Raw genomic sequence first — 109,960 nt, 5'->3', positions numbered from 1 at the left:
CCTCGTCCTGGGGCATCCGGGTAGAAGTCCCCGCGCCGATGGCCGTCACAGCCTCGCTGAGGGCCTCCGCCCCCAGCTCCGCCAGCCGCACCGTCAGAGTCTGGGCGTCCTCGTTCGGGCCGATGGGGGTCTCCTTCTGCAAAATGATGTCCCCGGCGTCCAGCTCTTTCGCCATATACATGATGGTGACGCCAGTGGTCTCCTCCCCGTTCAGGATGGCCCAGTTGATGGGGGCCGCCCCCCGGTACTTGGGGAGTAAGGACGAGTGGACGTTGATGGAGCCGTATTTGGGTGCCTCCAAGATGTCCTCCGGCAGGATGCGGCCGTAGGCCGCCACCACCGTCAGCTCCGGCGTCAGAGACCGCACCAGCTCCAATGCTGTGCCGTCCCGCAGCTTCTCCGGCTGGTAGACGGGGATATTTTGCGTCAAAGCATATTCCTTTACAGGCGTTGGTACCAACTTATGTCCCCGATTTTTGGGCTTGTCCGGCTGGCTGAACACGCCGCAGATCTCATGGCCGTCGGCCACCAGCCGCCGCAGAGACGCCACGGCAAAATCCGGCGTGCCCATGAACAGGATCCGCATGGGCTCACTCCCCTTCCTGAGCTTCCGCGGCCTCCCGGGCCTCCCGCTCCTCCTGCTCCAGATAGGCCCGGAGCTCCTCGTCGGACAGGAAGTGGTCGATGTGCTCCACGAACAGGTGGCCGTCCAGGTGCTCGATCTCATGGCAGAAGGCCCGGGCCGTCAGTCCCTCGCCCTCCACCTCGAACCAGTCGCCGTACCGGTCCTGGGCCCGGACCCGGACCACGTCCGGCCGGGTGACGATGCCCCACTTGCCGGGCACACTGAGACAGCCCTCCAGCCCGGTCTGCTCCCCGCTCTGGGCCACGATCTCCGGGTTCACCAGCTCGATGAACTCCTCAGAGCCCTCGTCCAGCACCACGCACACCCGGCGCAGCACCCCTACCTGGGGAGCCGCCAGGCCGGCGCCGTTGGCGTCCTCCAGTGTCTCCGTCATGTCGTCCAGCAGCTGGTGCAGATGGGCATTGAACTCCGTCACAGGACGGCACACCTTCGACAGGCACTCGTCCCCCTGCACCACGATCTTTCGCAAAGCCATATGTTTGACCTCCTTCAGAAACGGCTGCTCACTCCATGGAGTTGCAGTCCACAAACAGATTCATTCCCCGGTTGGCGCGGTCACCCGCAAACCATTTCAAAAGCCAGCTCACCGCCTCCCGGGTGGGCTTGTCGTTTTTCCCCACCAGCAGACAGCGGTAGCGGTAGCGGTTGTTCAGCTTCATCACCGGTGCCGGGGCAGGGCCCAGCACCTCCGGTGCACCGGCGGCCAGCTCCGGCAGCCGGAACAGACGGCGCAGCTCCTCCCGCACTGCGGCGGCCGCCCGGAGGACGGCGCCCTCCTCCGCTCCAGAGACGGTGAAGGTGAACAGATCTGCAAAGGGCGGGAACCGCCGCAGCCGCCGCAGCCGGATCTCGTTTTCGTAGAATCCCCGGTAGTCCTGCCGGGCGGCGCACTGGATCACGTCGTTCTCCGGCGTGTAGGTCTGGATTACCGCCCGCCCCGCGCTGCCGCCCCGGCCCGCCCGGCCCACTACCTGGGTCAGCAGGCTGAAGGTCCGCTCGGCGGAGCGGTAGTTGTCCACGTACAGGGACAGATCCGCCGCCAGCACGCCCACCAGCGTCACATTGGGGAAGTCCAACCCCTTGGCCACCATCTGGGTGCCCAGGAGGATGGGGATACGCTCTTTTTCAAACCGGTCCAGCAGCTGCTCGTGGCGGCCGTCGGCGGTGTCCGCGTCCATCCGCAGCACCTCCGTGCCCGGGAACAGCTCGCGGAGCTCCTCCTCCACCTTCTGGGTGCCGGTGCCCACGTGCTTCATGATGCCTCCGCAGACGGGGCAGGCATCGCTGGCCTTTTCCGAGTGGCCGCAGTAGTGGCACATGAGCCGCCCGTTGGCAGAGTGGTATGTCAAGGCCACGCTGCACCGGGGGCACTCCGGCACATGGCCGCACTCCCCGCACAGCAGATAGCGGCTGCTGCCCCGGCGGTTTAAGAGCAGGATGCTCTGCTCCCCCCGCTCCAGGTTCTCCGCCAGCTCCCGGCGCAGGATGCGGCCCACCATGCCGGGGTTGCCGGCGCGGATCTCCTCTTTCAGGTCCGCCACCAACACCTGGGGCAGGGCCTGCTGGTTGTAGCGCCGCCGCAGCAGCGCCTTGTGATAGATCCCCTGCTCCGCGTTCCAGGCGGTCTCCACCGCCGGGGTGGCGGACCCCAGGACCAATGTGGCGCGGTCCCGGGCGCAGAGGTATTTAGCCACGTCCCGGGTGTGATACCGGGGCGGGTTCTCCGACTGGTAGCTGCTCTCCTGCTCCTCGTCCAGAACGATGAGCCCCACATTTTTCAGCGGCGCGAAGATGGCGGACCGGGTGCCCAGCACCACCCGGACCTCTCCCCGGCGGATGCGCTTCCACTGGTCATACCGCTCCGTCATCCGCAAGGCGCTGTGGAGCAGGGCCACCTGATCGCCGAAGCAGGCGGCGAACCGCCGCATCATCTGGGGCGTCAGCACGATCTCCGGCACCAGGACCATGGCCCGCCGTCCCTGATCCAGTATTTCCTGGACCAGGCGAAGATAGACCTGGGTCTTGCCGCTGCCGGTGACGCCCTGGAGCAGCACCGCCTCCGGCCTGCCAGATTTGGTCAGGGCCAGAATGGACTGAAAGGCCGCCTCCTGTTCCTCATTGAGGACGATGGGGCCGCTGGGCTCCACCTGAGAGAAGTCCGGCAGCCGCAGCGCCTCCTCCTCGGAAAAAGCCACGATGCCCGCCTTCTCCAGCCCCCGGAGGACAGCCATGGACACGCCGGTATAGTAACACACCTCCGCCGCGCTCATCCGCCCCTCCGCCGCCAGGAGGCGCACCGCCTCCCGCCGCTGGGGGGAGGACCGCTTCTCTGTCAGGGACGCGGCCTCCTCGGCGCTGACGGCCAGCTCCACCATCCGGCGCTGCTTGTCGCCGGTCTTGCGCTTGGCCGCGGTCTCGCACACCGTGACTCCTGCCTTCTGCAGCGCCCGCAGCACGGCACCCGTACCGGGGCCGCAGGCGGCCTCCAGGTCGCTCAGCTCCGCGGTGCCTCCGGCGGCGAACAGCGCGTCCAGCACCGGGATGGCCCGCCGGATGCCGGCGGCCATGCCGTCGGCAGTATAGCGGTCCATGTCCTCCGCCAGATGCCAGACCTCCCGGATCTGATACCAGAGGCCAGCGGGCAGAATGGTCTTGACTGCCTCGAACAGGGTGCAGAAGTACCGCTGCCGCAGCCATAGGGCCAGGGCGACGCCGTCGCCATCCAGCACCGGCTCCCGGTCCAGGACGGAGAGCAGAGGTTTCAGCTTTGGCTCCTTCTCCCCCTGGGTCCGGGCCAGAACGATGCCCTCACTGGTGCGGTTGCCTTTCCCGAATGGCACGGTGACCCGTACTCCGGGCACCGCCGTCTCCAGCAGTTCCGGAGGCACCAGGTAGTCATAGGGCTTGTCAATGGAATAGGGCGCGGCGCTCACCGCGACTTTCACGATCTCTGCGGTTTCCATGCCTCGCCCCTCCTGTTGTTACTCGGCCTGCTCCTCCACCGGCAGCACATCCTCCGGCTCCTCAATGGTCAGGTCCATGTTTCTGGCGTCCAGCTTGCCGTCCGCCACCTCCTGGATGGCCAGGGTGACGGGCTTCTCCGTCAGGTGCTCGCCGGTCTCCTCCGCCTCGTCGGCGATCTGCCGGGCCCGGCGGGCCACCACGTCCACCAGCATGTAGCGGTTGGGAATGTAGCCGGTCAGCTTGTTCATTGCAGGATACAGCATCATAATGGATCAACTTCCTATCTGCCTTGCAGGCGTAAATTTATTCAGGCGAAGGGGCGGGAGCTCAGCGTCCGCTGATGATCTCCATCCGCTCCTGGGGCTTGCAGTGCTCCGCCGTGATGATGGCGTTCAGCTCCCCCACCGCGTTTTCCACGGTGTCGTTGATGACAAAGTAATCGTAAGTGTGAGCCGTCTGGAATTCCACCTTGGCCCGCAGCAGCCGCTTCTGGATCTTTTCCGGGCTGTCGGTACCCCGGTCCCGCAGGCGGCGCTCCAGCTCCTCCCAGCTGGGCGGAGCGATGAAAATCCGCACCGTGTCCGGCCGCTTGCTGCACACCTGGATAGCGCCCTGGATCTCAATGTCCAGGATCACGTCCTTCCCGGCCTCCATGGCGTCGTCCACGAACTTCTTGGGAGTGCCGTAGAAGTTCCCAACGTACTCCGCGTACTCCAGAAACTGGTCCATGGCGATCCATTTACGGAAGGAGTCCACGTCCATGAAGTGGTAGTGGATTCCGTCCAGCTCCCCGGGCCGGGGATCCCGTGTTGTGGCAGACACGGAAAAATACAGGTTCTTCCGGGACTCCAGCAGGGCCTTGAGCACCGTGCTCTTCCCCACGCCGGAGGGTCCCGAGACCACAAAGGTCCTCCCCTTTCTCATACACACGCTCCTATTCCTCGTTCTCTCTCTCTTCTTTCGGCGCAAATCGCTCCGGCGGCAGGGCCGACAGCACCACGTGGTCGCTGTCCATGATGAAGATGGACGCGGTCTTGCGGCCATAGGTGGCGTCGATCAGCATGCCCCGCTCCCGGGACTCCTGCACCATGCGCTTGATGGGGGCCGAGTCCGGCCCCACCACCGCCACCAGGCGGTCGGCGGAGACCAGATTGCCGAATCCGATGTTGATGAGCTTCATCTTCCCTCACTCCACATTTTGGACCTGCTCCCGCATCTTCTCCACTTCCGCCTTCAGGCCCACCACCACGTTGGCGATGGCCACGTCGTTGCACTTGGAGCCGATGGTATTGGACTCCCGGTTGACCTCCTGGATCAAAAAGTCCATCTTCCGGCCCATGGGCTCGTCGCTCTCCAGCATGGTCCGCAGCTGGGCCACGTGGCTCCGCAGGCGGACGGTCTCCTCGTCCACGGCCACCTTGTCCGCATAGATAGCGGCCTCCATCAGGATCCTCTGGGGATCGATGGTGGTGCTCTGCAGCACCTCCTCCATCCGGGCGGTGAGCTTGGCACGGTACTCGGCCACCGTCTCCGGCGACCGCGCCTCCACCTGGCCGGTGTATGTCTCGATGGCGTCCAGCCGGCCGGCGATGTCCTCCGCCAGCTTTTTCCCCTCCACGGCCCGCATGGTATTATACGCCGTCAGGGCCTCGTCCAAAACCGCGCAGAGGTCGGCGCTGACGGCCTCCAGGTCTTCGTCCTCCTTCGTGACGGTGAGGACATCCGGAAACCGAGCCAGGGTCTCCGGCGCGATTTTGTAGCCTTCCGCGCCGCAGACGGCCGCCAGCTCTCCCAGAGCGGCGGCGTACTGGGCCGCCAGCTCCCGATTCACCTCCACCTTGGACACGTCCGCCGCCGTGGCATCCACAGTGATGAACACATCCACCTTGCCCCGGGAGACCGCCTGCTGGACGTGCTTCTTCACGGCGTCCTCCGCAAAGGCATACATCCGGGGCATCTTCACAGTGCAGTCCAGATATCGGTTGTTGACAGAGCGGACCTCCACAGTGATGTCCCGCTTGTTCCGCGTCTCTCTGGCCCGGCCGTAGCCGGTCATGCTCTTGATCATGGTCTCAACTTCCTCTCTCACAGTCCCTCAGCAGCAGAACCACCAGTAACCGCCGCTGCTGCACAGGGTGTACAGGCAGCACATGCTCAGGCAGGGGTTTCCGCTGCACAGGGTGCCGAAGCTGCCGCCTGGCCGATAGGCCGTGTCGTCCGTGCCCTCCATATAGTCCAGTGCCTGCCGGTACTCGGCATTGCCCGGGTCCATCTGAACGGCGGTGCGGTAGTACCGCAGGGCCTCGTCCATCCAGCCCCGGCGGTAGCACACCACGCCCTTTAAAAAGTTCCACTCGGCGTTGTGGTCACTGTAATTGGCCAGCAGCGCCTCCGCCCGGCTGATGTTGCCGGTGTTGATGGCGATGCGGGCCTGCTGCAGCACGGAGCTCTGGCCGCTGTAGCTCTGGGAGCTCCCATATCCGCCGTAGCTCTGATAGCCGCCATAGCCGTAGGAGCCCCCGCCGTAAGCGCCGCCGGCGCCGCCGGTCCGTCTGCCGGAGGCACGCTCCTTGGTGATCTGCTCGTAGGCGGCGTTGATCTCCTTCATCTTCTCCTGGGCCAGATCCTCCAGGGGGTTGTCGTGGTAGTTGTCCGGATGATACTTCCGGGCCAGCTCCCGATATGCTTTTTTGATCTCCTCGTCGGAAGCATCCTCCGGTACGCCTAGGATCTTATAGGGATCGTTCATGTGGTCTCCTCAGCCTTCTTGTGTTTCTTTCTCTGTTCTCTGGGGGGCAGCTTGTGGAAGGTCCCCTCCAGAACGGCCCGGCCCACGGCGAAGAGCCCGGAGTACACCGTGCTCTCCAGTACAGGGCGCCAGACACCGAAGTCCCACAGCTCAAAGGCCGTGGCGATCATGTGAATGGAGTGGTCCAGCGTCTTGGCGAACGCCTGGCGGCTCTCCTCGTCCCACCTGCCGTTTCGCAGGCCGTACCGCAGGGCCACGGGGTTATAATTCCCGGAGGCGGCGTCCTTCTGCAGGTCATCCGCCGCATCGACGAGATAAACCCACCGGCCCAGGTGGTAGAGCATCTGCTCCAGTACCCGCCGCCGGACAGGGTCCCCCACGCCGTCCGCGGCCGCAGCCAGCAGCTGGGCGAACGTGTCCGCCGCTGCGTCCATGGAGGGACACTGTTCCCTCTCCAAAGCGGCCAGGGCCGCCAGCTGACGGCGCACCCTGGCGTCAAAATCCGGCCGGGACGCCGCGGCCTTGCGGTAGGCCCGCTTCAGCGCTGCAGCGCCGCTCCGGTACCCCAGTCCCTTCCAGAAGCCGTGGTCCTCCACACCGTCCCGCAGCTGCCACCATGCCAGGATCACGCTCTCATCCGCTGCCAGCTCCAGTGCCGGTGAGGCGGGCTGATACGCCCGGGGCCGGAGGGGACTGGCCGCGCACCGGCGGCGGCAGGGCTCCGTCTCCGCCGGGTCCGACAGCAGGATGGCGAGATACGTGAAGTCATAGTTCAGGATCATCCGGGCCGCCGGACCGTACCGCCCGCCCAACGTGTGGCACAGCCCGCAGTAAGTCCGCCGGAATCGGTCCGTCTCCGCCTGGGGCAGCAGCTCCAGCGGGGGCCGCACATAGCCGAACACCGCCTCAGAACAGCCGGACGATGTTGAAGGACAGCCCGCCTCTCGCCCGCAGCCAGCGGTCGTAGAAGATGGCGAACACGATGCCCAGCACGAATCCGGCGCCCGCCACTGCATACTGCGCCGCCACACTGGCGGTCAGCATGGAGGTGATCACATAACCTGCCAGAAACAGCACCACCGGGATCAGGTACACCAGCACCACGATCCGCAGCATCTTCTTGGTGCTGCTCTCCACCACCACCTTCTGCCCGGGCTGGGCGCCGATGGGGTTGCTGGCCCGGGCGTACACCGACGCGCCGGAGACGCCGCAGCCGGCGCACTCCTCGCAGTCGTGTCCGCAGGCGGACTTGCGGGGCACGGAGATCTCCGCGTGATCTGCGTCCAAAATTCGTTCAACCGTTGCGATCTGTGTCATGTCGTCTCGTCTCCTGTATCTGGGTTCTCCCCGGCGGGAACGTCAGGCTCCGCCGGCTGATCTGCGGTCTGTTCGGAAATGGTGACCCGTACCCGGTAAGGGCCGCCGGAAACTCCTACGTCCCGGCCCAGCACCGTCACCTCCGCAGGCACGGTATAGGTGCCCACGGCAGAGCCGAAGTCCGCCAGATCCACGGTCACCAGGATATCATCCCCGGTGATGGCCTCCACATTCCCGCTGGTGCCGAAGATGGACACCGCCAGCTGTTCGGTCAGCAGGTTCACGTCCCGGCCGTCCGGCGCGTTCTGCAGAATGAAGTTGGTGGCAGTGACGGTGGTCCGCTGCATGTCCCTAAAGGAGATGCGCAGCGTCGCCCGGGTCACGCCGCTGAGGTTCTCGCATCCCTCCGGGATGGGGATGGCGTAGCTGTAGTTGGTGGTGCTGCCGAGGGATGCCAGGTCAAAAGTGTCCAGCACGATGCTGTCCATGCTGTTCAGCACCTCCGCCGGGCCGGACACCAGAATGGTGGACGGCTCGATCTCATAGGTCACGTTGCTTGCCCGGGCGCCGGCGGACTCCTGGAAGTCCATGGTCAGCCGCAGCTCCTTCGTCACATACACCGGCAGCGTCACCTGGATGGTCTCCTCCGTGGTCTGGAGGCTGGTATCCTCCAGCAGCTGGTCGTTTTCGTCATAGAACTGGATGGGCAGTTCGCCGGAGACCGTGGAGGTGGCATCCTCCCCCAGATCCAGGGTCACCTTGGCGTAGCTGACGGCATCCACGTCCGCCTGGTCGCCCCGGACCTCGATCTCCGTGGGGCTGATCTGCAGCTCGCCGGCGGAGTACCCCTCCGCCACATTGCCGGTGATCTCGCAGCGGACGTCCACCGTCTTGTGGTACAGCTCCGCCACATTCAGGGTGATGGGCGACGGGCTCTGCTGGGTCCTGGTGATCCTGCCGTTGAAATACGGGTACGTGAAGCTCACCAGGATGGAGGATACCGTCTGCTCTCCCGTCCGGGTCACGTCTGACAGATCCACAGTGACGCGGATATAGTCGCTGTCCAGCAGCGCCAGGTCCCAGTGGGATCCCTGCATCTTCAGATCCACCGTGGCGTCAGTGCCCTCTTCCAGCAGCATCAGGCCCCGGCCGGTCAGCACCGTCTCGCTGGTATAGGTGATGGGGATATCCCGGAACCACTTCTCATATGTGATGGGAGAGCCGTCTGTCCCGTAGTTGTCCGCGAAGATCCACACCACAACGGCCGCCAGCATGCACAGCCCGATGTAGAGTGCCTTCTGCCCGCCGTTACTTTTCATCCTTCTCGCCTCCCGTGGTCCCGGCCCGCAGCAGGTTCGCCAGGCTGAATCTGGGCTTGTCCTCGTCGGCCTCCTGCGGAAGCAGTTCGTTCCGCAGAATATTGGCCAGCGTCTCCGGCTTCAGGTGACGCTTGAGCATGCCGCCGATGGCCACGGAGATAGACCCCGTCTCCTCCGAGACGATGACCACCACCGCGTCTGCGTTCTCGCTCATGCCGATGCCGGCCCGGTGGCGCATCCCCAGATCCCGGGAGAGGTTCACGTTCTTGCTGAGAGGCAGCATGCACCCGGCGCCCAGCACCCGTCCGTTCCGAACGATGACGGCGCCGTCGTGCATGGGAGCCTTCACGAAGAAGATGTTCTTCAAAAGCTCGCTGGACACCGCCGCATCCAGCACCGTGCCGCTGCGTACCATGTCATCCAGCAGGTTCTCCCGCTCAAACACGATCAGGGCGCCGGTGCGGGACTGGGACATCTCCGTGCAGGCCAGTACCGTCTGGTCGATGGCCTGCTCCACGGCGGTGCCAGCCTCTGTTCTGGAGAAGAAAGCGATGAAGCGGCGGCTGCCCACCTCCTCCAGGATCCGCCGGATCTCCGGCTGGAAGAGGATCACCAGCGCCAGCACGCCCCAGCTCACCAGAGACCGCATGATGAAGGTGATGCTGCGCATCTGCAGGATGTAGGACAGCATCAGCGCCGCCAGGAACACCAGCACGCCCTTCAGCAGGCTGGCGGCCCGGGTGCTCTTCATCAGCGTCAGGATCTTGTAGAACACAAAGCCCACGATCGCCATATCCAGAAGGTCCCGGACCCGCAGCATCATCAGATACCGGCCGATGGTGCCGGGCAGCGTGGCGATCGTCAGCACGTCGCTCATATCCATTGAACGTCATCATCCCTTTCAGGCCATGAATATCTAGATTATATAAAATCTGCCTGTAGATTGCAAGGTAAACCGGGCCAAAATTCACGGTCTGTTCAGAAAATCACTGGAAAATTTCTCCTACGGCCTCCAGAAGCCGGTCCACCTCCTCCCGGGTGTTCCAGTGGGAGAAGCTCAGCCGCACTGTTCCGGTGTTCAGCGTGCCGGCGGTGCGGTGGGCCAGGGGCGCGCAGTGGAGCCCTGCCCGCACGGCGATGCCGCGCTCTGCCAGGGCGGCGCCCAGGGCCTCTGCGTCCATTTGCTCCGGTATGATGGAAAGCACCCCCGCCTGGGCCGCAAGGTCCGGCAGGGCGTGGACGGTCAGCCCCGGGACCCGGCGCAGTCCCTCTGCCGCCTGATGGGCCAGCAGCCGCTCCTCCCGGCAGATGTTCTCCGGCCCCAGCTGGCGGACGAATCGGACCCCCGCCAGCAGCCCTGCGATGCCGGGCATATTGTGGGTGCCTGCCTCCAGCCGGTCCGGCAGGAAATCCGGCATCTCCTGCTGCATGGAGAGGCTCCCCGTCCCGCCCTCCAGCAGCGTACGGACAGGGACATCCTTTCCGCACAGCAGTACACCGGTGCCCTGAGGCCCGTACAGGCCCTTGTGGCCCGGCATGGCGATGAAGGCCGCCCCCAGGGCCGCCATGTCCAGGGTCAGCATTCCGGCGGACTGGGAGGCGTCGATGATGAAGGGCACCCCCCGCTGCCGGCAAATGGCGGCGACGGCCTCCACCGGCTGGACAAAGCCAAACACGTTGGACACATGGCTACAGATCACGGCGTCCGTTCCGGGGACGATGAGCCGGTCAAAGGCCGCCGTCACCGTCTCAGGCCGGAACAGTGGCGCCGCCGCCACGGACACCTGGGCCCCCAGGGCCGCCAAGGGCCGGGTGACGGCGTTGTGCTCATAGCCGGAGATCACGGCCCTCCCGCCGGGGGGCACCAGGCTCTTGATGGCGATGTTCAGGCCGTGGGTGGCGTTCATGGTGAACACCACCTGTTCCGGGCTCTCCGCGTGGTACAGTTCCGCCAGCTCCGTCCGGCAGTCGAAGGCGGCATCCGCCGCCGCCATGGCGGCGGGGTATCCGCCCCGTCCGGGGGAGCTCATGGTGGCCAGAGCCGCCAGCATGGCATCGGCCACGGCCCGGGGCTTCTGGAAGGTGGTGGCCGCGCTGTCAAAGTAGATCACGGTCTCACCTCCCGGAACGTCCCCCGCTGGGTCAGGAATATCTGAACAGGGTCCAAAGACTCCCTGTGAAGGGCCGCCAGGGCAGCCGTCAGGTCGGTGTCCGGGATCTGCACAGCATAGGCGCAGCCCCGGTCCGTCAGGTCCCGGGGGGCCCGGAAGATCCGGCTCCGGATCCCCGCCCGTCCCAGCACCCGCTGCATCCGCTGGGCGTAAGTCACCGAGCGGGCAATGATCAAATAGTGCTCCACAGGACACTCCTCCTCTCTACCCATTCTATGGGCAGAGCGGGCAGATGTGCGAAAAGGACGCGCCGTCGGGCACGTCCTTTTTTCAGGGGAGCCGCTCCAGCAGCACCACGGCATGGGCGGCCATGCCGGACCCATCCCCGGTGAAGCCCAGATGCTCCTCTGTGGTTGCCTTCACATTCACCCGGTTCGTCTCCACCCCCAGGACGGCGGCGAGATTCGCCTCCATCTCCCGGCGGCAGGGTCCCACTTTTGGGGCCTGTGCGATCAAGGTGGCGTCCACGTTCACCACGGCCCAGCCGCCTTTTTTCAGCAGCGCCGCCACCTGCCGCAGCAGCTCCAGGCTGGAGATGCCGGCATAGCGGGGATCGCTGTCCGGAAACAGCTTGCCGATGTCCCCCAGCTTGGCGGCGCCGCACAGGGCGTCCATCACCGCGTGGGTCAGCACGTCCGCGTCAGAGTGGCCCAGCAGACCTAAGTCCCAGGGGATCTCCACGCCTCCCAGCACCAGCCGCCGCCCCTCCGTCAGCCGGTGGACGTCGTATCCGTGTCCGATCCGCAGATCTGTCATAACCGCTCCTCCCTGTCGTGCAGAATGGCCTCCGCCAGGATCAGGTCCACGGGGGTGGTGATCTTCAGGTTCTCCTCGTCCCCGTCCACTAAGTATACCCGCTTGCCCAGCCGCTCCACGGCGGAACAGTCGTCCGTCACGGGGATGTCCCCCTCGACTGCCGCCTGCAGCGCGGCCTTCAGCAGGCTCCCCTCAAAGATCTGGGGCGTCTGCACCGCCCGCAGGACCGACCGGTCCAATGTCTCCGCCACCGTGCCGTCCTCCCGGACGGACTTGATGGTGTCCTTCACCGCCACCGCCGGAGCCGCCGCGCCGGTCCGGGCCGCCGCCTCCGCCACCGCGTCGATGAGCTCCGGCGTCACCAGGGGGCGGGCGCCGTCCTGCACCGCCAGCAGCTCCATGTCTTCCCCGGCCTCCAGCGCCGCCAGCAGCACAGAGTGGGCCCGGCTCTCTCCGCCCCGGATCACCTTGGTGCACTTGGTGATGCCATAGGTCCTGCACAGCCGGGAGATCTCCAGGAAGTCCTCCTCCCGGGCTGCCACCACGATCTCGTCGATCCGCCTGGCCAGCTGCAGAGCCGTCAGAGTCCTGGCCAGCACGGGGACGCCGTCCAGCGGCTGGAGCAGCTTGTTGACGCCCCCCATGCGGGAGGAGCTGCCCGCTGCCGCCACCAGAGCTGCACAGCGGGGCCGCTGAGCCTCCCGGAACCTCTTGAAAAATGCCATATGATCCGACCTCCCCGGAACGGTTTCCCAATACAGCAGAATGTTCGCGGACGCTGTCCGCGAACACCTTATCCCTGTGGATCCGGCGGCTGGAGCATGGCCCGCTCCACACGCCCCTCCACCTCCTCATAGCCGCTGTCCTCTGCCAGCACCAGCTCCGAGAGCAGGATCTGCCGGGCCGTGTGGAGCATCTTCCGCTCCCCATTGGACAGGCCCCGCTTCCGCTCCCGGAACATCAGTCCCTTGATGACCCGGGCCACCTCGTACAGGTCCCCGCTCTTCATCCGCACCATGTTCTCCCGGTACCGCTTGTTCCAGTTGCTGCTCTCCTCCACCTTCAGCGAGGGGATGGCACTGATCAGCGCCTCCGCCTCCGGCTGCTGGATGATGGAGCGGATCCCAATGGCCTGGCTGTTGGCGGTGGGGATCTTCAGCAGCAGTCCACCCACCGGCATTTTGAACACATAGTAGTCCTGTGTACTCCCCGCGACCTTTTCCTGAACAATGGCGTCGATCACGCCGGCACCGTGCATTGGATGAACGACCAGATCCCCAACGCTGAACATGGTAATCTCCTTCCCATTTCCGCCAGGCGGTGACTGGAACCCGCTCTCTCTATTTCCACTTTTCTGTTTTCACAAATTCCATTATACCGGCTTTTGGGCGTGTTTACAAGCATATTTTTGAAATTTTTTTACTATTGTACGCATCCTCACAGGACTGTGCTCTCCCCGGCGAAACACCGGACACAGGCGGCAAAAGGGTCCGGACGACAGATGCTGCCGTCCGGACCCGGGGGAATAGGAGGTCTCTTTATCTCTTGTTGGAGCGGCGCCAGATGTGCATCTTCTCCGCCGCGGCGATCAGCTCCTCGCGGAACTGGGGATGGGCGATGGCGATGAGGCCCTCAGCCCGCTCCCAGGTGGACTTGCCCTTGGCGTTGAACTTGCCGTACTCGGTGACCACATAGTGGAGGTTGGTGCGGGTGGCGGTGACCACAGAGCCCTCCAGCAGGGTGGGCCGGATGCGGGACTTCAGCTGGCCGGTCTTCTTGTCCATATAGGAGGAGGAGCAGCAGATGAAGCTCTTGCCGCCCTTGGACAGGTAGGCACCCATGACGAAGTCCTGCTGGCCGCCGGCGCCGGAGATGTGGTGGGTGCCGGAGGATTCGGAGGACACCTGACCGTACAGGTCCACGTCCACCGCGCCGTTGATGGAGATGAAGTTGTCGATCTGGGACACCCGGGCGATGTCGTTCACATAGCTGACAGGAGCTGCCATGCAGCCGGGGTTATTGTCGATGAAGTCGTACAGCTTCCGGGTGCCCGCCGCAAAGGCATACGTCTGCCGGCCCCGGTCAAAGGGCTTACGCAGGCCGGTGATGCGGCCTGCCATGGACATGTCCACAAATGCGTCAACATACATCTCCGTGTGCACGCCCAGGTCCTTCAGGTCGCTCTCTGCGATCATCTTGCCGATGGCGTTGGGCATGGAGCCGATGCCCAGCTGCAGGCAGGCGCCGTCGCAGATCTCCGGCACCACCAGATTGGCCACCGCCAGATCCACCTCGCTGGCAGCTCCTCCGCCGCCCAGCTCGTCCAGGATGGGGTTCTCACCCTCCACGATCATATCCACGTCATCAATGTGGATGCAGTTGTCAAAGCCGCCCAGGCAAACGGGCATGTTCTTGTTGACTTCCACGATGACGGTCTTGGCGCACTCGCACACCGCTTTCAGATGGGAGCCGCCGGGGCCGAAGTTGAACCAGCCGTGCTCATCCATGGGAGCTACCTGGAACATGGCCACATCCAGCGTCTTGATGCAGTTGCGGTAATATCCCGGCAGCTCGGAATACCGCAGGGGGATGTAATAGGAGAAGCCCTCGCTGACGGCCTTGCGCTCGATGCCGCTCATGTGCCAGGAGTTCCAGGTGAAATGGTCCGCCGCGCCCGGCACATCGAAAATGGCAGGCCGATGGGTCAGGATGCCGCCCCGGATCTTCACGTCTGTCAGCTGGTCCATCCGGCGGGCCAGCGCTTTGTCCAGCGCATCCGCGGAACAGACGCTCCAGCCGTAGTCCACCCAGTCGCCGGACTGGACGGCCTTGACCGCCTCGTCCGCCGTCGTCAGCTTCTGTTTGTACACTTCCTGGTAGCTCATATCATGTTTCCTCCTGTAATTCCCGATTGTTGTATGATGTCGCCCGCGTTGTATTACGATAGATTGACAAGATTATAACATGCCGCTTCGGGAAAAGCAATCTATTTCGTGAAAATTCTCACAAAATTTTAAAAAGAGAGCCAGGCCCCGCATGGGGTCTGGCTTCTCTCGTGCAATCAAAGGCAGATCACTCCTCCGCGGGAGCCTCTTCCTCCTCCACAGACTCATCAGCCGCGGGGGTCAGCAGGGCGCGGATGGACAGGGAGATCTTCTTTTTCTCCTCGTCGATGGCCGTGATCTTGGCGTCCACGATCTGGCCCTCGGACAGGACGTCCTCAGGCTTGTCAATGCGCCGGTCGGCGATCTGGGAGATGTGGATCAGGCCGTCCACACCGGGAACGACCTCGGCAAATGCGCCGAAGCTCATCAGCTTGACGATGCGGACAGAGGCCACGTCGCCAACCTGATACTTGTCCATGAAAACCTGCCAGGGATCGATGCTGTGGTCCTTCACGCCCAGAGAGATCTTTTTCTTCTCAGGGTCGAAGGAGATGACGTACACATCCAGGGTGTCGCCCACCTTGCAGACCTCAGAGGGGGTCTTGATCCGGCTCCAGCTGAGCTCGGAGATATGTACCATGCCGTCCACGCCGCCGATGTCCACGAACACGCCGTAGCTGGTCATGGACTTGACGGTGCCGGTGTAGTGCTTGCCAACCTCGATGTTGGCCCACAGCTCAGCCTGGGCAGCCTTCCGGGCCTCGTCGGCCACAGAGCGGATGGAGCCCACCACGCGGCGGCGGGCACGGTTGACCTCGGTGATCCGCAGCTGGACCTTCTGCTTCACCATGGCAGACAGATCGGCGCCCCGGGGCTGACCGCTCTGAGAGGCAGGGACGAACACCCGCACGCCCTTGACGGACACCACGATGCCGCCCTTGTTCTCCTCAGTGACAGTGCCCTCCAAGACCGTCTTGTCCTCCACGGCCTGCTCGATGTTCTCCCAGACCTTGGCGGCGTCCAGGCGCTTCTTGGACAGCTCCGCATAGCCCTCCACATCGTTGACCCGGACCACGTAGGTCTCGATCTGGTCGCCCACGTGGACGATGTCCTCGGCCTTGACGTTGGGATCGTCGCTCAGCTCGCTGAGCTTGATGTACGCCGCCTGCTTGGCGCCCACGTCCACCTGTACCTCAGTGGGAGTAATGGCGGTAACGATGCCGGTGACCCGGTCACCGTTATTTAAAGTTTTAAAAGACTGATTCAGTAACTCCTCGAAGGACTCCTCTTTGCCCTCGGCCGCCTTGATTTCTTCGCTCATCGTTGCATATACCTCCTTAATGATGCCCGCAGGCGTGGAGGCGCCAGCCGTAAGACCCGCAACAGAACAACCAGCGAAAAAATCCGGCGAGAGCTCATCCGCGCGTTCGATCTGGACCACACGGGGGCATCTCTTCAAGCAAATTTCCGTCAAATGTTTGGTGTTGGCACTTTTACGGTCTCCCACCACAACCATCACGTCGGCTTTGGCGGCAATTTCAGCCGCCTCAGACTGACGTTCATGCGTAGCAGTACATATTGTATCAAATATTTTTACGTTTGTACACTCTTTTTTTAGGATTTTCCAAGAAGTTTCAAAAAGTTTACGGATGCAGGTAGTCTGAGCCACTGCGGTGACAGGGATTTCCCGGTTTTTTTCATCCTCCGCCAGCCAGGCCTCCACAGCCTCCGGCCCGTCGAACACCAGGGGATCGCGGCACCAGCTGGCCACGCCCATCACCTCCGGATGGCGCGGCTCGCCGATGATCACCGGACGACGGCCCTCCGCCTCCGCCTGGGCAACCAGCCGCTGGATGCGGCACACGTTGGGGCAGGTGGCGTTGATGCAACGGATGCCCCGCCGGTCCAGGTCGTCCAGCACGGACTTCAGCTCTCCGTGGGACCGGATCACCACCGTGTCTCCGGCCTTCAGGCTGCCGGGGTCCTCCGTCCGCCGGACGCCCCGGCGGGCCAGGTCCTCCACCACATGAGAGTTGTGGATCAGGTCTCCCAGCATCCAGCAGCCGCCGGTCTCCTCTCCGGTCCGCTCCGCCAGCTCCACCGCCCGGCGCACTCCGTAGCAGAAGCCGGCGCTCTTTGCCAGAAGAACGGTCATCAGGTCTCCCTCCCCAGGGCGTAGGCCCGGCGCAGGACCTCGTCGGCGATGGCCTGGACCTCCTCCGGCGAAGGTCTGCGGCTGGCGGCATCCGGCCGGTAGGCCTGGCCGAAGATGATGCGGGTCCGGCGGAAGATCCGCTTGTTCCCCTCCACATACACCGGCACGAACTGCGCCCCGGAGCGGATGCCGATGACGGCCACGCCGCCCTTGGCGGGCAGATCCCCCTCGTGCTCCACCCGGGTGCCCTCCGGGAAGATCAGCAGATTGTCCCCGCTCTTGATGGCCTTCAGGGCGTTTTTCACCGCCTCGATGTCCCCTTCCCCCCGGTCCACGGGGAAGGCGCCCAGCTTCCGCAGCACCCAGTCAAAAACCTTGTTGCAGAACAGCTCCTTCTTCGCCATGATGTGGAGCCGGTAGTTCACCGGCACCTTCAGAGCCACCAGCACCGGGTCCCAGTTGCTGTTGTGATTGGGGCACAGCAGGGCGCCGTGCTCCGGCAGATTCTCCCGCCCGATGACGGTGACCGGGTGGAGGATGTTCGCCACCAAAGTCACCAGATAGTAGACGAATACGAAAAAACCGTTCAGCGGTCTCTTCTCCTGGACCTCTTTCTTCTCTTCGTTCATAGCCCAGCCCTTTCCCGGATGATCCGCAGCAGGGCTTCCTCGCTCTGCGTAAAATCCAGCTCCGTGGTATCCAGCAGCACCGCGTCCTCCGCCTGCCGCAGGGGCGCGGCGGCCCGGTGCGTGTCGTTCCAGTCCCGCTCCTGAATGGCGCGGAGGATGTCCTCGTAGGGCTCCGGAGTCCCCCGCTGCTGCAGTTCCAGCATCCTGCGCCGGGCCCTCTCCTCTGCAGAGGCGGTGAGGAACACCTTCACCTCCGCATCCGGCAGCACCACGGTGCCGATGTCCCGGCCATCCATGATGACACTGTGCTCCCGGGCCAGGCGCCGCTGCATCTCCAGCAGATACGCCCGGACCTCCGGATAGGCGGACACCACGGAGGCATACCGAGAGATCTCCGGCAGACGGATCTCCGCCGTCACGTCCTCTCCGTTCAGCTCCATGTGCTGTAATCCGTCGGCCCCGTAGGTCAGCCCGATGTCCAGCGCCGGCAGCGCCGCCACCACAGCGGCCCGGTCCCCGGGGTCAATGTCCCGCCGCCGGACGGCACAGCCGATGGTCCGGTAGATGGCCCCGGTGTCCACATATAAAAAGTTCAGCCTGGCGGCCGCGCTCCGGGCCAGGGTGCTCTTCCCCGCGCCGGAGGGGCCGTCGATGGCCACGCGAATGGTCTTGGTCATGTGTCCTCTTCCTCTTGTCCGGATGGGGCCTGCTCCGCCGCGGCCATCCCCGCCGCCCGGCCGGTGGCCCAGGCGATCTGCAGGTTGAAGCCGCCGGTGTAGGCGTCCACATCCATGATTTCTCCCGCAAAGTATAATCCCTTTACAAGCTTTGACGCCATTGTTTTGGGGTCGATTTCCCCGATCTTCACCCCGCCGGAGGTGACGATGGCATCCGTCACCGGGCAGGGCCCCGCGATGTCCACGGAGAAGTGCTTGAGCACCTGGCCCAGCCGCCGCCGCTGCTCCCGCGTCACGTCGTGGACCTTCTCATGAGGCGGGATCTCCGTCCGCTCCACCACGGCGCCGATCAGCTTCTGGGGCAGCAGGTCGTCCAGGGCATTGCAGAAGTCGTGGTTTGCGTACTTCTCAAAGTCCCGCAGCAGCCGCTTGTCCAGTGCCTGTTCGTCCAGAGCCGGCTTCAGATCGATCTCCAGCCGATAGGTTTTCTTGTCAAAGTGCCGCATGTGGGCGGAGGCCGACAGCACCAGTGGTCCGCTGACGCCGAAGTGGGTAAACAGCAGCTCCCCGAAGTCCGTGTAAATTTTCTTTTTGTCCTCAAACACCGTCAGACCCACATTCCGCAGGCTCAGGCCCTGGAGGGTCCTCCCAAGGCCATAGTCCCGCAGGGGCACCAGAGAGCCCCGGAGGGGCGTCACCGTGTGGCCCGCCTCCCGGGCCATCCGATGCCCCTCACCGGTGGAGCCGGTGGCGGGATAGCTGACGCCGCCGGTGGCCAGGATCACCGCTCCGGCGGGATAGATGCCGTGCGCTCCCCGGACAGCCGTGACGGCACCGGAGGTGATCTCCAGCGCCATCGCCCGGTCCCGGGCCAGACGGACCCGCAGGGCCTTCAGCCGCCGCTCCAGTGCGGCACTGACGTCAAAGGCCCGGTCGCTGACAGGGAATACCCGGTTTCCCCGCTCTGTTTTCAATGGTACGCCCAGGGCCTCAAAAAACGTCATAGCATCCCGGCCATCAAAGCGGGAAAAGGCACTGTAAAGGAATTTTCCATTCCGGGGCACATTGGCCAGCAGCGTCTGTGTGTCCGCGTTGTTGGTGACGTTGCACCGGCCCTTGCCGGTGATGTTCAGCTTTTTGCCCAGCCGCTCATTGGGTTCCAGCAGCGTCACAGACGCGCCCCGCTCCGCCGCCGCGATGGCGGCCATCATGCCGGCGGCGCCGCCGCCCACCACCACGATCGTCTCACTCATCGTCCATCTTCCCAAACACGCCGTACTTGTTCCAGATGTCCTCCAGGTCCGCGAAGGTGCGGGAGACATCCGTCCCCATCCGGCGGCCCACGGCGATCAGCAAAGCGTTGATGAGAGACAGCGGCGCCACCATGGAGTCCACGAAGGAGATCATCTCGCTGGGCGCCAGCAGAGCGGCATCCGCCATCTGGTAGACTGGAGAAAGCTCGTTGTCCGTCACCGCCACGATGGTGGCCCCCCGGTCCTGAGCGAACTTCACGGTGTTCATGGTGACCTTGGAGTACCGGGGAAAGCTGATGGCGATCATCACATCCCCGGGGCCGATCCGCAGCAGCTGCTCAAAGATCTCGCCGGCGGCGTTGGACTGCACCAGCGTCACGTTGCCGGTGAGCAGGTGGAGGTAAAAGTTCAGATACCCCGCCACGAAGTAAGAGCTCCGGGTCCCCAGAATGTAGATATGCCGGGCTCCCAGGATGAGGTCCACCGCCTTGCTGAACTCCGTCCGGTCCGCCTCGTCGGACACCATCCGCAGCTTGTCCATGTCGGACTGGATCACGGCAGTCAGCACATCCTGGCCGCCGAATTGATCGTCCGCCGCCTGGATGCGCTGGGTGGAGGTCAGGCGGCTGCGGATCATCTCCTGCAGCGCCCGCTGCATGCTGGGATACCCGTCGTATCCCAGCTCCGAGGCAAACCGTACCACCGTGGACTCGCTGACGCCGGAGAGCTTCCCCAGCTTGCTGGCGGTCATGAAAGCCGCCTTGTCGGAATTCTGCAGGATGTAATTGGCGATCCGCTTCTGTCCCTTGGAAAATGTGGACATGTTGCTCTCGATCATATGTAAGATGCTCTTTGCCACTGCTGTTTCCTCCGAATGCGGTCCCACAGGGGCCGCAGTTTCCCTTCAGCTGCGGAGCACAGTGCTCCGCAGCACGCTCCGAAGGGGTCCGCACCTGCTCCAAAGGCAGAAACGGTATCTAGTTGTCCCAGCGGTGGTCCCGCAGGGACCAAGCCGGACGCCTTTTCGGAGCGGTCAAAGGTGCAATAGACGCTTCGCGGCTATTGTACCACAGATCCGCAAAATTTCAAATGCTTTGCGGGAATTTCCTGCCCATGAAAAAGCCGCTGCCTCAGCAGCGGCCGGGGAGCGCCCTGTCAGGGCGCCGTTCCCAGGGCCTTTACCTCGTCCGAAGTGAGCTGCCGCCATCTGCCGGCCGGAAGATCTCCCAGCTCCAGCTCTCCCTCCCGCACCCGGCGCAGGCGTTTTACCGTCAGGCCGCACTGGGCGCACATCCGGCGGACCTGCCGGTTCTTCCCCTCATGGATGGTCACCGCCAGAAGCGCCGTCCTTGCGGTCTGCCGCAGGACCTCCACCCGGGCGGGGCGGATGGGCTCCCCCTCCAGGTCTGTGACGGCCGCCAGCCGGGCAGCCGCGCCGGCCACCGGGCCGAACACGGAGACATGGTACGTCTTTTCCACCTCGTGCCTCGGGTGCAGCAGATGCTGGGCCCAGGCGCCGTCGTTGGTCAGCAGCAGCAGGCCCTCGGAGTCCAGGTCCAGCCGCCCCACGGGATACACCCGCGTGCCGCAGTCCGCCACCAGCTCCGCCACGGTCTTTCTCCCCTTCTCGTCAGAGAGAGTGGACACGTATCCCCGGGGCTTGTTCAGCAGGATGTACACCGGCGTCGCCCGGGGCGCCAGGGGCCGGCCATCCACCAGGATCTCGTCCCGGTCCGGGTCCGCCTTCTGGCCCAGCCGGGCCGTCTCGCCGTTCACCGTCACCCGTCCGGCAGCGAGGTAGTCTTCCGCCGTCCGCCGGGAGCAGACCCCCGCGGCGGACAGCAGCTTCTGCAGTCGTTCTTCCATCTTGTCCTCTCTATCCCGGCAGTCCCTGCTTCAAAATACTCAGGGCGCTCTCCATCCGGGGCGCCACATCGGCGCCGCACAGCAGCGCCACCCGGCCCACCTCTTTTCCGTTGACGGAGAACATCGCCTCTCCGGCCCGGTCTCCGGCCCGGACAGGAGCCCGCAGGGTGCCGTCCAGCTCCACATCCATCTCCAGGGTCTCCCCCTCCGCCAGGGGCCAGGCAAAGCTGTCCGCCGCCACCAGGGGCACCGCGGCGTTCAGGCCGTTCTCCACCGCCGCCCGCTGGATGGTCTGGCCCAGAGAGGCCCCCAGCTTCGCCGGGTAGGTGGAGAAGCCGTACTCATACAGCGCCGCATGGTCTGCCCAGTCATTGCCGTCCTGGAGGGTCACCGCCACCAGCCGCTGCCCCGCCCGCTCCGCGCAGCTCACCAGCGTCCGGCCCGCCGCCATGGTGTAGCCGGTCTTCAGGCCGATGCACCCCTCCACCTGGCTCAGCAGCTTGTTATGGTTGGTCATGGTCCGGCCGCCGATGGTAACGCTGCGGGTGGAGGCCATCCGCACCAGCGTCTCGTTCTCCACCGCCGCACAGGCCAGAAGGGCCATGTCCCGGGCCGTGGAGTAGTGGTCCTCGTCATCCAGCCCGTTGGGGTTGGCAAAGGAGGAGTGCTCCATTCCGATGTCCCGGGCCGTCTCGTTCATCAGGTCCGCGAATTTCTCCTGGCTGCCGCTGATGTGCTCCGCGATGGCCACGGCGGCATCGTTGCCGGAGCACAGCAGCAATCCGTACAGCAGCGTCTCCAGCGTCAGCTGCTCCCCCACCTTCAGATACATGGAGGACCCCTCGGTGTATGCCGCCTCCCGGGAGACGGTGACCACGTCGTTCAGGTCTCCCTCCCGGATGGCCACCAGGGCCGTCAGGATCTTGGTGGTGCTGGCGATCAGCATCTTCGCGTCGGCGTTCTGCTCATACAGCACCCGGCCGCTGTCCACGTCCATCAGAATGGCAGAAGACGCGGAAGTACTGACTGCGTGTGCCTGACAAGGGAATAGACTGAACAGGGCCGCCAAGGCGATTCCAAAGGCGGCCAGCCGCCGGAGCAGGGTCTGCAACTCCCATCACCTCATTCGTTTGGTGATGGTAGTATAACCCGTTTACTGTGGTTCTTTTTCTTCCTTCTTGTCGAAATATTTTTCCACTTTGTCCACCAGGTCCGGCATCATCTCCACCACCCGGTCCAGGGTGGTCATGGGAGGCATGGCCACCGGCAGCACCCGGGTGGAGCCCTCCCGGATCACCAGGAACGCCACCGGCTCGATCTTCACGCCGGCGCCGCTGCCGCCGCCGAAGTCCTTGGGCTGGACCTTGCCGTAGTCGGCTCCGCCGCAGCCGAAGCCCATGCTCACCCGGGAGATGGGGATCAGCGTCACGCCGTCCGGCGTGGTGATAGGCTGGCCCACAATGGTGTTGGTGTCCGCCATTTCGCGGATCTTGTCCATCGTGGAGCGCATCAGGTCACTGAGGGGTCTCTTCTTGTCCATTGTCTCGTCCATGGGTACCATCCTTTCTCGTCACGCGGCGTGAGGACCTGCCGCCTTGCTGTCTGTCGTATCGGGTCTGGGCGGCTGCTGCCGCTGTTTCCGCTTCAAATACCGCCGCAGCCAACCGATGGCGGGCAGCGCCAGCTGCGCTCCTACGGCGATCAGCGTCCCCAGCCGGATGGAGAGGCCCAGCTCTCCCTCTGCCCGGGTCTTTGCCGCGTCAAAATCAATGCCAAGGTGGATCGCCGGATCCGGGATCACCAGCAGCTGTTCCAGAGCCGGCATCCCGGTCCAGATCAGGGCGTGGAGGCCGCCGTACAGCTCCGCGGCTGCGGCAGGGTCCTCCGCCCCGCCCAGCGTCACCGCCAGCCGCAGCGGCTGGATCCGAATGCCCCGCCGGGTGCGGCGCAGCGCCTTTTTCGAGGCGGGCCACAGCGTCTCCACGGCGTCCCGGATGTCCGCCAGCGTGGGCTTCGGGACTTTTTTGGCCGCCTCCGCCAGATCCTTGGGCTCCTTCTTAGGTTTTCCCGTTTTTTTCGGTTCTCCCGCCGTTTTTTTTGTCTCTTTGTCCGGTGTCAGCCGGATGCGGAAGGGGCCAATGGTCAGGTCCGCTGTTGCCCGGCCGCTGCCGAAGGCCGCATACAGCCCAAGCCGCAGCCGCCAGATCACGATCGCCAGCGCCAGCAGGACCGTCAGTGTGATCCACAGTGCAGGCAAGCTCCGTCACCTCCCGGTGTCGTCTGAAAAGGTCTCAGGCCTCTGTGTTTTCCTCTTCTGCCGGGTCGTCCGCCGTCTCCGGCGTGTCAGCGCCGGTGACAGCCGCCGTGTCCGCCGGGTCCACGATCTGCCCGTCCTCGCTGATCCGCATCTGGCCCTCGCCGCCCAGGTCCGGCAGCTCCGGCAGGTCGTCCAGGCTGGTCAGGTGGAAGGCCCGGAGGAACTGCTTGGTGGTCCGGTATAGGTGGGGCCGGCCCGGCACCTGCAGCCGGCCGCACTCCTCGATGAGCTTCCGGTCCAGCAGCAGGCTGATGGTATAGGCGCTGTCCACGCCCCGGATCTGGTCCACATAGGCCCGGGTGGTGGGCTGGTAGTAGGCGATGATGGTCAGCACCTCCAGCGCCGGCTGGCTGAGCTTGGCGGGCTTGCGGATCTCAAAGGCCCGCCGGATGACGTCCGCGTAGTCCGGCGCCGAGCACAGCTGCCAGGTGTCCTCCATATGCAGCAGCCGGATGCCCCGGCGCTCATAGGCGTAATAGTCCATCAGCTTCTGGAGCACCTGCTCCACCGTGGGGCGGTCCATCTCCAGGGCCACGCAGATCCGATCCGTCTGCACCGGCTCCCCGGAGGCGAACAGGATGCCCTCCACCGCGGACTCGATCTCTTTCATCTCCATCTTGAAATGATCCTCTCTCACAATTTCAGATCGCCGGGCATCTCCCGCTCCTGCCGGACAGTGCAGTCCGTCTCAGATCCCGCCAAATGCAGGATGCGGGCCCGGCACAGCTCCAGCACCGCCAGGAAGGTAGCCACCACCTCGCTGCGGCTGCGGCTGCCCCGGAACAGCAGAAGGAACCGGGTGACGCCCTGATGCTTCAGCCGGCTCAGGATCTCCCGGGCCTTGCTCTCCACGGGATAGGGCTCGTGCTGGACGATGTCGGAGAAAGCGGACCGGGGCGGCGGCAGGGACCGCTCCGCCCGGCTCTGGATCTCCGCCATGGCCAGGATCAGGTCCGCCGGGGCCTGGTCGTACGCAAAGATCTTGCCCCGCTTCACCGGCTCCGGCGGACGGGTGAGGATGTTCCGGCCGAACTCCCCCATGGGCGCCAGCCGGGCAGCCATGGTCTTGACCTTGGCGTAGTTCTCGTTGCGCTTCCGCTCCTCCAGGGAGGCGATCAGGGCGTCCATTTCGCTCTGGGCCTCCTCATCCTCGATGGAGAGCAGCATCCGGGTCTTGATGTACACCAGCTGGGAGGCCATGGTGACGAACTCACTGGCCACCTCCAGGTCCAGCTCCTGCCGCCGGGCCAGCCAGACCATGTACTGGTCGCAGATCAGGGAGATGGAGATGTCCTGGATCTCCATCTTGTTCTTGCCCAGCAGGTACAGGATCAGGTCCAGGGGGCCCTCAAAGTCCTGCATCTCCTCTTCCGCCTTGCTGCGGACCACTTTTTCCAGTTTGAATACGGGGTTCTCCAAACCGTTCACCTCAGCCAAAAAACAATGTCAGCAGAGCGCTGTACACCCCCAGGATGCCCCGGGAGATCAGACTGCTGCCGATGCCTGCAAAGGACAGCACCAGCAGCACCAGGATGCCGTACCGCTCATAGCGCATCAGCGCAATGTACTGCCGGTCCGGCAGAAACGCCGCCAGGACCTTGGAGCCGTCCAGGGGCGGAATGGGGATCAAATTGAACAGCCCCAGGCCAATGGAGAGGGGTGCCAGCGTGTACAGGCAGAAGCTGAACACCACATCCATCGCTGCAGAATAAGGTGCGTAAAGGTAGATCACCTTACTGATCAGCATAGCCGCAACCGCCAACAGCAGGTTGGAGACAGGCCCCGCCAGAGCGGTCAGCGCCATGCCCTGCTTTGGCTTTTTGAAGTATCGGAGATCCACCGGCACCGGCTTGGCCCAGCCGAACCCGGCCACGAACATCATCAGCAGCCCCAGCCAGTCGATGTGCCGCAGGGGATTCAAACTCAGCCGGTGCATGGACTTGGCGGTGGGGTCCCCCAGGGCCAGGGCCGCCAGGCCGTGGCAGGTCTCGTGGACCGTCAGGCAGAGAAAAATCGCGGCCACCCGCAGCACCGCATCCATCAGCGATGTCAGATCCAGTGCGGCAAGCAGGCCCTGTAAATAGTGCAGCATACAGTTCTCCCAATGATCATAACCCAAAAGATAGGAGTATTATACCAGTTTTTCCCCTGCAATACAAGGCAAATCACCGGATTTCCGCGCATTCGCCTCTGCCGTGCCGGAATGCCGTGAAGAGTGCGGTCCTGTCCGCACAAAAGGCGCCCCGCCGAGGCGGGGCGCCTTTTACAGACGTTAGAACACAGGGTGCTGATAAGGCGCCGGCTCCGGCCCGCAGTAGAGGCCGTAGGCGTCGCAGATCCAGTAGGAGCCGTCGGGCATAGGGACCCGGCACCACTGGTGGCTCCACTGGTTTTCGTTCACATGCTCATAGGGGATGCCCAGCATGTTCAGGCACAGGCCCGTGGCCCGGGTACAGCCGGCACAGGAGGAGACGCCTGTCACAAAGTAGCCGTAAGGGTCGTTGTAGTGGGGCGCAGAGGTGGAGTAGGTCACCTGTCCGCTGTCCGCCATGTACCGCAGCGCCACCGCGATGCCGTACAGCTGCTCCTCCCGGCTCAGATCCGCCAGGGGCTCTACCACCTGCCGGGCCGCGTCGTAGGCCGCCTGAAACTCCGCATCCGTACAGCTCTTCTTCAGGCTGGACCGATTCTGGAGCTGGCTGATGGCCACCGGCTGGAAGGGTGCCTTCTCCAGAGTCACGGCTTTGCGCAGAGACGCATCCGCCATCCGGCCGATCAGGGCCGCAGCGGCACCCCGGGTGATGTAGCTGAAGGGGGCGAATGTCCCGTAGCTGTCGTTTCCGGTGAGCACACCTGCGTCGTACAGCCGATAGACCGCCTCCGCGTAGCTGGCATCCACGGGCACATCGGGGATGGCGCCCTCCTCGATGTTGCTGATCACCGGCAGCGCCTCATCCGGCAGGGCGCTGCTGAGGATCATGGCAAAGCCCGCCCGGGAGATAGGCACGTCGTAGGCATCGTATTTCCAGAGGATGCCGTTATCGGCAGCATAGTCCAGATAGGGCTGGTACCAGGGGGAACCGGAAGAAAACTCCGTGCCGTCCCCGGTGTAGCCGCTGTGGAGCCGGCAGGCCATAACGATGGTCTGGGCCACAGTGACACTGCTGGCCGTGTCAAAATACGTATCGCTCTTGCCGCCCATGATGCCGTATTCATAAGCGGTCTGCACATTGTCGGCGCACCAGAGGTCCGCCGGCACGTCTGTGAACTGTCCGGGCGTGTAGGTGTTGACTTTTTCAAACCCACCTGCCGCCAGTGCGGGGATGCTCAGAGAGAAAATCAATGCCGTTGCCGCAAAACAGGAAATGATCTTTTTCACAGTGCTCCCTCCTCTTTTCAGGGCCAGGCCCTTCTGGCTCCCATTTTACCGCAGTTCCATAATTTGTCAATTCCCCTTTTGTCCGGAGCGGAGCAGAAACAAACGGAGCGGGTGCTTTCGCACCCGCTCCTGTCGGTTCAAAAATCAGCCGTTGCCCTTCACCATGGAGGCGATCTCCGCGGCGAAGTTCTCCTGCTTCTTCCGCCCCACAGGGCCTCCGGTCCTGCGGGGGCCCCTGATTTGATTTTGGTCGGCCAGGCGAAGCCCGGCCTCCCCAAGGTTTTGCTCCGCAAAACGCTTGTACGCCGCAGATGCGGCGGCCAGGCCCTTGGCCCGGCTGCATCGAGAAGAAGCAAACGGAGCGGATGCTTTCGCATCCGCTCCTGTCGGTTCAAAAATCAGCCGTTGCCCTTCACCATGGAGGCGATCTCCGCAGCGAAGTTCTCCTGCTTCTTCTCGATGCCCTCGCCCTTCTCGAAGCGGACGGCATCCTTGAAGGACACCTTGCCGCCCAGCGCCTTGGCGGAGGACTCGATATACTTCTCCACAGACATGGAGCCGTCCTTCACGAACTCCTGCTGCAGCAGGCAGTTCTCGGAGTAGAACTTGTTCAGCTTGCCCAGGACGATCTTCTCCCGCACGGCCTCGGGCTTGGAGGCCATCTTGGGATCGTTCTCCATCTGGACCATCATGATCTTCTTCTCCTCGTCCAGGACGTCCTGGCCCACCTGGGACTTGTCCCAGAAGCGGGGGTTCAGAGCGGCGATCTGCATGGCCACGTCCTTGCCGATCTCCTCCACCTTCTCGGCGGGCAGATCGGTCTCCAGGTTCACCAGCACGCCGATCTTGCCGCCGGCGTGGACATAGGGAACGGAGACGCCTTCAGCAAAGCGGGCGAACCGGCGGACCTTGATGTTCTCGCCGATCACCAGCACCATCTCCTGCTGCTGCTGGGTGACAGTCATGTCGGTGCCGTCGTACTTGCACTCCATCAGAGCGTCCAGGTCGGCGGGGTTCGCCTTGGCCACAGTGGCGGCCACGCCCTTGACGAAATTCACAAACTTCTCGTTCTTGCCCACGAAGTCGGTCTCGGCATTGACCTCGACCACCACGCCCACGCCGTCGATGACGGCGGCATAGGCCATGCCCTCGGCGGCGATGCGGCCGGCCTTCTTGGCGGAGGCGGCCATGCCCTTCTCGCGCAGCCACTCCACGGCCTTGTCCATGTCGCCGTCGGTGGCGGTCAGCGCCTTCTTGCAATCCATCATGCCCACGCCGGTCATTTCGCGCAGGTTCTTTACATCAGCTGCGGTAAAAGCCATTTTGAATTCCTCCAAACAGATTTGGTTTCTTCAGAAAAATGCGCGCAGATCACTCAGCGTCAGCGGAAGCGGTCTCCTCAGCGGCGGCCTCCTCGGTCTGTTCGCCCTGCTTGCCCTCCAGCACGGCGTTGGCCATGATGGAAGAGATCAGCTTGATGGCGCGGATGGCGTCGTCGTTGCCGGGGATCACATAGTCGATCTCGTCGGGATCGCAGTTGGTGTCGGCGATGGCCACCACGGGGATGCCCAGCTTGTGGGCCTCGGCGATGGCGTTGCGCTCCTTGCGGGTGTCCACGATGAACAGGGCGCCGGGCAGCTTCTTCATGTCCTTCACGCCGCCCAGGTACTTCTCCAGCTTGGCGATCTCGCCCAGGTGCTTCATGACTTCCTTCTTGGGCAGCATGTCGAAGGTGCCGTCGGCCTGCATGGTCTTCAGCTGGTTCAGACGGTCCACGCGGGTGCGCATGGTCTTGAAGTTGGTCATCATGCCGCCCAGCCACCGGGCGTTCACATAGAACTGGCCGCAGCGGGTGGCCTCCTCGCGGATGGCCTCCTGGGCCTGCTTCTTGGTGCCCACGAACAGCAGGGACTGGCCGCTCTCCGCCAGGGAGCGGACGAAGTTATAGGCCTCCTCCAGCTTGCGGACGGTCTTCTGCAGGTCCACGATATAGATGCCGTTGCGCTCCGTGTAGATATAGGGAGCCATCTTGGGGTTCCAACGGCGGGTCTGGTGACCGAAGTGGACGCCCGCCTCCAGCAGGGCCTTCATGGATACGACGCTAGAATTTGCCATAGTTGTGTGTTCCTCCAATTTCAGTTTAGTTGTACCTCCGGCGGCTTCATCCCCCCTGCCAACCCGGCCGTTTTGGGGTCCGGGCACAGACAGAAAGTCGACGCGCCGTGCGGAATGCTGAAATATAGTATCACAATTCGGTGTGCAATGCAAGTATTTTTTCCCAAAAGCTATGTAAAATTCCGATATCGCACAGAATTTGTCTTCTTTTTGCAGGCGGCCGCCCGTTTGCTGTTGTGCTGCGCCATTTTGTCTGCTATAATGACTGAAAGATGATTTTCAGTTCATATCAAAACACGGCAGATCAGAAAGGAGCATATGGATGGACACTGAAAAGCAGAGATCCTCCCCGGATGGAACGGTTCCGGGCCAAAAGGCACTGCCGGTCCTGACAGCGGAGGATGTGGCGGCACTGGAGGAACTGTGCGGAGACGTCTCCGGCTACTTCTACAAAATGCTGGACTACATGGACCAGCGGGTCCGGGACGGCGTGCGCCGGGGGGAATTCACCGAGGAGCAGGCCCGGGCCGACCTGGACCTGTCCCTGTGGTACGCCTACGCCTGCAACAACATCGGCGACTATGACTACTACTACAAGGCTGCCCAGTGGATGCCCGCCTCGGAGCCGGCGGCAGAGGCGGCCAAGAGCGGCATCTGGTACTATCGCTACGCTTGCGCCCTGATGTACTGCGGCCGTCTGGAGGAGGCCAGGCACTATGCGGAGACCGGCGTGGCCCTGGACCCGGCGTACCCCTGGGGCTGGCTGGAGGTCGGCAAGCTCCGGGCCCACTTCGGCGACCAGGCCGGCGCCCTGGAGGCGGTGGCCAGGGGACTGGAGCTTGTGCCCGGGGACTATGAGTTCACCACCCTCCGCCGGGAGATCCTGGAGGGCCGGACCCTGGAGGAGATGGAGTTCCACTGGATCGATCCGGGGTGTGATGCGGTCCTGCAGGCCGGCGAGGACGAAAGTGAGACGGAGAAGCGGCAGTCCATCGCCGGGATCTGCTGCGATCCGGAGAACCTCGCCGCCATCAAGGAAGTTCTCTCCCCCATAGGGTGGGAGGCGGACGCGCCCTACTGCACCTTCCGGCTGCCCTATCAGGGCGGCAGCCTGCTGGGACGGTTCTTCCTGAATGAGGCGGCGCTGTCCAAGTTTCCCCTCCCCTGGGTGCGGGAGCTGGTGCGGCGGCTGCCGGAGCTGGACCGCCGGGGCCGGACCTTCCTGACCGCCCAGGCGGGGCTGGGCACGGAGGGGCTGACCCTGGAGTGGTTTGCGGTCCAGCCGGACCGGACGCTGCGGCTGGGCTACATCCGGGACCAGGACCAGCAGCTGGTCCTCTTCGATCCGGACTTCACTTTGCGCAAGGAGGATCAGCCCGCCCTGGCGAAGCCGGAGGGCAGCGCCTTTCTGGCCTTTGTCCTGCTGGAAAGCCCCGCCTGGGATCCTGACCGGTTCCGTCAGGACCTGCGGGACCTGTACGGGATCCCATGTCTGACGGAGGCAGAGGAGGACGAGGACGGCGGCAGCACGCTGACCTTTGAGGTGGATGGGATGCTGGCGGCGGTAAGCCTGTACCCCTTCCCGGTCCCACACGGGGAGGCGGAGGAAAACGCTGCCCACAACTACCTGTGGCAGGAAGCGGCGGAGACTGCGGCCCGCCACCAGGGACAGCTGCTGGTGACTGTGCTGCCCCGGGAACAGGACCACCGGGAAGCGGCCATGCTGCAGGTGAAACTGGTCTGCGCCGCCTGCCGCCAGAGGGGCGTATTGGGCATTTATGCCAACGGCACCGTATACCAGCCGGAATTCTATCTGAATGCTGCCCAGCCTATGGAGGACGGGGATCTGCCTCTGCTGGACCTGGTGTGGATGGGCCTCTACCGCCGGGAAAGCGGCCTGTGCGGCTACACCGACGGGCTGCGGTCCTTCGGCAAGGACGAGATCGAGGTGCTGGATGCCCAGGTAGAGCCCGGCGACCTGCACAGCTTCCTGCTGGATCTGTCCAGCTATGTGCTGGAGGAGGATGTGACCTTCCACGACGGGGAGACCATCGGCTTCTCCGAGGGGCAGTACCTGCCCATCTCCCGCAGCGCCGGTGTCTGGCACGGCGGCATGACGCTGAAGATCCCCTATCCGGATGCGCCGTGACCGCTCTGATACTGTACGCAAATGCCCCCGCGGCAGAAGCCGCGGGGGCATTTGTCAGCGCCGCTGCCGCCGCTTCCGCTCCAGCCGGGGATCCCGCCGCTGGAAGGGCTTGTCGATGAGGATGATGTCGTCCCCGATCCGCTGGATGCACTCCCAGGGGATGTAGTACTCCTCTCCGCGGCCGAAGAGGCCGAAAAACCGGCCGGGGCCGTAGACGATGATGGCAGACACCTTCCCCTCCGGTACGATCACCTCCAGGTCCGACACGTATCCCAGTCGGCATCCATCGCAGACGTTGATGACCTCCTTGCACCGGAAATCCCGGATCCTGCACTGCACCGCGCTCACCCCCTGCCCTGAGCCTATGCGGCAGACGGACTGTCCCAACACCGTTTCGCACAGATGGGCAGAAAGCGACAAAAGCTCCCAGTATAGGAAAAAAGCCCTCCGGCCATACTGGACGTATGAAGTTTCCGGGTTTGAGGGGGCGCAGCGCATGCAGGGCAAGGTGGAGATCGCCGGGGTCAATACGGCAAAGCTGAAGGTCTTGAAGAACGAGGAGACCATGGAGCTGCTCCGCCGCACCAAGGCCGGGGACCAGGCTGCCCGCCAGGAGCTGATCGAGGGGAACCTGCGGCTGGTCCTCTCCGTGATCCAGCGGTTCAGCGGCCGGGGGGAGAATGCCGACGATCTGTTCCAGGTGGGCTGCGTGGGCCTCATCAAGGCCATCGACAACTTCGACATCAGCCAGCCGGTGCGCTTCTCCACCTACGGCGTGCCCATGATCATCGGCGAGATCCGCCGGTATCTCCGGGACAACAGCGCCATCCGGGTATCCCGGTCCATGCGGGACACCGCCTATAAAGTGCTCCAGGTCCGGGACAAATATCTGGCGGAGAACCAGCGGGAGCCCACGGTGGAACAGATCGCCCAGGAGCTGGGCATCCCCCGGGAGGACGTGGTGTTCGCCATGGATGCCATCGTGGACCCGGTTTCGTTGTACGAGCCGGTGTACTCCGACGGCGGGGACGCCATCTGCGTCATGGACCAGGTCAGCGACACCCGGAACACCGACGAGAGCTGGACGGACCGCATCGCCTTAAAAGAAGCCATGAAGCGTCTGGACGACCGGGAGCGGCGCATCCTCTCCCTGCGGTTTTACGAGGGCAAGACTCAGATGGAGGTCAGTGCCGAGGTGGGCATCTCCCAGGCTCAGGTGAGCCGGCTGGAGAAGGGGGCCATCAACACCATCAAGAAGAATCTGTGAGTGTCGGAAACGAGCGGGGCCATTTTTCGGCCCCGCTCGTTTCGGTGAGCGTATGATCAGGTGGCCGCCTCCGCAGTCTCCAGCGGAGAGACGCCGGTGAAGAAGTTCCCGCCGTCCGTCAGTGCGAAGATTTCGGACAGATCTGCGGCGCTCTGGCCGTCTTCCTCGCTGCCGGGGCCGCGACCGTCTGCTGGAGGCTCCGCGCCGTCAGATGCCGCCTCCCCCTCCGGACGCTCCGGCGGATCGGCTGGGGCATCTCCGCCGGCGTTTTCCTGGAGCTCCGCAGGCGCCTCGCCCTCCGGGCGCTGGGGGCGTTCCCCGTCCGTCGGTGCCTGCTGGGGATCGAAGTCCCCCGGGACCTGGCTATCGTCCATAGGCCGGCCTCCGCCCATGCCGTCCGAGGCGCTTCCGGCCAGCTGGGTATCCCCCTGCCACAGGGTGTAGTCCCCCGCCGTCAGGTCCGGGGAGGACACCACCAGGCAGGTGAAGCCGTTCACCGGCGTCCAGGTGCCCACCGTCTCCCCGTCGGCGTTCTGCAGCGTGTAGGTCTCCCTGTCGGTCTGACGGGAGGCGAAGGAAAACACCACATAGGTCTGGTCCCCGCCGTCGATCCGGTCGTACGTATTGCCGGATGCCATCACCGTGCCGCCGTTGATGGTGATCCCGGCGGTGGCGTCGATGCCGGCGTCTCCGCTCTCGGCGCATGCCGCTGCGGTGACGGCGCCGCCGTTGATGACCAGATATCCGTTGGAGTCGATGCCGTCGCCCTCTCCGGTCTCGCCGGTGACCTGGATGTTCAGCACGCCGTCGTTGATGGTGGTGACGGACACATTGTCCTCATTGGTGTTGATGCCGTCGTTGCCGGAGGTGATGTTGATGTTGCCGCCGTTGATGGTGAGGTGCAGCTCCGTGTCCAGTCCCTCGTTGTCGGCAGTGATGTTCAGCACGCCGCTGCCGTCCTCTCCGCCGCCCACATTCATGCTCATCTTGGAGTAAACGGCCCCGTCGTACTTGTGGAGCTTGCTGCTGTCCGCGACCTCAGTCCCGTCTTCGCTGAGCACCACGCTGTCCGGCTCATAGATCCGGGCCACATAGGAGCCGGTGACATTGTTGACGGTGCCGTCGGCAATCAGCACGTTGGCGCCGGCGGCGGAGGTATCCACGGTCGCGGCGGCGTCCTCGTCCGTGCTGCCGCACTCATAGACACTGTAGAAGATCACTGCCGGAGCCACCGTACAGGTGATGTCCGCACCGTTCAAGATCAGCGTCACCACCGCTGACTGGTCGTCCTCCGCATCCTCCCCCAGATCCACGGCGATCTGCCCGGCGGAGAGGGTGCCGCTGACGGCGTAGGTGCCGGGCTGGGTGATGTGGACCACCGTGTGGGCCGCCGCCTCTTCTGCGGTGTGTTCGTCGGCCTCCGTTCCCTCGCCGTAGGTGAAGTCGCGGCCCGCCTCGTAGTAGACGATGTCGTGGGCAGTATAGACGGCGGCGGTCTCGTCGGCGGGCGCCGCCTCTCCGTCCACGGTGACGCCGTCGTCGGAGAGGACGATGGAAGTGGCGTCCGGGAAGGCTGAGGTGGTCTCCGCCGTCTGGCCGCCGCAGCCGGTGAGGACCGGCACGGCCAGCGCCAGACTCAGCAGGACCGGGTAAGCTCGTCGCATGGTCACAGCTCCTTTCCTGTTTCAGATGCAGGAATGATACCACCCTTTCCTGAAATTTTCCTGAATCCATGAGAAAAAAATTGCATTTTCCAGAAAATCGGAGTAAGCTGTGAAAGACCGGGTGCCCGCAGCATCCGTGACACATCGATCAAGAGGAATGACAGATATGGACTACGAAAAGCTCAGAGACACCCGGAACAGCACCAATCCCTACGCCAAGCGGATGGGGATCTTTGTGGAGGAGATCGGCCCCGGCTGCGCCCGGGCGGTGATGGACGTCACGCCGGATGACGCCAACCCCGTAGGCGTGCCCCACGGCGGCTGTTACTTCTCCCTGGCGGACACGGCCAGCGGCTCCGCCATGGCCTCCCACGGCTATTATGCCGTGACGATCAGCGCCACCTATAACTTCATGCGGAGCGCCAAGCTGGGGGACCGTCTGATCGCTGAAGCCCGGGAGACCAAGTCCGGCCGCAATGTCTCCTTCTTTGACGTGGAGGTCCGGGACCAAAACGGCACCCTGCTGGGCAGCGGCTCCTTCTCCTACTACCGGCTGGACAAGGAGATCGTCCTGTAAGCGGACATACGCCCGATGCTGCAGCGGCAGCCGGTTTTTCCCTCAGATACGAAGAAAGCAGCGCAGCGGTGTCCCGCTGCGCTGCTGTTCGTTCTGTTTACTTCTTGAAGCTGTCCTTCAAACTCACGGAGCGGTTGAACACCAGGTGTCCGGGCCGGGAGTCCTTGCTGTCCAGGCAGAAGTAGCCCAGGCGCATGAACTGGAAGCTGGCGGGAGCCGCGGCGTCCGCCATAGACGGCTCCACCTTGCAGCCGGTGAGGATCTCCAGGGAGTCCGGGTTCAGGCACTCCAGGAAGTTCTTGTCGGCGGCATCTGGGTCCGCGTCGGTGAACAGGTTGTCGTACAGGCGCACCTCCGCGTCGATGGCGGTGGCGGCATCCACCCAGTGGATGGTGGCGCCCTTCACCTTCCGGCCGTCGGCGGGATCGCCGCCCCGGCTCTCCGGGTCGTACTCCGCCAGGACTTCCGTCACGTTGCCGTCCGCGTCCTTCACGCAGCCGGTGCAGCGGATGAGATACGCGCCCTTCAGGCGGCACTCCGGGCCGTTCGGATACAGCCGCTTGTACTTGGGCACCGGGGCCTCTAGGAAGTCGTCGGACTCGATATAGAGGTTCCGAGAGAAGGTGATCTCCCGGGTGCCGGCGGCGGGGTCCAGGGGGTTGTTCTCCACGGTGACGGTCTCGCTCTGCCCCTCGGGGTAGTTGGTGATGGTCAGCTTCACGGGCCGGATGACCGCCATGGTCCGCTGGGCGGTCTCGTTCAGGTCCTCCCGCAGGCAGTGCTCCAGGAAGCCGTAGTCCACGGTGGAGGGCGTCTTGGCCACGCCGATCCGCTCGCAGAAGTTGCGGATGGACTTGGGGGTGTAGCCCCGGCGGCGCAGGCCGCAGAGGGTGGGCATCCGGGGGTCGTCCCAGCCGGAGACGTAGTGCTCCTCCACCAGCTTGCGGAGCTTGCGCTTGCTCAGCACCGTGTGGTCGATGCCCAGGCGGGCGAACTCGATCTGCCGGGGCTTGGAGGGCACGTCCGTGTGCTCGATGACCCAGTTGTACAATGGCCGGTGGTCCTCATACTCCAGGGAGCACAGGGAGTGGGTGATGCCCTCCAGCGCGTCCTGGATGGGGTGGGCGAAGTCGTACATGGGGAAGATGCACCACTTGGTGCCCTGGCGGTGGTGCTCGATATACCGGATGCGGTAGAGCACCGGGTCCCGCATGTTGAAGTTGCCGCTGGCGAGATCGATCTTGGCCCGCAGGGTGTACTTGCCCTCCGGGAACTCGCCGTTCTTCATCCGCTGGAACAGGTCCAGGGACTCCTCGATGGGCCGGTCCCGCCAGGGGGACCGGGCGGGGGTGTTGGTGTCGCCCCGGTACTCCCTGAACTGCTCGGGCGTCAGCTCGCAGACGTAGGCCAGGCCCTTCTTGATGAGGCCCACCGCCAGCTCGTAGGTCTTTTCAAAGTAGTCGGATCCGTAGTAGAACCGGTCGCCCCAGTCGAAGCCCAGCCAGTGGATGTCCTCCTGGATGGCGTCCACGTACTCGGTGTCCTCCTTGGCGGGGTTGGTGTCGTCCATCCGCAGGTTGCACAGGCCGCCGAACTTCTCCGCCGTGCCGAAGTCGATGATCAGCGCCTTGCAGTGCCCGATGTGCAGGTAGCCGTTGGGCTCCGGCGGGAACCGGGTGTGGACGGTCATCCCCTCGAACTGGCCGCCGGGGCCGATATCCTCCTCGATGAAAGCGTGGATAAAGTTCCGGCTCTCCGGCGCCTCGTCCTGCGTCAGCTTGATGTCCTCTGCCATGCGCTGTCATTCCTCCCTCTCGCGCGGTGTCGTTGGTATGTGTACACGTTAGGATATTTATTATACAAAATCTGACGGGGAATTGCAATATGTTGTTTTGGGGCCGGATCTGCCCTGGAAAGTCCCCCTTGTCAGAGAAATTCCGCTCTGGTATCATGGGCAAAACGACAGGTGCCCGCCGGGCGCCGGAGGGAGGAAGGGAAATGGGATTTCTCAACAAAAAGCCGGTCATCCGGCAGGAGGGCTTCCATCCGCTGGAATTGAACGAGGACAATGTCCGGGCTATCTTCAATCGGTGCTTAGCGACAGATGACACTAAAAATCTGACAGCTCCGATTTTATTTGCCCTAAAGAATGGATATTCAGAAGATTCAAAGCCCATCGTTTTTGATAAGGACAAAATTACTGCTAATAGTGCTACCATAGAGTATCTTTTTGCCCAACTGCATGATGTCCATACATCAAAAGGATTTATTGCCCCCATGTCTGTTACAATCAAGTACGACAAAAGTACGTGGACGCAGAGCAAGGGCATCATTCTTGAATTTTTACATCTCGGATATGCGGCACACTTGTTTAATGCATTCTCCAGAGTGGAACACGACAGCAAGGCTGTATTGTTCCCCATAAATCCTGCCCTCTCCCCGAAGGACCCGGCGTTCCCGGCGTGGTGGGAAACCCATCAAAAAGAGTGGGAAGATCTTGCAAAAGCGTATGAAAATCGGTAAAAATTGCAGCCCGCGTTCCCCGCACCATGCCCCCGGGCGGCAGATTGCCGCCCCTACGGCGTGGAACGGGGACGTTCCGTCATCGGGGGGCGGGGACGTTCCGTCATCGGGGGACGGGCCGACACACAGGTCGGCCCCTACAAAACGCAGGGGGGCGTTGGCGTCCGCCCGCGTCCCTCCGCGGCGTCCGGCGGAGCCTGACGATTCTGATCGCCGCCACAGGCGGCTCCGAAACTCCTAATTCCTAACTCCTAACTCCTAACTCCTAATTCCTAACTCCTAACTCCCCAGAAAGCGAGGACACAAATGGACGCTGCATTCATTACCCTGACCCCCGAGACCCTTCCAAGCCAGCACCTGTGCTGCATCATCCGCAGCAAAAAGCCCCACCCCGGCGTGGAGGCCAAGCGCCGGTGGCTGGCGGACCGGCTGCCGGAGGGCCACGTGTTCCGGAAGCTGGACGTGAAGGAGAAGGTCTTTATCGAGTACGCCCCGCTGGAGACCGCCTGGGTCCCGGTGGAGGGGGATAACTACCTGTACCTCTACTGCCTGTGGGTAGCCGGGGCCTACAAGGGCCGGGGGTACGGCCGGGCGCTGCTGGAGTCCTGCCTGGCGGACGCCCGGGCCCAGGGCAGGTCCGGCGTCTGTATGCTGGGGGCGGAGAAGCAGAAGGCGTGGCTGTCCGACCAGGCCTTCGCCCGGAAGCACGGCTTTGTGACGGCGGACGAAACGGATTACGGCTACGCCCTGCTGGCCCGCTCCTTCGACAGCACCCTCCCCCGCTTCACGGACCGGGCCAGGGCCGGGACCATCGAGCAAAAGACGCTGACGGTCTACTACAGCGACCAGTGCCCCTATGTGGCCAACAGCCTGGACATCATTCGTCAGGTGTGCGGCGAGCTGGGCGTCCCCTGTTCCCTGGTGCAGGTGGACACGCTGGAAAAGGCCAAATCCCTGCCCTGCGTGTTCAACAACTGCGCCGTGTTCTATGACGGCGTCTTTCAGACGGTGAACCTGCCGGACGCCGCCTATCTCAGGCGGCTTTTGAAGCGGTGACCCCTCCTTTTTTCCGCCGCCGCAACCGATTGTTGCCGGGTAGTTGGTAGCCAAGGGGGCCGGAATCTGGTAGGATGGAGGCAGAAAAGGAGGTGGTCCCATGACCACGCTGGGTCAGCGGATCCGAGAACACCGCCGGAGGGCCGGCATGTCCCAGGAGGCTCTGGCCCGCCGGATGGATGTCAGCCGCCAGGCGGTGACCAAGTGGGAGTCCGGCCAGAGCGCCCCCAGTACAGAGAACCTGTTCCGCCTGGCGGAGCTCTTTCACACCACGGTGGACCTGCTGCTCCCGCCGGGAGAGGCCTCGCCGGCGGCGTCGGCCCGTCCCCGCCCGGACTGGCGGCACCGGGCCGAAATGACCGGGCTGGTCCTGGCGGGATATCTGATCTTCTATCTGCTGGGCCGGGTCCTCTGGTGCCCCATGGAGGGCAGCTCCCTGCTGGGATGGCTGGTCTGGAACCGGCCCGGCGGGGACGGGAGTTATCTCTACGGCTGGCTGCTCAGCAGCGGCCTGTTCTGGTGGGCCATGGCCCTCTCCGTCCTGACGGCGCTGCTGGGACGGTATCGCCTTTCCCTGGTCACCTGCGCCTATTTCCTGCTGGGCTTTCTCACGGGGTTCCTCCTGGGTCCTCATCCGGCAGGAGCTGCCTTGGGCCACGGCCACTACGGCTGGGCCTGCTGGGGTTTTACCTATCTGCTGTCCCTCCCCATGGGGCTGCTGGCAGAGCGGGCACGGCGGAAGGGCGTGCCGCTCCGCAGCCGGAGCGGGCGCCTTCTGGCTGCGGGGATGGTCCTGAGCGCGGTGCTGCCCGCTCTCCTGGTGGCCCTGGCAAAAACGGCATAAACGATCCGGAGGAGACACGGTTGTGTCTCCTCCGGATCTCTTTTGCGGCAGGACCTTATTCCAACAGCCAGTCCTCCACCACGTACCGCGCCGCGACAGGGGTCACCTCTCCCCGCATCAGTTTGGACAGCAGCGACAGGATCCCGGGCTGCGAGGCGGTGATCCCAGGGATCTCCGTCCGCTCCCCGCCGCTCTCCACACGGATGCCGTAGTGCTCCCAGAGGGCGTCCCGCTCCTCCACCAGCAGAAAGTAGTCCACCGGTATGCCGCGGCACGGCCTTCTCCCTACCAGGAAGGCGCGCACCTCGATTTCCCCTTTCTGTCTGCGATCCACACACATCTGAGGAAATTCTAGCACCGGAACCAGGGAAAATGCTGTCGAAATCCGTCGTCCGGAACGGCCATCCCCTACTTTTACGGGTCGTGCTCTTCAGCGGCCAGGTCCAGGAATGCCTCCCGGCTGTACAGCAGGTTCAGGGCCTCCAGCATGCCGTTGGGCGTCAGGTGCTCCGGCAGGTCCAGCCGCTTCAGCAGAGCCTGGCGGCGGGCGGCGCTGTCGGTCCCGCCGGTGAGGCCCAGGGCGAACAGATCCGCCTTGGTGATGGGATCTCCCCTGCTCCCTGCCGCCGTCTCCCCGTCCTCAAAGGTGGCCCCGGCCCGGCGCAGGGCCTCCAGCAGGACGGCTGGCTTCATGCCCTCCACCCCCAGCTTTCCCTCCTTGCCCGGGGCGCGCTTGCGGCGCTCCTTGCCGTGGATGTCCGGAATGTAGGCCTGCTTCACCTGATCCTTCGGCAGGGCCCCCTTCAGATAATTGCGGATGACAAACCCGGCCCCGTCGCTGTCCGTCAGGACGATGAGCCCCCGCTCCTCCGCCAGGCGGCGGAGGAAGGACAGCTTCTCCCGGTCGTTGAATACGGCGAAGCCCCCCAGGGTGATAATGGTGGCATCTACCACCTGGCTCAGGGCGTTCTTGTCATAGCGGCCCTCCACCACGATGACCTCTCTGACCTTCCTCATCGCCGCTGCGCCCCCAGCCGCACCAGCAGCAGCTTCAGCTCGCCCACAGCGTCCACGCCCTTCTCGCTCTTCATCCGCCGGTCCAGCACCTGGCACATCCGCACCGCGTCGGCGCACCAGGCGGCGGTAGTCTTTTTGGCGGCGGAGAGCAGGAGCTTTGCCGGGTAGTCGCTCTTCATCTCCCACAGCTCCATGAGCCAGTATTTGTCCTTGCCGCTGTCGATGGCAAGCCTTGCGGTATAGATCCGCCGCAGCTGGCTGCCCAGGGCCGCCAGGATCATGATGGGCTCCGTCTGCATCTTCAGAAGGTCCCCCAGGATGCGGGCCGCCTTGTCGTAGTCCCCGGCCAGCACCGCGTCGGACAGGCGGAACACCTCCGCCGACAGCACCGGGTCCGCCACTGCGTCGATGTCCTTCTGGGTGATGGACCTGCCCTTGGCGTAGGCGCCGATCTTGGCGATCTCCGGCACCAGGCCGGTCATCAGGCCGCCGCAGGTGAAGATCAGGTACTCCGCCGTCTGGCGGTCGATCTCCTTCCCCAGCGCCTTGAACCGTCGGGCGATCCACACCACCAGGTCGCTGTTGTCTGCCGGACGGAACTCCACCACCTGCACATGTTCGGTGACGGCCTTGTACAGCTTCTTCATGGTGCGGTTGGGCTTGTAGTCCACCGTGTCGTAGAGGAACACCACGCAGCAGTAGGGCGGGATATCCTCCAGAAAGGCGATGAGCTTCTCCCGCTGCTCCTCGTTCAGCTTGAAGAGATCGAAGTCCGACACCACGATCAGCGTCCGCTCCGCCAGCATGGGCATGGCCTCCGCCGTCTCCGCCAGGGTCTCCGCCGTCAGGTCCTTCCCCTCCAGGGTATGGTAGTTGAACTCCTCGAACCCGGCGGGGATCAGCTTGCGCCGCAGCTCCTTGAGATAGTACTCCCGGAGGTAGGTCTCCTCCCCGTAGAAGATATAGGCGTTCTCCGCCCTGCCGGCGGCCAGGTCGTTTTTCAGTTTCTGAAAGGCCTCGCTGGCCTTGGGGGTCTTTTTTGCGTATGCCATGGGTCTGTTACCTCAATTCACAGATAGATGGACGGTGCCCTGCTTGTCCGTCCGGCAGATGTCCACATCCGCCAGAACCAGACGGCGGAGGGCGTCCTCCGTGGGGTGGCCGTAGCTGTTGTCCCCCACGCTGATGATGCCCACCTCCGGCGTCACTGCCTCCAGCAGCTCCTCCGATGTGGAGGACTTGGAGCCGTGGTGGCCCACCACCAGGACCTCGATGTCCGGAAGATTGTATTCGGCGATCAGCTGCCGCTCCGCCGCCATGTTCATGTCGCCGGTGATCAGCAGATCGTAGTCACCGTAGGTGCAGAGGATCGCCAGACACTGCTCGTTGTCTCCCTTCACATCCCCCGGCGGGTAGATGGTGAGGCTGCTCCGCCCCAGGGGCAGGGACGTCTCCGCACGGACATATCGGATGTCCGCACCGTGGTCCCGGGCGGCCAGCTCCACCTGGAGCCGCATTCCGGCGTCGTCGGCCACATCCGGCAGCAGGAGGGTTCCCACCCGGGTCCGGGCCAGCAGCTCCGTCACGCCGGAGACGTGGTCATAGTCGTAGTGGGTCAGGATCAGGTAGTCCAGGGTCCCGCAGCCCATGGTGGCCAAATGATCCGCCGCGATGCCGCCGGCGTCGTACCAGCTGTTGCGGCTGCCGCAGTCCACCAGGGCGAACTGCCCGCCGGAGGACAGCAGCACGCTCTCCCCCTGGCCCACATCCAGCACATAGGCGTCCAGACCGCTGCGGGTGTAGTGGGGCGCGCCCAGCCACACCGTCACCGCCAGGGACATGGCCGCCAGGACCGTGGCCACGGCGTATTTCCGCCGGGCCCGGGGCCGCAGGAAGTACGCGGCGGCGAACAGGCCGTACAGGAACACCAGCCAGTATTTCAGATACGGGTTGGTGAGATACACCGCGTGGTAAGGAAGGGACGCCAGCACCCCGGAAGTCCAAAGAATGTACTTGGTCAGCAGGGCCGGGAGGAAGCCGATCACCGCTCCCAGGGGCAGCCAGAGGAAGCTGGCCAGCACCGCCAGCAATCCCAGCATGAACACGGCACTGGAGGCCGTCAGGCACAGCAGGTTGCTCACCGGCGAGATCAGCACCAGAGAGCCGAAGTAGACGGCGCACAGGGGCACTGTGAACACCATGGCCCCCACAGTGGCCGACAGGCTGGAGGCCAGCAGCCGGTACACCTTTCCCCGGGATTTCTCCCCCAGCAGCAGATCCTGGATCCTCGGCGTCAGCCACAGCAGTCCCGCCATGGCCCCGAAGGACAGCTGCAGGCTGATGGAGGCTGCGGCGAAGGGGTTGGCCAGCAAAATCAGGAACAGGGCGGCAGACAGGGTGGTAGGCGGGTCGCTGTCCCGCTGGAACAGCGGCGCCGCCAGCACAAACAGCACCATGATGCAGGCCCGGACCACCGAGGGGCTGGCCCCGGTGAGAATGGTATAGAACACCAGGATGGGCAGTGCCAGCGCTGCCAGCAGACGCCGCCGGTGCCGCCCCGTCACCAGCAGGATCAGCGTCATGAGAAAGCCGCAGTGCATGCCGGATACCGCCAAGATGTGGCTCAGTCCCGCCTCCGACAGGTCCGAGCGGGCCTCCTCCGACAGGCCGGAGGTATCCCCGGTGAGGATGGCGCTCAAAAAGGCCGCCTCGTCCCCGTCGAACAGCTCTGCCACGTGGTCCTGCATGGCCCGGGCGGCCCGGGCCGGCCACCAACGGGGCGAGCCGGCAGAGCCCTCGCCGTAGACAGCGTCCTCTCCCCGCTGGTAGGCCAGCAGGAACACTCCCTGGGAGGTGAAGTTGGTGATGGTGTCCTCCCGGAGCCGGGCGGCGTCCTGGAATTTCACCTGGGCCGTCACCGTCTGGCCCGGCCGGAGGTCCAGCAGGTCCTCCCCGCCGTAGTAGACCACCTTGCCCAAGGGGTACCCCTCCAGCTTCACCGTCACCTTGGCACCGTAGTCCGTGGGGACGGCGTACTCCAGCAGGGTCATGGAGGCGGTCCCTGACCTACCGGACAGGCCCACCAACGGATCCCGGACGGCATAGCCGTACAGCCAGTTCCACCCCAGGGCCAAGGCCAGGCCCGTGCCGATGAGCAGCGCCCGCTTCCGCCAGAGACCCGGCAGCAGCAGGGCAAGGCAGGCCGCGGCAAAGCAGCCCGCCGCCAGGGGAAGCAGATGCTCCGCCGGCAGCAGGTACTGGGCCAGATAGATGCCCAGGGCGAAGGAGGCCGAGAAGGCCGCCAGCCGCCTCATTTGGTTTTGGCAGGCGGGTAGGGCGTCGGGTCATTGGTCCGCCCCAGCAGATAGTCTGTGCTGACATGGTAGTATTCCGCCAGCTTCACGACTACCCAGGCGGGTGTCTCCCGCTCCCCGCTCTCATAGCGGCGGTACACACTGCGGTGCATATTCAGCACATCAGCGATCTCCTGCTGGGTCTTGTCATGATCATCCCGCAGGTCCCGCAAACGTTGAATCTCCATTAAAGTATCACCCGAAAAAAATGCTACCAAATGGCTACATTTTCGAGTGATATTGTGCCCATGCGGAGCCTTGGCAATTATCATACCAAGAGATTTCCCATCTGTAAAGCCCCAGGGGCGGAATCTCTTGACAGGCCCCGGCAAGGACGCTATGATAAGCAAAACGGCAGCTGTGAGAGAGACACGGCGTGCCGGAAAGAAAGGAAAGAGAGGTAATCCCCATGAAACGCATTTTCACCGTTCTGGCCGCGACGCTGCTGCTGACGGCGGCAATGGCCGTGAGCGCCTCCGCCTCGGACTACGACGCCGTGGCAGAGGATCTGTCCGCCATCGGCGTGTTCCGGGGCACATCCGACGGCTTTGAACTGGACCGGGCCCCCACCCGTTCCGAGGCCGCCATCATGCTGGTCCGCCTCTACGGCGCCGAGGACGAGGCCAAGACCGCCTATGAGGCCGGCGACATCACCATGCCCTTCACCGACGTGGGCGCCACCGCCGCCCCCTATGTGGCCTGGCTGCATGACCAGGGCATCGTCAACGGCACCTCCGCCACCACCTACGGCACCGGCGCCTGCAGCGCCCAGAACTACGTGGTATTCCTGCTGCGGGCCCTGGGATATGAGGACGGCACGGACTTCGCCTATGCCGACGCCCTGACCTTTGCCCAGGAAAAGGGGTTCTATGATCCCCTGATGTTCTCCGGCACGTTCCTGCGGGACGACCTGGCCGCCGTCACCTACCAGGCCCTGGGCACGGACCTGAAGGACGGCAGCACCTACCTGCTGAAGAGCCTGATCGACAGCGGCGCCGTGGACGCCCAGGCCGCCGCTCCCATGACGGAGAAGATCGAGGCCTACCGGGCCCTGCAGCAGGCCAGCGCCGATATGGAAAGCACCGCTATGGATGTGGATGTCACCGCCTCCATCGACATGTCCGTCGCCCAGGACGGGGAGACCGTCTCCATGCCCATGTCCATGGACGGCAGCATGCAGATGATCCTGGACGAGAACGACCTGCAGATGGCCTATGACTTTGACATCGGTGCCATGGGCGAGACCATGACCATGCGGGAGTGGCTGAAGGACGGCTGGGTCTATGTGGAGAGCGCGGTGGAAAACGGCGAGGCTGTCCGCACCAAGACCCAGGTGAACCTGGAGGAGCAGCTGGCTCTGCTGGAGCAGGTTCAGGCCAGCGCCTCCGTGGATGTGGTCAATGTCAGCGGCCTGGCCATGGTGAACTCCATCACCTCCAAGACCCAGGGCAGCGACACCGTCTACACCATGGGGATCACCGGCTCCTCCATGAACGGCATGATGGAGACCGCTTTCAGCACTCTGATGGGCGGCGGCACCTTCCCCGCGGAGGATCTGCAGACGATGATGGATATGCTGAGCTTCGGCGACATCACCGCTGTCTACACCGTGGACCGCAGCGGTGATCTGAAGAGCATCCAGATGACCTTCTCCGTGGAGATGAATGTCCCTGCCGAGGAGGGCGGCACGCCCATGGCCATGACTGCGGACTATGATATGTCCATGACCGTCAACGCCACCGGCGACAGCGTCCGCATCACCTTCCCCGACTTCTCCAGCTTCGAGGAAGTGACTGTGCCGGATTTAGACACAAGTGAAAACTCTCGAACAGTCTATGTCACTCAAACCGGAAAGCGCTATCACTACGATAGCTCCTGTAACGGCGGCACCTATTACGAATCTACATTAGAAGAGGCATTGAGCAGAGGTCTGACCCCCTGTGAAAAATGCGTTTTGTAACTCCTTTCCCAAAAAAGAATGGGGCCATTTCCATGGCCCCGTTCTTTTTTCAAATAAAATCATTTTCGGCAGGACATGCGCCTGCCGAAAATACATTGACCCAGCCGCCCAGGGCGGCGTCCCCAGTGACCGACGTCACTGGGGGTGGGGGAGGTCGAGGGGGAGCCTGCTCCCCCTCGAAGTACACATTAGCCCGGCGGCCACGTCATATCCCGTCCGCTGAGGACATGGAAGTGCAGGTGGAATACGCTCTGCCCCGCCTGCTCGCCGATGTTGGAGACCACCCGGTAGCTGTCCAGGCCCTGTTCCTTGGTCAGCTTGGCGATGACCTCAAAGATGTGGGCCACCACGGCGCTGTTGTCCGCCGTGATCTCGGACACGGAGCCGATGTGGGCCTTGGGCACCACCAGGAAGTGGGTGGGCGCCTGGGGATCAATGTCGTTGAAGGCGTAGCACACGTCGTCCTCGTAGACCTTGCTGCTGGGGATCTCCCCGGCGATGATCTTGCAGAATAGGCAATCGGACATTTTCAAACCTCCTTTGAAATGAAATCTACACAAACTGATGATAAACGGAATCGTAATGATAGTCAAGCCCCGCCAGCGTCTCCCGGAGGGATGTCTCATCCACGTCCAGAGATGCGCACAGGTCCTCCAGGTCCGCGTACTGGTCCCGGAGACGGGCGTTGACGAAGCTCAGGAGGATGTATGGGTCCTTGGGCAGCATGGCAGTCCCTCCTTTTTGCTGTGAAGGAATCGTCCTTGCAAGATATTGAAAATAAAGGTTTTACCGCACCGGTGTGTAGTCGATGACCGCCTCTTCCTCCGTGGCCTCCAGCTTGAAGATCACAGGGCGGAGCCCATCGTTGCAGGAGCAGACGGCCACGCCGGGCCTGCGGATCCAGTCGCCGTAGTAGAACAGGCCCTCCCCCGCCCCGTGGGCCAGGGCGAACACATACTAGTAGATGGCCTTCCAGGCCTCATCGCAGAGCCCCTCCGGCTTGGCGTAGTCGGCGTAGAACACCTGGCCCTCCCGCATCATGGGGCAGGGGCCCAGGCCCTCAGCGCCGTACTCCGCCGCCAGCTCCTTGTCCAGGGTGGTTTTCAAGACGGTGATCTTGACTTTTTTCATGGGACGTCCTCCTGATGATCCGTATAGAAAATCGTGGTGACGGCCACATCGCGGCCGGTGATGATGTCTCGATCCTCCGGGCGTGACGGGTGCTCCAGGCCCAGGGTGTCATAATACTCGTCAGAAAATACCAGCACCGACGGGTCGAAAATCGCCTGGAGCGCCTTCACCCGCTGGAAGGGGTCCCGGGGCTGGATGCCGAAGGTCTCCGCCACCGCCGCCAGGGAGACGTCCCGTCTCTTGAAGTCCTCCTCGCAGCCCGGCCAGGTATTGGCCGCATTGTCCGCCAGGAGCTTCCGGAACCGGGCCTCGTCCATCATAAAGATCTGGGCCAGCGGGCTGGTGCATTTACAGAAGAGCACATAGGACAGGAACTCCCGGAAGTCCGCCCCCACCGGCAGGACGAAGGTGCCCTCCCCCGCCAGCTCCGGTTCCACGCAGTACACCGCCTCGTCCCCCGGCAGGAGGACAAAGTGGGTGCCGCTGCTGCCCCAGCCGATGACCTCGGCATTCTCCGGGGTGCAGAAATACCGTACCGGGTCCTCACCCGTCTCCGGCTCCAGCTCCAGCATGGAGAAGTCCAGGGGCAGGCTGAAAAAGGTCTGGATGTCCTTGCGAGTCGACATAAAGTTTCTCCTTTCCGGCCGAAAGGGCCAACTGGGGGATCCTGCTCCCGCAGGGGGCATGGTCCCATGCAGGGATGCACCCCCCATTTTCTTTTCCGTCTTGCGGAAAAGAAAACGGGCCGTGCACGGTCCAAAAGAAAAGGCGGCTTGGACGCGCTCCGGTGCAGTTGCCCTCCGCGCGACGGGGGTCGGCGTATCGGTGCAAGCGCCGATTTTGCCTGGCCTTCGGGCACGCTATTCTCTTCTGCGATTCCTGTGACTGCCGTCCCGTGGCGGAGGTTGCGAGGTTGGTCGGGGTGCAAGATCGCATTTGATCTGCTCCTCTTTCCGCACCTTCCGCTCCGCTGGGCGCTGCCTGGTCCTTCGCGGAAGCGTGAGCGGCAGCGGAAAGAGACGCAGGGGGTATCCCTGTACATCCCCGGGCCTGGACGCCCCCAAGGGCCGGGCGTTTCCGTCCCTGACTGCCGCAAGGGATCGCCAGCCATCCCCCGCCGGCGGCAGGAGGTCCGCATCCATGCGGACCGACCCGCCGAAGCGTTTTTTCTCTTTGGACCGTGCACGGCCCCTTTCTCTTTTGGCAAGACCAAAAGAGAAATGGGGGGTGCATTGGGACAAGCCGGCAATCCGGCTGGATTCCCCGGCGGTTGGCAACCGCCTTATTTCAATTTTTCCGCCACGAAATCGTCCACAGTTGCCAGGGCATCGTCCAGCTTCAGCAGGTCGCTGCCGCCGCCCATGGCGCTGTCGGGCTTGCCGCCGCCCTTGCCGCCGCACACGGCGCAGACGCTCTTTACCAGATCGCCGGCCTTGATGCCGCGCTTCACCGCCTCCGGACCGCAGACCGCCAGGAAGGTGATCTTTTCTCCGTTGGCGGAGGCCAGCACGGCCACCACGTCCGGGGCCTTGTCCCGCAGGAAGTCGCCCATCTGCCGCAGGGCGTTTGCGTCCATGCCGTTGCGGACGGCAGTCAGGACTTTCAGACCGCCTACGTCCTTGGCGGCAGTCAGGAACTGCCGGGCCTCCCCCAAAGACGCCTCGGACTTGAACTTCTCCAGCTCATGGCGCAGCTCCTTCATCTCCGCCGCCTGCTGCTCCGCCTTGGCGGCCAGCTCGCCGGGGGTGGTCTTCAGCACCTGGGCGGCATGGAACAGCAGCTCCTGGTTGCGGTTCATGGTATCCAGGCTCAGCTGGCCCACGGTGGCCTCGATCCGGCGGACGCCGGAGGCCACGGAGCCCTCGGACTTGATGCGGAAGGGGCCGGCCTTGGCGGTGTTGTCCAGATGGGTGCCGCCGCAGAACTCCATGGAGAAGTCGCCCATCTCCACCACGCGGACGATGTCGCCGTACTTCTCGCCGAACATGGCCACGGCGCCCTTCTTCTTGGCCTCCTCGATGGGCAGGACCTCCGTCACCACGGGGTAGCCCTCCAGGATGGCGTCGTTCACCAGCTTGTCGACCTGGGCCAGCTGTTCCGGGGTGATAGCCTCAAAGTGGGTGAAGTCGAACCGCAGACGGTCCGGCTCCACCAGGGAGCCCGCCTGGTGGACATGGTCGCCCAGGACCTTCTTCAGCGCGGCGTCCAGCAGATGGGTGGCGCTGTGGGCCCGCATGATGGCCTTCCGCCGGTCCGCATCGATGGAGGCAGTGACGGTCTCCCCCACGCTGAGGGTGCCGGAGACCACCTTGCCGGAGTGCATGAACTTGCCGCCCTTGTTCTTCTGGACGTCCGTCACCAGGAAGGTGCCGTTGGGGCCCTGGATGGTGCCATGGTCTCCCACCTGGCCGCCCATCTCGGCGTAGAAGGGGGTCTGGTCCAGCACCAGGATGCCCTCCGTGCCCTGGGCCAGCTCCTCCCGCAACTCACCGTCCGCCACCAGGGCCAGGACCTTGCCCTGCTCGCTGGTGCGGTCGTAGCCCACGAACTCCGTGGCGGGCATGTCCTTGCCGAACTCGATGCCGGCCCAGCCCAAGTCGCCCAGGGCCTCCCGGGCCTTGCGGGCGCGAACCTTCTGCTCCTCCATCAGGGCGCGGAAGGCGGCTTCGTCCACGGTCATGCCGGCCTCCTCCGCCATCTCCATGGTCAGGTCGATGGGGAAGCCGTAGGTGTCGTACAGCTTGAAGGCGTCGGCGCCGGAGAACACGGTCTCGCCCTGGGCCTTGTGGGACGCCAGCATCTCGTCGTAGATCTTCATGCCGGCATCCAGGGTCTTGGCGAAGTTCTCCTCCTCGGTGCGGATGACCTTGGTGATATAGGCCTGCCGCTCCCGCAGCTCGGGGTAGTGGCCCTCGTTCTCGTGGACAACGGTGTCGCATACCTCGTACAGGAAGGGATGGTCCACCCCCAGGAGCTTTCCGTGGCGGGCGGCCCGGCGCAGCAGGCGCCGCAGCACGTAGCCCCGGCCCTCGTTGGAGGGCAGCACGCCGTCGCAGATCATGAAGGTGGCGGAGCGGATGTGGTCGGTGATGACCCGCAGGCTGACGTCGATCTTGTCGCTCTGCTCGTACTTGGCACCGGTGATCTCGCTGACCTTGTTGGTGATGTTCATCACCGTGTCCACATCGAACAGGCTGGCCACGTTCTGGCTGACGCAGGCCAGCCGCTCCAGGCCCATGCCGGTGTCGATGTTCTTCTGCTTCAGCTCGGTGTAGTGGCCCTCGCCGTCGTTGTCGAACTGGGAGAACACCACGTTCCACACCTCAATATACCGGTCGCAGTCGCAGCCCACGGTGCAGCCGGGCTTGCCGCAGCCCCACTCGGGGCCCCGGTCATAGTAGATCTCGGAGCAGGGGCCGCAGGGGCCGGAGCCGTGCTCCCAGAAGTTGTCCTCCTTGCCGAACTTGTAGATGCGGTCGGCGGGGATGCCGATCTCGTCCCGCCAGATGGCGAAGGCCTCGTCGTCAGCGGGGGTGGTCTCATTGCCGGCGAACACGGAGGGGTACAGCCGGTCCGGCTCTAGGCCCACCCACTCGGGGGAGGTCAGGAACTCCCAGGCCCAGTGGATGGCGTCCCGCTTGAAATAGTCCCCGAAGGAGAAGTTGCCCAGCATCTCGAAGTAGGTGCCGTGGCGGGCGGTCTTGCCGATGTTCTCGATATCGCCGGTGCGGATGCACTTCTGGCAGGTGCAGACCCGGTGGCGGGGAGGCTCCTCCTCCCCGGTGAACCAGGGCTTCATGGGGGCCATGCCGGAGTTGATCAGCAGCAGGCTGGCGTCGTTCTGGGGGATCAGGGAGAAGCTGGGCAGCCGCAGGTGCCCCTTGGTCTCAAAGAATTTGAGAAACATCTCCCGCAGTTCGTTCAGTCCGTAAGTGGGATGTGCCATATGATTTCTTCCTCCTAAAATGTGTATGATTGGATGATTTTGTATGCGGTTTATCTCTCTTCTGCCAGGACCAGTTTGGCGAAGTCCTCCAGGGAGTCACCGGGACGGCCCTCCGGATGGTCCAGCAGGTTGAAGAAGCAGTTGGGGACCTCCCGCAGACGGAGGTTTTTCTGGATGCAGGGCGCGCAGCCCTGGTCGTGCTTGGTAGGATGCAGCGGGCAGTTCAGGTTGCCGCAGGTGCAGAAAGGGCTGGACGGCATTTCGTTCTCTCCTTTTCCTCTTATGGCTCGGTCAAGATCTCTCCCTGAGAAAACAGAGCGGCGTGGCCAGCCAGACGGACCCGATCCCCCTCCATGCAGCAGTACAGGGTCCCGCCCCGGGACGAGGCCTGATAGGCTGTCAGCTCTTTCTTCCCCAGCCGGTCCGCCCAGTACGGGACGATGTGGCAGTGGCCGGAACCGCACACCGGGTCCTCGTCCACACAAAGCTTAGGGGCAAAAGTCCGGGAGACACAGTCGGTCTCCCCTGTCCCCGGTGCTGTGGCGTGGAGCAGCAGGCCCGGCAGGTCCAGTGCCTTCCCCAGATCCGGCTTCAAGTCAGTCACATCCTCCGGCCGGTCCAGGACGCACAGCAGGTCCCGGCCCAGCCAGGCCTCCCGGGGCCGCAGGCCCAGGACGGCAGTCATCTCCTCCGTCACCTCTGTGGGAGAGAGTTTATAGGCCGGGAAGTCCATGGCCAGGAGACTTCCCTCCCGGGTGACGGTGAGGGGCCCGCTGAGGCTCTGGAACGTCACCCGTTCCGCCGCCGGGTCCACGAACCGGAAGTACACATAGGCGGAGGCAAGGGTGGCATGGCCGCACAGGTCGATCTCCCCGCCCGGGGTGAACCAGCGGATGCGCAGCTCCTCTCCCTCCCGGACCACAAAGGCCGTCTCGGACAGGTTGTTCTCCACAGCGATCCGGCGCATCAGCGTGTCCGCCGGCCAGCGGTCCAGGTAGCACACCGCCGCCGGGTTGCCCGCGAACACCTCTTTTGTGAAGGCATCCACGACATACTGCCTCATATCCGTCTCCTCCTGTCGGGTAAATAAAAAAACCGCCCCTGACGCACGTCAGGGGCGGAAGGACTTCCACGGTACCACCCTGATCTGTCCCATGGGGACATCTCACGTCATCCGGTAACGGGGATGGGCCGTCCCGCTCCACACGGGCTGCTCCAAAGTGGCTGCTCCGCAGCATAGGCAAGGGGCTCGCACCGTCTCCCCTCTCGCTTGGCCGGTCTCACGAAGCTGGCTTTGTCATGGCGTTTCGCCGTATTCAGACACATTTATTATAAACATTTCCGCCGGATTGTCAACAGGGAGATCACTGCTTTTTCCCACGGTCTCTGAAGATCCCCGGGACCTGCTTCCCCGTCAGGATGCACACCCCGTCCGCCACGCATTTGCCGCAGCCGATGCAGCCGGTGGGGCCGCTCTTCCGGCCATAGAGCATCCAGCCGAAAAAGGCCGCTCCCGCCAGGATCAGCACCGGTGCCAGCACCTCATACCACAACATCTGAGATCCCCTCCTTTTGTGTTCACTTTACCACAGGAAGGGGTCAGCTGTCTGTGGCAGCCGCAACAGTCTTGCCCCCAGCAGCGGCAGAAGCTCTGCCGCCGGCCCCGGGAGGGCCGGCAGGGGGAACTCCTGGGGCTCGATGACGGTGCCGTCCGGCCGGGGCAGCTGCCGCTGGACGCACAGCACCGGCTCCGCCAGGCTGGACAATGTCAGGCTGTCCCTGTGGGACAGGCCATAGGTCACCACCGTCTCCGCTGAGACGTGTTCCAGAGACAGCGCCCGATCCCCCGGCGCCAGCAGCACCCGGCACATAGCCGCCGTGTCCCCCAGCTCCTCGCAGCCCCGGCGGGTCAGCACCAGCAGCGGCCAGCACCGCGCCGCCAGTTCCTCTGCCCGCTCCGCTCCGAACACGCCGGGCGGCAGCAGATTCTCCCACGCCGGGGGACAGCGGAAGAAAACTCCCTCCATGCAAACACCTCTCCGCTAGTGTCTGCGGAAGGCGGGATTCCATGCGAAAATTTTGCTCGTCATTTTCCCGCCGCCGTGCTATACTGGAACGTGAGATTTTGGAAACGGGGTGATCTCCTTGCATTTCTGGGCCCATCTGCGGACCGTGCACCGCCACCGGGCGCTGGTGCGGAAGTACTGCTTCCGCCTGGGGCTGTACTGGCAGGGCCTGACCCATGACCTGTCCAAGTATTCCCCGGTGGAGTTCTTCGCGGGGGTCAAATACTTTCAGGGGGACCACAGCCCCAACGACGCCCAGCGGAAGGAACACGGGTACAGCGCCTCCTGGCTCCACCACAAGGGCCGCAACCGCCACCACTTCGAATACTGGACGGACTACGCCCGGGACGGCAGCGGCATCGCCGGGGTGGAGATGCCCCCCAAATACGTGGCGGAGATGTTCTGTGACCGGCTGGCCGCCAGCAAGGTCTACCGGGGAAAGGACTTTGACCCCGGGGATCCCTACAAATTCTACCTCCGGGGCAAGGACCGGCGGCTGCTGATCCACCCGGCCACTGCCGCCCTGCTGGAGACCATGCTGGTGACGCTCCGGGACCAGGGCGAGGACGCGGCCTTCGACTACATCCGGCGGGAGATCCTGGGAAAAACCTAGGATCTCCCGCTGTTTTTGCGGTCCAGCACCCGTTCCAAAAAGTCCGCCGCGGCACCGGCGCCGCCGGCGGCCCGGAAGCTCTCCGCCACCCGGGCGGCGTTTTCCCGGAACCGGGGCTCCCCCAGTGCGGTCTCTACCGCCCGCCGGATGGCAGCGGGCGTCTCCCGGCGCAGGCGCACCCCCAGCCCCAGGGACTCCATCCGGTCCGCCACAGCGGCCTCCTCCCCCTGCTGGGGAAAGAGAATGGTTGGCACCTGGCAGAAGATGGCCTCGTTGGCGCTGTTCATGCCGCAGTGGGTGAGAAAGGCGTCCGCCTCCGCCAGAACCGCCAGCTGGTCCACCCGGCGCTCCACCCGGAAGTTACCGGGGGCTGGTCCCAGGGCCGCCGGGTCCGTGGCCTCTCCCACGGAGAGGACCACGTCCAGATCACGCCCGCCCAGAGCCCGGAAGCAGGCCCGGTAAAAGCCGGGCCGCCGGTGCATCACCGTACCCAGAGAGATGTAGACCAGTGGGCGGTCTCCCCGGTGTTTCCGGGGCGGCACCTGCGGCAGCGAGGGCCCCACAAAGGCGAACCGGTCCCCAAAGGTCTCCGTCATGGGCTGGAACAGCCGGGAGGTGTAGACGATGGTGTCGGTGTCCGCCCGGTTTTCCAGCAGCTGCCGCAGGTCCTCCGCCGGATAGCCCCGCTGCCGCAGGCGGGCCATGTCCCGCCGGATGCGGCCCAAGCCCAGGGCCATCCGGGCAGTCTCCGCCAGCCCCGGCCGCATCAGGGCGGCGGTCTGCTGGTTGAAGGCAAAGGTGGTGGTGGAGCAGACCCAGGGCAGCTGCAGCTTCCAGGCAAAGAGCTTGCCCCACAGGCAGACGGAGTCCACTACAAGAAGGTCTGGCCGCCATGCCTCCAGCTCCTGGCACACCGGTGCCTCCATGTCCAGGGCGGTGTCCGTCAGCATCCCCACCATGGAGGCAAAATCCCGGCCCACCCGCCGGTCCAGGTCCGGCGGCGGAGGCGGCATGAATCTGTCGCACAGGCGCACCTCCGCCCCTGCCGCCTCCAGTTTCTCCCGGAAGGGAGCAAAGGTGTAGTAGCGCACCTGATGGCCCCGGGCCGTCAGGACCCGCACCACCTCCACCGTGGGATTGGTGTGGCCCCAGGCGGGGATGCAGAACCAGGCGATCCGGCTCACGGCTCCTCCTCCCAGCTCAAAAAGCCCTCCAGCTGCTGGAACAGGACCTCGTCCTTGGTGAGGGCAATGCCCCGCTGCTCGTCTGCCAGTACCAGCAGGGTGTCCCCCGGCTGGATGTTCAGCAGATCCCGGGCTCCCTTCGGAATCACGATCTGGCCCTTTTCCCCCACCCGGGCGGTGGCGGCGAACTTTCCCTTCGGCGGCTTCATGGCAAGCGCCCCTTTCTTTTTCTCAAAGAGTATGAAAAGTTATACTTTTCATACCATTTATATCACATGGCGAGGAGCCTGTCAAGAATCCATCTGTCGAGCGTGAGTGCTTCCCCTCCCCCCTCTACGCCTGGCGCTCCGCCCCGCCGGAGGCCAGCAGGGCGGCTGCCGCAGCAGTGACACAGCCCGGGACACGCTGGGCTTGGAGCAGCCCAGATAACGAACCACATCCCGCTGGCGGACCGGCCGCAGCCCGCCCTGGGAGAGACGGCAGACGGCCTGGAGGTACTTTCCCTGGGAGGCGGTGGGCGCCTCCCTCTCCGGCCTTACCGGACGCCCCGAGCCACGAAGGCCCGGCCTCCCGTCCGCCGCCAGGTGACCTGGCGGAACGCCTGCCCCAGCAGGGATGTGATCTCCCGCCGGGCGTAGATCTTCACGTCTCCTTCCTGGCTCCAGCGGAGGAAGGGGTTCATCAGCAGCCGCCCCGGCAGGGGCAGCCAGATGTCCCCCAGGAGAAAGACGCCGCCGGGTACCAGCACCCGGCCCACCTCCGCCAGCACCGCCGCCGGGTCGGGATAGTGGTGGAAGGAGTCGCAGCAATACACCACGTCAAAACTCCCGTCCGGGAAGGGCAGGCACTCGCTGTCGCCCTGAATCAATTTCACCCGGTCCCCCAGGCGGGCCCTGGCCTGGGCCAGCATCTGTTCCGACAAGTCTAATCCCGTCACCTGGCGGCGAGGGTCCTGCTCCAGCACCTGGGCCGTCAGCGCCCCGGTGCCGCAGCCAAGATCCAGCACCCGATCTCCCCAGGCATGGGTGATCTCCTGGAGCATGTAGGGATACAGTGTCCGGGCGTGACTGCCCTGGATGTCAGTGTCATAGGTGGCGGCCTGCTGGTCAAAGGCCTGCTGGGACTGCCGCTTTTTATCTGGTTTCATATCAGTTCCTCCTTGAATGAATTTTGTTCACTCATATGGTGAAAGCCGCGCCCGGCGTGTGCCGGGCGTCTAAGCCTGCAGTTCCGCTTCCAGCAGCAGGTCGATGTAGTGTCGGACACGGTCCAGCGTCTCCCGCCGGGGCGTCTCACTGGCGCTGAGCAGCGGGATCTGGCCGTAGGTCACAAAGGCGATCAACGTCTCCGGGTCCCGAAAGCGGCGGCCGGTGCGCTGCTCCTCCTGGGCCAGGGCCTCCCGCAGCAAGGGCGCCATCCGCTGGCAGAGCCGCAGGGACAGCTGCTGGTGGAAGTCCTCGTTCCCCGCCTGGTGGAAGAAGCCGTGGTAGCGGAAGTCGGCCTCCTCCCCCATGGTCCCATACAGCCGGTCCAGCTTTTGGGACAGGGACAGCGTCTCGTCCCCCAAGGTGCGGCGGATTAGGCCGCAGCACTCCTCCACATAGGCCTCCGTGGCCTCCTGAAACAGCTTCTGCTTGGAGTCGAAGTACCGGTAGCACAGCCCGGCCACCACACCGCAGGCCTGGGCGATGTCCCGCATGGAGGTCGCCTCATACCCCTTCTCCGTGAACAGCTTCATGGCCGTCTCCAAGATCTCCTGCCGCCGGACCTCCGGCGCCTTCGATACCCGCATGGACCGCTCCCCCTCTCTGGCAGAGAGCATAGCACACCGGTGAACAAAAGTCAATGATTTTTGTTCACCGGTGTGAAGTTGATTGGAGGATTCACTTGATATGGGCGCCGAGGCTGGAGAACAGGTCCAGCAGGGGCTGCCACAGGTCCGGATGGTGCTCCAGCAGGAAGGCGCGGACCTCGGGAGCCGTCAGGCCGTCTCCCCACAGCAGCACGTGGCTGCCGGAGGCGTGCTCCCCGATGGCGGTGGGGGCCACGGCGGAGACTGCTGCGGCGATCTTGGCGGCGATGGCCGCCACGCCGCCGGCGTATACCCCCACGGCGCTGACACCCAGGGCCAGATACCCCAGCGCCATCACGCCGAAGGCCCCCAGGCCCGCGGCCACGATACCCAGGGACAGCAGGCCCAGCCCCACCACGCCGAAGGTGAACAGGCCCACCCCCACGATGCCGATGGCCACCACGCCGATGGCAGCATTGCCGATGGCGATGATGCCCCTGGCGACGTTGTCCATGGACAGTTTCCCGTTCCGGACGAAGCCGAACCGAATAGAGACCAACGGCAGGCCGAAGATGCGGGTCTTACTGTCAAAGCGGTAGACCCTGCCCTTCACATAGTTGGTCAGCTCGTCCACCTTTTTCTCCAGCCGGACCGCCTGCTGGGCGGACAAGTCGTCTCCTCCGCCGGCGCTTTCCGGTTCCTCCAGATAGTCCTTTACCAGATAGTCCACCGACACGCCGAATATATCTGACAAGGAGATCAGCTTCACAAGCTCCGGCATGGCGGTGCCGCTCTCCCACTTGCTGACGGACTGGCGGGTGACCCCCAGCCGGTCCGCCAGCTGCTCCTGGCTCAGGCCGGACTTCCGCCGCAGGTCCATCAGCTTTTCGGAAAATGTCATCATCGTCCACACTCACTTTCTCGTTTGGATGGCCCTATGATAAGCCGCCCAATCCGCACCTGACAAGAACGCGGCGGGTGGAACTTTGTCAACCCTGGGTTGCACCTATTGGGGCGCAATGGATTGGCGGTTTTGCACTCACCAGATCCCCAGCAGATGCTGGACTCCCAGGCTGACGCAGGCGATGGCCACCCAGCAGCAGAAGCCCATGAAGATGGGCTTGCCGCCAGTTTTCACCAGCTTTACGAGGTCGGTGTTCAATCCGATGGCCGCCATGGCCATGACGATGAAGAACTTGCTGGCATTTTTCAAAAAGCTCACGGCGCCCGCGGGAATGGGCAGCACCGTGGTGATGATGGAGGCCAGCAGGAACAGCAGCACGAACCAGGGGAAGATCTTCTTAATATCCACCTGGGCGCCGCCCTGCTTCCCCTCCCGGCGGGTCCGCAGCAGGGCCAGCACCAGGGTGATGGGGATGATGGCCAGGGTCCGGGTCATCTTCACGATAGCGGCGGTGTCCAGGGTGTTGGCGCCGGGGTGCATCCCGTCCCAGGCGGAGGCCGCTGCGGTGACGGAGGAGGTGTCGTTCACCGCCGTGCCGGCGAAGAGGCCGAAGCCCTCGTTAGAGAGGCCCAGCACGCCGCCCAGGGTGGGGAAGATCAGGGCGGCGATGACGTTGAAGAGGAAGATGACGGAGATGGCCTGGGCGATCTCCTCGTCATCGGCGCCGATGACCGGGGCAGTGGCGGCGATGGCACTGCCGCCGCAGATGGAGGAGCCCACGCCGATCAAGGTGGAGATGTTGCCGTCCATGTGGAGCGCCTTATAGAGTACGAAGGCCACGATCAGGGAGGTTGCGATGGTGGAGACGATGATGGGCAGGGACTGTCCCCCCACCTGGAGGACGCTGCCCAGGTTCATGCCGAAGCCCAGCAGCACCACCGCCAGCTGCAAAATTTTCTTGGAGGTGTAGGTAATGCCGCTCTTGGCGGCCTTCTGATCCTTCCAGAACAGGGCGATGACCATGCCGATGAGGATGGCGAACACCGGGCCGCCCACCACCTCAAACCGCTGCCCCAGCAGCCAGGCGGGCACGGCGATCACCAGGCAGATCAGGATGCCCAGGGCGTTCTTTTTGACAAATTCCATGATACGATTCCTTTCTCTTTTTTCTCTGTTACAGTCGGTGTTGTATCATATCATGCCGCAAAGGATTTGTCAAAAAAATCCGGGATGGCGATGCCATCCCGGATCGAAGCTCGGATTCAGTTCAGGGGGATCTCCGTCTCGCCCCACAGCAGATACGCCACCTGGGCCAGGTCCACAGGCCGGGTAAAGAAGCCGCTCTGCTCCGCCCAGCCGGCGCCGCCCCCGCCGAAGCTGTTGGCGATCTCCACCCGGGTCCCGTCCCGCAGGACCAGGACCAGTTCGGCGCTGGGGGTGACCATGTCGGAAAACTTCAGCGCCTCTCCGTCATCGCTCGTCACAAGGGCATCTCCGCCGCTGCTTTCCGCCTCCCAGGTTGCCTGGGCGGTATCTTCATCATAGTGATAGCCCAACCGGAGCCCAAGGGGGGAGAGCTCCAAATCGTCCAGGGTCAATGTGCCGTAAGGCGACTGTGTCGTGATGCCAGTGACATCCACCGCCAGCAGACCTTCTTCCGCCAATCCGCTGGAGAGCGTGAAATCAAAGTCCCCGGAGAAGATTTCCGTGTATTCCTTCGTCTCCGACTGCTTCCAGAGGCCCGGGATGTGGAGGACCTTCCCCTCCAAGTCCCCATCCGCCAGGATGGAGAGCGCCACCCGGATCACGTTGTCCGTGGGATCGTCGTCCTCCAGCCAGGTGGGTTCCATGGAATAGGAGAAGTCCACATCGCTGCCGTCTATCTCCCGCAGCTCCAGCCACTCCCCGTTTACAATCTCTGCATCGAAGAGCTGGTATGTTCCCTGTTCCCCGTCCAGAGCCGGCAGGACCGTGCCCTCCGGGGCCTGGATCTCCAGCATCAGATAGAACACGCCATCTGTGCCGAAGGCAGCCTGGGGCGTTATCACAGCGCCATTGGAGGAGACCGCCCCCGGCAGATCGCCGCTGAGGGTGTCCACCACTGCCTGCTCTGACGAAGTCAGGCCGCCGAAAAAGCCATCCCACAGGGACACGGTAACGGCCGCTGCCGTACCCACCAGCAGCACCGCCGCCAGGGCCGCAATGGCGCCCCGCTTCATCCAGGGGCCTCTGCCCCGCCGTTGTTCCGATTCTGCCCGCCCGGTCATCAGGGCGTCCGCCAGGGCGGACTTCCCTGCCTCCGTGAACCGCACCCGGTCCAACTCACTCTGATAAACATTCCTGTCCATAAGCGCCTCCCAGCGTTTTCCGCAATTTTGCCTTGCCCCGGTAGAGATAGGTGCTGACCTGGCTGGCCGTGCAGCCCATCAGCGCCCCGATCTCCGCCGGCTCATATCCCTCGTAGTACCGCAGATACACCGCCTGGCGGTAGCGGTCCGGCAGGGCCTGCACCGCCGCCAGCACGGGGCTCTCCCCCAGCTCCGGCAGGTGGACCGCCGCGTGAGCCGCCGCCTCTAAGGGCAGGCGCCGCCGGACCCAGGCGGACTTCTTCCAGTCCTTGCAGCAGTTGACGGTCACCCGGATCACCCAGGCACGCTCCAGCCGCTCCTCGTCAAAGCGGCGGGAGCTGGTCAGCAGCTTCAAGAGCACCGTCTGGCAGATGTCCTGGGCGTCGTGGACGCTGTTCGTCCAGGTCCAGGCGATCCGCAGCACGGTGTCCGACCACCGCTCCACCAGCTCCTCCGCCTCCCGGCGGGTATATGTGATTTGTTCCGTACGATCAACTCCTTTGCCGGCGCCGTTCTGCTGATAAAACGAATGATGAGACTTCCATCTGACAGGGACAGGCAAAAAAAGCCCGCCGGGATATTCCCGGCGGGCCGCTCTGAAAGGTGTTGCTTACTGCTCGTCCAGCATGGCCTTGTGATAGACCTTCTTGCCCTTTTTGATGACCGCGCCCTCGCCGCAGCAGTCCTTGCAGCTGAACTTGGCCTCGATGTCGGCCACCTTCTGGCCGCAGACGGAGACGCCGCCCTGCTGCACCAGCCGCCGGGCCTCGCCCTTGGAAGCGGCCAGGCCGCACTTCACCAGCAATGTCAGAATGTCGATCTCGCCCTCGGCGGTGAAATCCGCCCGGCAGAGCTTCGTGCAGGGCATGTTGGCGCTGTCGCCGCCGCCCCCGAACAGGGCCCGGGCGGCCTCCTGGGCCTTGGCAGCCTCTTCCTCGCCGTGGACCAGTTTGGTCAGCTCGAAGGCCAGGATCTCCTTGGCGGTGTTCAGCTGGCTGCCCTGCCAGGTGTCCATCTCGTCGATCTGCTCCAGGGGCAGGAACGTCAGCATCCGGATGCACTTGAGGACATCGGCGTCCCCCACGTTCCGCCAGTACTGATAGAAGTCGTAGGGAGAGGTCTTGTTGGGATCCAGCCACACGGCGCCGCTGGCGGTCTTGCCCATCTTCTTGCCCTCGGAGTTCATCAGCAGGGTGATGGTCATGGCGTAGGCGTCCTTGCTCAGCTTCCGGCGGATCAGCTCCGTGCCGGCCAGCATATTGCTCCACTGGTCGTCGCCGCCGAACTGCATGTTGCAGCCCACGGTCTGGAACATGTGGTAGAAGTCATAGGCCTGCATGATCATATAGTTGAACTCCAGGAAGCTGAGGCCCCGCTCCATCCGCTGCTTGTAGCACTCGGCCCGCAGCATGTTGTTGACGGAGAAGCAGGCGCCCACCTCCCGCAGCAGGTCGATATAGTTCAGCTTCAGCAGCCAGTCGGCGTTGTTCAGCATCAATGCCTTGCCCTCGCCGAACTCGATGAACCGCTCCATCTGCTTCTTGAAGCAGTCGCAGTTGTGCTGGATGGTCTCCGGCGTCATCATGGAGCGCATGTCCGTCCGGCCGGAGGGGTCGCCGATATAGCCGGTGCCGCCGCCGATCAGGGCGATGGGCCGGTTGCCCGCCATCTGCAGCCGCTTCATCAGGCACAGGGCCATGAAGTGGCCTACGTGCAGGCTGTCCGCCGTGGGGTCAAAGCCGATATAGAACGTGGCCTTGCCGTTGTTTACCAGCTCCCGGATCTCCTCCTCGTCCGTCACCTGGGCGATGAGGCCCCGGGCCTTCAGTTCCTCGTAGATCTGCATGATCATCTCTCCTTTTGTCCAGTCGTGAAGTCTGGGACAGATATGAAAAAACGCCCCCTGTCCCAAGGGACAGAGGGCGAGAAGGTCTCGCGGTACCACCTCTGTTCGCGCCGTCCTCGCGGGCGGACGCCTCAGGCCGTGCAGACACACGGCGGCGCTGTAACGGGCGCTCCCGGAGCACGCCTACTGGGCCGTTGGCCGTTGGGATGCCAGCTCCGCGGTGTATTCGCCGGGCCCGTCCGCCTCTTTCCACCACACCAGAGGCTCTCTTGAGGGCAGGTCTCCCGGGTACTGCTCCGCTTCATCACTGTAGTTGGTATTCTATCCGATTTTGCAGAGCTTGTCAACAGGCGGTTTTGCGGTTCTTCTGCGCATTTTGCCCAAATTCCAGGCCGTTGTTTTTTGGGAAAAAGGTCCTTTGAAAGATGCCTTTGGAATTTGTTAAAATTAAGATGAGCCGAAGTACTGCTCCGCGGCAGAAAGTCGCTGGAAAGGAAGGGGGACCAGATGCCTGGCAAATCTGATTTTGTACACTATGGCGCCTATGGCGTCTGCCAGGTGGAGGATATCTGCCCCATCCGCTTTGGGCCGGATCTCCCCCGCCGGGAGTATTACGTTCTCAAGCCGGTCAGCCAGGATGGTTCCAGCATCTTTGTGCCAGCGGACAATCCCAAGCTGACTGCCCGGATGCGGCCGGTCCTCTCCAAGGATGAGATTGACCGGCTTCTGACTGACGTGGGCGAGGATCGTCTGCCCTGGATGGAGGACCGCCGGCAGCGTCTGGATACCTTCCGGGATATTCTGCGCCGAAGTGATGAGCGGGAGCTGCTGCTCCTGGTCCGCTGCCTGTATGAAAAGTCCCGGGAGACCGCAAAGGGCCTGCCCTCTACGGACGCCCAGGTCCTGAAGAAAGCGGAGGCGGTGCTCTCCCAGTCCTTTGCCTTTTCGCTTCACATCGACAAGCAGCAAGTCGGCGGCTATATCCGGCGGAAACTGGGCCTGCCGCCAGAACCCCATGAACCAGTCCCAAATCAGAATAGGAGGAACACACCATGAAACGAATCAAGGAAGCCTGTCTCCTGCAGACCATTCATTTTCAGCTGAAGGAGGATCTGGACCACGCCTCCGCCGTACAGGCAGTCCGGGCGGAAGTGGAGCACTACAAGGCCCAGCTGGACCGAAGCCGCATCCAGTACAAAATCACCGACGAAGCGGAGCAGCCAGACGGCTCCATTCTCATCCATATCAAAAAGCAGTACAACAACCACAAATGCGGGTCCTACATGGACTGATCCGAACCCTGGGTCCCGGCGGATGGAGCGCTCCACCGCCGGGACTTTCGCCTTTTTCCCGCATAATCCGGCTCAAGGCCGGGCAGGCTAAGGCCGAGGTGATTGCAGATGGGCAAGCGCTCAAAAACAGGCCGGCTTTCCCGGCCGGAGAAGCCCATTCCCGACGTCTATCCAGAACTGGATACGGATCTGGCCCGGGACAATGTGGAAAACGACATCCCGGCGGCGGATCTGGAGGATCTGTAAGGCCGGAAACAGGATCGATCAGCAAGGGGGACAGACCATGGCACATCTCAGCACGTATTTCTCTCTGGAGCATCCGGCCAGCAGCCATGACGCCAAGGAACTGAAGCGGGAGCTGGACACCCTGCCGGGCGTCACCTCCGTCAGCGTCAGCGGCGGACGGCTGGCGGTGGACTATGACTCCACCGGCGTCCGGCGGGAGGACATCCGGCAGAAAGTCCAGTCCCTGGGCTTCGGCATCCAGGGGGCGGAATGACAGGAGCGGGGACGGCCAGATGGCCGTCCCCGCTTTTTCCATTCAGTTGGCTGCCTCCCGGGGGCCGGGGAGAAACTCCTCCCCCGCCGCCGTCATGGCGAGGCCCCCGGCGGAGAGCTCCGTCAGGCGCGGGGAGAACTGCTCCGCTCCGCCCGCCGGGAACGCCGCCCGGAGGGTGATGTCCGCGCCGTATTCCGCGTCCCGCACCACGCCGCCGCAGGCCGCGATCTCCAGCTTCATCCGCTCGAAGAGGGGATATGTACAGGGCACGTCCCACAGCGTCCACAGGCTCATGGTGGCGATGCCCACGGCGTCCAGGGCGTCCTTGGCGCCCTTCGTATAGGCCCGGGTCAGTCCCCCGGCCCCCAGCAGCACGCCGCCGAAGTACCGGGTCACCACGCAGCACACGTTGGTTACGTTCTCCCGCTGGAACACATTCAGCATGGGCTGGCCCGCCGTGCCCTGGGGCTCCCCGTCATCGCTGTAGCGGACCACGCCGCCCTCTTTCAAGAGATAGCACCAGCAGTTGTGGCGGGCGTCGTAGTAGCGCTTTTTCATCTCCTCGATGTGGGAGCGGGCCTCCGCCTCGGTCTCCACCCGCCAGATGTGGCTGATGAAGCGGGACCGCTTCTCCACGAACTCGCTCTCTCCGTTTTCAAAGGGCACCCGATACGCGTTCACGCCACCCCTCCTTGGTCAGGACATAGAAATACGTCTGGCGGTCCTCACCGAAGTCCGCCACATGCTCCGTGCGGGCAAAGGCGTAGCGGAAGCCGCACTTGGTGATCACCCGGGCGGAGCGCCAGTTCCCCGCGTAGTGGGAGCACCAGATCCGCGCCAGGCCCTTTGGCCCGAAGCCGTAGGACAGCACGGCCGCCATGGCCTCCGGCATAAGGCCCCGGCCCCAGTGCGCCGGGGACAGGGCATAGCCGATCTCATCGTCCGGGCAGCCGGGGTGCTCCCCCGCCGGGTGGCCCCCCACAAAGCCGATGGAGCCCACGGCCCGGCCGCTCTCCCGCAGCTCCAGGGCGAACACGTCCGGGGCGGAGAAGACCGTGCGGAGAAAACGCAGGCTCTCCTCCTCGCTCCGGTGGGGCTGCCAGCCGGCGATCACGCCCACCCGGGGGTCCCGGGAATAGGCGTATAGGTCCGCCGCGTCCGCGTCCCGATAGGGCCGCAGCAGCAGGCGGGGCGTCTCGATCACAGGCGTCATCGGGCCACCTCCCGCCGGTCCGTCCGGCCTGCCAGATAGTCCAGAGACACGCCGAAGTGCTCCGCCAGGGCGCAGAAGATCTCCAGCCCCGGCAGTCCCTCGTCGTTCTCGATCCGCTGATAGTGGCGGTCGCCCATGCCAATGGCCTGCGCAACCTGCAGCTGCGTCTCTTTCCGCTCTTTGCGAAGCGCTTTCAATCTGCTTCCAATTTCCATAGATCCTCCTTGACACGCCACATCAGGTGTGTTATTATCAAAATACACCTAATATGGCGTATTTTGAGAAGGGAGAACTTTTCGATGACCGATTTCATGAAGTGGCTCTATCCCCGCTATATCCGCCCGTACCTGGACGAAGTCCCCCGGGAGGGCTATGAGCTGTGGTTCTCCCTTCTGGACGGGGAGCTGCGCGCAGCAGAGCGGGAGGATCTGGACCGGGTCCTGGAATTCACCGCCGTCCACGCCTTCCTGCTGGGCCTGCGCACCGGGGCGGGCCTGCGGGAGGTCACTCCGCGATAAAGGGCGCCATCTGCCCCAGGACCTTCGGCGTGCACACCGCCGTGACGGCGATGGTCTCGCCGTACTCCACGCTCTCCACCTTGGCCTCCCGGTACAGCTGGTCCAGCAGCCCCCCCTTGTCATAGGGGATGCGGAACTCCACCCGCCGGCTGCCGCTGTCCAGCCGCGATGCGATCATCTCCAGCAGCTTGTCCACGCCCTCGCCGGTCTTGGCGGAGATGGAGCAGATGTCCTCCCCGTGGGGCATGATCTCTCCGGCGGGCAGCCGGTCGGACTTGTTGAACACGTCGATCCGGGGCAGCTCTCCGGCGCCCAGCTCCCGGATCAGGTTCTCCACCACTGCCGCCTGCTGCTGCCACTCCGGGTTGGACACGTCGATGACGTGAAGCAGCAGGTCGGCGTACTCCAGCTCCTCCAGCGTGGCCTTGAAGGCCTCCACCAGCTGGTGGGGCAGCTTGCGGATGAAGCCTACCGTGTCGGAGATCACCACGTCCAGGGTGTCGCTGACGGTCAGCAGGCGGCTGGTGGTGTCCAGGGTGTCGAACAGCCGGTTGTTGGCGGGAATGCCCGCTCCGGTCAGGTGGTTTAAAAGCGTGGACTTGCCCGCGTTGGTGTAGCCCACGATGGCCACCACCGGGATCTCGTTCTTCTGCCGCCGCTGGCGCTGGGTGGCCCGCACCCGGCGGACCTCCTCCAGGTCCTCCCGCAGCTTGTCGATCTTCCGGCGAATGTGGCGGCGGTCCGTTTCCAGCTGGGTCTCGCCGGGGCCCTTGGAGCCGATGGGCCCCTTGCCGCTGGTGCCCGCCTGCCGCTCCAGATGGGTCCACATGCCCGTCAGCCGGGGCAGCAGATACTGGTACTGGGCCAGCTCCACCTGGAGGCGGCCCTCCTTCGTCTTGGCCCGCTGGGCGAAGATGTCCAGGATCAGTCCGCACCGGTCCAGCACCTGGACCCCCAGCAGCTCCGTCAGCACCCGCATCTGGGAGGGGGACAGATCGTTGTCGAAAATCACCATAGTGGCGCCGGTGTTCTCGCAGTAGAGCTGCACCTCCGCCACCTTGCCCTCGCCGATGAAGGTCCTGGGGTCCGGGGACGGCCGGTTCTGCAGCACGATCCCCACGGTCTCGCCGCCGGCGGTCTCCACCAGGGCGGAGAGTTCCTCCATGGTGTCCTCGTCGGCGTTTTCCTCTTTTTTCAGCACCGGGGAGTTGAGCCCCACCAGCACCACTTTATCTCGTACTTCCTGTGTCTCTGCCATGCAAACTCCTTATTTTTGATAGGCCTCCACCACCTGGCCCACGTAGATACGGTGCCAGCCGCCCGCTTTGCCGTAGAAGGGCAGGATCTCCCCCTCCCCCAGCACGCAGGCGGGGTCCATGTCCTGGACGTAGATCTTCCGGCACACCAGGGCCCAGTCCGCCTCGTCAAAGAAGGGGGCGTCTCCGGCGCCGTAACGGACCGTCAGGCCGCATTCTTTCACCTTGTCCACGTCCCGGCCGCTCTTCGTGCCGCAGAGAGCGGTGATCTTCTTCGCCTCCGGCGGCAGGACGGAGACCGTGAAATAGTCGTGGGACTCCATGAATCGATAGGTATAGCGCTCCGGACGCACAAATACCGTGCACACCGGCTGATTCCACAGCCGGCCCAGCTGGCACCAGCCGATGGTCATGGTGTTCAGCTCCGTCCGGTCCCCGGCGGTCAGCAGCGGATTCTGCCGGCCGAAGACCCGGAGGATCTCCGGTGTCAATGTTTCCAGCTCCACAGGATGCAGATCCATATCCAAAATGCTCCTTCCCGTTTTTCCTAGCAACAGTATATGCGCTTTTTTTGGAAAAGTAAATGAAAAAGGGCCTGCCAAACAGCAGACCCTTTTGTGACGTGTCAGACTTACTTGTCCAGGCCGAACTTCTTGTTGAACTTGGCCACGCGTCCGCCGGTATCCACCAGCTTCTGCTTGCCCGTGAAGAAGGGGTGACACTTCGAGCAGACTTCCACCTTGATATCCTTCTTGGTAGAACCTGTCTCAATCACATTACCGCAGGCGCAAGTAATCGTAGTCTGCTGATAATTGGGATGGATTCCTTCCTTCATTGCTCTCGTTCACCCCTTTCTGGTTCAAAACTACCTCGCCGGAGCTTTCACCCCAACAAAGGCGTTGATTAGTGTATCACACATGTGTCAAGATTGCAAGTCCTTTTTTATTTTTTTCCTGAATCGGCCAGCCGCTCCAACGCCCGCTCCAGATCCGATAGATACCGGGCCTGCTGGCGGCGGAGATAGCCCTTGGCAAACAGCCGCATCCAGGGCTTTTTCGGGGTGATATGTTCCGTGAAAACCATCCGGGTGCCACCGTCCTCCGGCCGGAATTCCCCGGTCCACCGGCCCGTCAGGTTGGCGTTCCCGATGTCAAAGGCCCAGAGGGCGGTGGGGCGGCGGGCTGTGACGGTGAAGCGGGTGGGAAAGCCGCTTTTGTCGTACTCCGTAAAGGCGTCCTTACCGGTGTGCTCCAGCCGGCTCAGATCGCTGCGCCACTGCCAGTTTTCCAGGTCCGTCACCACCGCCCACACCCGCTCCGGCGGGTATGGGAGCAGGGCTGTGACGGTGCTGACGATCTCCTTTCCCATACGATCTCCTCCCTCAAATGTCCACGGTCTCCCCCGCCGCCAGGAAGTACAGCGCCCGGCGGGTGACGGTCTTTTCCAGCACCCGCTCCAGGGCCCGGCTGTAGGCCTCCAGCTGGGGGCGGTAGTGCTCCGCCCGCCGGCGGACCTCCGCGGTCGTGAACACATGGTCCGTCTTGAAGTCCACTACGGTGAGCCCCTCCGCCGTCTCGAAGCAGCAGTCCACCACGCCCTGGAGGAGGATGGTCTCCCCCTCCGCCGCGGCAGGATCATAGTCCCGGGCGTCCATCAGCAGAGTGAAGCGGTACTCCCGCAGGACGTTTTGGCTCCGGCGGATCTCCTCCGCCAAGGAAGAGCGGAGGAACCGCTCCAGGGGTGCGGTCTCCACGGCCGCGGCCTGCTGGTCCGTCAGCAGGCTCCGCTGCCGCAGGGCCTCGATCTGGCCCGCCACGTCAAAGTTTGAGAAGTCCAGGTACTGCAGCACCAGATGGGCGGCGGTGCCCCGCTCCGCCGGTGTCAGGCCCTGCCGCTCCCGCCGGAAGCTGGGCTGGCTCAGGGGCCGGAGGTACGGTGTGTGGGCGGCGTGCTCGGCGATCTCCTGGTCCAACTGGCGGCCCTTCAGCTGGGTGGCTGTCACCTTGGCGGGCAGGGCCGTCTCCCGCTGGTAGGGGTAGACAAAGGACAGCAGCGCCAGGTCAAAGGGGGCGGTCTCCCCTGCCGCCTCCGCCGTCACCTGGGGCCGGACGGGCCGGTCCCGGTAGTCCTCACTGTCATGGAGAAACACTTGCCAGGGACTGTCATTCCCGATATACAGCTGATCGATCTCCGTCTCTGCCAGGGCCCGCAGGGGCGCGGCCTCCGGCCGGCACAGCAGGGGCAGCAGGATCCAGTCCCCCAGGGTACGGCCCTCTGCCACCGTCTCCGGCAGCACCGGGCAGGCAGCCACCGCCGCCAGCTTCTGGAGCCGCCCGGGGGCATTGTACAGGGCGTCCACCAGGATCAGCTTCTCCTTGGGCCGGGTCATGGCCACGTAGAGGATGCGCTGCTCCTCCGCCAGGTTCTCCCGCCGGAGCTTCTCCTGGATGGCCAGCCGGGCCAGGGTGGGATACTGGATCTTCCGCTCCAGATCGATGCGCTTGGGCCCCAGGCCCATGGACGGGTGCACCAGCACCGGCGTGTCAAAGTCCTGCCGGGAGAAGGCATGGTCCAGGTCTGCCAGGATGACGATGGGGAACTCCAGGCCCTTGGACTTGTGGATGCTCATGAGCCGCACGCCGGCGGCCTCCGCCGGGCCCCGGGTGGCGGGAGCCTGGTCCTGCTCCAGCAGCCGCCGCAGCTGGGTGACGAAGGCGAAGAGGCCCCGGTAGCCGTTGCTCTCGAACTTCTCCGCGTGCTGGCTCAGGGCAATGAGATTCTCCCGCCGGGCCGCGCCGTCGTCCATGGCGCCGAAGACCCCCAGCACGTTCAGCCGGTTGTAGATGTGCCAGATCAGGCGGTGGACGCTCATGTCCCGGCCCGCCTGCCGCAGGTCAGCGAGGGTGGCCAGGAACGCCTGGCAGTCCTCTCCCCCGTCGATGACTACTGCGTCGTAGTAGTCTCCCGTTGGAGCGGCGGCCCGCACCTCCGCCAGCCGGTCCGGCGTGAAGCCGAACAGGGGCGAACGGAGGACGGAGATGAGGGGCACATCCTGCCGGGGGTTGTCCACGATCTCCAGCAGGGACACCATGACGGAGATCTCCATGGTGTGGAAGAAGTCCCCGCTCTCCTGGAAGGAGCAGGGGATGTCCCGCTCCGCCAGGGCGGCGGCAAAGGCGGCAGACCGGCTGCCGGGAGAGCGCATCAGGATCACGATGTCCTCCGGCCGGCAGGGCCGCAGGGTGCCGTCGCTCTCCGTGACGGGATAGCCCTCGTCCAGCAGCTGCCGGATGCGCGCCGCCACGAACCGGGCCTCGGCGGTGACCTTCTTCACCGGCTTGTCGTTTTCCCCCGCCTTCTGGTGGGCGGAGATGAGATGGAACTCCGTCCGGCAGTCGTCCCGCTCGGGGTAGTATTCCGCCCCGAAGTGGAGGGCCTCTTCCTCGCCGTACTCCATCTCCCCCATCTCCACCGACAAAATGTTGGAAAAGATGAAGTTGGTGCTCTCTAAGATCTCCCGCCGGGAGCGGAAGTTTTTGGACAGCAGGATCTTCCGCTCCTCCCCGTCGGCGGCCTCTTGCCAGGGCTTGAAGCGGTTGTATTTTCCCAGGAAAATGGTGGGGTCCGCCAGACGGAACCGGTAGATGCTCTGCTTCACGTCCCCCACGGTGAAGATGTTCTGTCCGTTCCGGGACACCGCCTGGAAGATGGCGTTCTGGATCTCGTTGGTGTCCTGGTACTCGTCCACCAGGATCTCCCGATACCGGGCCGCCACCTGCTCCCCCAGCTCCGTGGGGGCGCCGTCGGGGCCCACCAGCAGGCCCAGGGCCAGATGCTCCTGGTCGGAGAAGTCGGCGGCGTTGAGCCGCAGCTTCTCCTGCCGGTACCGCTCCGCAAAGTCCTCCGTCAGGCGGAGCAGGGCCGCCATGGCCGGAGCCACGGCGGTCAGGTCCTCCATGGCCTCCTCACCGGAGACGGCCAGCAGGCCCGCCAGCTTCTTCTCCTCCGCCTTGCACCGCTCCCACACCTGCTTCAGCGCGGCGATGCCCGGCTCGTCCTTCCGTCCTTTGGGGGTGGAGAGCCGGGGGAAGGCGATGGCCGCCTCCGCCTGCCGGGCCGCCTCCCAGGTCTGAACTTCCGCCAGGGCGTCAAAGGCCACGGACACCTGGAGGAACTTCTCCCCGTACCCCCGGTACAGCGCCTCGTCCCCCTCGGTCCGGGCAGAGGCGGACCGGAGCAGGGCCCCCCAGTGGGCCCCCTTCCGGCGGATGGAGGTCAGCAGTTCGGCAGCGTAGGGGGTGTTGTCAAAGCCGCCGGTCCAGCTGCCCCAGACGGTCCGGTTCTCCGCCAGCCAGCCCGCCGGATCCGCGTGGCTCTGGACCTTGTCGTACAGCTCCAGCACCAGGGCGGCCAGGCGGCTGTCGTCCCGGCCGGCCCCCAGGGTGTCCGCCAGCAGAGCGCCGCCCTGGTCCATCTGGTCGTAAAAATCCTCCAAAGCCCGGGCCAGCACCCGCTGGCGGATCAGCTGGGCCTCGTTGTCGTCCAGCACCCGGAAGTCCGGCGTCAGGGCCCGGCTGTCCCCCTCCCGGGCCAGAAGGTGGGTGTTCTCCCGCAGCAGCGACGTGCAGAAGGCGTCCACGGTCTTGATGTCCGCCTGGTACACCCGCAGCAGCTGCCGCCGGAGCTGCTGGTCCCCCGGCGTCTGGCCCAGCCGCTTGGAGAGCTCGGAGGCGATCTTGCTCCGCAGCTCCGCGGCGGCGGCCTTGGTGTAGGTGATGATGAGGAAGTCGTCGATGTTGCAGCGCTCCTCCGTCACATAGCGAAAGAGCCGGTCCACCAGCACCTTGGTTTTGCCGGAGCCGGCGGCGGCGGACACCAGCAGGCTGCCGCCCCGGTTCTCCACCACCGCCTGCTGCTGGGGGGTCAGGGTCAGTTTTGCCATGTTATCGTCCGCCTCCTTCCTCGGTCTCTTCCTCCACCTGGCGCCAGAAGTCCTCCGGCTTCACCGGCAGGATGTAGTGCAGATGGTCGCCGTCCCGCCCGTCCTGGAAGTGGCAGGCGTCGGCCCAGTCGCAGTATTTGCAGAAGCTGTCGTCCTCGCTGCGGCAGCAGGGGTCCGCGTCGATGTTGCCGTCCCGGACCTCCCGGGCGATCTGGTGGAGCAGTTTTTCCACATACTGCCCCAGCCGTCCCAGCTGGTCGGCAGAGGCCAGGGCGCCGGACAGGTCCCCCTCCCGGTTCACCCGCACCGGCAGGAACCGGGGGCTCTGCAGGGCCTCGTGCTCCATGGCCTGGAGCACCTCCGGATCAGAGAGCAGCAGCCCTGTCCGGCGCAGTTCCTTTTCCCGCATGGACTGGAGCTGGTCCGGCGTGATATTCCGCTCGGCAGAGAGGATCTCGTCCCGGGCGGGGAGATACAGCACCCCGGCGGGCTCGATGTCCCTGCCGAACCGCTGCCTGCCCTCCTTTTCCAGGGCGAACAGGTACAGCAGCATCTGGATGTCCAGGCCCATCCGGACGGCCGCCAGATCAAAGGCCTTTTTGCCGGACTTGTAGTCCACCACCCGGAGATACAGTTTGTTGTCCTTCACCCAGCCGTCCACCCGGTCCACCTTGCCGCCGATCCGCAGCTCCGCGTCCGGCTCGCTGACCGTCACCGCCGGCAGCTCCCCGCTGTCGCCGAAGGACAGCTCGAAGGCCAGGGGCACGAAGTCGGAGCAGCGCATCTCCTGGGCGATCTGGTCCACCACCGCGTAGGCGGTATTCCGCAGCCGTGCAAAGAGATACCGGAACCGGGCGTTCCGGCCCTCCAGATTCCCCAGCTCTTCCTCTGCGTACTGGTCGATGTACCGCCGCACCAGGGCGTGGAGGTCCTCCTCCCCCACGGCGGCAAAGCCGCCCCGGTCCAGCACGTCCTTCGTGACGTGCTCCAGCAGGTAGTGGAGGAACGTGCCGATCTGGGGGGCGTCAAAGGCCGCCGGGCGGCGGGCCTTGGCCTTCAAACCGTACTCCATGAAGTAGGCGAAGTGGCAGCTCCGCAGCCGCTCCATCCGGGAGGCGGACATGGAGATCCGCTCCCCGTACAGCGCCTGTACAGCGCTGCGGGACAGGCGGCCCCGCTTCAATGCCGCCGCCCGCTCCATGGCCGCCAGCGGGGCGGCGTAGTCGGAGGATCCCGCAAAATACCGCCACAGGGGCCCATCCGGGGCCGTTCCGGCCGCCTCCAGTGCCGGGATTGATGCTGTCAAGCGATAATCCTTGTCATTTTTTTCGTGTTCTATCCGCACCGCCGGGAACAGCGTCCGCAGCCGGTCCACCACGAAGGCAGGCCGCAGCTCCGCCCCGGACACGTCCGCTGATGCGTAGCTGACCACCAGCTCCTCGGTGGGCTGGGCCAGGGCGGCGTAGAGATTCTGGAGCTCGATGCTCATCTGCTCCATGCCGCTGGGGGCCAGGCGGATGCCCCGGAGGGCCAGCTCCTCCCGGTCGTCGTCATTCAGGATGCCGCCGCTCTGGCCCACGGCGGGCAGCACGTGGTCGTTGGCTCCCAGCAGGAACAGATACCGGTCCGTGTGCCGGTCGTTCCGGGTGATCTCCGTCACGGACACCTGGTCCAGGGACACCGGGATGGTGCCCACGCTGTACTGGGAGGCCACCTGCCGCAGCAGGCGGCTGAATTCGTCGGTCCTCATGGGCTCATCTCCCAGGATCTCCACGAACTGGTCCAGAATGGCGCAGAGGATCTCCCACAGCTGGGCAGTCTCCTCCGCCTCCTGGAGCCGGCCGGCCTCTGCCTGGGCGCGCATCTGCTCCTCCAGGGTGCCCTGGAGGTCGAGACGTTCCAAAAAGCTGTAAAGGGCATCCACTTTCTCGCCGGCAGTTTTTCCGGCTTTCAGGCCCTCATTCAGAGCTGCCAGGGGCTCCCGCACCCGGCGGCGCAGGTCGTTCACCTGCTCCAGCCGGGCCTGCCGCCGGTCGTTCCAGGGGGCGCCGTAGCCGTCGGGGTTGTCAGTCCAGTCCACGTCCCGCAGCCACATCTTTCCGTGGATCTCCCAGGTGAGGACGTAGTTTTCCAGCAGGTCGCACTCCTCCGGCGTCAGCCCCGCCAGGCCGGTCTTCAGCCAGCGGAACATGTCCTCATACTCAAAGCCATTCTCCAGGGCGGAAAGGACGCCGGTGATGAGGCTCCACACGGGCTTTTCCAGCATGTCGCTGCGGCGGCTCAGATAGGCGGGGATCTCATACCGCTCGAACACTGTCTCGATGATGCCCTCGTAGTCCGCCATGTTCCGGGCGGCCACGGTAATGTCCCGGTAGCGGCACTTTCCCGCCGCCACCAGGTTTCGGATGTCCGCCGCCGTCTGCTCCACCTCGGAGAAGGCGGTGTCTGCCTCCCGGACGCGGATGGCGCCGCTGTCCCCTTCGTAGGGCTCCCCCTCTCCGAAGAAGTACCGCTCCAGATGGCCCAGGGCAGAGTCGTCGGCACGGGTCAGCGTCCGGACCTCCCAGGGACAGCCCGCCTTCTCCGCCAGCCGCGCCAGCTGGTCCCGGGTGCGGAGGGAAACCTGGAACATCTCCTCGGCGCTGTCCGGCTCCCCCAGCAGCGTGACGGTGACGGACCGGGCCTGCCGCGCTATGGTCTCCAGCACCTGCCGCTCCTGGGCGTTGAAGTAGGTGAAGCCGTCCAGAAACACGTCCTTGCCGAAGACGTAGCGGGAGGGTCCCAGCGCCTCGCAGAGCCTGGTCATCCGGTCCCGGGCGTCAAAGCCGGGACGGTACAGCCGGGACTCATAAGCCCCGTACAGCAGGCTCAGATCCAGCAGCTTGTCCCGGCTGGCCCCTTGGATCTCCCGGGCTTGGCTCTCCAGCAGCGCCGGGGACACGTCGTAGCAGCGCAGCTCGTCAAAGAGGTCCAGCAGCTGCTGCAAAAACGACGCCTTTTGGGAGGGGCGGCGGTAGACCTTCAGCAGAGGAGCCACCTCCCCCAGGGCCTTCTGCAGCGTCAGCAGCTTGCCGCCGGCGTCCAGCGTCACCCGGGCGGCGCCGCCGGTCAGGGTCAGCACCCGGTCACACAGACGGCGGAAGCTAAGGACCTCCGCATGGCGGCTGGCGGTATCCCCGCAGAAGCGGCACAGGTCCACCTCCGCCTGGTGGGAGGCATGCTCCGGCACCAGCAGGATCTGCTGGCCGGAATCCCCCAGTTCCTTGATTCGGCGGAGCACCTGTTCCGATTTTCCCGTTTTGGCCCGGCCCATCAGGATCGTCAGCATGGCGGGACCTCCTTTGCGCGATTTCAAAAGTCATTGTAGCATATCCCGTCGATTCGTGCTATCCTGTTTCTTGAAGAATTTCCAAGGAGGTCTCCCGATGCACATTCCCCAAGGGCCCACCAACGCCCTGGATCTAGAGCTTTTCGACGAAGCCCTGGCCGCCGCCCTCCGGCCCTCGGCCGACTATGACGTGACGCGGTGGCTGTACGTCCCCAACCACTACTCCGAATACCGGTACATTCTGGGCACCCGGGGCCGAAAGCCCCTGATCTGCATGGGCATCAACCCCTCCACCGCCGCCCCGGACGCCCTGGACCCCACCCTCCAGTCCGCCCAGCGGATCGCCCTTTCCAACGGGTACGACAGCTTTCTGATGTTCAACGTCTACGCCCAGCGGGCCACCCGTCCCGATGACATGGAGCGGTCCTGCAACCCGGTGCTCCATGCTGAGAATCGGAAGGCCTTCCGATATCTCCTCTCCCTGTCTCCGGCCCCCGCCCTGTGGGCCGCCTGGGGCAACATCATCGAGAAGCGGGGGTATCTGATGGACTGCCTGCGGGACTTTGCCGCCGACGCGCAGGCGGCAGGGGCAGCGTGGTTCACCGCCGGACCCCTGCTGAAGTCCGGCCACCCCCACCACCCCCTGTATCTGAAGGGCACCACGCCGCTTCAGGGCTTCGATATCAGCGCCTATCTGACCCGCTGACAGAGCGCCCGGACTCCCTTCAAACGCACAAGACGGCAGACCCTCAATGGGTCTGCCGTCTCTTTTCCTCTTTTCGCCTGACCGGGAAGTTCACTCCTCCAGCCACTCCCGCAGCTGCTCCCACCACTCCACGGCCTTGAACTTCAGCACGTAGCCGCTGCCCTCCTCTGCCATCAGGCTCACCTGATCCTCCGTCAGACCGGCGGCCAGGGCCGTCTCCGGCACATCGGCGGAGGCGGCGGTGCACAGGGGCGGGAACACCACACACCACCAGTTCTGTCCGGCTCCCTCGCCGATGAGGATCCGCAGGGCCAGGTACTCCCCGGCGGGCAGGGCAAAGCCGTCGTACTCCTTGGTGGGAAAGGATGTGTCCTCCAGCTCCGCCGTCACGGCGTAGTCATACCCGTTGGCCCGCACCGTCTCCCCGGCGAGGGCCTCCAGCTCCGGCAGGCTCTCCCGCAGGAGCGCCTCCGCCGATTTCCGGTCCTCCGACTGCTCCAGGATCTCCGTGGCCCGCTCCAGCACCGCGTCCCGGACCAGCAGCTTCAGCGCCTGGTCCTCCTCCGTGTCGGAGTTGGCCAGCACGTGGAGCCGCACCACCCGGTCCGCCAGGTCCCGCTGGGTATTCAGCGCCCAGATGCCGGACAGCAGGAACACCGCCGCCCCCAGCAGCAGGGCCAGCTCCACCATCCGCAGGGTCTTTCGTTCACGCTTCGCAGCTGTTTTCATGTTCGTTTTCCGTCCTTTGCTATGTAGTCCTCTCGGACCCGTTTCTCCCATGATGGACGGAAAATTTGATTTTTATTCCAGTTCTCCGAATTTTTTGACCGGTGCGGCCAGATACGTCTGCCGGTACGTCTGTCCCAGGACCTCCGCCGCCCGGTCCGCCTTCACCGGATCGTTGAAGAGGCCGAACACCGTGGGGCCGGAGCCGCTCATGGCCGCCCCCAGGGCGCCGCAGTCCAGCAGGGCGGCCTGGATGGCGCGGATGTCCGCCCCCTCTTCCCCTGTCAGCACCCGCTCGAATACGTTGCCCAGGCACCCGGCCACGGCGGCCAGCTCTCCCCGGGCCAGGGCCTCCGCCATGGCGGAGGCATCCGGCCGCTCCCCCAGGTCTGCCCCGTCCACCCGCGTGAACAGCTCCGGCGTGGGCAGGCCAAAGTCCGGCTTGCACAGCACGATGGCGCACGCCGGCAGAGGCGGCAGATCCGTCAGGACCTCTCCCCGCCCCTCCGCAAGGCATGTGCCGCCGTGGACGCAGAAGGGCACGTCGCTGCCCACCGCCAGGCCGATCTCCTCCAGCGCGGAACGGGGCAGCTCCGGGGCGTACAGGGCCCGCAGGCACCGCAGCACCGCCGCCACGTCGGCGCTGCCGCCGCCCAGCCCCGCATAAGCCGGGACCCGCTTGACGAGCCGCACCTCCAGCCCCGGCATGGGATGTCCCAGATACCGGAAAAACGACTCCGCCGCCTGCTGCTCCAGCGTGGGTCTTCCCGCCGGAAGGGCGATGTCCTCCGCCAGCAGGGAGAAGCCCTCCGTCGTCTCCGTCACCGTCACGGTGTCCCCCAGGGACACGGACTGCATCACCATCCGCATGTCGTGGTAGCCGTCGGGCCTTCGGCCCAGAATGTCCAGTGTCAGGTTGATCTTGGCCGGTGCCTCCAGTGTCAGAGTCTTCAATCATGCCACCTCCCACGGGCCTAGGCCCGCCGTCTGGGTCCAGTATAGCACAGCCGGACCGGCTGGGAAAGTCTCAGGGTACAAATGTGGCCGATCCGGAAAAAACTCTTCCATTCTTAGCCCGTGCGTGGTATAATTTATACACAGAACAGAGGAGGTGGAAGGAAATGTTTGGGCAGGACGCCCAAACAGTGTCAGAAAGGAGCATCGTATGCTGGACATCCTGTTTTTGAGCGGAAGCACCCTGCTGTATGCAGTCCTGTTCCTGCCGGTCGTCACGGTCCTGTCCGTCGCTGTGCTCTATGTCGCGTTTGAAACCATCCAGAAGTTCCGGAGGCGGGGCGGCACCTTCTAGCAAGCGCCCCGTCGGAAAAGCCGCGGTCAGCCGCGGCTTTTGCTGTGTCGGGGCTCCGTGTCCCGGACCGCCGCCTTTCCGCCGCAGGGCTTGCAAACCGCTCTGCCGTGTGATATATATTGGAAAAACAGTATCTTCCGCCTGGCCGCAAAAAACGGACTTCCGGATCAGGGAGGGATCCACATGTTTCAGATGCTTCTGGTGCTGGCGCTCGTTGCGGCCGTCTGCGCGGGCGTCCCGTCTCTGCTGATCGCCTGTGCCAACGGCAAGATCACCCTGCCCCGCTGGCTGCCGGGTCTGCTGGCCTTCTGCTGCGTCCTCCTGGCCGCCATGGCCGGGTTTCCTCTCTCCATAGACGGCGCGGGCGCTTTTGTCCTCTACGGCTTTGTGGGATACTGCCTGCGGCGGGCCTACACAAAGACAAACGTTCTCCCCTGCATGGCGTTCGTGCTGGCCTCCAGCTGCGTGGGACTCGGGGCAAAATGGCTGATCTGCCGGCTGGGGGTGATCCGGGAGGTCCCCGCCTTCTCCCCTGCGGAGATCCTCGCCTTCCTGGTCCTCGCCCAGATCGCCGCCCTGCTGGCGTTTTGGATCACAGCGGATCCTCCGCCGAAGAAGAAAAACCCATATGAGAAGCCGGTCCGGCACCGCAGAATTTGAACGGCCGCACCGGCTGAAAAAACGCGCCGCAGGCAAAAGCCTGCGGCGCTGTTTGCATCTGTGCGGAAACTGATTACTTGATCTTCCGGGCCTCCACATAGTACCGCTTGTCCTGGGCATGACCCATGGAGAAGGTCTTGCGGGGCAGCACGCCGTCGGCCATGACAGTCTTGAACAGCTGCTCCTTCCCCATGGCCGGCAGCTTGAAGCCGATGTTGCCGGGCTTGCTGCCCAGCTCATCGGTGACGTCGTCGCCGTGGATGTAGTCCACCTCGCCGCCGTGCTCCTTCAGATACGCGTCTAGGAACGTCTGGAGCGTGCCCACCGCCAGCTGCATCTTGGGATCGGGCACGGTGACGGCGCCGGTGCGGCCGGCGCAGGTGTAGGCGATGGTGTGGCCCTCGCCGGTTCCCTCGTGAGCGCCGGGATAGTAGGCCTGGAACGCCTCCAGGACCTTTTCGGGCTCCACGCCGAAGAGCACCCGGTGGATGGGCTCGAACTGGAGGGCGTCGTCGTGGTTGTTCACCACCTCCACCAGGGCATACCGGGCGGGCAGCGTGGCCCACTGGTCCTCCGGTGTCACCTTTTTCAGGTTCTCATAGCACTGCTTGGCGGTGGCCAGGGAGTGGTTGCCGTCGCCCACGGCGAACAGCAGCGGCGCCGCATTCTTCAGGCCGTATTTTTTCTCCATGGCCTCCGGCGTGCACATGGCCGTCAGGGCGTCCGCCACGGCGTCCATCTGGGTGTCCGTCAGCTTCCAGCCCTTCAGATGGCCGCCGCCCTGCTGCAGGTCGAAGTCGTACAGCTTCTCCATCGTGTCGGTCCCGGCAGTCAGGGGCTCGATGACGGTCCGGTCCGGGTCGTCGATCAGCAGCATCACGTGGGGCAGCTCGATGGGGGCGTCCTGCCGGACCCGCACCCGGGGCGGGATGCGGGAGAGCACCGTCCCCTCCGTGGCCCGGATCAGGGCGCCGGAGCCGGGGGTGAAGTCGTACTGGTCCAGGTCCACCATGCCGATGAGGCCATGGCGCACCCTGCCGTCGGACTGGGTCCGCTCGATATAGAACAGGGACTCCGGCAGGGTCTGGAACACGCCCGCGGCCAGATACCGGTTCATGGCGCCGTTGATGGCCGCGATGTGATCGTCCACGTCCGGGTCGTTCAGCCTGGCCTCCGGCAGGATCAGCCGGAGGGCGGAGGGTGCGTCCCCCACCGTGTCCTCCACCGCCTGCCAGTACTCCGGCTGGGAGGTGAACTGGTCGCAGGCCACCACGGCCCACTTCGTCATGTCCGCGTCCTTGGGCAGCAGGATGTCCGCGGGATAAAAGCCCAGTTTCCGGAATTTCTCGTTCATGTTGCGTCCCCTTTCTTGTCGAAAGACTTTTACAGCGCCGCCTTGATGGCGGCCAGCAGATCGTCGAACTCCTCATAGGCCGGGATCTGGGGGTAGTCCCGCTTGATCTGCTCCGTGCTCTTGAACAAAAAGCCCGCCTTGCTGGCCTGGATCATACCCAGGTCATTGAAGCTGTCGCCGCTGGCGATGGTGTCGTACCCGATGGACTGCAGGGCCTTCACCGTGGTGAGCTTGGACTTCTCGCACCGCATCTTGTAGCCGGTGATCTCACCGTTTTCCGCCACCTCCAGGGAATTGCAGAAGATGGTGGGCCAGCCCAGCTTTTCCATCAGGGGCTTGGCGAATTCCTCAAAGGTATCACTCAGAATGATCACCTGGGTCATGGAACGCAGCTCGTCCAGAAACGCCTTGGCGCCGGGCAGCGGGTCGATCCTGGCGATGGTGGCCTGGATCTCCCTGAGCCCTAAGCCGTGCTCCTTCAGGATGCCCAGCCGCCATGTCATCAGCTTGTCGTAGTCCGGCTCGTCCCGGGTGGTGCGCCGCAGCTCCGGAATGCCGCTGGCCTCGGAAAAGGCGATCCAGATCTCCGGGACCAGGACGCCCTCCATGTCCAAACATACAATGTTCATATCGTCTCTCCCTTTTGTCAGGTCTGCGCGGCGGACCGCGCGGGGATCCTGTTCTGGCTGTCTTTGATTATACAATACCCAGCCCTGCTCTTTCAATGTGATTTACAAATTTTGTCCGCCCGGCCGCCATTCGCCTTCCGCATAGATCCTGCGCCGCCGGACACACTAACGCCAAATCCCTGCTGGAAGGCATAAAGGAGGTTTTTCGCATGGTGATTGACAAGATCGCACTGGTACTGGCCATCATCGGCGCGCTGAACTGGGGCGCCATCGGCCTGTTTGGTTTTGATGCGGTGGCGTTTTTCTGCGGCGGCCAGATGGCCATCCTCTCCCGCATCATCTACGCCCTGGTGGGTTTGGCGGGCCTGTGGTGCATCACGCTGCTGTTCCGCTCCTCCGACGAGGAGACAGGCCACGCGCGCCACACCGCCTGACGGCGCAGCGCCATTTGCAAGGACAGGGAGCCGGCCAAAAGGCCGGCTCCCTGTTTCGATCCCGCGGCGCAGTCAGGAAGGATCGTCCTCCACCTTCCGCTCGCCCTCTTTCAGATATTTCTCATCCTTGGACAGCAGGCTCTCCGAGACGATATCCAGCTGCTCCATCTTGTCGTAGTGGTCCACCAGATTGCTCTCCGGCGTGCTGACCACCTGGTCGTCGTGCCGGAACACCAGCTTCAGCATGATGGGGGTCAGGATTGTTCCGCCCACCACCGTGATGATGACGGGAGCCATCATGGCGCTGGACAGCACCCCCAGCTCCAGGCCCCGGTTGGCCACGATCAGCGCCACCTCGCCCCGGCACACCATGCCCACGCCTACCTGCAGGCTCTCTTTTCCGGTGAAATGGCAGAGCTTTGCACCCAGACCGCAGCCGATGATCTTGGTGATGATGGAGATCAGCAGCAGAAGGATGGAAAAGATCACCAGACTGCTCGTCATGCCGCTGACATTGGCCTTGATGCCCACGCTGGCGAAGAACACCGGCGTCAGCAGCAAAAAGCTCAGGGGTTCAAATTTGGACTGGATATAGGTAGACTTGGGGGTGCAGGAGATCACCAGGCCCGCCACATAGGCGCCGGTGATGTCCGCCACGCCGAAGAACTCCTCGGCGCAGTAAGCCATGGCCAGGCACAGCACAAAGGCCAGCACCGGATAGCGCCGCCGCTCCCGGCCCCGGTCCAGGGCCATCAGCCAGCGGAAGAACTTCAGTGCGAAGAAGGATGCCACGCCGGAGAAGAGGAAGAACAGAACGATCTTCACCAGCACCAGGACGATGCTGTCCTGTCCGCCGGCCACGCTGCTGACGATGGTCAGGGCGATCAGGCCCAACACGTCGTCGATCAGGGCAGCCGCCAGAATGGTGTTGCCCACCTTGGTATCCAGCTTTCCGATCTCCTTCAGCGTCTCCACCGTGATGCTGACAGAGGTCGCCGTAAGGATGGTGCCGATGAACACATCCTCCAGAAAGCCGGTGGTCGCGATCATGCCGGCCCGGCCGGCGGCCATGGCCAGCCCCGTGCCCAGGATCAGGGGCACGATCACGCCCAGCAGAGCCACCAGGAAGCCCGCCTTGCCGCTGTGCTTCAGCTCCTGGATGTCGGTACCCATGCCGGCGGAGAACATCAGGACGATGACGCCCAGCTCACTGAGCTGGGTGAGGAACTCCGTCTCCGTCAGCACATCCAGCACGGCCGGGCCCAGGATCAGTCCTGCCACCAGTGCCCCCACCACCTGGGGCATCTGGATCCGCTTGGTCAAAATGCCCAGCACCTTGGTGCTGAACAGGATCAGCGCCAGATCCAAAAGAAAATGATAAGACATCTTCTGCCTTCCTTTCTGTCATCCATTTCTGCAAACGCTTGCCTTCAGGAGCTCTCATTGTAGACCTTTCTGCCGGATTTGCAAGTGCCGTTCTGTACAAAAATGTTTCCATTTTTTAGTGATTTTATCAAAAAAGCAGGCTGTCTTCACCAAAGACAGCCTGCTTTTTCACGAATTCTTTACGGCATCCGCAGCTTTTTTACCAGGGATTCCTCCGGCGTTACGTTCACGGTGCGGCAGGTGGAGTAGATCACCATACCGGGTCGGGCGCCGGCAGGCTTTTTTACATTCTTCACCGGCGTGTAGTCCACCGGGACGTTGGCCCCCTCCCGGGTCTGGGAGAACCAGGCCGCCAGCTTGGCCGCCTCCACAATGGTGTCGTCGTCCGCCTCCCGCCCCTCGGTGCAGAGGATCACATGGGAGCCGTGGATCTTCTGGGTGTGGAGCCAGATGTCCCGGGGACCGGCGGACTTTGTCAGCTTGTCGTTCTGGCGGTTGTTCCGGCCCACCAGCACCCGGAAGCCGGAGGTGGTGCGGAACTCCAGGGGCTTGGCGGGGCGGCTGACCTCCTTCTTCCCCTGCCTGCGGAGGAAGCCCGCGTCCCGCAGCTCTCCCCGGATGTCCAGGAAGTCCTGCTCCGTCTCCGCCCGGTCCAGCTCCTCCAGCACGCTCTCGATATAGTCCAGGTCCCGGCGGGCGATGGCCATCTGCTCCGTCAGGTACTTCTCCGCCGTCTTGGCCTTGGTGTAGCGCTTGTAGTATTTGGCGGCGTTCTGCTGGGGCGTCAGCAGCGGGTCCAGGGGGATGGCGATGGTGCCGCCCTCCGGGTCGTAGAAGTTCTCCGTCTCCAGCCTGCTCTGGCCCCGCTCCATCCGGTAGAGATTGGCGGTGATCAGGTCGCCATAGATCCGCAGCTGGTCCCGGTCCTGGGTGGCGGCATAATCCTTCTCCTGCTGAGCCAGCTTCCGCCGCAGGCGGTCTCTCGCCGTGGTGGCGGTCCGCAGCAGGTCCGCCCCCCGCTGGCGCACCCGCTCCTGCTGCTCCCGGAGAGCGTAGAAGTCGTCCATCAGGGCGGAGAAGGTGTCATACCGGACAGGCTCCATGGCATCGCCGTACTGGGCGATGGGACAATAGGTGAAGTCCGCCATCTTGCCGTCCTTTTTCAAGCAGATTGGTGTAAAGCGATTTTCCTGTATGGCTCTGATAAGAGAAGATAGTTCTCCCCACAGCCGATCCTCCCCCTCCCGGCCCAGGCCGAAGAGATGGGCGTCCGTCTCCCCGGCGGCGCGGAAGGCCAGCTCCCGGGCGATCAGGGGCGAGATGCCGAAGTAGCTGTCCAGCAGGAAGGCGTCCACCCCCCGCTCCGGATTGGCGGTTGAGAGCTTCTCCCGGAAGCCCTCCTCCGTCTCCTCCGTCACCGGCAGACGGCCCACAGAGGCCGGAGGCTCGTAGTACAGCCCCGGCAGCACCTGCCGGCTGGCGGACATGTCCGCATCCACCCGGCGGAGGCAGTCGATGATCCGGCCCTCCCCGTCCAGCAGGATCAGGTTGGACCGGCGGCCCATGGCCTCCAGCACCAGCGTCCGGCGGCCCGGCTGGCCGAAGTCGTCGGTGACGTCCAGCTCCAGCCGCACCAGCCGCTCCAGCGGCGGCTGGGTGAGGGCAGCCACACGGCCCCCCACCAGGTGCTTGCGCAGCAGCATACAGAACATGGGCGGCTCCGCCGGGTTGTCCCGGGTGAGGCCCGTCAGCTGGATGCGGGGGGCGTTGGCCCCGGCGTTCAGCAGCAGCCGCTTGTTTCCCCGCAGCAGCAGGATCACCTGGTCTTTCGCGGGCTGCTGGACCTTGTCGATCCGCAGCCCCAGCAGGGCAGGCCGCAGCTCCTCCGCCACCGCCTGCATACAGACTCCATCCAATGGCATCGCTTATTCCTCCATCATCACGCGAAAGAGCTGGTTGATCCGCTCCCGCCGGCCCTGCAGGTACAGCCAGCCCAGCAGTGCTTCCAAAGCCGTGGCCTCGCCGTACTGGGCCCGGGTGGCGTGGCCGGGCACCGACTTCACGTGGGCGTTCCGCCCACGGCGGAACACGGCGGCCTCCTCCTCTGTCAGAAGCGGTAAGATCCGCTCCGCCTTCTCCGCCTGGGACTCCGCCCGCACCAGGGCGATGGTGGCCTGGTGCAGCCCCTTCCCCGTGGCCTTTCCGTGGGCGCAGAGCCAGGTGCGCACCAGCACCTCGAACACGGCGTCCCCCATGTGGGCCAGGCCGATGGAGCTGATGGCGCGCAGCTGGTCGGCGGTGAGATTCGGTTCAAAATAGTTTTCCATAGACGGCTCCCCGCATCACAGAAATTTTCATACCGGATTATTTTACCACAGGTTTCCCGGTTTGTCACCTGGGGAGCAGCCGGCCTTGCAAAGGGTGGAAGGATATGGTAGGATGAGACCAGAATCAGCGCCGTTTGGGCGCGGCAGGGGGCTTGTGTTGTGGGCTTTCTCAATAAGAAACCGATTATGAAAACCGAGGGCTTTCACCCGATTGATCTGAGCGAGGCCAATGTCCAGGCCATCTTCAATCGGTGCTTGGCAGAAATAGAGGACCGGAAAACAACGACATTGGCAACATTATTCCCTCCAGAGCTTGGCTATGAGGATAACCCTGACGCTCAAGTGCTTTTTCAAACGGACGCGCTTCTGCAAAACAAAAAGAACATTGAATATCTGTACGGTCAGCTGAAAGAAGTTCACGATGAGACGCCAGTTCGGCGGGTGTCCTTTTGGGATTTCAGCGTGGCGTATTCCGGGAAACCGTGGACGCAGGAAGAACAAGCAGTCCTTCAACTGCTGTATTTGGGTGTGAATTACCACCTGCTTCTGATTGAGCCGTTTTGGGCAAAAAATGATACCTCCCGCATCTTTAAGGGAAAACCCGTCAAGCCCACCCTCTCCCCAAAAGACCCGGCCTTCCCGGCGTGGTGGGAGGAGCACAAGGCGGAGTGGGAAGCGGACTAAGATAAAAGTGAACAGATAAAAGATAAGAGATATTTCCCGGCGGAGGGGGTATCTCTTATCTTTTATCCTTTATCTTTTATCTCAACTCTCCACTCTCCGCGCGCATCCCCCGGGCGGCAGATTGCCGCCCCTACGGTGCGGAAGGGGGCTGTTCCGTCATCCATGAACGGGCCGACACACAGGTCGGCCCCTACGGCCTGTTTCCGAAAAATTCCTAATTCCTCATTCCTAATTCCTAACTCTCCGCGGCTTACGTCCGCCTCCGCGTCAGGAACGCCCCGACAGCCGCCCCGATCAGGAGCACCGGCGCCGCTCGGACGAACAGCCACTCCATGGCGTGGAGCGCCGTTCCCATCACGGCGGTCTCCGGGTCCTGGTAGTTCCAGTCCAGATAGGGGCTTCCCACTGTGAACAGGACACCGAAGGCGAGGACGACGCCTGCGCACAGCGCGATGCACAGTCCATGGAGGAGCTTCCGCCGCCGTTCCCTCTGCCGTGCAAACTGCAGGTTGAGGACCTCCAGCTTTTCAGAGAGGGCTTTGATGGCATCGGCCTCCGGCTCCGCCACCGTCTCCCCCAGCAGTGTGCTCACGGGCGTTTCCAACACCTCTGACAGAGAGAGCAGCAGCTCCGCGTCCGGCACGGACCGCCCCTGTTCCCATTTTGAGATGGTCTGCCGCACCACGTTCAGCTTGATGGCAAGCTCCTCCTGGGAGAGGCCCTTTGTTTTTCGGATGGCTTTCAGGTTTTCGTTCAGCATATGGATCGCACTCCTTTCCTGCTGGCACGATCATACAGGAAACGGGCCGTTGCCGCAAGCAACATCTGTTAACATGGAGGGAGAGGGCTGCGCTATGCGCGGCCCTCTCCCTCCATTCATGCCCTCACCGCAGCAGCGGCAGACTGCCGGTCAGCCGGTCCGCCCGGTGCCGGGGGCCGCGGGGCATGGTCCCCTCAATCATCAGGATGCATTTGTCCTGCTCCTGTCCCACGGTCCGCTCCTGCTCTCCGTTGGAATTTGCCTTCAGAGAGGAATAGCCCCATCAGCGTCAGCGCCGTCCCGACGCCGGTCATCCAGGTGAAGGGCTCGTCCAGGATCGCCACCGAGGCGGCCACCGTGATCACCGGCACCAGATAGATGTACACGCAGGTCTTCACCGCCCCCAGCTCCTTCACCGCGAAGTTCCAGGTGACGAAGCACAGCGCAGAGGCCCCCAGCCCCAGGAACAGCAGGTTCCCCAGGTCCACCGGGTCCAGAAGGCAGGCCAGGTCCGGCCGGGCGCCGGAGAGCGCCAGCACCGGCAGCATGAATACCAGTCCGTAGAAGAAGGTCCGCCGTGTGGTGAGGACCGTGGGGTGGCCCAGGGCGCTGATCTTCCGGGTCAGCAGGGCATAGCAGGCCCACACGAAGGCGGCCAGCAGCGCCAGCAGGTCTCCCCGCAGGTCCAGCGCCAGGGCGGAGCCGTTGAAGCTGATGAGGCAGATGCCCGCCATGGCCACGGCAAAGCCCGCGAAGAAGGTGGGCCGCAGCCGGTCCTCTCCCCGCATGAGGAAATGGGTCAGCAGGGCGGTGAAGCAGGGGGACACGGAGATGATGACCCCCACGTTGGAGGCCATGGTGTACGTCAGGGCGATGTTCTCCAGCAGGTAGTACAGGCACACGCCGCACAGCCCCGCCAGGGCGAACGATCCCTCCTGCCGCCGTGTCACGCCCCGCAGGCGGCGGGGGCAGGCGATCCACAGTGCCAGATAGCCCATCACAAACCGGATGAACAGGATCTCCACCGGCCGGAAGTCCTCCAGCAGCACCTTGGTGGAGATGAACGTGGTCCCCCAGATGGCAATGGTCAGCAGGGCCGCCAAATGGCCCCGGGCAGTATTTGTCTCCACAGCTGCGTCATCCTCTCTCCCGTTCCTCCCGGAACAGCGCCCGGTAGGCCCCCGGCGTCAGGCCGGTATAGGCGGTAAAATAGTTGGTGAAGTGGCTCTGGTCGGAAAAGCCTGCGGCCAGGGCGGTCTCCGCCGGGGACAGGCCCCGCTCCAGCAGATGCCGGGCCCGGTCCACCCGCAGCGCCAGCAGATAGCGGTAGGGCGTGATGCCCTTTTCCCGGGCAAAGGCCCGGACCAGGGCGGACTTGCTCAATCCCGCCTGGCGGCTGATGTCCGCCAGGGTGAGAGGCTGCGCAAAGCGGTCCCGCATGAAGACGCAGGCCCGTGCCACCTCTGCCCGGCAGGCGGCCGTCTCTGCCTGTCCGGCGTAGTCCGGCAGCAGGCGGCCAAAGGCCAGCACCAGCGCCTCCTCCAGCCGGAGAGGTGAGCCGTCTTCCAGCACCGCCCGGTGCAGATCCCTCAGGCGGCGGGCCAGCTCCCGGTCCCGGACCACCGGCCGTGTAAAGTCCGGCAGGATCCGGCGGCCCGTGATTTCTTCCGCCAGGGACATCATGGTGTCCCGGGGAATGTTCAGCCCCCGATAGTCCAGCGCCCCGTCCTCCCGGACGCAGCCATGGCTGTCCCCGGGGTTGAGCAGCAGCACGTCTCCGGGACCGATGGCCTCCCGCCGTCTGCCGCAGGTGAGGGTCCGAGTCCCCCGCTCCACCACGCCGATCACATAGTGGCCGTGAAAGTGGCTGGGAAAGGGCCGCTCCAGCCCCCGAAGGCAGTAGGCATCCAGTCCCAGGACCGGGTCATGCCGGGCGGTCCGCATCGTTTGTCTCATGGGTCTTTCCTCCTGTCAGCATCGATCAGCGTACCACACCGCAGAGGGCCCTGTCTTGCAGAATATCCGCTTTTTCTCAGGCGTAGTGGTAGCGGCGGCGCATGAGGATCAGCAGCGCCGCGGACAGCACGGCCCCCAGCAGCTCTGCCGCCGCCACAGACCACCAGACGCCGTCCACGCCGAAGAGCAGCGGCATCACCAGCACCAGCCCGCCCCGCAGCAGCAGCGTGCGGGTGAAGGCGATCAGGGCGGAGAGCGCCCCGTTGCACAATGCCGTGAAGAAGGCGGAGGCGTAGATGTTCAGCCCGCAGAAGAGATAGCACAGGGCGAAGATCCGGAAGCCGTGGGTGGTCAGCTCCAGCAGCTCCGGCGAGTAGCCCACGAAGGCGGCGGACAGGGGCCGGCTCAAGAGCTCCGAGGCCGCCACCATCACCACGGAGGTGACGGCGATGATGACGCCGCTGCGGCGGAAGATGTTCTTCAGCTCATCGTGATTCTCCGCCCCGTAGTGGTAGCTGACGATGGGGGCACTGCCCATGGAGAATCCCAGGAACGCAGCCACGAACACGAAGTCCACATACATCATCACCGAGTGGGCCGCCACGCCGGGCTCCCCCAGCAGGTCCATCAGCCGGATGTTGTAGAGGATTCCTACCACGGACGCGGAGATATTGCTCATCAGCTCCGAGGAGCCGTTGGTGCAGGCGTGGAGCAGCTGCCGGCCGTAAAACCGGGTCCGCACCAGCCGCAGGCCCTCCCGCCGGGGCATGAGGAAGTACACCACCGGGATGACGCCGCCCACGCAGTAGCCCAGCACCGTGGCCAAGGCGGCGCCCACCACACCCATGTCCAGCAGGGCAATGAACACGTAGTCGAAGACGATGTTGGTGGCTCCGGCGGCCAGAGAGAGCAGCAGCCCCAGCTTGGGTTTCTCCGCCGCTGAGAAAAAGCTCTGGAAGGCGCTCTGCAGCATGAACACGGCGCTGCCCGCCAGCAGGATCCGGCCATAGGCGATGCAGTCCGGCAGCAGCAGGTCGCTGGCCCCGGCAAAGCGCATGATGGGCTCGATGAAGGCGATGGTGACGATGGAGAGCACCACGCCCAGCCCCGCCACACACCAGATGAAGAGCGTGAAATATCGGGAGGCCAGCTCCGGCTTTCCCTCCCCCAGGGTCCGGGCCACGATGGCGCTGCCGCCGGTGCCCAGCATGAAGCCGAAGGCGCCGATGATCATGGTGATGGGAAAGGCGATGTTCACTGCCGACAGGGCCAGATCTCCCACCAGGTTGGACACGAACAGCCCGTCTACCACGCTGTACAGCGAGGTGAAGATCATCATGATGATGGACGGCAGCGTGTACCGCAGCAGCCGCCCGTAGGTGAAGTGGTCAGAGAGTTTGATCTGCATACTTGGATTCTCCTGTTTCAGTCTCCTGTGTCCTGGGCCTTGAGAAATCGCTCCGTCTCCGTCCGGAAGGCGTCCAGCAGCTTCTGGCTCAGGTCCAGAAGCGCCGCGCGCTCTTCCCCGGACAGGTGGGAGACCGCGGCGTTCTCCATGCCGAACACCCGGTCCACGGTCCGGCGCAGGAAGGCGTCCCCCGCCTCCGTCACCAGGACCTGCTTGTTTTTCAGATTTCCATCCGCCGCCTCCAGCCGGAGATAACCCGCCTCCACCAGCTTTTTCAGGGCGGAATTCACCGTCTGCCTGGACAGGGACAGTGTCTCGCTCAGCTGCGTCTGGGTCAGGGGCGTATCCTCCGCCCGCAGGGTGTACAGCAGCCAGAGGGCGCAGTCCGACAGGCCGCAGGACCGGGCCACCCGGTGATACAGCTGGCCATTCTCATTGTACAGACGGTTGAAGTCCTTCCAAAACGCCGCCAGCTCTGAAGCGTTCATTTCCCTCACCTCTCAATCCGTTTTCGGACAAATTCCCGGACCATTATACGAATACAGCCTCTCTCTGTCAATAGGGGCCGTCAAACAGCGGCGGTGCTTCGTCAAAATATCCCTTGCGTTTTTCCCGGAAAACGCATATCTTAAAGGAGCGGAAGGAGGCGTCTCATGGACTCGGACAAGCTGTTGAATCTGGCCACGGAGCTGGGCTGCCTGCTGGCGGAGAGCGGGGCGGAGATCTCCCGGGTGGAGGAGTCCGTGTACCGGCTGCTGCGTGCCTATCAGGGGGAGGACGCCCAGGTGTTCGCCATCCCCAGCTGTTTGATCGTCAGCCTGAAGGCGGAGGATGGCCGTCCCACGACCCGGATGCGGCGGATCCGTTCCCACGGCACCGATATCGAACTGCTGGAGGCATGCAACGCCCTGTGCCGGGAGCTCTGCCGCACCGCGCCTCCCCTGGATGAGGCCCGGGCCCGGGTAGGCCGTCTGCCCGCCTCCTGCCGCCGCCACCGTCCTGCCACGGTGCTGCTGGGGTACGCCGCGGCCCCCGCCTTCTTCTGTCCCCTGTTCGGCGGGGGGATCTGGGACGCGCTCAGCGCCTTTTTCTGCGGCCTGGTGGTGGGTGCCTGCCTGCTCTTCGGCGGAAAATGGCTGGGCAGCAACAGCTTTCTGCGGACGCTGGTGTGCAGCGGCATCGCCTCTCTGCTGTCCCTGCTGCTGGTGCGGGCGGGGCTGGGCAGCAATGTGGACCTGGTGACCATCGGTGTTTTGATGCTGCTGGTGCCCGGCGTGGCCCTGACCAACGCCATGCGGGAACTGGTGGCGGGAGACACCTACTCCGGTCTCAGCCGAACGGCGGAGGCCATCCTGATCGCCATGGGCATCGCCCTGGGCTCCGCAGTGGGGCTGGGCATCGGACAGATCCTGTAAAGGGGGATGACATTCATGGAGCTCTGGTCTCAGTATATCCTGCCCTGCCTGTGTGCCTTTGCCGGGTGCATCGGCTTCACGCTGGTCTTCAATATCCACGGCCCCGGCAAGCTGATCGCCGGCTGCGGCGGTGCGCTGGGATGGCTGGTGTATCTGCTGGGAGGCAAGACCATTCTGGCGGGCTTTTTTGCCGCCATGGCCATCAGCCTGTTCTCAGAGATCATGGCCCGCATCCGCCGCTGTCCTGTCACCGGCTACCAGCTGGTGGCCCTGCTGCCCCTGGTGCCCGGCGGCGGCATCTACTACGCCATGAGCTACTGCCTGGCGGGCGACACCGGTCAGTTCCTGAACGCCCTGCTGGACACCCTGGGCATGGCGGCGGCCCTGGCGGTGGGCGTCATCCTGGCCTCCTCCCTGTTCCGGGCGGTGTTTCCGCGTCTGGTGCGCCCCACGCGGTCTCCATCCTCCGGCGGTCCAAAGCCATAATGTCTCTGCGGTCCGGCGGTCTTCCGCCGGACCGCTTTTTCCGCCGCCTTGCGCGGCGGGAGCGGAGGGGGTATAATGAGGTCGACTTGATTCGACAGAGGGGGACTTCCATGTACATCGCCGACCTCCACATCCACTCCCGGTTCTCCCGGGCCACCAGTAAAGACGGAGACCTGCCCCATCTGGACTGGTGGGCCCGGCGGAAGGGCATCGGTCTGGTGGGCACCGGGGACTTCACCCACCCCGCCTGGCGGGCGGAGCTGCGGGAGCAGCTGGTGCCTGCCGGAGAGGGGCTCTACACCCTGCGGGAGGACCTGCGCCTGCCGGACGGTGCCCCCGGACCGGCGCCCCGGTTCGTCATCACCGGGGAGATCAGCTGCATCTACAAGCGCCACGGCAAGACTCGAAAGGTCCACAACCTGATCCTCCTGCCCTCTCTGGAGGCGGCGGACGAGCTCTCTGCCCGGCTGGAGGCCATCGGCAACATCCGCTCCGACGGCCGGCCCATCCTGGGACTGGACAGCCGGGACCTGCTGGAGCTGACGCTGGAGACCTGCCCCGACGCGGAATTCATCCCCGCCCACATCTGGACGCCCCACTTCGCCCTGTTCGGCGCCTTCTCCGGCTTTGACACCATGGAGGAATGCTTCGGCGACCTGACGGACCACATCCATGCGGTGGAGACCGGCCTCTCCTCAGACCCGCCCATGAACTGGCGGGTCTCCGCCCTGGACGGTCTGACGCTGGTGTCCCACTCCGACGCCCACTCCCCCTCCAAGCTGGGCCGGGAGGCGGATCTGCTGGACACGGGCCTGACCTACCCGGAGCTGCTCCGGGCCATCCGCACCGGGGAGGGATTTCGCGGCACGGTGGAGTTCTTCCCGGAGGAGGGCAAGTACCACCTGGACGGCCACCGGAACTGCGGCGTCTGCCTGACCCCGGCGGAGACGGCAGCCCTGGGCGGTGTCTGTCCGGTGTGCGGAAAGAAGCTGACCATCGGCGTGGAGCACCGGGTGGAAGCTCTGGCGGATCGGCCCGCCGGGTTCCGGCCCGAAACCGCCAAGCCCTTTGAGAGTCTGGCCCCCCTGCCGGAGGTCATCGCCGCCTCCACCGGTGCCTCCGCCTCCGGAAAGGCCACCCAGGCCCTGTACGAGCAGATGCTCCGGAAGCTGGGGTCGGAGTTCTCCATCCTGCGGGAGGTGCCGGCGGAGGACATCGCCCGCACTGCCGATCCCTGCGTGGCGGAGGGCATCCGCCGCCTGCGCTCCGGCCAGGTGGAGCGCAGGCCGGGCTTTGACGGGGAGTACGGCGTCATCTCCCTGCTGACCCCCGGCGAGATCGCCCGGTTCAGCGGACAGATCTCCCTGTTCGGTCTGGACGTGCCCCCAGGGAAGCCCAAGCCCCGCCGGGAGCTGAAGAAGCACTCTGTGGCGCCGGAAGCGGTCCCGGAGGCTCCCCAGGCGGAGGACCTGAACCCCCGGCAGCTGGAGGCTGTCACCTCTGAGGCAGCTGTCACAGCCGTGGCGGCGGGCCCCGGCACCGGCAAGACCAAGACCCTGGTGGCCCGGATCGCCTGGCTGGTGGAGGAAAAGGGCGTCCGTCCCGGGGAAATCACCGCCGTCACCTTCACCAACCAGGCCGCCGCGGAGATGCGCGCCCGGCTGGAGCAGCGGCTGGGCGGGAAACGGGCGGTGAGCCCCATGACCATCGGCACGTTCCATTCCATTTGTCTGGATCTCCTGGGAGATGTACGGCTCATCAGCCCCGGCGAGGCTTTGACCATCGCGGAGCAGGTGCTGCGGGAAAGCGGAAAAAAGGGCGGCGGGAAAGCGCTGCTCCAGGCCGTCTCCCGGGTGAAGAACGGCGCCTCTCTGGAGGACGCGGGCCTGGATGGAGACTTGTTTGAGGCCTATCAGACCCGACTGGGTGAGCTGGGCGCCCTGGACTTTGATGACCTGCTGACGGAGGGGCTGAAAAAAGACGTCACCGGACTGCGGCGCTTCCGCCACCTGCTGGTGGACGAGTTCCAGGACATCAACGATGCCCAGTATCAGCTGGTCCGGTCCTGGAGCCGGAACGGGGATCTGTTCGTCATCGGCGACCCGGACCAGTCCATCTATGGATTCCGGGGCGCCTCGGGCCGCTGCTTCCAGCGGCTGCTTGAAGATGTCGCGAATGTAAAGGAAATCCGCCTGACAGAAAATTACCGCTCCGCCCCCGCCATTTTGGAGGCGGCTCTGGCGGTGATCGCCCGCAATCCCGGCGGGGACCGGACCCTGGTCCCCCATCGGCCCGCAGGCCCCCCGGTGCGGCTGGTGCAGGCGGCGGACGGCTTCTCCGAGGCGGTGTTCATCGCCAAGGAGATCGGCCGCATGACCGGCGGCGTGGATATGCTGGAGGCTCAGGCCCTGGATCACGAACGGACCGTCCGGGCCTTCTCCGACATTGCCGTCCTCTGCCGTACTCATCGTCAGCTGGAGCTGGTGGAGAAGTGCCTCCGCCACGACGACATCCCCTGCTTAGTCACCGGGCAGGAGGATTTTCTGGACGATCCGGCAGTCCGGGGTGCCCTGGCGTTTTTCCGTTTTCTGCTGGAGCCGTCGGACGGCGCGGCGCTGGAGACCGCCCTGCGGCTGCTGTGGGACTGCCCGGCGGACCTCATTCAAAAAGCCCAGTCCCCCTGCCAAGCCGCAGACGCGCTGAATCCGGCGGCCCTGCGGGAGGCCGTGCGGGGCCACGGCATCCTGGAGGCCTGGCTGGACCGGGCGGAAGAATGGCTGCCCTGGGTCCGGGCCAAAAAGCCCCGGCAGCTGGTGGAGCAGTGGGAGGCCCAGTACGGCACCTCCCCCGCCCTGGAGCGGCTGCGGAACACAGCGGTGTTCCACGAGGACTTTGACAGCCTCTGGAACGCCCTGGTCCTGGGCCAGGAGGCGGACCTCCAGCGGGCAGCCGGGAAAAACTGGGCCTCCGGCGCCGTGCGGCTGATGACGCTCCATGGCGCCAAGGGGCTGGAATTCCCGGCGGTGTTCCTGGCCGGCCTCTCCGCCGGGGCGCTGCCTCTGGAGTCCCCGGGCCGTCCGGCGGACGTGGAGGAGGAGCGGCGCCTGTTCTTCGTCGGGCTGACTCGTGCCCGTGAGGAGTTGATCCTCACCTCCGCCCCGGAGCCATCCCCCTTCCTGAGGGAACTGCCGGAGGCGGTGGCCCGGGAAACGGCAGGCCGCCGACGAGACGCCGAGCAGCTGAGCCTGTTCTGACCTCCGAAAAAAGCGCCGGACAGGGCAAGCTGTCCGGCGCTTGGTGTCTCTGCTGCATTGCTGTGGGAAGCAGGGCGCAGTAGCTGGAAAGGGGGCGCAGCGTATTTGCGCCGAAAAAGCGTTTTCCGCGCGGGTAAAAACCTTGGCGGAGGGACGGCTCTGTCGGCCGGAGCATTTTGATCCCAAAGAGCGGAGCGGGCCTTCAGCCCGCGGAGGCCACAAAAAAGGACACGACTTACGTCGTGTCCTTTTTTGTGGTCCGAGTGGCGAGACTTGAACTCACGGCCTCTTGACCCCCAGTCAAGCGCGCTACCAACTGCGCCACACCCGGAAATGTGCTGCTCGAAGTCAGCTCAATTATAATAGCACACTGTTTCTGGAAATGCAACCCCAAAAATGAAAAAAATTAAAAAAATAAAAATGATGGATGTTGTTGACAAATGGGAACGGGGTATAGTATAATAATCAGGCGTCCGACAGAGGGCGCCTTTCCGAATGGAGAGATGTCCGAGCGGTTGAAGGAACCGGTCTTGAAAACCGGCGACGCGCAAGCGTCCGTGGGTTCGAATCCCACTCTCTCCGCCACATCGTTTCAAGTTCATAGGATATCTGCAGAAGTACCCAAGAGGCCGAAGGGGCTCCCCTGCTAAGGGAGTAGGGTGTCTAAAAAACGCCGCGAGGGTTCAAATCCCTCCTTCTGCGCCAGCTCGGCGCAAGCGACATATCGCTTGCGCCGAGCTTTTTCACTTCATTGCAAAGCTCATCGTGCGCTCATTCTGCTGCTCCTCGCTTCCAAACTGGACCCGCTGTCGCTGGGCTCCGGTTTGGGGCCGCCGCTGCGCGGCGCTTTTGTCTGCCCCTGAAAAATATCAATTTTGACCGTCCCTTCCACGTCGAAGCAAAGTCCGCTTTGCTCCAACGGCTTTTTATGCCTGAGGCAAAAAGAGACGTCATCCGTCCCTTCCCTGCTGCGCCATCTGCCGCGCTTCAGTCCTTGTATAGCCGAGCGACTCCATGTCCTCCAGGAACGCCCCCACCAGCCTGGCGCCCCCCTGCTGCCTGCATCGGCGGAGCAGTTCTCGGTCTGACGTGATGAAGAGCCTCTGCCCGCACTTTTCCAGCAGATGTTCCCGCTTCAGCTTATCCATCGCCCGTTGGACCGTATGGGGATTGACCCGATACTGTACGCTCAGCCGTCGGATGGACTGCATCTGCTGACCCGGGCGCAGCTGACAGGACAGGATCTCCGCCGTGATGCGGCCGGCGATCTGCAGGTAAAATGATCTACAGTCCATGGTGCAGCTTCCCTCCAACGCAAGCGATGCCCTGGCTCCCAAGCCACCCTGCAGCAGCTCCCAGCAGGATCCCCGCCAGAACGTCTGTCGGATAGTGGACATACAGGTATAGCCTGGAAAACGAGATCAGCGCCGCCAGAAGCAGAGCCGGGATCCACAGTCTGTTCCCGTCGGCATAGAGCGCCGTGACCGCAGCGAACGAGGCTCCGGTATGGCCGGAGGGGAACGAGAAATCGTCCGGCCGGGCGACCAGCAGCTGAACCGCCGTATTCACATCGCATGGACGGACCCGGGCGATCAGCGGTTTCAGCACCAGATTGCAGCAGATGACCTCCAGTGCGAGCCCGGCCAGGACCGCCGCTCCGGCCTTCCGGTACCTCGGAATGAGCAGGAGGATCCCGGCAAACGCAATCCAGATGAGGCCGCCGTTTCCCAGGGTTGTGACAGCCGGCATCAGCAGATCCATGACGGGGTTCCGCAGATTCCCCTGGATCCAATCCAGGAGCGCAAATTCAAAGGAGCGCATCGCTGTCACCTGTCCTCTCTGCCGGAGGCTGCCTCCGCAGCGGGCTGCAGGGAAGCGCCGCAGCGGCCGCAGTGTCGGTCGTCCGGACTGCAGTCCGCCCCACAGGTCGGACATGTCACATGGAAGCTCCTGCCGCAGGCGGTGCAGAAGGACGCCTTTCTCTGCCAGGTGCCGCAGGCAGCGCACCGCTGGCGCAGGAGACTGCGGATAACCAGGAACAGGATCAGTCCCCATAGGCTCCACAGGAGTCCCAAAAGCGGCCACACCAGCGTGTTCATCCGTGCGCGCACTGATGCCTGGAAGAGCCAGGCAGGCACCAGAAGCCACCACGCTGCTACCAGTGCGCAGAACACCACTCCCAGCGCAAGCAGAGCGACCTTCACCGGCAGGGCAGGCTCTGTGATGCCATGTGCATCGTCCCAGCCCTCCCAGTCATGGGACCACTCTCCCCGGAATGCATCGATCTGCTCCTCCTGCTGTGCAGCTGAAGTGATTTGGGAAATCTGCGGCTGGAGCAGGACCACGGAAAGGATCCCTCCCAGCAGGACTGCGCAGACAGAGAAAATGGCCAATCGCCTGACCACCCTTCCGAACTTCATCTGCAGGATCCGCTCTTTCCAGTGTTTCATGAGATGACCTCCTCATTTTCGCAGTCGGTTTCGCTTCTGGAAACCGGAAATTCCTTTTGATAGGTCGCCGCCAAACGCTGTCCCACCGCCGCCAGTCGGCGGTCAAGCGCGATCCTGCGGCCGGTCCCCTCCGTCTCACGGAGGGAGCCGGCCAGCGCGTCACCCGCCGCCTGCCGGAACCCGGCCGCATCACGGGCCTTCCAGATCCCGTCTCCCTCCGGGATCCACCCCTGATAGACCGGAATATCCCGCAAGATCACCGGGATCCCGCAGGCCAGCGCCTCCAGCACCGCGATGCCCTCTGTTTCCTCATAACTGAGAAAGGCAAACGCATCTGCTCCGCAATAGGCGTCCCGGAGCTCCTTCTGCCCGATGTAGCCTGCAAAGCACAGATTGTCCGGCGGCGCCGCCATCGCCCGGCGGACGGCCCGCGGTATCAGGCAGGCGGGGGTATCGCCGAACCAGTAGAACCGGACCTGCGGCATCTGCCGGGCAAGGGCGATGTAGTCCAGGATCCCCTTGCGCTCGATCATATGCCCCACGGAAATGACGGCCCGATCCTCCTCTGACAGCCCGTATCTCTCCCGAAAGGCACGCCGCCGAGCCGCGTCCGGAGAGAAGAAGTCTGTGTCCACACCGTTTGTAAGACTGTAGACCGGCTTTCGGATGCCATATTCCAGAAGGAGCCGTCTGGAGTAGTCCGTGGGCGTTATGACGACGTCTCCCATCTGATAGCACAGCCTGATCCACCGCTTGAACAGCGGGGCCAGCCAGTTCGAGCCGGGAAAGGAGCGGCGAAAGTCCTCCATGGTCGAATGGGCGTAATAGACGACCCTTTTCCCGGTGAGGCGGGCTGCAAGAGCGGCCAAAAGCGCGTCCGGGAACACCGTGTTGATGTGGACGATCTGCCCCTCCCGCATCGACTGTGCCAGGGGGATGCCGGCCGCCGCCAGGGCCCTTCGCTGGTGGAGCAGGGCCTGCCCGATCCCGCTCCTGCAGACCAGGCGGAAGCCGCCGGGATAGAGATAGACAGACAAATCACATACCTCCCAAATGCAGCCATGACAGGAGATTCGTCCAGCCCAGCAGCAGGAACGCGCTGTACAGGGCAATGGAAAACGGCTTGCACAGCCAGATGATGGCGGTGAACGTCTTCCAGGAGAGCGGAGTGGTCCCGGCCAGATAGCACAGGAAATCGTCCGGCGCCACAGGGAAAAAGATAGCCGCCGCCAGCCAGCGGGACAGGTGCCTGCGGGACCGCATCCACCGGTCGTATCTCTCCAGCTGCTCGGGGCGGAAGATCCGCCCCAGCAGAGGGCGTCCGAAGTGGCGGGCGATCAGGAACGCCAGCATGGAGTCGGCGCAGATCCCGAGGTAGTTATACAAAAATCCGCACCAGGGGCCGAAGATCAGCACCCCGGCCAGGCAGCTGACCCCGCCGGGCAGGATCGGGATCACCACCTGCACCGTCTGCAGCAGCAGAAACAGCAGCGCCCCCCAGAACCCCGCTCTCCGGATGAAGGCGGACATGGCCTGCCGGGAAGTCAGCAGTCCGCTGTTCCAGGCCAGAACGGCCAAAACGGCACAGAGGATCAGGCCGAGCAGGGAGACATATCGCAGGATTCCGCCTGCACCCGCCTCTCTCCCAGGCTCCTCCGTCTGTTCCGGCGGCGCCCTTCGGACGGCAGAGCGACGCCCCTCTGTCTGCTGCATTTTCATAAGATGGCGATCCCTCTTTCAACCGGTCTGATCCGCGTCTTCCTGTGCTCAGTGTAAATTGGGGGATTAAACAGACCGGAAACGGCGGTTAAACTGTCCGTAAAACATACGGCCGGGGACCTGTCCCCGGCCGCATGTCTATGCCCGCTCACCCGCCGTAGTACGGCGTCAGGCCGAACAGGCCCCATAGGGGCCGTAGCCGCCGGGCGCCTGTCCCTGTGCGTTTTGGGAAGCGGATGCGGCGGGATCCGGCTCCGCCCCCCATGTCACGGTGATCTGCAGGCTCTGTCCCCCGCGGACGACTGTGAACCGGGCGGTATCCCCTGCGGTGTAAGACTTCTTTGCCGCAGACAGGTCTGTCATGGTCCGGATCTCCGTCCCATCGATCCGGGTGATGACATCCCCCACCTGGAGCCCCGCCGCCGCGGCGGCTCCGCCGGGGTCCTTCTGGCCAACAGCACTCTGCTGCAGGTGCTGACCGCCCTGGGCCTGCCGGCGCCTGCCGCCAAGCTGATCACCGAGGTGACCCTGTTTTCCGTCAGCTTTTCCGTCCAGACACTGGTGATCTTCCGCGGAAAGAAGCCGGAGAAAAAGGAGGCGGCCCGCCATGTCCATGCGTAAAAGGACGTCTCCGGCTGCCGCCCGCCGCCGGCCCGCAGCGCTGTTTCTGCTGGTGGATGTGCTGGCTGCGGCGCTGCTGGTGTTCGGGAATTATTTCTTTCTGTACATTGCCCCCATACAGGGGCTGGGAGGGTCATCCATGTCCCTTCCTCAGGTGCAGAACAACCTCCAGCCCTCCGCACATCAACAGGTCACGGAGATCACCAGAAGTGCGCCGGAGCAAACCCAGCCCCTCAGCCTGCGGGAAAAATTTGCGGAGCATTTCACGGACACGGTGGTCTCCACCGGTACCAGTTATTCCAGCCCCGACCTCTCCGTGGAGGTCACGCAGCACACCTTTGGCCGCAGGAGTGATGCCGTGACCTATTATGTGGCGGATATCTACATGGCGGATCTGCGTTCTTTTCAGACCGAATTTGCCGGCGAAAAATATGATGCCAACGGGCTGCGTGCTCTACCAGGACGGGACCATGGCCACATACGGCCCCAATCAGTTTGACCCAGAGGCGGCACTGTAGCAGGGGATCCTCCAGACCTGGGTCTTCGGTCCCCGCCTGCTGGATGACAGGGGAAAGGCCCTGAAAACCTTTGACACCTGGGACTATATCAAGAAGATCCACCCCCGCACCGCACTGGGCTACTACGAGCCCGGCCATTACTGCTTTGTAACGGTGGATGGACGCCAGCCGGGATACTCCAGGGGAATGAGCCTCCCGGAGCTGGCGCAGGTCTTTGAGGGTCTGGGCTGCGCCGCGGCCTACAATCTGGACGGTGGCCACACGGTCTTCATGACTCTGGAAAACCGATATGTCAACCACTCCTACAAGCCCTCCAAGACCATTTCTGACTGCATCTGTATCTGTGAACCCAAAAAGGAGGCTTCCGCATGAAGATCCGAATGATCCTCTCCAATCTGGTCATCATTCTCTCCCTGTGTTTTCTCACCTTCGCCGTTTTGGACTGGTATAACCCCATGATGAACTTCTCCGGCAACACGATCTCGTCCAAGCTTTTGCTGGTACTCTGTGTGAGCGCCATCGCGCTGGCAGTTCTGACGCTCCTGCCCCAGAAACAGGAACCTGTGCAGCCTCATGCGGTTCAGCACCGCACAGGGCATCACAAACGCTGAGCGCCTCAAAAGAGAGCCAGCACCCGGTTTGCTCCGGATGCCGGCTCTTCTTGTCCTGTTAAATCTGATTAAATCTGAATGGTGAACCGGGCGCCTCTCCCCGGTTCGCTGGCCGCCTGGATGGTCCAGCCGTGGACCTCCACGATCCATTTCACAATGGAGAGCCCCAGCCCGGAGCCGCTGCGGTCCCGGGCCTGATCCGCCCGGTAAAAGCGGTCAAAAATATGGGGGAGCTCCTTTTCCCCGATCCCGATGCCGTCGTCCTGGATGGTCAGAAGGATATGCCCGTCCTGTTCCAGCGCGTTGACCGCGACGGTGCCGCCTGCCTTTCCATATTTGATCCCGTTCTCCACCAGGTTCAGCAGCAGCTGGGTCATCAGGCTCTGGTCGGCGGAGAGCTGAATGCGGGGCGGCACCTGCTCGATCAGGGTAATGCCGCCGGCCGCCGCCGCCTCCGTCAGCTCCGCCAGCACGTCCGACACCATCTCCGCCAGGGTGATCTCCTCCAGGGACAGCTGGTACTTTCCCTCATAGCCCCGGGTCAGGGCCAGCAGCTGGGCGATGATGCTGTGCATTCTCCGGCTCTCCGTCAGAATGGCGGATGCCTGCTCCACCGTCTCCCGGTCGGGGGCATGGGCGGCCAGGTTTTCCGCATAGGCCATGATGACGGAGACCGGGGTGCGCAGCTCGTGGGAGGCATCCGAGGTGAACTGCTTCTCCCGCTGGAAGGAGTCCTCCAGGCGGGCCAGCATCCCGTTAAAGGCCCCCGCCAGCCGCCCCACCTCGTCCCGGCTCTCGATACCTGTGATCCGCCGGGACAGATTCCCGGCCCCCAGAGACACCGCCGTTTCGGTAATATGGTCAATGGGACGCAGGGCCAGCTTGGCCAGAAAGTAGCTGCCAAAGACAGCCAGCCCCAGGAACGCGGGGACGGCCAGCAGCATCACCAGTTGGAGCTGGTCCAGGGACCGCTCCACCGTGCCGTTGGAGCGGGAGACCCGGATCCGGATCTTTTCTCCCCCTTCCAGCTCCAACTCCTGATCCAGGTAGAGCTGGTCCCCCCGCCCGGTGGAGGACAGATAGACCTCGTCGGGCTGAAAGGCGGGCGCGTCCGCCCAGGCGTTTTCATTGGATACGATCCGTCCGCCAGACTCCGTGTTGAGCAGATACTGGGTCCCAGCGGGCAGGTCCAGGTCGTTGAGGAGCCGCAGATCGCCATCTTCCAGTTCGATGTGGGAGGCCAGCTGGCCCGCCGCCGAGCGGAGGTACGCCTCCTAGTCCCGCCGCAGGGACCCCGCCATGGCGCCGTACAGGACCGGCAGGGATACCGCCAGCAAGATCGCCGTGAGCAGGGTGTACCAGAGCATGATTTGAATGCGGATGGATACCTTACGCATCGCCGCACCTCATCACATAGCCAAAGCCCCGGACGGTGTGGATCAGCTTGTTGGAAAAGGGCTTGTCCACCTTGTTGCGCAGGTACCGGATGTACACGTCCACGATGTTTGAGTCGTAGTCAAAGTCGAAGTTCCAGACGTGGACAGAGATCTGGGAGCGGGTCAGGGTCTGCCCCTGGTGGCGCAGCAAATACTCCAGCAGGGCGTACTCCTTGGAGGTCAGCAGCAGCTTTTTCCCGGCCCGCTGGACGGTTTTGCTGGCCGTGTCCATCACCAGATCATCCAGCTTTAGTACAGGGCTTCGCACCTCGCTCTGGCGGCGGAGCAGAGCCCGGACCCGGGCCAGCAGCTCGTCAAAAGAGAAGGGCTTCACCAGATAGTCGTCCGCCCCGGCGTCCAGCCCGGCCACCCGGTCCTCGATGGAATCCTTGGCCGTGAGCAGCAGGACGTTGGCGTGGTTTCCCCCGCCCCGCAGCCTGCGCAGCAGCGTCAGCCCGTCTATCTTTGGGAGCATCCAGTCCAGGACGATGCAGTCGTAGTCCGCCGCCTCCGCGTAGTCCAGGCCGTCCCTGCCGTCAAAGCAGCAATCCACGGAGTGGCCCTCCTCCGCCAGGCGTTTGGCCAGGATGCCATTCAGCGCCGCATCGTCTTCAATCACCAAAACACGCATACGCGTTCACCTCCTTGATTGATATGCGCTCTATCTTAACGGAGAAAAATGAGAATCCGGTGAAAAAACCTCATTGGATCCTCATGGTTTTCTCATTTTCCTGGGGTATATTGTCATCATATTTAAAGGCGGGGCAAATTGCCGACAAATTCCATCTTCAGACCAAGGAGGCATCTTTATGAATGAATTGAGACAAAAGCGGCGGGCCCAGCCCCGCCGCTTGCCTTGTCATATCAGCATGGCCAGCGTCCCGGCCACGATCAGGGCCAGTCCCAGACCGGAGCGGCGGGTCAGCCGCTCATGGAACACCAGGTAGGAGAAGGCCACCGTGACCAGAATGCTCAGCTTGTCGATGGGGGCCACCACGCTGGCGGGGCCGTCCTGAAGGGCATGGTAGTAACACAGCCAGGAGGCGCCGGTGGCGATACCGGACAGGCAGATGAAGATCAACTCGCGCCGTGGCACCTGCCGCACCGCTTTGGCCTTGCCGGTCACCAGCACCATGACCCAGGCCATGACCAGCACCACCCCGGTGCGGATGGCGGCCCCCAGATTGGACTCCACCCCCTGGATACCCACCTTGCCCAGAATGGCGGTGAGGCTGGCAAACATAGCGGAGCCAAAAGCGCAGAGCATCCAGCCCTTCCCAGAGCCCCCGCGTGGGCCTTTCTGCTGCCTCTTCTCGATCATCAGGAAGGTGCCCGCGCCGATCAGCACCACTCCGATCCCCTGGAACAGGCCGATGGGCTCTCCCAGCAGGAGGAAGGCCAGCAGGATGGTGAGCACGGTGCTGGATTTGTCGATGGGCACCACCTTGTTGATGTCGCCGATTTGAAGCGCCCTAAAATAGCACAGCCAAGAAGCGCCGGTGGCCAGCCCGGACAGGATCAGAAACAAGAGCGTCGTCCGGTCTATGGTTTGAATCTGCTCCTGGGACCCCACCAAAAATACCATGATCCATGCAAAGATCAGAACGACGATGGTTCGGATCGCGGTGGCCACCGTGGAGTCCGTCCTTCGGATGCCGCACTTGGCCAGAATGTCCGTCACACCTGCGAAAAATGCCGATCCAGCCGCAAACAGCAGCCACATCTTCCTCTCCCCTCTTTCCCATTACTGTCCCCGGAAGCGATACCCCGCGCCCCAGACTGTCTGGATATACCGTGGGTGGCCGGGGTCCTGCTCGATCTTCTCCCGGATGCGGTTGATATGGACCGCCACAGTGGCGTTGTCCCCCATGGCCTCCAGCCCCCAGATCCTTTCGTACAGCTCCTCCCGGCTGAACACCATGTCCAGATGGAGCATCAGAAAGCAGAGCAGCTCATATTCCCGGTTTTTCAGTTCCACCTCCCGCCCGTCCACAAAGACCCGCCGGGTCTCCGTGTTCAGGCGCACGCCGCCCACCTGAAGCTCCGGCTTCGCCCTCTGCTGCCCGCCGGTCAGGCGCTGGTACCGGGCCAGGTAGGCGCGGACCCGGGCCACCAGGACACTGGGGGAAAAGGGCTTTTCAATGTAGTCGTCCGCCCCCAGACCCAGGCCCCGGATCTTGTCAATGTCCTCCCGCCGGGCGGTCACCATGAGGATGGGAATGTCGGTCTCCTCCCGCAGACGGCGGCAGACAGAGTAGCCGTCCATACCCGGCAGCATCAGGTCCAGCAGGATCAGGTCAAAGTCCCCGTGAAGCCCCCGCTCCAGTCCCGCAAGCCCGTCCGCAGCGATCTCCACCTGGTAATCGTTCAGTTCCAGATAATCCCGTTCGATGGTGGCGATGTCCCTGTCATCCTCGATGATCAGGATCTTCTGCATCTCCATGTTCCTCCTTCGGCAGTGTGATCTCTATGGCCAGCCCCCCGCCGGGGACATTGAACGCACGGATGGTCCCGCCCATGCCCTGCACCGCCTTGGCGGCGATGGCCAATCCCAGGCCGCTGCCGCCGGCGGGGTCTCTACGGGCCGGGTCGCTGCGGTAAAAGACGTCGAACAGCTTAGGCAGGGCCTCCTCCGGCACTCCCGGGCCATCATCGGCCAGGGTCAGGCGGCCACTCTCCTCCAGCGTGATCCGGAGGCGTCCCGTCTCCTTGGCCTTATATTTGATGCTGTTTTCCAGAATGTTGGAGAGTACCCGGCGCAGCTGTTCAGGGTCGGCGGAGACGGTCACCGGAGTCAGCTGCTCCGCCGTGATCTCCAGCCCGCGTGTCCGGCTGTCCAGGGCGGCCTCCTCCACAAAGCCGGCGACAAACTCGTCCAGGCGGATGGGGCGCATCTCCATGGGGACCCCCTCCAGGTCCAGCTTGGAGTAGAGAAAGAGCTGAGACACCAGCCGGTCGATGTCCTCCGCCTTGGTGCGGATGGTGCGCAGGTACCGCTGCTTGCTCTCCTCGGTCTGGGCCACTCCGTCCAGCAGGCCCTCCACATAGGCCCGGATGGAGGTCAGAGGGGTGCGCAGGTCGTGGGAGATGCCCGCCAGCAGCTCCTTCCGGCTCTCCTCGTCCCGGCGGGTGCGCTCCACCGATTCCTTCAGCCGGGCGGCCATTTCGTTAAACGCGCCGCACACCGGCGCAAACTCGTCCTTCCCGGCATAGGCGATCCGGAAGTCCAGATCGCCCTCCCCGATGCGGCGGACGCCGGCAGCCAGCAGATCCAGCGGCTCCTCCACCCTGCGGAGCACAAAGCGGGTGAGAAAGCGGTTCGTCGCCAAAATGGAGAGCACGATGGCCAGCAGGATCAGCAGAGCCGACAGTGCGACCGCCGCCTTGACCGCTTCGCCGGTGTGCTCCCCAGGCGTGCCGAACAAAGCCAGCTGCATGGTGCGCCCCTGATACGTCAGGCGGGTCAGATAGATCCCACGGCTCCCGGTGCTGACCTGCACGGGATCGCAGTCCAGGCTTTCCGCGCTCTGCAGCAGCCGGGCGTCATCCGCCTGCTCTGTGCCGAAGGTGTAGACAGGCCTGCCGTCCTCCGTCAGCACCAGCCGCATAGCGCTGCCGTCCAGCAGCGAAACGATCTGCCGGATCTCCCGGCTGCCGCTGTCCGCCGGGGCCTCCTGGAGCACTTCCCTGCAGGTCCGGCCGATCCAGGCGCCCTCTGCTTTTGCGGAGGGCGGCGGAAAAACGTTGACAGCACATCCGCCCGATGCTATAACAAGAAATCATCGGGATGGCGGCCAGGCGTGCTTCGGCAGGGCCCCGGCGCTGTTTCCGGGATCTTCGGAGGGTCTGTCCCCGTGCCGCGGCCGGAATTGTTTATCTCCGGTTTATACTCCGTTTAAAGATCCGCCGTAAAATCAAGTGTGACGCGGGGGATCCCCTCTCTTGCTCCCGCACGATCCTCTGGCTGGGAGGCCGAGTCCTTTGAATCCCTACAAAAGCTTGATGGCAAATACAGTGCTGTTCGGCATCAGCACATTCGGTGCCCGGTTTCTCACCTTCCTGCTGACGCCTTTCTACACCCGCATCCTCTCCAGCGCGGAATACGGCGTGACGGATCTGCTGCTGCAGACCGGCAATTTGATCATCCCCATCGCCTCTGTGGGGATCGCCAACGGTGTGATCCGGTATGGTCTGGAGCGCAGCACAGACAAAAACAGCGTCTTTACCACCGGCCTGCTGACAGCATCGGCCGGCTTTGTCGTTTTGCTCCTGCTCTCTCCCCTGCTGGACAGAGTGGCGTTTCTCTCCGGATATGTGTGGCTGATCCTGCTCTATGTCCTGGTGGCAAACGTGCACTCTGTCTGCAACCAGTTCGCGCGCTCCATCGGCCATGTCCGCCTCTTTGCCCTGGACGGCATCCTGCGCACGGCCTTGACCATCCTGTTCAACATCCTGCTGCTGGCGGTATTCCCCATGGGCGTCACCGGCTACGTGCTGGCCAATGTGCTGGCCGACGGGATCACCACCGTGTTCGTCTTTGTGCGGGCGGGTCTGTGGCGGTTCTTCCGCCTGTCCTCCCTCTCCCGGCGGGACACCATCCGGATGCTCCGGTACAGTGCGCCGCTGGTCCCCAGCACCCTCTGCAGCTGGATCATCAACATCTCCGACCGATATCTGATCGCCCTGCTGATCGGAAGTGCCGCCACCGGTATCTACGCAGTGGCCAACAAGGTCCCCAGCATCCTCATGACCGTTGCCAATATCTTCACCTCCGCATGGCAGATCTCCGCAGTGGCTGAGCGGACACCGGCGGAAAAGGAGCGGTTCTTCTCCAACGTGTACTCTGTCTATACGGCAGTTGCGTTTGCAGCGGCCTCCGGCGTCATCCTCACCGCGCAGATCTCCACCCGCCTGCTGGCCGCGCCGGGCTACTATGCGGCATGGCGGTATGTGCCGGTGCTCACGCTGGCCACGACCTTCGCCTGTCTCGGCTCCTTCCTGTCCTCCATCTATATGGCGGAGCAGCGCAGCACCGCCACATTTGCCACCACCATGCTGGGCGCGGCGTGTAATCTCGTCGGAAACTTCTCTCTGATCCGGTACTGGGGCTCCATGGGAGCAGCGGTCTCCACGCTGCTCAGCTATATCCTGATCTTTGCCGTGCGGGCGGTCCATACCCGCTCCCTGCTCCGCCTCCACTGGAGTTTTCCTCAGCTCGCGGTGAGTGCTCTTCTTCTGGCCGCACAGTGCGTGATGATGGAGAGGGATGTCCCCTTCTGGCCCCTCTGGTCCGCCATCTGCCTCCTGGGCATCTGCGCGATCCATCTCAAGGCACTTCTCCGCGCGGTAAAAAGCGGTCTTTAGGGCTCCGCAGCGCAGCCCTGTCCCCCGGCTCCCGGAGCGCGTCCTTCCAGGCCCTGCAGCAGCTTGACCGCCATGTCTCTTGTGATCTCATAGATCGACAGGAGCACATAGTCGGTATGGGACTGCCGCAGGGCCTCCTTCTGTTCCTCCGTGACCACGGTATAGGGGTAGATCCCAAACATGAACGGGAAGAACGCGTAGATGAACCCCTGAACGTCAGCAGCGGTCATCTGCGGGAAAAACTGCTCCAGGCAGCGGGTGACCGCCCGGATGGAGTTCCCATAGGCGACCTTGAAGGCCACGAGATTTTCCATCCGGCTGTTTGCCTCCATATCATAGTGATTCATGGACATGAGCTTCAGAAGCCGGCTGCGCCGCTCCAGGGAACGGGCCAGCGCATCTGCGAACTGGCTGACCGTCATCCGGCGGCAGCTCATTCGGATCTCGTGCAGGTCCTCGATCCAGGCCTCATACTCCCTCTGCAGCAGGGCCAGGAAAATCTCCTCTTTTGTGTGGAAATAATAGTAGATCAGGGTGCGGGTGAACGAGGTCTTCGCCCCGATGTCCTTGAGCGTCACATCCTTGAAATTCATGGTCTCATACAGCTCGGCGCAGGCGCTGATGATCTCGGCCTTTCTGGCCTGGGTCAGCTCCTCAGATCCCTTCGGCATGGCTGGCACTTCCTCTCCCTCTTATTCGCCGCGCAGCGCACATGCTGCGCTCCGGCGCTGATGTCATTATATCCCGCTTTTGACACTGCGTCAAACGGCTGTGGATGCCGCCCGACCGCCGGGACCGCCGGCAGATACGCCTCTGCCCCGCAAAAAAGAGGTCCGCCCGGATGGGCTGCGCAGGCAGCCCATCCGGGCGGATCTGTCTTTCTTCATCTGTGCGATCCCCCGACCGGAAAGAAGGGGGCCGGATGCTGAAACGGCTTTCCCGCTGTCACATGCTCTCCTTCAGGATCTCAGCGATCTCGCTGTGTTCCAGCGCCTTGTAGCCGCCTGACAGGATGATGGTACCGTCGGCGATGCCCTCCAGCATATCTTCCGTCGCGCCCAGCTCGGAGATCTTCATGACCAATCCCAGCTCACGCATCCACACTTCCATGGCGTTCAGCCCTTCCTCCGCCACCTGCTCATCCGTCTTACCGCAGGGATCCACATCCCACACATTGACGGCGAACCTCTTGAACTTCTGCAGGCCGTAGGGGAGAATATGCCGATAATACGGCAGGGACACTGCTGCCAGCGTCATGCCGTGGGTGGCGTTGGTATACGCCCCCACTGACTGACCGATCATATGCACCATCCAATCGGTGCTCTTGCCGCGGGACACCAGCGTATTCAACGCCCAGGTGGCCGTCCACATCAGGTTGCTGCGGGCCTCATAGTCCTGCGGATCTCTGTTGGCGATCCGGCTGGCGTGGAGGACCGCCCGCATCAGTCCCTCGCTGATATAGTCGCTCACATTGTCGTCTTCGCCGGAGAAATACTGCTCACAGATGTGGTTGAAGATGTCATAGATGCCGGAAACCATCTGATAGCGCGGCAGCGTCAGGGTGTATCTGGGGTTCAGGATGGCGAATTTGGGCATGATCCTCTCGTCTGCAAAGACATGTCCGATCTTCTGCTTTGTCTTCTGGTTGGTGATGACGGCGCCGGCGTTCATCTCAGAGCCGGTCCCCACCATGGTCAGCACGCAGCCCACCGGCAGCGTCTCACAGGCGGGTTCCTCAAAACGCAGATAATATTTCTCCCAGGGGTCTTCCTCACAGTTGACCGAGACGGATACCGCCTTGGCATAGTCGCAGACAGAACCGCCGCCCACCGCCAGAAGCAGATCCGCATGGTGACTGCGGGCGATCTCGATGCCCTCATACAGCTTGGCAAGGGTGGAGTTGGGCATGACGCCGGCGATCTCTTCCACATTCTTACCGCTCTCCTGCAGGATCCTGGTCACTTCCTCATAGATGCCGTTTTTCTTGATGGAGCCGCCGCCGTAGATCAGCACGACATTCGGCCCGTACTTGTGTAGCTCTTCGGAAAGGAAGCGCAGCGAATCATCGCCGAAATACAGCTTGGTCGGATTGCAGTAAGAAAAATTGCCTAACACTTGAATCTTCTCCTTTCTTTACGCCTGCGGATCTTTTTTGAAGGACAGGCACTTGCCGATGACCTCTCCGGTCTTCAGGTACTCATAGGTGGGGAACGCAAACAGTACCGGCTTCAGGGTGTGGTAATCGATCTTTCCGGCCTCGTTCAAATGTTCCTCCTCCACATAGGTGTTGTCGATGGTGCAGATAAAGCTCTCAAAGCCCGGGGTGCTGTAGACATCAACCACGGAACACTCCATCGTCAGCGGAGCCTTCTGGATGATCGGCGCGCCGGCCTCACCCGGCTCATACTCAAATACCGCCGACTTGTCCGCCTTCGCACCGCTGACGGAGCCCACATAGTCGGCCTCCGGGAGCATGCCCTCGTCCACGATGTTGACGGACAGCTTCTTGCCGGATTTGATGAACTCGTTGATGAAGTGGGCGCCGGCCAGGCTGACCAGGACCCTGTCGTGCCCGATGATGCCCACATGAGCCGCCAGCGTCCAGGTGGGCTTTTCGCCGTTCATTGCGCCAATCACGACAGCGGGCGTGGGATATAGCGCCAGCGCAGGACCGATGTTTTTCTTCACAGTGTTTACCGACCTTTCAAAGTGATTTGGTGTATCTGCCTTTGATTTTGACGCCATGTCAAATACAGAGGAAAATCATTGCGGCCCCTGGCCGCTCTTGTTTTGACACTGTGTCAGCATTTGCAATATATCACTGTTTTGACACAATGTCAAGATATAATTTTCGATTCGGAGACGGCATTTGCCTCCGCCCGGATACTATGCAGACAGCATACTTGAGTTCCTCCCGGAAAGGAACTAAGATGGTCTTATCGACCAGATGTTTCATGTGGAGGGACGATATGGCTGAACGGAAAAATCTCTGCTACAACTGCTTTCAGGAAAAGCCCGAGACAGACGGCCCCTGCCCGTACTGTGGCTTTGACCTGGCTGAAAATGAAAAGAAATTCCCGGTGGCCCTGCGGGCCGGGACCGTGCTGAACGGCCGCTACATCATCGGCCGGGTGCTGGGACAGGGCGGCTTCGGCATCACGTACCTGGCCTGGGACACCAAGCTGGAGGCCCGGGTGGCCGTGAAGGAGTTCATGCCCAACGAGATCGCCACCCGGGTGGGCACCACCGTCTCCGTGGCGG

General features: G+C 63.8%; 120 protein-coding genes, 3 tRNA genes and 2 pseudogenes (1 of these 125 cut by a window edge). 29 read left to right on the top strand and 96 right to left on the bottom strand.

Annotated features, from left to right (window positions below; genetic code table 11):
* The 33 genes from fmt to rpsB form a co-directional block, all read right to left on the bottom strand.
* Positions 1–586 carry the 5' portion of a methionyl-tRNA formyltransferase gene (fmt, locus tag H9X91_RS05125; RefSeq protein WP_204803194.1) on the bottom strand. It extends 329 nt beyond the left edge of the window, so only the first 586 of its 915 coding nucleotides appear in the window; it begins with the start codon at positions 584–586; its stop codon lies beyond the left edge, outside the window.
* 4 nt (positions 587–590) lie between these two features.
* Positions 591–1,121 carry a peptide deformylase gene (gene def / locus H9X91_RS05120; RefSeq protein WP_204803192.1) on the bottom strand — a complete coding sequence of 177 codons (531 nt, stop codon included), beginning with the start codon at positions 1,119–1,121 and terminating at the stop codon, positions 591–593.
* A 28-nt stretch (positions 1,122–1,149) separates the two neighbouring features.
* The gene (priA, locus tag H9X91_RS05115) at positions 1,150–3,609 is read right to left on the bottom strand and encodes a replication restart helicase PriA (RefSeq protein ID WP_204803190.1); all 2,460 of its coding nucleotides are present in this window, start codon (positions 3,607–3,609) and stop codon (positions 1,150–1,152) included.
* 18 nt (positions 3,610–3,627) lie between these two features.
* On the bottom strand, positions 3,628–3,876 hold the full coding sequence (gene rpoZ / locus H9X91_RS05110) for a DNA-directed RNA polymerase subunit omega (RefSeq protein ID WP_204803188.1): 249 nt from the start codon (positions 3,874–3,876) through the stop codon (positions 3,628–3,630).
* 61 nt (positions 3,877–3,937) lie between these two features.
* On the bottom strand, positions 3,938–4,534 hold the full coding sequence (gmk, locus tag H9X91_RS05105; protein WP_204803186.1) for a guanylate kinase: 597 nt from the start codon (positions 4,532–4,534) through the stop codon (positions 3,938–3,940).
* Between the two features lie 10 nt (positions 4,535–4,544).
* A complete protein-coding gene (locus tag H9X91_RS05100; RefSeq protein WP_021749897.1) occupies positions 4,545–4,790 on the bottom strand; it encodes a DUF370 domain-containing protein in 246 nt (81 codons plus the stop codon).
* Positions 4,791–4,796: 6 nt separating this feature from the next.
* On the bottom strand, positions 4,797–5,678 hold the full coding sequence (locus tag H9X91_RS05095) for a YicC/YloC family endoribonuclease (RefSeq protein ID WP_204803184.1): 882 nt from the start codon (positions 5,676–5,678) through the stop codon (positions 4,797–4,799).
* Between the two features lie 27 nt (positions 5,679–5,705).
* Positions 5,706–6,359: a J domain-containing protein gene (locus tag H9X91_RS05090; RefSeq protein ID WP_204803182.1), complete on the bottom strand. Its 654-nt coding sequence runs from the start codon at positions 6,357–6,359 to the stop codon at positions 5,706–5,708.
* Positions 6,356–7,249 carry a DUF5685 family protein gene (locus H9X91_RS05085; protein WP_338111944.1) on the bottom strand — a complete coding sequence of 298 codons (894 nt, stop codon included), beginning with the start codon at positions 7,247–7,249 and terminating at the stop codon, positions 6,356–6,358. The genes H9X91_RS05090 and H9X91_RS05085 overlap by 4 nt, the downstream gene beginning before the upstream one ends.
* Before the next feature lie 16 nt (positions 7,250–7,265).
* Complete coding sequence (locus tag H9X91_RS05080) at positions 7,266–7,676, bottom strand: SoxR reducing system RseC family protein (RefSeq protein ID WP_204803178.1); 411 nt, start codon at positions 7,674–7,676, stop codon at positions 7,266–7,268.
* Entirely contained in the window at positions 7,673–8,995 is a 1,323-nt protein-coding gene (locus H9X91_RS05075; RefSeq protein ID WP_204803176.1) for a CdaR family protein, read from the bottom strand. Before H9X91_RS05075 ends, H9X91_RS05080 begins: the two co-directional genes overlap by 4 nt.
* Positions 8,985–9,878 (bottom strand): diadenylate cyclase CdaA, encoded by an 894-nt coding sequence (gene cdaA / locus H9X91_RS05070; protein ID WP_243414428.1) that lies wholly within the window; start codon positions 9,876–9,878, stop codon positions 8,985–8,987. Before cdaA ends, H9X91_RS05075 begins: the two co-directional genes overlap by 11 nt.
* Before the next feature lie 103 nt (positions 9,879–9,981).
* On the bottom strand, positions 9,982–11,106 hold the full coding sequence (locus H9X91_RS05065) for an aminotransferase class V-fold PLP-dependent enzyme (RefSeq protein ID WP_204803174.1): 1,125 nt from the start codon (positions 11,104–11,106) through the stop codon (positions 9,982–9,984).
* Entirely contained in the window at positions 11,103–11,354 is a 252-nt protein-coding gene (locus tag H9X91_RS05060; protein WP_204803172.1) for a putative Se/S carrier-like protein, read from the bottom strand. The genes H9X91_RS05065 and H9X91_RS05060 overlap by 4 nt, the downstream gene beginning before the upstream one ends.
* 82 nt (positions 11,355–11,436) lie before the next feature.
* Positions 11,437–11,922 (bottom strand): 2-C-methyl-D-erythritol 2,4-cyclodiphosphate synthase, encoded by a 486-nt coding sequence (ispF, locus tag H9X91_RS05055; protein WP_204803170.1) that lies wholly within the window; start codon positions 11,920–11,922, stop codon positions 11,437–11,439.
* Positions 11,919–12,647, bottom strand: coding sequence for a 2-C-methyl-D-erythritol 4-phosphate cytidylyltransferase (gene ispD, locus H9X91_RS05050; protein WP_204803168.1), 729 nt, complete (start codon positions 12,645–12,647; stop codon positions 11,919–11,921). Before ispD ends, ispF begins: the two co-directional genes overlap by 4 nt.
* 68 nt (positions 12,648–12,715) lie before the next feature.
* Positions 12,716–13,213: a CarD family transcriptional regulator gene (locus H9X91_RS05045; protein WP_204803166.1), complete on the bottom strand. Its 498-nt coding sequence runs from the start codon at positions 13,211–13,213 to the stop codon at positions 12,716–12,718.
* 247 nt (positions 13,214–13,460) lie between these two features.
* Positions 13,461–14,807, bottom strand: a complete 1,347-nt coding sequence (locus H9X91_RS05040) for a butyryl-CoA:acetate CoA-transferase (RefSeq protein ID WP_204803164.1) — start codon at positions 14,805–14,807, stop codon at positions 13,461–13,463.
* Between the two features lie 187 nt (positions 14,808–14,994).
* A complete protein-coding gene (locus H9X91_RS05035) occupies positions 14,995–16,962 on the bottom strand; it encodes a bifunctional 4-hydroxy-3-methylbut-2-enyl diphosphate reductase/30S ribosomal protein S1 (protein ID WP_204803162.1) in 1,968 nt (655 codons plus the stop codon).
* Entirely contained in the window at positions 16,962–17,591 is a 630-nt protein-coding gene (locus H9X91_RS05030) for a lysophospholipid acyltransferase family protein (protein WP_204803160.1), read from the bottom strand. The genes H9X91_RS05035 and H9X91_RS05030 overlap by 1 nt, the downstream gene beginning before the upstream one ends.
* Positions 17,588–18,268: a (d)CMP kinase gene (cmk, locus tag H9X91_RS05025; RefSeq protein ID WP_204803158.1), complete on the bottom strand. Its 681-nt coding sequence runs from the start codon at positions 18,266–18,268 to the stop codon at positions 17,588–17,590. The genes H9X91_RS05030 and cmk overlap by 4 nt, the downstream gene beginning before the upstream one ends.
* Entirely contained in the window at positions 18,265–19,521 is a 1,257-nt protein-coding gene (locus H9X91_RS05020) for a BaiN/RdsA family NAD(P)/FAD-dependent oxidoreductase (RefSeq protein ID WP_204803156.1), read from the bottom strand. Before H9X91_RS05020 ends, cmk begins: the two co-directional genes overlap by 4 nt.
* Positions 19,514–20,380 carry an SIS domain-containing protein gene (locus H9X91_RS05015; protein WP_204803154.1) on the bottom strand — a complete coding sequence of 289 codons (867 nt, stop codon included), beginning with the start codon at positions 20,378–20,380 and terminating at the stop codon, positions 19,514–19,516. The genes H9X91_RS05020 and H9X91_RS05015 overlap by 8 nt, the downstream gene beginning before the upstream one ends.
* Positions 20,381–20,676: 296 nt before the next feature.
* The gene (locus H9X91_RS05010; protein WP_204803152.1) at positions 20,677–21,387 is read right to left on the bottom strand and encodes a pseudouridine synthase; all 711 of its coding nucleotides are present in this window, start codon (positions 21,385–21,387) and stop codon (positions 20,677–20,679) included.
* Between the two features lie 10 nt (positions 21,388–21,397).
* On the bottom strand, positions 21,398–22,498 hold the full coding sequence (locus tag H9X91_RS05005) for a D-alanyl-D-alanine carboxypeptidase family protein (RefSeq protein ID WP_243414427.1): 1,101 nt from the start codon (positions 22,496–22,498) through the stop codon (positions 21,398–21,400).
* Positions 22,499–22,540: 42 nt separating this feature from the next.
* Positions 22,541–22,939, bottom strand: a complete 399-nt coding sequence (gene ytfJ / locus H9X91_RS05000) for a GerW family sporulation protein (RefSeq protein WP_204803150.1) — start codon at positions 22,937–22,939, stop codon at positions 22,541–22,543.
* An 18-nt stretch (positions 22,940–22,957) separates the two neighbouring features.
* The gene (locus H9X91_RS04995; RefSeq protein WP_204803148.1) at positions 22,958–23,644 is read right to left on the bottom strand and encodes a DUF2953 domain-containing protein; all 687 of its coding nucleotides are present in this window, start codon (positions 23,642–23,644) and stop codon (positions 22,958–22,960) included.
* Positions 23,645–23,678: 34 nt separating this feature from the next.
* Positions 23,679–24,320 (bottom strand): SMC-Scp complex subunit ScpB, encoded by a 642-nt coding sequence (gene scpB, locus H9X91_RS04990; protein ID WP_204803146.1) that lies wholly within the window; start codon positions 24,318–24,320, stop codon positions 23,679–23,681.
* A 17-nt stretch (positions 24,321–24,337) separates the two neighbouring features.
* Positions 24,338–25,123 (bottom strand): segregation and condensation protein A, encoded by a 786-nt coding sequence (locus tag H9X91_RS04985; protein WP_204803144.1) that lies wholly within the window; start codon positions 25,121–25,123, stop codon positions 24,338–24,340.
* A 10-nt stretch (positions 25,124–25,133) separates the two neighbouring features.
* The gene (locus H9X91_RS04980; protein WP_204803142.1) at positions 25,134–25,796 is read right to left on the bottom strand and encodes a site-2 protease family protein; all 663 of its coding nucleotides are present in this window, start codon (positions 25,794–25,796) and stop codon (positions 25,134–25,136) included.
* Between the two features lie 180 nt (positions 25,797–25,976).
* A complete protein-coding gene (locus tag H9X91_RS04975) occupies positions 25,977–27,083 on the bottom strand; it encodes an S-layer homology domain-containing protein (RefSeq protein ID WP_204803140.1) in 1,107 nt (368 codons plus the stop codon).
* A 398-nt stretch (positions 27,084–27,481) separates the two neighbouring features.
* Positions 27,482–28,405, bottom strand: a complete 924-nt coding sequence (gene tsf / locus H9X91_RS04970) for a translation elongation factor Ts (protein WP_204803138.1) — start codon at positions 28,403–28,405, stop codon at positions 27,482–27,484.
* A 49-nt stretch (positions 28,406–28,454) separates the two neighbouring features.
* Positions 28,455–29,198, bottom strand: coding sequence for a 30S ribosomal protein S2 (gene rpsB, locus H9X91_RS04965; RefSeq protein WP_204803136.1), 744 nt, complete (start codon positions 29,196–29,198; stop codon positions 28,455–28,457).
* 322 nt (positions 29,199–29,520) lie between these two features.
* Between rpsB and H9X91_RS04960 the strand changes: the two genes are divergently transcribed.
* Complete coding sequence (locus tag H9X91_RS04960; protein ID WP_204803134.1) at positions 29,521–31,347, top strand: DUF4261 domain-containing protein; 1,827 nt, start codon at positions 29,521–29,523, stop codon at positions 31,345–31,347.
* Between the two features lie 54 nt (positions 31,348–31,401).
* Here the strand turns inward: H9X91_RS04960 and H9X91_RS14690 are convergent, their stop codons facing one another.
* A complete protein-coding gene (locus H9X91_RS14690; RefSeq protein WP_204803132.1) occupies positions 31,402–31,686 on the bottom strand; it encodes a YlmC/YmxH family sporulation protein in 285 nt (94 codons plus the stop codon).
* 157 nt (positions 31,687–31,843) lie between these two features.
* On the opposite strand from H9X91_RS14690, the gene sigG reads away from it, so the two are divergent.
* Positions 31,844–32,614, top strand: a complete 771-nt coding sequence (gene sigG / locus H9X91_RS04950; RefSeq protein ID WP_204803130.1) for an RNA polymerase sporulation sigma factor SigG — start codon at positions 31,844–31,846, stop codon at positions 32,612–32,614.
* A gap of 56 nt (positions 32,615–32,670) precedes the next feature.
* On the opposite strand, the gene H9X91_RS04945 is transcribed toward sigG, so the two are convergent.
* Positions 32,671–34,278 (bottom strand): carbohydrate-binding domain-containing protein, encoded by a 1,608-nt coding sequence (locus H9X91_RS04945; protein ID WP_204803128.1) that lies wholly within the window; start codon positions 34,276–34,278, stop codon positions 32,671–32,673.
* 166 nt (positions 34,279–34,444) lie between these two features.
* On the opposite strand from H9X91_RS04945, the gene H9X91_RS04940 reads away from it, so the two are divergent.
* A complete protein-coding gene (locus H9X91_RS04940; protein ID WP_204803126.1) occupies positions 34,445–34,855 on the top strand; it encodes a PaaI family thioesterase in 411 nt (136 codons plus the stop codon).
* Positions 34,856–34,952: 97 nt separating this feature from the next.
* On the opposite strand, the gene H9X91_RS04935 is transcribed toward H9X91_RS04940, so the two are convergent.
* Positions 34,953–36,650, bottom strand: a complete 1,698-nt coding sequence (locus H9X91_RS04935; RefSeq protein WP_204803124.1) for a glutamine--tRNA ligase/YqeY domain fusion protein — start codon at positions 36,648–36,650, stop codon at positions 34,953–34,955.
* Positions 36,651–36,853: 203 nt separating this feature from the next.
* On the opposite strand from H9X91_RS04935, the gene H9X91_RS04930 reads away from it, so the two are divergent.
* From H9X91_RS04930 to H9X91_RS04920, 3 genes are all read left to right on the top strand, one after another.
* Positions 36,854–37,378, top strand: coding sequence for a hypothetical protein (locus H9X91_RS04930; RefSeq protein ID WP_204803122.1), 525 nt, complete (start codon positions 36,854–36,856; stop codon positions 37,376–37,378).
* A gap of 306 nt (positions 37,379–37,684) precedes the next feature.
* Positions 37,685–38,434 (top strand): GNAT family N-acetyltransferase, encoded by a 750-nt coding sequence (locus H9X91_RS04925; RefSeq protein WP_204803120.1) that lies wholly within the window; start codon positions 37,685–37,687, stop codon positions 38,432–38,434.
* A 100-nt stretch (positions 38,435–38,534) separates the two neighbouring features.
* Positions 38,535–39,278, top strand: a complete 744-nt coding sequence (locus H9X91_RS04920; RefSeq protein WP_204803118.1) for a helix-turn-helix transcriptional regulator — start codon at positions 38,535–38,537, stop codon at positions 39,276–39,278.
* Positions 39,279–39,333: 55 nt separating this feature from the next.
* Here H9X91_RS04920 and H9X91_RS04915 read toward each other — a convergent pair whose 3' ends face one another.
* The 5 genes from H9X91_RS04915 to H9X91_RS04895 form a co-directional block, all read right to left on the bottom strand.
* Positions 39,334–39,537, bottom strand: coding sequence for a DUF6514 family protein (locus tag H9X91_RS04915; RefSeq protein ID WP_204803116.1), 204 nt, complete (start codon positions 39,535–39,537; stop codon positions 39,334–39,336).
* Positions 39,538–39,692: 155 nt separating this feature from the next.
* On the bottom strand, positions 39,693–40,295 hold the full coding sequence (locus tag H9X91_RS04910) for a ribonuclease M5 (RefSeq protein WP_204803114.1): 603 nt from the start codon (positions 40,293–40,295) through the stop codon (positions 39,693–39,695).
* Positions 40,292–41,347 (bottom strand): DNA polymerase III subunit delta, encoded by a 1,056-nt coding sequence (gene holA / locus H9X91_RS04905; RefSeq protein WP_204803113.1) that lies wholly within the window; start codon positions 41,345–41,347, stop codon positions 40,292–40,294. The genes H9X91_RS04910 and holA overlap by 4 nt, the downstream gene beginning before the upstream one ends.
* Positions 41,348–41,359: 12 nt before the next feature.
* Entirely contained in the window at positions 41,360–43,609 is a 2,250-nt protein-coding gene (locus H9X91_RS04900; RefSeq protein ID WP_204803110.1) for a DNA internalization-related competence protein ComEC/Rec2, read from the bottom strand.
* A complete protein-coding gene (locus H9X91_RS04895; RefSeq protein ID WP_204803108.1) occupies positions 43,606–43,836 on the bottom strand; it encodes a helix-turn-helix domain-containing protein in 231 nt (76 codons plus the stop codon). Before H9X91_RS04895 ends, H9X91_RS04900 begins: the two co-directional genes overlap by 4 nt.
* A 221-nt stretch (positions 43,837–44,057) precedes the next feature.
* Here H9X91_RS04895 and H9X91_RS04890 point away from each other — a divergent pair, with 221 nt between their 5' ends.
* Entirely contained in the window at positions 44,058–45,608 is a 1,551-nt protein-coding gene (locus H9X91_RS04890) for a DUF6612 family protein (RefSeq protein WP_204803106.1), read from the top strand.
* Between the two features lie 188 nt (positions 45,609–45,796).
* On the opposite strand, the gene H9X91_RS04885 is transcribed toward H9X91_RS04890, so the two are convergent.
* The 9 genes and pseudogenes from H9X91_RS04885 to H9X91_RS04845 all read right to left on the bottom strand — a co-directional run bounded on the left by H9X91_RS04885 (position 45,797) and on the right by H9X91_RS04845 (position 52,712).
* On the bottom strand, positions 45,797–46,135 hold the full coding sequence (locus H9X91_RS04885) for a histidine triad nucleotide-binding protein (protein ID WP_204803104.1): 339 nt from the start codon (positions 46,133–46,135) through the stop codon (positions 45,797–45,799).
* 25 nt (positions 46,136–46,160) lie between these two features.
* A complete protein-coding gene (locus tag H9X91_RS04880; RefSeq protein WP_204803102.1) occupies positions 46,161–46,334 on the bottom strand; it encodes a DUF4250 domain-containing protein in 174 nt (57 codons plus the stop codon).
* 60 nt (positions 46,335–46,394) lie between these two features.
* Positions 46,395–46,739, bottom strand: a pseudogene (locus tag H9X91_RS04875) (TIGR04076 family protein).
* Positions 46,736–47,365, bottom strand: coding sequence for a hypothetical protein (locus H9X91_RS04870; RefSeq protein ID WP_204803100.1), 630 nt, complete (start codon positions 47,363–47,365; stop codon positions 46,736–46,738). Before H9X91_RS04870 ends, H9X91_RS04875 begins: the two are co-directional and overlap by 4 nt.
* A 656-nt stretch (positions 47,366–48,021) precedes the next feature.
* Positions 48,022–50,685: an alanine--tRNA ligase gene (gene alaS, locus H9X91_RS04865; protein WP_204803098.1), complete on the bottom strand. Its 2,664-nt coding sequence runs from the start codon at positions 50,683–50,685 to the stop codon at positions 48,022–48,024.
* 50 nt (positions 50,686–50,735) lie between these two features.
* A complete protein-coding gene (locus H9X91_RS04860) occupies positions 50,736–50,945 on the bottom strand; it encodes a DUF6485 family protein (protein ID WP_204803096.1) in 210 nt (69 codons plus the stop codon).
* A gap of 20 nt (positions 50,946–50,965) precedes the next feature.
* Complete coding sequence (locus H9X91_RS04855) at positions 50,966–51,748, bottom strand: PhzF family phenazine biosynthesis protein (RefSeq protein ID WP_204803094.1); 783 nt, start codon at positions 51,746–51,748, stop codon at positions 50,966–50,968.
* Positions 51,749–52,049: 301 nt separating this feature from the next.
* Positions 52,050–52,241: a hypothetical protein gene (locus H9X91_RS04850; RefSeq protein ID WP_204803092.1), complete on the bottom strand. Its 192-nt coding sequence runs from the start codon at positions 52,239–52,241 to the stop codon at positions 52,050–52,052.
* 27 nt (positions 52,242–52,268) lie between these two features.
* The gene (locus tag H9X91_RS04845; RefSeq protein WP_204803090.1) at positions 52,269–52,712 is read right to left on the bottom strand and encodes a hypothetical protein; all 444 of its coding nucleotides are present in this window, start codon (positions 52,710–52,712) and stop codon (positions 52,269–52,271) included.
* A 118-nt stretch (positions 52,713–52,830) separates the two neighbouring features.
* On the opposite strand from H9X91_RS04845, the gene H9X91_RS04840 reads away from it, so the two are divergent.
* Positions 52,831–53,364, top strand: coding sequence for a DUF5662 family protein (locus H9X91_RS04840; protein ID WP_204803305.1), 534 nt, complete (start codon positions 52,831–52,833; stop codon positions 53,362–53,364).
* On the opposite strand, the gene H9X91_RS04835 is transcribed toward H9X91_RS04840, so the two are convergent.
* The 9 genes from H9X91_RS04835 to tyrS all read right to left on the bottom strand — a co-directional run bounded on the left by H9X91_RS04835 (position 53,361) and on the right by tyrS (position 61,438).
* On the bottom strand, positions 53,361–54,548 hold the full coding sequence (locus tag H9X91_RS04835; protein ID WP_204803088.1) for a macrolide family glycosyltransferase: 1,188 nt from the start codon (positions 54,546–54,548) through the stop codon (positions 53,361–53,363). The genes H9X91_RS04840 and H9X91_RS04835 overlap by 4 nt on opposite strands.
* Positions 54,545–54,757, bottom strand: coding sequence for an AbrB/MazE/SpoVT family DNA-binding domain-containing protein (locus H9X91_RS04830; RefSeq protein WP_204803086.1), 213 nt, complete (start codon positions 54,755–54,757; stop codon positions 54,545–54,547). Before H9X91_RS04830 ends, H9X91_RS04835 begins: the two co-directional genes overlap by 4 nt.
* Positions 54,758–55,083: 326 nt before the next feature.
* Positions 55,084–55,695: a class I SAM-dependent methyltransferase gene (locus H9X91_RS04825; RefSeq protein ID WP_204803084.1), complete on the bottom strand. Its 612-nt coding sequence runs from the start codon at positions 55,693–55,695 to the stop codon at positions 55,084–55,086.
* Between the two features lie 69 nt (positions 55,696–55,764).
* Positions 55,765–56,340: a TetR/AcrR family transcriptional regulator gene (locus H9X91_RS04820; protein WP_204803082.1), complete on the bottom strand. Its 576-nt coding sequence runs from the start codon at positions 56,338–56,340 to the stop codon at positions 55,765–55,767.
* A gap of 91 nt (positions 56,341–56,431) precedes the next feature.
* The gene (locus H9X91_RS04815; protein ID WP_243414425.1) at positions 56,432–57,244 is read right to left on the bottom strand and encodes a helix-turn-helix domain-containing protein; all 813 of its coding nucleotides are present in this window, start codon (positions 57,242–57,244) and stop codon (positions 56,432–56,434) included.
* Positions 57,245–57,379: 135 nt separating this feature from the next.
* A complete protein-coding gene (locus H9X91_RS04810; protein ID WP_204803080.1) occupies positions 57,380–58,390 on the bottom strand; it encodes a YeiH family protein in 1,011 nt (336 codons plus the stop codon).
* A gap of 116 nt (positions 58,391–58,506) precedes the next feature.
* Entirely contained in the window at positions 58,507–59,592 is a 1,086-nt protein-coding gene (locus H9X91_RS04805) for a hypothetical protein (protein WP_204803078.1), read from the bottom strand.
* Positions 59,567–60,070, bottom strand: coding sequence for an RNA polymerase sigma factor (locus H9X91_RS04800; protein WP_338111946.1), 504 nt, complete (start codon positions 60,068–60,070; stop codon positions 59,567–59,569). Before H9X91_RS04800 ends, H9X91_RS04805 begins: the two co-directional genes overlap by 26 nt.
* Positions 60,071–60,202: 132 nt before the next feature.
* Positions 60,203–61,438, bottom strand: a complete 1,236-nt coding sequence (gene tyrS / locus H9X91_RS04795; RefSeq protein ID WP_204803076.1) for a tyrosine--tRNA ligase — start codon at positions 61,436–61,438, stop codon at positions 60,203–60,205.
* Between the two features lie 507 nt (positions 61,439–61,945).
* Here tyrS and H9X91_RS04790 point away from each other — a divergent pair.
* The 4 genes from H9X91_RS04790 to H9X91_RS04775 all read left to right on the top strand — a co-directional run bounded on the left by H9X91_RS04790 (position 61,946) and on the right by H9X91_RS04775 (position 63,229).
* Positions 61,946–62,494, top strand: a complete 549-nt coding sequence (locus tag H9X91_RS04790) for a CarD family transcriptional regulator (RefSeq protein ID WP_204803074.1) — start codon at positions 61,946–61,948, stop codon at positions 62,492–62,494.
* Positions 62,491–62,730 (top strand): hypothetical protein, encoded by a 240-nt coding sequence (locus H9X91_RS04785; RefSeq protein WP_204803072.1) that lies wholly within the window; start codon positions 62,491–62,493, stop codon positions 62,728–62,730. The genes H9X91_RS04790 and H9X91_RS04785 overlap by 4 nt, the downstream gene beginning before the upstream one ends.
* Before the next feature lie 108 nt (positions 62,731–62,838).
* Entirely contained in the window at positions 62,839–62,976 is a 138-nt protein-coding gene (locus H9X91_RS04780) for a hypothetical protein (RefSeq protein WP_204803070.1), read from the top strand.
* A gap of 37 nt (positions 62,977–63,013) precedes the next feature.
* Complete coding sequence (locus tag H9X91_RS04775; protein ID WP_204803068.1) at positions 63,014–63,229, top strand: heavy-metal-associated domain-containing protein; 216 nt, start codon at positions 63,014–63,016, stop codon at positions 63,227–63,229.
* A gap of 42 nt (positions 63,230–63,271) precedes the next feature.
* Here H9X91_RS04775 and H9X91_RS04770 read toward each other — a convergent pair whose 3' ends face one another.
* Genes H9X91_RS04770 through H9X91_RS04760 form a run of 3 tightly spaced genes read right to left on the bottom strand, consistent with a single transcriptional unit; the run spans position 63,272 to position 64,657 of the window.
* The gene (locus H9X91_RS04770) at positions 63,272–63,910 is read right to left on the bottom strand and encodes a YigZ family protein (protein ID WP_204803066.1); all 639 of its coding nucleotides are present in this window, start codon (positions 63,908–63,910) and stop codon (positions 63,272–63,274) included.
* Positions 63,885–64,442, bottom strand: coding sequence for a GNAT family N-acetyltransferase (locus tag H9X91_RS04765; protein WP_204803064.1), 558 nt, complete (start codon positions 64,440–64,442; stop codon positions 63,885–63,887). The genes H9X91_RS04770 and H9X91_RS04765 overlap by 26 nt, the downstream gene beginning before the upstream one ends.
* Positions 64,439–64,657, bottom strand: a complete 219-nt coding sequence (locus H9X91_RS04760) for a helix-turn-helix domain-containing protein (protein ID WP_204803062.1) — start codon at positions 64,655–64,657, stop codon at positions 64,439–64,441. Before H9X91_RS04760 ends, H9X91_RS04765 begins: the two co-directional genes overlap by 4 nt.
* A gap of 84 nt (positions 64,658–64,741) precedes the next feature.
* Between H9X91_RS04760 and H9X91_RS04755 the strand changes: the two genes are divergently transcribed.
* Complete coding sequence (locus H9X91_RS04755; RefSeq protein ID WP_204803060.1) at positions 64,742–64,960, top strand: hypothetical protein; 219 nt, start codon at positions 64,742–64,744, stop codon at positions 64,958–64,960.
* On the opposite strand, the gene hflX is transcribed toward H9X91_RS04755, so the two are convergent.
* From hflX to H9X91_RS04725, 6 genes are all read right to left on the bottom strand, one after another.
* Positions 64,947–66,218 (bottom strand): GTPase HflX, encoded by a 1,272-nt coding sequence (hflX, locus tag H9X91_RS04750; RefSeq protein ID WP_204803058.1) that lies wholly within the window; start codon positions 66,216–66,218, stop codon positions 64,947–64,949. The genes H9X91_RS04755 and hflX overlap by 14 nt on opposite strands.
* A 9-nt stretch (positions 66,219–66,227) precedes the next feature.
* The gene (locus tag H9X91_RS04745; RefSeq protein WP_204803056.1) at positions 66,228–66,737 is read right to left on the bottom strand and encodes a flavin reductase family protein; all 510 of its coding nucleotides are present in this window, start codon (positions 66,735–66,737) and stop codon (positions 66,228–66,230) included.
* A gap of 110 nt (positions 66,738–66,847) precedes the next feature.
* Positions 66,848–67,051, bottom strand: a complete 204-nt coding sequence (gene rpmE, locus H9X91_RS04740) for a 50S ribosomal protein L31 (protein WP_021748737.1) — start codon at positions 67,049–67,051, stop codon at positions 66,848–66,850.
* Positions 67,052–67,158: 107 nt separating this feature from the next.
* Entirely contained in the window at positions 67,159–67,584 is a 426-nt protein-coding gene (locus H9X91_RS04735) for an SRPBCC family protein (RefSeq protein WP_204803054.1), read from the bottom strand.
* Between the two features lie 13 nt (positions 67,585–67,597).
* Positions 67,598–71,158, bottom strand: coding sequence for a helicase-exonuclease AddAB subunit AddA (gene addA, locus H9X91_RS04730; RefSeq protein ID WP_204803052.1), 3,561 nt, complete (start codon positions 71,156–71,158; stop codon positions 67,598–67,600).
* A 1-nt stretch (position 71,159) separates the two neighbouring features.
* Positions 71,160–74,486 (bottom strand): PD-(D/E)XK nuclease family protein, encoded by a 3,327-nt coding sequence (locus tag H9X91_RS04725; protein WP_204803049.1) that lies wholly within the window; start codon positions 74,484–74,486, stop codon positions 71,160–71,162.
* 97 nt (positions 74,487–74,583) lie between these two features.
* On the opposite strand from H9X91_RS04725, the gene H9X91_RS04720 reads away from it, so the two are divergent.
* Positions 74,584–75,192 (top strand): DUF1643 domain-containing protein, encoded by a 609-nt coding sequence (locus H9X91_RS04720; protein ID WP_204803047.1) that lies wholly within the window; start codon positions 74,584–74,586, stop codon positions 75,190–75,192.
* A 90-nt stretch (positions 75,193–75,282) separates the two neighbouring features.
* Here the strand turns inward: H9X91_RS04720 and spoIIR are convergent, their stop codons facing one another.
* Together spoIIR and ispE are read right to left on the bottom strand one after the other, a co-directional pair.
* Positions 75,283–75,921 (bottom strand): stage II sporulation protein R, encoded by a 639-nt coding sequence (gene spoIIR / locus H9X91_RS04715; RefSeq protein ID WP_204803045.1) that lies wholly within the window; start codon positions 75,919–75,921, stop codon positions 75,283–75,285.
* A 72-nt stretch (positions 75,922–75,993) separates the two neighbouring features.
* The gene (gene ispE / locus H9X91_RS04710) at positions 75,994–76,872 is read right to left on the bottom strand and encodes a 4-(cytidine 5'-diphospho)-2-C-methyl-D-erythritol kinase (RefSeq protein ID WP_204803043.1); all 879 of its coding nucleotides are present in this window, start codon (positions 76,870–76,872) and stop codon (positions 75,994–75,996) included.
* 211 nt (positions 76,873–77,083) lie between these two features.
* On the opposite strand from ispE, the gene H9X91_RS04705 reads away from it, so the two are divergent.
* Both H9X91_RS04705 and H9X91_RS04700 read left to right on the top strand, forming a co-directional pair.
* Positions 77,084–77,227, top strand: a complete 144-nt coding sequence (locus H9X91_RS04705; RefSeq protein WP_204803041.1) for a hypothetical protein — start codon at positions 77,084–77,086, stop codon at positions 77,225–77,227.
* A 183-nt stretch (positions 77,228–77,410) separates the two neighbouring features.
* On the top strand, positions 77,411–77,887 hold the full coding sequence (locus tag H9X91_RS04700) for a hypothetical protein (protein ID WP_204803039.1): 477 nt from the start codon (positions 77,411–77,413) through the stop codon (positions 77,885–77,887).
* Positions 77,888–77,960: 73 nt separating this feature from the next.
* On the opposite strand, the gene H9X91_RS04695 is transcribed toward H9X91_RS04700, so the two are convergent.
* Together H9X91_RS04695 and thrH are read right to left on the bottom strand one after the other, a co-directional pair.
* Positions 77,961–79,241, bottom strand: a complete 1,281-nt coding sequence (locus H9X91_RS04695) for a DUF1015 domain-containing protein (protein ID WP_204803037.1) — start codon at positions 79,239–79,241, stop codon at positions 77,961–77,963.
* A gap of 29 nt (positions 79,242–79,270) precedes the next feature.
* Positions 79,271–79,870: a bifunctional phosphoserine phosphatase/homoserine phosphotransferase ThrH gene (gene thrH / locus H9X91_RS04690; protein ID WP_204803035.1), complete on the bottom strand. Its 600-nt coding sequence runs from the start codon at positions 79,868–79,870 to the stop codon at positions 79,271–79,273.
* A gap of 209 nt (positions 79,871–80,079) precedes the next feature.
* Between thrH and H9X91_RS04685 the strand changes: the two genes are divergently transcribed.
* Positions 80,080–80,304 (top strand): DUF378 domain-containing protein, encoded by a 225-nt coding sequence (locus H9X91_RS04685; protein ID WP_204803033.1) that lies wholly within the window; start codon positions 80,080–80,082, stop codon positions 80,302–80,304.
* 72 nt (positions 80,305–80,376) lie between these two features.
* Here the strand turns inward: H9X91_RS04685 and H9X91_RS04680 are convergent, their stop codons facing one another.
* The 3 genes from H9X91_RS04680 to H9X91_RS04670 form a co-directional block, all read right to left on the bottom strand.
* A complete protein-coding gene (locus H9X91_RS04680; protein WP_204803031.1) occupies positions 80,377–81,690 on the bottom strand; it encodes a cation:proton antiporter in 1,314 nt (437 codons plus the stop codon).
* A gap of 179 nt (positions 81,691–81,869) precedes the next feature.
* Positions 81,870–83,612, bottom strand: a complete 1,743-nt coding sequence (locus H9X91_RS04675; RefSeq protein WP_204803029.1) for an Rqc2 family fibronectin-binding protein — start codon at positions 83,610–83,612, stop codon at positions 81,870–81,872.
* A 3-nt stretch (positions 83,613–83,615) separates the two neighbouring features.
* Positions 83,616–84,017, bottom strand: coding sequence for a Mini-ribonuclease 3 (locus H9X91_RS04670; protein WP_204803027.1), 402 nt, complete (start codon positions 84,015–84,017; stop codon positions 83,616–83,618).
* A 159-nt stretch (positions 84,018–84,176) separates the two neighbouring features.
* Here H9X91_RS04670 and H9X91_RS04665 point away from each other — a divergent pair, with 159 nt between their 5' ends.
* Entirely contained in the window at positions 84,177–84,701 is a 525-nt protein-coding gene (locus tag H9X91_RS04665; protein WP_204803025.1) for a hypothetical protein, read from the top strand.
* A gap of 250 nt (positions 84,702–84,951) precedes the next feature.
* Here H9X91_RS04665 and H9X91_RS04660 read toward each other — a convergent pair whose 3' ends face one another.
* The 5 genes from H9X91_RS04660 to H9X91_RS04640 form a co-directional block, all read right to left on the bottom strand.
* Complete coding sequence (locus H9X91_RS04660) at positions 84,952–85,461, bottom strand: helix-turn-helix transcriptional regulator (RefSeq protein ID WP_204803023.1); 510 nt, start codon at positions 85,459–85,461, stop codon at positions 84,952–84,954.
* 194 nt (positions 85,462–85,655) lie between these two features.
* Complete coding sequence (locus H9X91_RS04655; RefSeq protein WP_204803021.1) at positions 85,656–86,591, bottom strand: EamA family transporter; 936 nt, start codon at positions 86,589–86,591, stop codon at positions 85,656–85,658.
* 7 nt (positions 86,592–86,598) lie between these two features.
* Positions 86,599–87,417 carry an AraC family transcriptional regulator gene (locus H9X91_RS04650; RefSeq protein ID WP_204803019.1) on the bottom strand — a complete coding sequence of 273 codons (819 nt, stop codon included), beginning with the start codon at positions 87,415–87,417 and terminating at the stop codon, positions 86,599–86,601.
* Between the two features lie 76 nt (positions 87,418–87,493).
* Entirely contained in the window at positions 87,494–88,825 is a 1,332-nt protein-coding gene (locus H9X91_RS04645; RefSeq protein WP_204803017.1) for an MATE family efflux transporter, read from the bottom strand.
* Positions 88,826–88,842: 17 nt separating this feature from the next.
* Positions 88,843–89,313, bottom strand: coding sequence for a MarR family winged helix-turn-helix transcriptional regulator (locus tag H9X91_RS04640; protein WP_204803015.1), 471 nt, complete (start codon positions 89,311–89,313; stop codon positions 88,843–88,845).
* Between the two features lie 165 nt (positions 89,314–89,478).
* Here H9X91_RS04640 and H9X91_RS04635 point away from each other — a divergent pair, with 165 nt between their 5' ends.
* The 3 genes from H9X91_RS04635 (at position 89,479) to H9X91_RS04625 (ending at position 93,980) form a co-directional block, all read left to right on the top strand.
* Positions 89,479–90,240 carry a threonine/serine exporter family protein gene (locus H9X91_RS04635; RefSeq protein ID WP_204803013.1) on the top strand — a complete coding sequence of 254 codons (762 nt, stop codon included), beginning with the start codon at positions 89,479–89,481 and terminating at the stop codon, positions 90,238–90,240.
* Between the two features lie 15 nt (positions 90,241–90,255).
* Entirely contained in the window at positions 90,256–90,726 is a 471-nt protein-coding gene (locus tag H9X91_RS04630; RefSeq protein WP_204803011.1) for a threonine/serine exporter family protein, read from the top strand.
* Positions 90,727–90,836: 110 nt separating this feature from the next.
* A complete protein-coding gene (locus H9X91_RS04625) occupies positions 90,837–93,980 on the top strand; it encodes a UvrD-helicase domain-containing protein (RefSeq protein ID WP_204803009.1) in 3,144 nt (1,047 codons plus the stop codon).
* Between the two features lie 255 nt (positions 93,981–94,235).
* Here H9X91_RS04625 and H9X91_RS04620 read toward each other — a convergent pair.
* A tRNA-Pro gene (locus tag H9X91_RS04620) sits at positions 94,236–94,311 on the bottom strand.
* A 166-nt stretch (positions 94,312–94,477) separates the two neighbouring features.
* Between H9X91_RS04620 and H9X91_RS04615 the strand changes: the two genes are divergently transcribed.
* Both H9X91_RS04615 and H9X91_RS04610 read left to right on the top strand, forming a co-directional pair.
* A tRNA-Ser gene (locus tag H9X91_RS04615) sits at positions 94,478–94,565 on the top strand.
* Between the two features lie 26 nt (positions 94,566–94,591).
* A tRNA-Ser gene (locus H9X91_RS04610) sits at positions 94,592–94,685 on the top strand.
* Between the two features lie 245 nt (positions 94,686–94,930).
* On the opposite strand, the gene H9X91_RS04605 is transcribed toward H9X91_RS04610, so the two are convergent.
* The 6 genes from H9X91_RS04605 to H9X91_RS04580 form a co-directional block, all read right to left on the bottom strand.
* On the bottom strand, positions 94,931–95,275 hold the full coding sequence (locus tag H9X91_RS04605; RefSeq protein WP_204803007.1) for a GntR family transcriptional regulator: 345 nt from the start codon (positions 95,273–95,275) through the stop codon (positions 94,931–94,933).
* Entirely contained in the window at positions 95,265–95,801 is a 537-nt protein-coding gene (locus H9X91_RS04600; RefSeq protein WP_204803005.1) for a phosphatase PAP2 family protein, read from the bottom strand. Before H9X91_RS04600 ends, H9X91_RS04605 begins: the two co-directional genes overlap by 11 nt.
* Before the next feature lie 5 nt (positions 95,802–95,806).
* Positions 95,807–96,430, bottom strand: a complete 624-nt coding sequence (locus H9X91_RS04595) for a hypothetical protein (RefSeq protein WP_204803003.1) — start codon at positions 96,428–96,430, stop codon at positions 95,807–95,809.
* A complete protein-coding gene (locus tag H9X91_RS04590; protein ID WP_204803001.1) occupies positions 96,427–97,467 on the bottom strand; it encodes a glycosyltransferase in 1,041 nt (346 codons plus the stop codon). The genes H9X91_RS04595 and H9X91_RS04590 overlap by 4 nt, the downstream gene beginning before the upstream one ends.
* Position 97,468: 1 nt before the next feature.
* Complete coding sequence (locus H9X91_RS04585) at positions 97,469–98,149, bottom strand: TVP38/TMEM64 family protein (RefSeq protein ID WP_243414424.1); 681 nt, start codon at positions 98,147–98,149, stop codon at positions 97,469–97,471.
* A 168-nt stretch (positions 98,150–98,317) separates the two neighbouring features.
* Positions 98,318–98,620 (bottom strand): PDZ domain-containing protein, encoded by a 303-nt coding sequence (locus tag H9X91_RS04580; protein WP_243414432.1) that lies wholly within the window; start codon positions 98,618–98,620, stop codon positions 98,318–98,320.
* On the opposite strand from H9X91_RS04580, the gene H9X91_RS14300 reads away from it, so the two are divergent.
* Genes H9X91_RS14300 through H9X91_RS04565 form a run of 4 tightly spaced genes read left to right on the top strand, consistent with a single transcriptional unit; the run spans position 98,621 to position 99,899 of the window.
* The gene (locus H9X91_RS14300; protein ID WP_243414440.1) at positions 98,621–98,770 is read left to right on the top strand and encodes a hypothetical protein; all 150 of its coding nucleotides are present in this window, start codon (positions 98,621–98,623) and stop codon (positions 98,768–98,770) included.
* Positions 98,757–99,269 carry a hypothetical protein gene (locus H9X91_RS04575; RefSeq protein ID WP_204802996.1) on the top strand — a complete coding sequence of 171 codons (513 nt, stop codon included), beginning with the start codon at positions 98,757–98,759 and terminating at the stop codon, positions 99,267–99,269. Before H9X91_RS14300 ends, H9X91_RS04575 begins: the two co-directional genes overlap by 14 nt.
* A gap of 25 nt (positions 99,270–99,294) precedes the next feature.
* The gene (locus H9X91_RS04570; RefSeq protein ID WP_204803297.1) at positions 99,295–99,660 is read left to right on the top strand and encodes a phosphodiester glycosidase family protein; all 366 of its coding nucleotides are present in this window, start codon (positions 99,295–99,297) and stop codon (positions 99,658–99,660) included.
* Complete coding sequence (locus H9X91_RS04565) at positions 99,657–99,899, top strand: hypothetical protein (RefSeq protein WP_204802994.1); 243 nt, start codon at positions 99,657–99,659, stop codon at positions 99,897–99,899. The genes H9X91_RS04570 and H9X91_RS04565 overlap by 4 nt, the downstream gene beginning before the upstream one ends.
* Before the next feature lie 68 nt (positions 99,900–99,967).
* Here H9X91_RS04565 and H9X91_RS04560 read toward each other — a convergent pair whose 3' ends face one another.
* The 6 genes from H9X91_RS04560 to H9X91_RS04540 all read right to left on the bottom strand — a co-directional run bounded on the left by H9X91_RS04560 (position 99,968) and on the right by H9X91_RS04540 (position 105,018).
* The gene (locus tag H9X91_RS04560; protein ID WP_204802991.1) at positions 99,968–100,933 is read right to left on the bottom strand and encodes a sensor histidine kinase; all 966 of its coding nucleotides are present in this window, start codon (positions 100,931–100,933) and stop codon (positions 99,968–99,970) included.
* 240 nt (positions 100,934–101,173) lie between these two features.
* Complete coding sequence (locus H9X91_RS14570) at positions 101,174–101,296, bottom strand: hypothetical protein (RefSeq protein WP_275552510.1); 123 nt, start codon at positions 101,294–101,296, stop codon at positions 101,174–101,176.
* Positions 101,289–101,966: a response regulator gene (locus H9X91_RS04555; protein WP_204802989.1), complete on the bottom strand. Its 678-nt coding sequence runs from the start codon at positions 101,964–101,966 to the stop codon at positions 101,289–101,291. Before H9X91_RS04555 ends, H9X91_RS14570 begins: the two co-directional genes overlap by 8 nt.
* Positions 101,967–102,194: 228 nt before the next feature.
* Positions 102,195–103,058: an EamA family transporter gene (locus H9X91_RS04550; RefSeq protein WP_204802987.1), complete on the bottom strand. Its 864-nt coding sequence runs from the start codon at positions 103,056–103,058 to the stop codon at positions 102,195–102,197.
* Positions 103,059–103,079: 21 nt separating this feature from the next.
* Complete coding sequence (locus H9X91_RS04545) at positions 103,080–103,772, bottom strand: response regulator transcription factor (protein ID WP_204802984.1); 693 nt, start codon at positions 103,770–103,772, stop codon at positions 103,080–103,082.
* On the bottom strand, positions 103,744–105,018 hold the full coding sequence (locus H9X91_RS04540) for an ATP-binding protein (protein ID WP_204802982.1): 1,275 nt from the start codon (positions 105,016–105,018) through the stop codon (positions 103,744–103,746). The genes H9X91_RS04545 and H9X91_RS04540 overlap by 29 nt, the downstream gene beginning before the upstream one ends.
* A 298-nt stretch (positions 105,019–105,316) precedes the next feature.
* Between H9X91_RS04540 and H9X91_RS04535 the strand changes: the two genes are divergently transcribed.
* Entirely contained in the window at positions 105,317–106,699 is a 1,383-nt protein-coding gene (locus H9X91_RS04535) for a lipopolysaccharide biosynthesis protein (RefSeq protein ID WP_204802980.1), read from the top strand.
* Here the strand turns inward: H9X91_RS04535 and H9X91_RS04530 are convergent.
* The 3 genes from H9X91_RS04530 to H9X91_RS04520 all read right to left on the bottom strand — a co-directional run bounded on the left by H9X91_RS04530 (position 106,696) and on the right by H9X91_RS04520 (position 109,444).
* The gene (locus H9X91_RS04530; RefSeq protein ID WP_204802978.1) at positions 106,696–107,370 is read right to left on the bottom strand and encodes a TetR/AcrR family transcriptional regulator; all 675 of its coding nucleotides are present in this window, start codon (positions 107,368–107,370) and stop codon (positions 106,696–106,698) included. The genes H9X91_RS04535 and H9X91_RS04530 overlap by 4 nt on opposite strands.
* Positions 107,371–107,644: 274 nt before the next feature.
* On the bottom strand, positions 107,645–108,814 hold the full coding sequence (locus H9X91_RS04525) for an iron-containing alcohol dehydrogenase (RefSeq protein ID WP_204802976.1): 1,170 nt from the start codon (positions 108,812–108,814) through the stop codon (positions 107,645–107,647).
* 18 nt (positions 108,815–108,832) lie between these two features.
* Positions 108,833–109,444, bottom strand: a complete 612-nt coding sequence (locus tag H9X91_RS04520; protein WP_207754333.1) for a flavin reductase family protein — start codon at positions 109,442–109,444, stop codon at positions 108,833–108,835.
* Between the two features lie 224 nt (positions 109,445–109,668).
* Between H9X91_RS04520 and H9X91_RS04515 the strand changes: the two are divergent.
* Positions 109,669–109,960: pseudogene (locus H9X91_RS04515) on the top strand (hypothetical protein); the annotation flags it as partial.

It is taken from the genome of Oscillibacter valericigenes, from assembly GCF_016902445.1.
In the GTDB taxonomy this organism is placed as follows: Bacteria; Bacillota; Clostridia; order Oscillospirales; family Oscillospiraceae; genus Oscillibacter; species Oscillibacter avistercoris.
The sequence above is the reverse complement of the archived record's forward strand: the minus strand, read 5'-3'. Positions and strand labels throughout refer to the sequence as shown.

Coding starts and splice junctions, on each gene's coding strand:
- gmk (WP_204803186.1), bottom strand. CDS start 4,534: ATGAGAAAGGGGAGGACCTTTGTGGTCTCGGGACCCTCCGGCGTGGGG.
- H9X91_RS04755 (WP_204803060.1), top strand. CDS start 64,742: ATGACCGATTTCATGAAGTGGCTCTATCCCCGCTATATCCGCCCGTAC.
- H9X91_RS04945 (WP_204803128.1), bottom strand. CDS start 34,278: ATGCGACGAGCTTACCCGGTCCTGCTGAGTCTGGCGCTGGCCGTGCCG.
- H9X91_RS05100 (WP_021749897.1), bottom strand. CDS start 4,790: ATGAAGCTCATCAACATCGGATTCGGCAATCTGGTCTCCGCCGACCGC.
- H9X91_RS04860 (WP_204803096.1), bottom strand. CDS start 50,945: ATGCCGTCCAGCCCTTTCTGCACCTGCGGCAACCTGAACTGCCCGCTG.
- H9X91_RS04940 (WP_204803126.1), top strand. CDS start 34,445: ATGGACTACGAAAAGCTCAGAGACACCCGGAACAGCACCAATCCCTAC.
- H9X91_RS04565 (WP_204802994.1), top strand. CDS start 99,657: ATGAAGATCCGAATGATCCTCTCCAATCTGGTCATCATTCTCTCCCTG.
- holA (WP_204803113.1), bottom strand. CDS start 41,347: ATGGCATACGCAAAAAAGACCCCCAAGGCCAGCGAGGCCTTTCAGAAA.
- H9X91_RS04780 (WP_204803070.1), top strand. CDS start 62,839: ATGGGCAAGCGCTCAAAAACAGGCCGGCTTTCCCGGCCGGAGAAGCCC.
- scpB (WP_204803146.1), bottom strand. CDS start 24,320: ATGGAGATGAAAGAGATCGAGTCCGCGGTGGAGGGCATCCTGTTCGCC.
- H9X91_RS05080 (WP_204803178.1), bottom strand. CDS start 7,676: ATGACACAGATCGCAACGGTTGAACGAATTTTGGACGCAGATCACGCG.
- H9X91_RS04900 (WP_204803110.1), bottom strand. CDS start 43,609: ATGAGGCGGCTGGCGGCCTTCTCGGCCTCCTTCGCCCTGGGCATCTAT.
- H9X91_RS04555 (WP_204802989.1), bottom strand. CDS start 101,966: ATGCGTGTTTTGGTGATTGAAGACGATGCGGCGCTGAATGGCATCCTG.
- H9X91_RS04935 (WP_204803124.1), bottom strand. CDS start 36,650: ATGGCAGAGGACATCAAGCTGACGCAGGACGAGGCGCCGGAGAGCCGG.
- H9X91_RS04820 (WP_204803082.1), bottom strand. CDS start 56,340: ATGCGGGTATCGAAGGCGCCGGAGGTCCGGCGGCAGGAGATCTTGGAG.
- H9X91_RS05020 (WP_204803156.1), bottom strand. CDS start 19,521: ATGAGTGAGACGATCGTGGTGGTGGGCGGCGGCGCCGCCGGCATGATG.
- H9X91_RS04775 (WP_204803068.1), top strand. CDS start 63,014: ATGGCACATCTCAGCACGTATTTCTCTCTGGAGCATCCGGCCAGCAGC.
- H9X91_RS04550 (WP_204802987.1), bottom strand. CDS start 103,058: ATGTGGCTGCTGTTTGCGGCTGGATCGGCATTTTTCGCAGGTGTGACG.
- H9X91_RS04760 (WP_204803062.1), bottom strand. CDS start 64,657: ATGGAAATTGGAAGCAGATTGAAAGCGCTTCGCAAAGAGCGGAAAGAG.
- H9X91_RS04895 (WP_204803108.1), bottom strand. CDS start 43,836: ATGGAGATTCAACGTTTGCGGGACCTGCGGGATGATCATGACAAGACC.
- H9X91_RS04530 (WP_204802978.1), bottom strand. CDS start 107,370: ATGCCGAAGGGATCTGAGGAGCTGACCCAGGCCAGAAAGGCCGAGATC.
- H9X91_RS04625 (WP_204803009.1), top strand. CDS start 90,837: ATGTACATCGCCGACCTCCACATCCACTCCCGGTTCTCCCGGGCCACC.
- H9X91_RS05090 (WP_204803182.1), bottom strand. CDS start 6,359: ATGAACGATCCCTATAAGATCCTAGGCGTACCGGAGGATGCTTCCGAC.
- H9X91_RS04855 (WP_204803094.1), bottom strand. CDS start 51,748: ATGAGGCAGTATGTCGTGGATGCCTTCACAAAAGAGGTGTTCGCGGGC.
- H9X91_RS04885 (WP_204803104.1), bottom strand. CDS start 46,135: ATGTCCGATTGCCTATTCTGCAAGATCATCGCCGGGGAGATCCCCAGC.
- H9X91_RS04520 (WP_207754333.1), bottom strand. CDS start 109,444: ATGGCGTCAAAATCAAAGGCAGATACACCAAATCACTTTGAAAGGTCG.
- H9X91_RS04980 (WP_204803142.1), bottom strand. CDS start 25,796: ATGCTGCACTATTTACAGGGCCTGCTTGCCGCACTGGATCTGACATCG.
- sigG (WP_204803130.1), top strand. CDS start 31,844: ATGCAGGGCAAGGTGGAGATCGCCGGGGTCAATACGGCAAAGCTGAAG.
- hflX (WP_204803058.1), bottom strand. CDS start 66,218: ATGGCAGAGACACAGGAAGTACGAGATAAAGTGGTGCTGGTGGGGCTC.
- H9X91_RS04890 (WP_204803106.1), top strand. CDS start 44,058: ATGAAACGCATTTTCACCGTTCTGGCCGCGACGCTGCTGCTGACGGCG.
- H9X91_RS05010 (WP_204803152.1), bottom strand. CDS start 21,387: ATGGAAGAACGACTGCAGAAGCTGCTGTCCGCCGCGGGGGTCTGCTCC.
- H9X91_RS04705 (WP_204803041.1), top strand. CDS start 77,084: ATGCTGGACATCCTGTTTTTGAGCGGAAGCACCCTGCTGTATGCAGTC.
- thrH (WP_204803035.1), bottom strand. CDS start 79,870: ATGAACATTGTATGTTTGGACATGGAGGGCGTCCTGGTCCCGGAGATC.
- H9X91_RS04675 (WP_204803029.1), bottom strand. CDS start 83,612: ATGCCATTGGATGGAGTCTGTATGCAGGCGGTGGCGGAGGAGCTGCGG.
- H9X91_RS04680 (WP_204803031.1), bottom strand. CDS start 81,690: ATGTCTTATCATTTTCTTTTGGATCTGGCGCTGATCCTGTTCAGCACC.
- rpmE (WP_021748737.1), bottom strand. CDS start 67,051: ATGAAGGAAGGAATCCATCCCAATTATCAGCAGACTACGATTACTTGC.
- H9X91_RS04930 (WP_204803122.1), top strand. CDS start 36,854: ATGGGATTTCTCAACAAAAAGCCGGTCATCCGGCAGGAGGGCTTCCAT.
- H9X91_RS04810 (WP_204803080.1), bottom strand. CDS start 58,390: ATGGAATTTGTCAAAAAGAACGCCCTGGGCATCCTGATCTGCCTGGTG.
- H9X91_RS04585 (WP_243414424.1), bottom strand. CDS start 98,149: ATGAAAATGCAGCAGACAGAGGGGCGTCGCTCTGCCGTCCGAAGGGCG.
- H9X91_RS04545 (WP_204802984.1), bottom strand. CDS start 103,772: ATGCAGAAGATCCTGATCATCGAGGATGACAGGGACATCGCCACCATC.
- H9X91_RS14570 (WP_275552510.1), bottom strand. CDS start 101,296: ATGCGTAAGGTATCCATCCGCATTCAAATCATGCTCTGGTACACCCTG.
- H9X91_RS04685 (WP_204803033.1), top strand. CDS start 80,080: ATGGTGATTGACAAGATCGCACTGGTACTGGCCATCATCGGCGCGCTG.
- H9X91_RS04880 (WP_204803102.1), bottom strand. CDS start 46,334: ATGCTGCCCAAGGACCCATACATCCTCCTGAGCTTCGTCAACGCCCGT.
- H9X91_RS04830 (WP_204803086.1), bottom strand. CDS start 54,757: ATGAAGCCGCCGAAGGGAAAGTTCGCCGCCACCGCCCGGGTGGGGGAA.
- H9X91_RS04700 (WP_204803039.1), top strand. CDS start 77,411: ATGTTTCAGATGCTTCTGGTGCTGGCGCTCGTTGCGGCCGTCTGCGCG.
- H9X91_RS04790 (WP_204803074.1), top strand. CDS start 61,946: ATGCCTGGCAAATCTGATTTTGTACACTATGGCGCCTATGGCGTCTGC.
- H9X91_RS04910 (WP_204803114.1), bottom strand. CDS start 40,295: ATGAGGAAGGTCAGAGAGGTCATCGTGGTGGAGGGCCGCTATGACAAG.
- H9X91_RS04695 (WP_204803037.1), bottom strand. CDS start 79,241: ATGAACGAGAAATTCCGGAAACTGGGCTTTTATCCCGCGGACATCCTG.
- H9X91_RS05030 (WP_204803160.1), bottom strand. CDS start 17,591: ATGAACGAAGAGAAGAAAGAGGTCCAGGAGAAGAGACCGCTGAACGGT.
- H9X91_RS04650 (WP_204803019.1), bottom strand. CDS start 87,417: ATGAGACAAACGATGCGGACCGCCCGGCATGACCCGGTCCTGGGACTG.
- H9X91_RS04660 (WP_204803023.1), bottom strand. CDS start 85,461: ATGCTGAACGAAAACCTGAAAGCCATCCGAAAAACAAAGGGCCTCTCC.
- tyrS (WP_204803076.1), bottom strand. CDS start 61,438: ATGCAGATCTACGAGGAACTGAAGGCCCGGGGCCTCATCGCCCAGGTG.
- cdaA (WP_243414428.1), bottom strand. CDS start 9,878: ATGGATATGAGCGACGTGCTGACGATCGCCACGCTGCCCGGCACCATC.
- H9X91_RS04595 (WP_204803003.1), bottom strand. CDS start 96,430: ATGAAACACTGGAAAGAGCGGATCCTGCAGATGAAGTTCGGAAGGGTG.
- H9X91_RS04605 (WP_204803007.1), bottom strand. CDS start 95,275: ATGGACTGTAGATCATTTTACCTGCAGATCGCCGGCCGCATCACGGCG.
- H9X91_RS04600 (WP_204803005.1), bottom strand. CDS start 95,801: ATGCGCTCCTTTGAATTTGCGCTCCTGGATTGGATCCAGGGGAATCTG.
- addA (WP_204803052.1), bottom strand. CDS start 71,158: ATGGCAAAACTGACCCTGACCCCCCAGCAGCAGGCGGTGGTGGAGAAC.
- cmk (WP_204803158.1), bottom strand. CDS start 18,268: ATGACCAAGACCATTCGCGTGGCCATCGACGGCCCCTCCGGCGCGGGG.
- ispF (WP_204803170.1), bottom strand. CDS start 11,922: ATGACAGATCTGCGGATCGGACACGGATACGACGTCCACCGGCTGACG.
- H9X91_RS04575 (WP_204802996.1), top strand. CDS start 98,757: ATGTCCATGCGTAAAAGGACGTCTCCGGCTGCCGCCCGCCGCCGGCCC.
- H9X91_RS04845 (WP_204803090.1), bottom strand. CDS start 52,712: ATGGAGGGAGTTTTCTTCCGCTGTCCCCCGGCGTGGGAGAATCTGCTG.
- H9X91_RS05095 (WP_204803184.1), bottom strand. CDS start 5,678: ATGATCAAGAGCATGACCGGCTACGGCCGGGCCAGAGAGACGCGGAAC.
- H9X91_RS04870 (WP_204803100.1), bottom strand. CDS start 47,365: ATGTCGACTCGCAAGGACATCCAGACCTTTTTCAGCCTGCCCCTGGAC.
- H9X91_RS04960 (WP_204803134.1), top strand. CDS start 29,521: ATGGACACTGAAAAGCAGAGATCCTCCCCGGATGGAACGGTTCCGGGC.
- ytfJ (WP_204803150.1), bottom strand. CDS start 22,939: ATGGACGAGACAATGGACAAGAAGAGACCCCTCAGTGACCTGATGCGC.
- H9X91_RS04825 (WP_204803084.1), bottom strand. CDS start 55,695: ATGAAACCAGATAAAAAGCGGCAGTCCCAGCAGGCCTTTGACCAGCAG.
- H9X91_RS04735 (WP_204803054.1), bottom strand. CDS start 67,584: ATGGGAAAGGAGATCGTCAGCACCGTCACAGCCCTGCTCCCATACCCG.
- H9X91_RS04645 (WP_204803017.1), bottom strand. CDS start 88,825: ATGCAGATCAAACTCTCTGACCACTTCACCTACGGGCGGCTGCTGCGG.
- H9X91_RS04850 (WP_204803092.1), bottom strand. CDS start 52,241: ATGTTGTGGTATGAGGTGCTGGCACCGGTGCTGATCCTGGCGGGAGCG.
- H9X91_RS04725 (WP_204803049.1), bottom strand. CDS start 74,486: ATGCTGACGATCCTGATGGGCCGGGCCAAAACGGGAAAATCGGAACAG.
- H9X91_RS04720 (WP_204803047.1), top strand. CDS start 74,584: ATGCACATTCCCCAAGGGCCCACCAACGCCCTGGATCTAGAGCTTTTC.
- H9X91_RS04630 (WP_204803011.1), top strand. CDS start 90,256: ATGGAGCTCTGGTCTCAGTATATCCTGCCCTGCCTGTGTGCCTTTGCC.
- H9X91_RS04815 (WP_243414425.1), bottom strand. CDS start 57,244: ATGATGACATTTTCCGAAAAGCTGATGGACCTGCGGCGGAAGTCCGGC.
- rpsB (WP_204803136.1), bottom strand. CDS start 29,198: ATGGCAAATTCTAGCGTCGTATCCATGAAGGCCCTGCTGGAGGCGGGC.
- priA (WP_204803190.1), bottom strand. CDS start 3,609: ATGGAAACCGCAGAGATCGTGAAAGTCGCGGTGAGCGCCGCGCCCTAT.
- spoIIR (WP_204803045.1), bottom strand. CDS start 75,921: ATGAAAACAGCTGCGAAGCGTGAACGAAAGACCCTGCGGATGGTGGAG.
- H9X91_RS04805 (WP_204803078.1), bottom strand. CDS start 59,592: ATGGACAGGAATGTTTATCAGAGTGAGTTGGACCGGGTGCGGTTCACG.
- H9X91_RS04925 (WP_204803120.1), top strand. CDS start 37,685: ATGGACGCTGCATTCATTACCCTGACCCCCGAGACCCTTCCAAGCCAG.
- H9X91_RS04670 (WP_204803027.1), bottom strand. CDS start 84,017: ATGGAAAACTATTTTGAACCGAATCTCACCGCCGACCAGCTGCGCGCC.
- H9X91_RS05035 (WP_204803162.1), bottom strand. CDS start 16,962: ATGACCGTTCTTCTGGCAAAGAGCGCCGGCTTCTGCTACGGAGTGCGC.
- H9X91_RS04765 (WP_204803064.1), bottom strand. CDS start 64,442: ATGACGCCTGTGATCGAGACGCCCCGCCTGCTGCTGCGGCCCTATCGG.
- H9X91_RS04920 (WP_204803118.1), top strand. CDS start 38,535: ATGACCACGCTGGGTCAGCGGATCCGAGAACACCGCCGGAGGGCCGGC.
- H9X91_RS04640 (WP_204803015.1), bottom strand. CDS start 89,313: ATGAACGCTTCAGAGCTGGCGGCGTTTTGGAAGGACTTCAACCGTCTG.
- alaS (WP_204803098.1), bottom strand. CDS start 50,685: ATGGCACATCCCACTTACGGACTGAACGAACTGCGGGAGATGTTTCTC.
- H9X91_RS04785 (WP_204803072.1), top strand. CDS start 62,491: ATGAAACGAATCAAGGAAGCCTGTCTCCTGCAGACCATTCATTTTCAG.
- H9X91_RS05045 (WP_204803166.1), bottom strand. CDS start 13,213: ATGTTCAGCGTTGGGGATCTGGTCGTTCATCCAATGCACGGTGCCGGC.
- rpoZ (WP_204803188.1), bottom strand. CDS start 3,876: ATGATGCTGTATCCTGCAATGAACAAGCTGACCGGCTACATTCCCAAC.
- def (WP_204803192.1), bottom strand. CDS start 1,121: ATGGCTTTGCGAAAGATCGTGGTGCAGGGGGACGAGTGCCTGTCGAAG.
- H9X91_RS05040 (WP_204803164.1), bottom strand. CDS start 14,807: ATGAGCTACCAGGAAGTGTACAAACAGAAGCTGACGACGGCGGACGAG.
- H9X91_RS05075 (WP_204803176.1), bottom strand. CDS start 8,995: ATGAAAAGTAACGGCGGGCAGAAGGCACTCTACATCGGGCTGTGCATG.
- H9X91_RS04745 (WP_204803056.1), bottom strand. CDS start 66,737: ATGGATCTGCATCCTGTGGAGCTGGAAACATTGACACCGGAGATCCTC.
- H9X91_RS04635 (WP_204803013.1), top strand. CDS start 89,479: ATGGACTCGGACAAGCTGTTGAATCTGGCCACGGAGCTGGGCTGCCTG.
- ispD (WP_204803168.1), bottom strand. CDS start 12,647: ATGGCATTTTTCAAGAGGTTCCGGGAGGCTCAGCGGCCCCGCTGTGCA.
- tsf (WP_204803138.1), bottom strand. CDS start 28,405: ATGGCTTTTACCGCAGCTGATGTAAAGAACCTGCGCGAAATGACCGGC.